Here is a 98,087-nt window from a genome sequence, read left to right on the forward strand (position 1 = left end):
ATTGGCCGACCGCCACGTCGTCGAGACTGGCAATGTGCCGCGGCTCCCCCGATATTGCACGGCATCGCCATGACTCCAGGACGCCATCCCGAATGCCCAAGACTGCCGCTGCCGGCGCCAGGCCGAAACCGCCTACCAAGGGCGAAAGAACCCGCAGCGAGATCCTGAAAGCGGCAACGCGCTTGTTCGCCGCCAAGGGCTACGACGCGACCGGAGTGCGTCAGATCGGGGAGGCCGTCGGGGTCAACCCTGCACTGATCAATCTGTATTTCGGCTCGAAGGGAGACCTGTTCCGCGAAGTCGCAAGCCAGGCGCTGGCCGGAGCTGAACTGCGGCAAGGCAGCGTCGATCAACTCGGCGAGCAATGGGCGCGCTTCACCGTGCAGGGCGTCTCCGCCAGGCAGGCGCGGCTCAAGGCATCCAATCAGTCGTTGCAACTGCTGATCCGTTCGGCTGCAAGCCCGGTCGCGGCCGCCACCGTGCGCCGCGCGATCGGCGAACAGATCGTCGATCCGATCGCCTCTCGCCTGAGCGGCGATCGCACTCAGGAGCGCGCGGCGCTGATCGCCACCTACCTGCTCGGCTTCTCGCTGATGCAGCGCGTGATCGGGGTCGATGCCCTGGCCAAAGGTGATCATGAGACGCTGATCCGGCACCTGGCCGAGGCGGTGCAGAACTGTGTCGACGACCGCTGAAGCAGCGCCAATCACGATACGGATATCGAAATATCTCGGGCCTGCATGTCTCGAGAGGCGCAGCCATCGCGCTTGCTTTTTTCTAATCACCCGTTTAGTTTTTTAAAACGATAAGGGGCAGCAAGGAGAAAGCCGATGTCCGCAGCAGCCAGCAGTATCGCAACCGCCCCGGTCGCGATACCCGATCACGTATCGCCCGAGCGCGTCGTCGATTTCGACTACGTCAACGACCCGATGTTCAGCACCGATCCGCAGGCTGCCTACCTACGCTTCCGCGATGGGCCCGATCTGATCTATACGCTGCGCAACGGCGGCCACTGGATCGCGACGCGGCGCGAGCTGATGGTCGAGATATTCCAGAACTCCGAGGTTTTCTCGACGTTCCCGTATGTGATCCCGAGTTCGGTCTCCAGTGCGACACCGCAGCCTTTCACCGAGATCAATGCACCGGACAATCTGAAATATCGGCGCCTGCTGTCACCGATGATGGCACCCAAGGCCGTCACCAGCTTCGAGACCTACGGCCGCGAAATCATGCGCGAGCTGATCGACGAGGTGCTGCCGCGCGGTGAATGCGAGTTCTCCAGCGACGTCGCGCAGAAGCTGCCGATCTTCATCATCATGCGCTGGCTCGACCTGCCCTTCGAAGACCGCTTCATGCTGATGAACAACGTCGACAAGGTGCTCAGCGATCCCGACCCGGAACAGCGTCGGCTGGCCCGCGAGTTCACCGTGAACTACATCGACAGCACGGTCGCGGCGCGGCGCGAGAAGCCGGGCGACGATCTGATCAGCTACCTGGTCAACAGCGAGGTCGACGGCCGCCGCGTCACGCAGATGGAAGGCGTGTCGATGGCGAGGAACCTGATCCACGGCGGGCTCGACACGGTGCGCAACATGATGTCGCACATTGCGCTGTTCCTGGCCAACAACGCACCACATCGCCAGCAACTGGTCGACGATCCCGCGCTGATTCCGGCGGCGATCGAAGAACTGTTCCGCTGGTATGCGCTGCCGAACATGCCGCGTTGCGTGCTGAACGACATCGAGTTCCACGGCGTGGCGATGAAGAAAGGCGAGCAGATCCTGATGCCGCTGATGCTGGCGGGCCACGACGAGCGCTACTATGAGGCACCGGATACTGTCGACTTCAAACGCCGGGACATGCGCCACATCACCTTCGGCAACGGCGCACATGTCTGCCCGGGACAGCACCTGGCGCGCATCGAGCTGAAGATCTTCCTGGAGGAATGGTTGAGCCGCATTCCGCATTTCAAGATCAAGCCCGGTACGACACCCGTCACTGCCGGCGGCATCATCCTCGCCGTGCGCAGCCTGTCGCTGGAATGGACGGCGCCGTGAAGCCCTTCAAGGTCGCGGTCGGTGAAGAGCAGATTGCCGACCTGCGCCGGCGACTGTCTTACACGCGCTGGCCCGACCAGCTCGAGGACGATGACTGGAGCTACGGCACCGACGGCGTCTATCTGCGCCAGCTCTGCGACTACTGGCGCGATGGCTACGACTGGCGCGCTTTCGAAAGCCGCTTGAACGCACACCCGCAGTTCACCACCGAAGTCGATGACCTGCATCTGCATTTCTACCATCTGCGCTCACACGAGCCCGGTGCCAAGCCCCTGCTGCTCAGCCACGGCTGGCCGGGTTCGATCGTCGAATTCCAGCAGGTGATAGGCCCCCTCGCCGATCCGCGCGCGCATGGCGGCGATCCGGCCGACGCTTTCCATGTGATCGCGCCCTCGTTGCCGGGCTTCGGTTTCTCGGGCCCGACGACGCGGCGCGGCGTCAACGGCCGCGTGGTCGCCAGCGCGTTCAATCAGCTGATGCTGAAGCTCGGTTATCCGCGCTATTTCGCTCAGGGCGGCGACTGGGGCTCGATGATCACGGTGATACTCGGCGGCCTGCATGCCGAGCAGGTCGAGGCGATCCATCTGAACCTGCTGACCGCGCCGCCGCCGGACCCCGAGCATCCGCACGCGGGCTTGAGCAATGCGGAAATCGAAGCAGTGCAACGCAATCGCGTTTTCGCCGAACACGAGACCGGTTATCAGCAGATCCAGCGCACCAAGCCGCAGACGCTGGCCTATGGGCTGAGCGATTCACCGGCAGGGCTCGCCGGCTGGATCGTCGAGAAATTCCGCGGCTGGAGCGATTGCGGCGGCGATATCGGACGCAGTTTCAGCCGCGACCAACTGCTCGACAATATTTCCATCTACTGGCTCACCGGCACGATCAACTCGTCGATGCGTCTGTATTTCGAGGAGATCGGACCCGGGCGGCGCCAGCCGCTGCCGAAAGTCGCGGTGCCCACCGGCCACGCGCTGTTCCCGGCCGAGATCACCCGCACGCCGCGCCCCTGGGCGGACGCAAAGTTCAATATCCGGCGCTGGCAGACCATGCCGCGTGGCGGACATTTCGCGGCGATGGAAGAGCCCGGATTGTTTGTCGGTGAAGTGCGGGAGTTTTTCCGCGAGTTCCGCTGAAGGCGATGTCACCGACTGCCGTCCACAAGCTGCACTTGCAGGAGCGGTCCTTGACCGCGATTGTGCGGGCGGGGCCTCAATCGCGGACAAGGACCGCTCCTACAGTAGCGGCCGGGCCGACCGCGCCGGCTCAATCCCAGGCCAGCGGCAGTTTGGTGCGGCCCCAGTGCATCCACGATTCGATGCGTTCGGTCGGGCCGTTCAGGCGCAGCTTCGGCAGGCGCTCCATCAGCAGCTTCAACGCGACCTTCGCCTCCATGCGCGCGATCGGCGCGCCCAGGCAAAAATGCACGCCGCTGCCGAAGGACAGATGCTGCTTGGCTTCGGCCAGCGGCCGATCCAGCCGGAACGCCTCGCCATCAGGGAACTTCTGAGGATCGCGATTGGCGCCGGTGATGTTGAACATCAGCTTGGCACGCTCCGGCAGCTCCTGGCCGTGCATCGTCACCGGGCACAGGCTGGTGCGGAAATGCGCGAGCACCGGCGGGTCGTAGCGCAGGCTCTCTTCCACGGCAACTTCGATCAGCTGCGGGTTCGCTTTCAGCTGCTGCCAGCGTTCCGGCACCTGTAGCAGCCGCCACAGCAGATTGCTGATCAGGTTCGTCGTCGTCTCCTGTCCGCCGGTCAGAAACGCGAGGCAGACATTGAGCATCTCCGGCTCGGTCAGATAGCGCTTCTCGACCTTGGCGACCAGCACCCGCGACAGATAGTCGTCCGTCAGCACCGTGCCCAGATGTGCCGGCGTCGGCTCGGTGACGCCGGCCGCGTCCAGCAGCTTGCGACGCTCGGCGAGCAGGCCGGAAAAATGCGGCAGGATCACCGTCAGGATCTTTTCGAACGAGCCCGGCGTCGGATCGTGGAACAGCTGCATCTGCAGCTCGTCGGCCCAGTGCTTGTATTGCAGATAGTCGGTACGCGGCGTGCCGAGCATCACGCACATCATCTGTGCCGGTAGCGGCAGCGCGAACTCGTCGTGGAAGTCGCCGCCGCTGCGCTGCTGCATGCGATCGATCAATTCGTTGGCGATCAGCACGGCCTCGGGCTCGTAGCGCTGCACGGCTTTCGGCGACAGGCCCGGCTGCATGGACAAGCGGAATGCGTTGTGGAACGGCGGGTCGGTCTTGAAACCGACTTCGCTGATCGTGTCCTTGGCGGCGTTGCCGAACTTGAACGACCAGATCGGATTGTCGGTCAGGATGTCACGCTTGATCTCGTCGTAATGGCTGGTGATCCAGAACTGGAACTGCTCGCCCTCGTACTTGTAAAACGGGCAGCGCGCGCGCAGCTCGGAATAGCTTTTGCCGGGATCGGCTGCGGTGTCGTGGTCCAATGGGTCGAAGCGAAAATCGGTCATCTAGTGGCCTGTAGCTGAGGAAAAGGTAGTGAGCATGGGCGATGGATCGCGTGTCGAGGCAAGGCGCGAGGAGGAGTCATAGCGGTAGCTATGGCGACGACGAGCAACGCCGCATCGGCACGCGAGACGCGGCCAGGCGCTAGCGATTCCTCTGTTACAGGCCACCTTCTCAGGCCTCGATGGTGCCGCGAATATAGGCGTCGATGGTGCCGGCGCAGCCGATGTGGTCGTCCTGGCCCGGCGGCGCATAGCGAGTGATCGGTTCGAGGATCGTCGGGCCGCGGCGCCCGCAGGGGCAGACCTCGGAGAAATCCATCGTCAGCTTGTCGCCGCTGATGACGCCGCCCCAACGGCCTTCGAACAGCAGATCGACGAAGCCGAAGCGGCCTTCGACCCGGCCTTCGCGCGGCAGCAGTTGATCGCCCTCGCCGCTCAGCATCAGCGGAATCATGCCGGCCGGCTGGTGATAATGGTGCGCCTCGCAGCGCGGGAACATCAGCGCCATCTCGGTCATGCCGTAGTTCTTGGGCCGCTTGACCGCGCCATAAAAACCATTGACCTGCGCCTCGTAATCCGGCGGCAGCGGGATGCCCTTGATCCCTCCACCGGCGGCCACGACGCTGTCGGGATGGAACTCGCCGTCGCCGATGCCCATCGCGCGTGCCTTCTGCACGATCGTCCAGTGCTGGCCCCATTGGCCCGACAGGAAGATCGGCTCGTGGCGATGCGCCATGATCCGCTCGATCATCTCCACCAGGCGCCCTTTCATCTGCGCGGACTTTGCGAGGCCCTCGGCTTCGAACTCGGCGATCGCGGTCGGCGTCGCGGTGCCTTCCATCATCGCGCGCCGCATGATCGCGGCGCGGCTGACCTGGGAAATACGCAAGGGCTCGTCGCTGAGGAAATGAATCTCGCCCGGGCGCCCCCACAGCTCGGCGTTGACTCGCGATGTCTGCACACCGTAATTCGGCCCGCTGCTCGGAAACAGCTGGAAAACCGGGCGATCCGCATGTGGCGCGATACCAAGAAAGCCGCCCATCACCGTGCCCAGGTAGCGCCGCACCTGCTCGCGGTCGTGAGCGTTGCGATTCAGGAACGAGCACTTGCCCGAGGTACCGCTGGTGGCCATCACCTCATGGCCGTTGGCCCATAGACGATCGACCCAGTCGTCGACGGTAACGACACCGCTCAGATCGACCTTCATCACATCGTCGACCGACAAGGCGTTCAGCCATTGCTGCATCCGCGGCCACTGGCCCTTGTCGATGAAGGACTGCGGGTAGGACTTGTACGTGGTGTGTGGGAACAGCAGCGGCACCAGATCGGCGAAGCCTCTGATGCGCGTGATGCCGGCGTCGTCGGCGCGCTTCTTAACCAGAGGGATCTGTTCAGCGCGGGTCTCGAACAACTCCTGCGCAGCCAGCAACTGCAGCGTGTCGATCTCGGCGCGCGCGCATTGGTAGTGATCGGCGGCGTAGACGCGTTGCAGCAACTGATCGCGTGCCGTGCTCATGCCTGGACCTCGGCGGATTCGAATTCGGTGCTCGAACTGAGCGCTTCCCATCGGTCGAGTTCGAGCAAGGCGTTCTGGTAGCGGGCGCGCAGGCGCGGCAGCATGTCCCTGCCCAGCAGCAGCCGCAGCGGCGGCTCGGGCATTTCGACCAGTTGCAGCATCACCTGCGCCGCCTTGGCCGGATCACCCGGCTGCCTGCCGTTGAACTGCTCGAAGCCGGCACGCATGCGCCCCGCGGTAGCGTCGTAGTCGCCAATGCGCTGCTGCGCCTGAGCGAACGAGCCGCCGGAAAACTGAGTCCGGAAGCCGCCCGGCTCGAGCAGCGTCACGCGGATACCGAGCGCGGCGACTTCGGCCGCCAGCGCTTCGGAGAAGGCCTCCACCGCGAACTTCGAGGCCGCGTAGTAGCCCAGGCCGGCCGACGCCATCAGCCCGGCGCCCGATGACAGGTTGAGAATCCGCCCGGTGCGTCGCGCGCGCATCTGCGGCAGCACCGCCTGGGTGAGCTGCACCAGGCCGAAGAAATTGGTTTCGAACTGCTGGCGTATCTCGGCAAGGCTCGCCTCCTCCGCCGCGCCGACGAAGCCGTAGCCGGCGTTGTTGACCAGCACGTCGATACCACCGGCGATGTCACCCGCTGCCGCGACGGCTGCACCGATCTGCGCCGGATCGCTGACGTCCATCATCAGCGCATGGGCCCGACCCGGGGCGAGCGCCTCGAACGCGGCGATCTGCGCGGGCCTGCGCAAAGTGCCGATCACCCGGTCGCCCTTCGCCAGCGCCGCGACGGCCAGCTCCCGGCCGAAACCGCTGGACACACCGGTGATGAACCAGCGCCGCGCGATGGGTTGCGGTTCGGACATGATCTCCTCTCTAATTGGTGTACTGTTATGCCTGAAGTCTAGATAAACACTGGCTCAGGCAACAGTTCTGCAGCGGACACGAACAGGAGACGAATCGGACATGAGCTTGCTGCCGGAGGGCCGACACCGATGACGCGCAGAGTCGCCGTCTTCATGCCCGGGCGCGCCGAGCTGAGCAGCATCGCCGTCCCGACCGATCTGCTGCAGTTGGCCAATCGCTTCGCCCGCGAGCGCACCGGCGCCAGCGAAGGCGCCGCGACGCGCGATGAAGCCGCGCCGCTCGCCTGTCGCTGGTTGTCGATCGACGGCGGGCCGGTTTCGCTGTCGTCGGGCGGCAGCCTGGACGCCGACGGCGGCCTGGATCAGGAGCTGGTCTACGACGCCGTCTTCGTCGCCTCATACGAAGCCAACAACAGCGAAGCGCCGCATGCTGCCGCCGATGGCGCGTCGAAGCGCTCGGAATGGTTGCGGCGCCAGCATCGTGAAGGCGCCACGATCGCCGCCTTCGGCAGCGGCGTCCTGCTGCTGGCGGAGAGCGGCCTGCTCGACCGCAGGGTGGCGACCGCGCCGTGGTGGCAGCACAGCGAGTTTCATCGGCGCTATCCGGCGGTGCGCCTCGACGCGAGCCAGCGGGTCACCGAGCACGACCGCCTGCTGTGCGCCGGCAGCCTCGCCGGCCTGCTGCCGATGGCGCTGCGGGTCGTGCAGCGTCTGACTTCGCCCAACACCGCCGCATGGCTCGCCAGGACCACGCTGATCGACACCACGACCGAGCTCGGCATGCTCAAGGCAGCCGCACCACAGGACGATGCCGGCGGCGATGCGCTGGTTGCGGCCGCGCTGTACCAGTTGCAGCAGCATTACGCCGACAAGGCCCAGCTCGGCGATCTGGCGGCGACACTGGCGGTGAGCCCGCGCACTCTGAGCCGCCGCTTCCATCGCGCGCTCGGCCTGTCGCCGCAGGATTACGTGCAGGCGCTGCGTATCGATGCAGCCAAGCGCATGCTGCTGCGCACCAGCCTGCGTGTCGATCGCGTCGGCCTGCAGGTCGGTTATGGCGACCTTGGATTCTTCAAGCGGGTATTCCGCAGCCAGACCGGCATGACGCCGACTGCCTGGCGGGTGCAGGCACGGCTTGCGTCCGGCACCGAAGCGGGGCCGGCGCAGTGAGCGGCCGTCTGCACAAGCGCGTTGCGATCATCACCGGCGCCGGCTGCCGCCACGGCTGGGGCAATGGCAAGGCCACGGCGGTGCTGTTCGCGCGCGAAGGCGCGCGCCTGCTGCTGGTGGACCGCGACGCCGACGCGCTGGCGCAGACCCATGCCGCGATCCTGGCCGACAGCAGCCAACGCGGCGCTATTTCTGGCGGGCGGCGAAAGCGGCTATATCAACGGCGCCGAGCTGGTGGTCGACGGCGGGTTTACACATCTGATGCCGATGATGGTGCCGGCCTGATCCACCGTGCCCCAAGCGGAGCGTCGTTCCGGGCTGTCATTCGCTTGAAGCGCAGGGTTCTGTCCGAACTGGACGATCAGCGAATGTGCGGCAGGCTCTGTGCAATCGCCAGCCGGACAGCGTCGGGCCAACCAAGGGCTTCGCGATGAGCCATCGAGTGAAACTCCCTTTGCCGGCAGACCTCAAGATGACCCAAGCTTGGCGCATCAATACAGCAAGGCATATTTATGCGTACTACCTTGGACCTTCCGGACGACATTCTCCGCCGGGCGAAGATCGCTGCCGTGGAGCGGGGTTCCAGCTTGCGTCAACTCGTCACACACGCCCTGCGCCACGAAATCGAACGGACTGCGCCCAGCGTTCGCCGCCGAATGACCAGCCCACCGATTCAACTCTCCGCCGACGCTCCGTTGCGCAAGCTCAGCCCGGACGCGGTCAAACGCCTGGACGCCGAATCGGTCTCGGAAGCCGATGCGGTACGGGCGCGTGCGGCACATCGCTGACGCCAACATCCTGCTGCCGGTACTGACCGAGGGTCACGCCCACCGCGGTCCGGCTGTCGAGTGGTGGGACGGCTGTGACGACGACACCGTCGGGCTGTGCCTGCCGGTGCGCATGGCATTGCTCCGGCTGCTGACTCGCGTCATGGGGTCTGGAACCTTGCGTCCGAAACAGGCCTGGGATGCCCTGGGCAAGCTGCTCGACGACCCGAGAATTTCCCTGGTCGATCAGGTACCGCAGACCCACGCCAAGCATTGGCGCGCCAACATCGCGAAACGCGAACCGACACCGGACCTCTGGACGGATGCCTGGCTCGCCGCGCTGGCCCAGTCGACCGACTGCGAAATGGTCACGTTTGACCGCGGATTCCGCTCGTTCGCCAAACTCAAGCTGCGCCTGCTTTCTCCGGCATCCTGACGGACCGTATGGCAGCCAACGGCTCCGACGACGGCCAGGCTGTTGTTCCTTTGTCCGCGCGTACCAGGCTATGCAGCAACGGCCGCCCATCGGCCCAAGGCGTCCATCCATGACGCTCTTGCGAGCCGCTGCCTGAAGCGGGAACAGCGGTTGCCGATACCGGCTCATGCGCCGTCGGATTGATGGCGCAAGGAGGGCTTCGATGAGCTACAGCCGATTGAAGTGTCTGGACTCGATGGAACTGCAGTATGCCTGCTGTCTGCCGGAAGCCAGTTTCCGGCTGATCTACGAGTTGGGCTGCATCAGTGAACGTTGCACCCGTCCGGCGATCCCCCGCCCCGACGAAGCCGACCGCGCCCGCGCCCTGGCTCTGCTCGGCCTGCTGTGCGAACACCGGAGCTTCGACGTCCGCCATCAGGAATGCTTGTCGTACACGGTGACGAGCACGGGCACCGACGTCTTCAACCTCGCCGCCTCCTGGCGCGATACGAGCCGGCTCGATGAGGCCGCCTAGTCCACTGAATCACTGAAATCGGCAGTGCTGTCCACCCGATGCGGGCGTCCCTCACCGCCAATTCCAACGATCCAGCGGACTAGTGGCGTATAACCGGTGAACAGCATCCGGTGCCAGATGACATCGTAGGTCGGCAACCCCTTGCCGACGTGTGCCCTTCAATGCGTAGTCGAGGCCTCACGTCGGCACGGGATTGCCGACCTACCGTTGCCGGGAAATGCTTTTCACCCATCCGATTTCTCCGATGCAGCGGACTAGGGCTTGTAATACACCGGCGAAGTCCAGGCGCGTTCCTGGATCGTGGCCGGCACGCGATCGGATAGCGGCAGCTTGTTCTTCACCGACACGTAGGTGGTCCAGCGCGGTGTCGGGATTTCCAGCACGCGGGCGTAGTAGGCGGCGGGGACCGCGGCGTCGAACTCCGGATCGGTCCATACCGTTGCCAGCTCGGTGGCACCGATGCTGTTGCTGTACTGCGCGGTCGCAAGGTCGACGGTGCTGCCGATGGAGGGCAGCTTGCCGGTCTTGGTGTCCGGCCGGCGATCGCCGGCCCAGGCGACGTCGAACACCTGCTCATGCGACGCGCCGCGCTCCAACCAGACCTTGACGATCTGGATGCGGTCGAGATTGCCGGAATCCGGGTCCTTGAGCGCCTGCACGGCGATGCGCGGCGCCTTGGCTTTGGCGCCCGGCGCCAATTCGCCCCCCATCGGCACACCGGCCGCGGCGGCGCGCAGTGCCCAATCGGCCTGCGCGGTGAGCTTGTCGTCGAAATCCCAGCCGGCGTACAGGCGCACGCGAATGCGGCCGCCGGAGGTGGCGAACACTTCCTTGCGCTTCAGCGCGGCGAAGATCGCCTCGCGCGTATTGCCTTCGGCCCAGACGCCGGTGAGGCCGGAAGCCGAGCCGACGACGCGCGGTTCGCCGGCGGGGTTGGGCTCGAACAGCTGCTGGGCATTGGCCGCCGAATCGCTCAGCCCCAGCGCGCCGGGGAAGTTGAATTCCTCGGTGGCCGAGACGCCGGAATGGAAATCCGAGGCGCCGGCAAAGCCCAGCTGAAACGGATTGAGACCGATGCGCTGCTCGATGGCAAAGCCGCGGCCCAGCGCCTGGCGCACATAGCTGCCGTCGAGGCGGCCCTTGCCCTTGCCGCCGAGCAGGATCTCGTACATCTCGAAGTCGGCGAACTCGTCGTTGGGCGACAGTAGCGGGTGGGTTTCGCTGGTGCCCTTGTTCTGCGAAATCTCCACCAGCGGCTCGTTGCGCCGGCGCTGCTCGGCGTTCTCGCGCGAAATCGGTTTTCCGAAGGAATCGCGCCAGTCGAACATCAGGCCGTCGCTGACGTTGGAGTTGTGCGGCAGGTCCAGCACCTCGACACCCTGCTCGCGCTGGTGATCCATGTAGGTCCACAGGTCTTCGGGGTGCTGCGAGTCGATCGACGAAAACGGCGTCTGCGGATACTTGGGCCCCAGGAAGATGACGTTGCGGTGCAGGTTGGCGCCGTTGGGGATCGAGCTCCATTCGTAGGCGACGAAAGTGGTGAGCCGGCCCGGCTCGTAGTATTTCTCGGCGGCATCGATCTGGTGCTGCCAGTTGCTGTGCTGCAGCTCGTCGCTGCGGAACTCGGCGATCGGCGCGGCTCCGGCGAACATCGGAGCGGCAATCTGATAGATCAGCTTCATGCGATTGCCCGGCGCGATGTCGGAGAAGGCTTTGGGCCAGGGCGTGTCTTTGAACGGGCCATTCGGATCAGCGGCGATGCGCAGCACGCCCAGATACTCGGAGTGATCGGTCACCGCGAGAAAATCCAGCGGCGCCTTGCGCTTGACCTTCTGCCCCAGGTAATCCACCTCGTCACCGCGCGCGAAGCGGTAGGAATCTTCCGGCAGCGTGTTGGTACGCATGGTGAAGGCGTCGAAAGACATCGCCGTGTGCAGGTGCAGATCGCCGAAGTAGGCTTGCTTGTCGGTCGCGGCCGCGGGCGGTTGAGCCGTCGTCGAAGCAGGCGGTGCTTCGGCGGGCTTCTTGTTGCAGGCAGCGAGTAGCAAGGCGACGAGCAGCGTGGTTGATCGAATGCGGTTCATGAAAGCTCCCTATCCCTAAAAATATTCCCTACACACAGAAACCGCTCCCTCCCCCGCCTGCGGGGGAGGGCTGGTCGGTTCCGTGACTCAGCCTGGCCGGTAGAACACCGGCGACGACCAGGCGCGTTCCTGGATCGCTGGCGGCACCAGCTGCGGCAGCGGCAGGCCGTTCTTCACCGCCAGATACGTGGTCCAGCGCGGCGTCGGGATTTCCAGCACGCGGGCGTAGTAGACCGCGGGCGCGGCGGCATCGAATTCGGGATCGCTCCATACCGTGGCCAGTTCAGCGGCGCCGATGCTGTTGGTGTACTTGGCGGCCTTCACATCCACCGTGCTGCCCACCACGGGCAGCTTGCCGGTCGTGGCATCGACAGCACGCTCGCCGGCCCAGGCGATGTCGAACACCTTCTCCTGCGTCTTGCCGTCCTTGAGCCAGACCTTGACGATCTGGATGCGGTCGAGATTGCCCGAATCAGGGTCCTTGAGTGCCTGCACCGCCACACTCGGCGCTTTGGCGCCAGCCTTGGGCGCAAGATCGGCACCCATCGGTACGCCGCCAGCGTAGGCCTTGGCCGCCCAGCCGGGTTTCTTCACCAGGTCTTTCGGATAGCTCCAACCGGCGAACAGGCGCAGCTGGATACGCGGGCCGGTGGTGGCGAACACCTCGCGGCGCCTGAGCGCATCGAAGATCGCTTCGCGGGTGTTCTGCTCGGCCCACACGCCAGTGACGCCAGCGGCGCTGCCGAGCACCATCATCGCGCCCGACGGCTGCTGCGGATCGATCGGTTCGTTGAGCCAGCGCTTGGCGTCGAGCTGACTGTCGCCAACGCCAAAGGCGCCGCTGAAGTTGAACTCCTCCGAGGACGAAGCGCCGGAATGAAAATCCGAAGCGCCGACGAAGCCGAGCTTGTAAGGGTTGACGCCGACGCGCGCCTCGATCTCCAGCCCGCGGCCCAGCGCCTGGCGCACGTAGCTGCCGTCGAGCTTGCTGCGCCGCGGCTGGCCGAGCAGGAATTCCATCAGCTCGTAGCTGGCGAACTCGTCGGCCGGCGACAGCACCGGGTTGGTTTCGCTGGTGCCCTTGTGCTGCGTGATCTCCACCAGCGGCTCGTTGCGAATGCGCTGCTCGGCATAGGCGCGCGAGATCGGCGCGCCGGCGGAATCCTCAAACGTAAACATGCGGCCGTCGCTGACGTTGGAGTTGTGCGGCAGATCCATCACCTCGACACCCAGCGCGCGCTGGTGATCCATGTAGGTCCACAAGTCTTCGGGCTTGACCGAATCGAGTGTCGAAAACGGCCGCTGCGGATACTTGGGCCCGCGGAAGATCACGTTGCGGTGCAGGTTGGCGCCGGCCGGCATCGAGGTCCATTCATAGGCGGCGAACGTGGTGAACTTGCCCGGCTGGTAATACTTTTCCGCAGCGTCGATCTGGCGCTGCCAGTTGCTATGCACGAACTCATCGTTCACCAGCTCGGGAGCCGGCGTGCCGCTGTCGCTGGTGAAGCCCTTGCCGAAAGCCGCACCGACTTTTCGGAAGCGATCGAAGAAGCTGAGCGTGGTGTCATTCATGATCTGGTGGATGCCGAACCTGGCCAGCGGCCCCTTGGGATCGTCGGCGATGCGCGCGGCGCCGAGGTACTCGGAGTGATCGGTGACGGCGAGAAAATCCAGCGCGGCCTTGCGGCGAATCTTCTGGCCGATGTAATCGATCTCCTCGCCGCGCGCGTAGCGGTACGAGTCCTCCGGCAGCGTGTTGGTGCGCGAGGCATAGGCGTCCATCGACATCGCCGTATGCAGATGCAGATCGCCGAAATAGGCCTGCCGCTCCGCCGCCGATGCCAACGCCGGCAGCAGCACCGCCACCGCCGCAATGCCCATCAAAACGGTGATACGCATGAATGCACTCCCTTTAGTGGGTTATAGATGAGTTATAGAAAAGCCAAGGTCCGCTCGATGAACCAGAACGAGGCGAGCGAGCCGATGACGTAAGCCGGTATCGGCCTCAGATAAGGCAGCAGGCGCGGCACCGTGCGATACAGCGCCACGCCGGCCAGCGCGATGCCGGCGACGAACATCAGCTGCCCGGCCTCGATGCCGAGATTGAACAGCAGCAGCGCCAGCGGAATGTCGCTTTTTGGCAGGCCGATCTGCGCCAGCGCGCCCGCGAACCCCAGGCCATGCAGCAGGCCGAAGCTGAAAGCCACCGCCCACGGGTAACGCTGCGCCAAACCGACACGACCGCGCCGCTGGTGCACCAGCTCCACCGCGACGTAGACGATGGACAGCGCGATCACTGCCTCCACCGGCGCCGGCTGCACCGTGATCAGGTCCAGCGCCGCGCAGGCCAGCGTGATGCTGTGCGCCAGCGTGAACGCGGTGATGGTCTTCACCAGACGGCGCAGATCACCGACCAGCAGCATCAGCCCGAATACGTAGAGCAGATGATCGATGCCCGTCCAGATATGCGTGACGCCCAGCATCAGGTAATCCGCCACCGGCAGCGAGGGCTTCTCCGCCGGCGGCAGTTGCCAGCGCGGCTGATCGGGCCGGATCAGATGCGTCGCGGTGACGCCATTGGCGTAGTGCAGTCGCGCCAGCACGTCGGTGATGGTGCGTTCCAGCCCTTCGATCTGCAGCGTCTGTTCACCCAGCGGCGCGTGCGGCGGCGCGACGGTCCATTCCTGTATCAAATAGGCATCGGTCTGGCTGAGCTTGGCCTTGCTGTCATCGAGCCAGTCGGACAGGTGCGGATTGATCGGAATCGACAGACGGCCGATGGCCGGCTGTTTCCACAGCACCTGCAGCGTGCCATCGCCTGCCTCGTTGATCTCGATGTAGGCGGGGCGGATTTCGTGCGCAAAAACAGGCTGCGCCAGCAGCGCCAGCAGCAGCCCTATCGCGCGCCTCACGGCTGCGCCTTGCGGTCGGCGCGCACCACTTCGTAGCGGCGGCGCAGCTCGTCGAAGCTCGCGGCGTTGTACTGCTGGCGCGTGCGCTCGACCCAGGCGCTACGCACACGCTCACGCAGCGTCTCGAACGGCGGCACCTGGGCTTCGCGGCGCTGCGTCACCTGCACCAGATGCCAGCCATAGCCGGATTGCAGCGGCCCGCTCCACTGCCCCGGCGTCGACCGCAACAGTCCCTCGACAATCGGGAACTGGCCGAAAATCTGCACCAGTTCCGGCGGGCTCAGCTCGGCATAGCCCTGCTGTAATGCGAAGCGATCGCCGTCCGATGCGGCAGCCGACGGCCCCTGCAGGCGCAGCTGCCGCAGCGCGTCTTCGGCGCGGCGACGCGCGCCGTCGAAGCCGTCGATGTCGGGGCTGAAATAGCGATGCGTAAAGCTCACCCGCGGCGCCTCAGTGAACTCGCTGGTGTGCGCATCGTAGTAGGCGCGCAGCGCGGCTTCGTCGGGCTCCGGCACCGCGGTCAGATCGCGGTTGAGAAAGTCCAACTTCTGGATCAGACGACGGCGCACGATCTCGTCGTTCTGATCCAGGCCCATATGCAGCGCCTCGCGATACAGCACTTCGTCGCGCACATGCTCTTCGATGATGCCCTCCAGGCGCGCAGGCGAAGGTGCCGAGCCCATCTGCATTTCGTAGAGCTTGACCAGGCGGCTGATGGTGTCGTCATCAATCAGGATCTGGCGTTCGGCAGTCTGGCGATGCTGCTCGACGACATGCGCCAACACGAACAGCAACGCGCCCAGCAACAGGAATTGCAGCAGCGGCTCGCGCAGCGTTCGCGACAGCAGACCGCGTCGCGGCGGATGCGCAGGTACAGCGACAAGCGTCGGCGCGCCGACGGCAATGGGGGCATTCACACGGTTCTCCCGAACGAAGGAACGACAACGGCGCCGCGCGGCCTCGGGCCGTGCGCTGGCATTCAGATTTAGCCAGCCGCGCGTCGCCGGCAGAAAGAAGTTTTTCGATTTCTCTTATTCCTCTACGCGGCCATAAGAATCGAATAAATCGGTACTTTGAAGTTAATCGTGTGTCGACTAGCGTCCATACATGCCGATCAATTGGGGCGATCGGCTTTTGGTCCGCTGCATAAAACCACCACAACGTTTTGGGGAAATCATGTCGCGCTTAAAGCTGCGCGCGGGTCGGCTGTTGCCGATAAACGCCGCGCTGATTGGACTCTGGTTGCCGCTGGCCGCACTCGCGCCGGCGGCTCATGCACAACAGCAGGAAGCAGAAGCGGCCGCCGCCCCGCAAGTGGCCGCGGCAGCCTCGCCGGCCGATGGTGCCGAAGTCGCCGCCGGCGCATCAGCCCCGGTAGAGCTTGAAGAGATTGTCGTCTCCGCACGCCGCCGCGCCGAAACAGCGCAGAGCGTTCCGATCGCACTCACCGCTATCGGCGAGCACGAGATCGAAGCCACCGGCGCCTACACGTTGAGCCAACTGCAGCAGGCGGCACCGAGCCTGCAGGTGTTCAGCTTCAATCCGCGCAACACCAACATCAACATCCGCGGACTCGGCAGCAACGTGGCGCTGACCAACGACGGCCTCGAGAGCGGCGTGGGCGTCTATGTCGACCAGGTCTATTACGGCCGGCCGGGCATCTCGCAATTCGATCTGATCGACCTTGAGCGCGTGGAAGTGCTGCGCGGACCGCAGGGCACGCTGTTCGGCAAGAACACGACGGCCGGCGCTATCAACATCAGCTCGAAGCTGCCGAGCTTCACGCCGGAATTCAGCGGCGAGCAGAGTGTGGGCAACTACGGCTACCGGCAATCGCGAGCCTCGGCCTCCGGGCCGATTTCCGGCGACAGCGTCGCTGGCCGCCTGAGCGTGGGCTACACCACGCGCGACGGCTTCGGCGAGAACATCCACCAAGGCCTGGACCAGGATCAGCGCGACATCTACACCTACGAGAACTTCAGCTCGCGCGGACAGCTGCTGTTCAAGCCATCAGAGTCGCTGTCGCTGCGCCTGATCGGCGACCACAGCCGCCAGCGGCAGCGTTGCTGCCTCAACTTTCTGGTGGATTCGTTCACCGACTACGACGTCAATCCCGCCAACCCGACGGCGTCCACCACGATTGCGAACAACTTCGACACCCGCACCGCACGCCTCGGCTATACACCAGTGCCGTTCAAGCCGTTCGCGCGCATCGCCGATGCCGATGCGGAGTTCCACGCCAACATGGCGCAGGAAGGCCTGTCGGCGCAGCTCGATTGGACATTGCCCGTCGGCACGCTGACCTCGGTGAGCGCCTGGCGCAGCTGGGACTGGGACCCGGCGAACGACGCCGACGCCACCGGCCTGGACGTCAACCGCAAGGCGCAGCAGGTGAACCGCCAACGCCAGCTGAGCCAGGAAATCCGCCTGGCCTCGGAAGCCGGTGGGCGCTTCGATTACGTGACAGGTGTCTACTACTTCCATCAAATAGTCGACGGCTACGGCAGCTTTGAATACGGCGAGGACGCCGGCAACTGGAACCGCGCGCCGAGCAACCCGATTCCGCTGGAAGTGTGGAATGCGGCACTCGACGGCTTTCTCGCTACCAGCAAGTCCACACCGAAGACCGACTCCTACGCGCTGTTCTCGCAGGGCACCTGGCACGCGGCCGAGCGGCTGGATATCACGCTGGGCCTGCGCTACACGCACGAGGACAAGGAGGGCGACTATTCGCAGACCCAGGTGGCCGGCGCCGACCTCTCCGGTCTGACCACCACGCAGCAGGCTCAGGCACAGGCGATCCGCAACAATTTCAATCCCAACATCACCGGCGTGCACGCCGAGCTGTCGGACGACGCCGTGTCCGGCACACTGAATATCTCCTACCGGCTGAGCGACGATCTGCTCAGCTACGCCACCTACTCGCGCGGCAACAAATCCGGCGGCCTCAATCTGACGACCTTGCCGGCGGGCGTGCCGCTGACCGTGGACCCGGAGAAAGTCGACCATTACGAGCTGGGGCTCAAGAGCCAATGGCTGAACCACGCGGCTACGCTGAACCTCGCTGCTTTCCGCACCGAGATCAGCGACTACCAGAGCTCGATCGTGATCTCGACCGGTGGCGGTCCCACCATCACCTACATCGACAACGTCGGCAAGGTACGCTCCAGCGGCGTCGAGGCCGACCTGCGCTACACGCCGCTGCAGGGGCTGATCCTGAGCGCTTCGGGCGCCTACATCGATGCGCTCTACGTGGACTACTCCCAAGCGCCCTGCCCTTCGGAGCGCAAGAACACCGGTAGTAGCTGCGATCTCTCCGGCGAGTCCTTGCCTGGCACTTCCAAATGGGCCGGCTCACTGGCCGCCGACGCCAGCGCACCGCTGGGCGCGCTGGAAGTGTTCGGCCGCGCCGACTACATCTACCGCTCGTCCTTCAATACCAATGTCAGCAACTCGCGCTACGCCGAGGTCGATGCCTACGGCCTGGTCAACCTGCGCCTGGGCATCCGCCCTCAAGACCAGCGCTGGGAGCTGGCACTGTGGTCGCGCAACCTGTTCGACAAGGAATACTTCCAGACGCTGAGCGTGACCGACACCGGCCTGGTCAGCGGCCTGCCCGGCGATCCACGCACCTGGGGCCTGACCGGCAAGCTGCGGTTCTGAGCAGATCGGTATATCGGCACGTGCCCCGTGGCCCGCGTGAAACCCGAGGATGACGCGAGTTGCGAAAGCCCCGGATTTTGCCCGGGCTACGCATCCTCCAGGCATTTTGTTAGTCGCTTTGGGAGGAACGATGGAGCGATTCGTTCTGCACATTGCCGACTCAAATGACTGACGTGAAGCCCGAGCTTCGTTCTTTGACGCCACTTCATCGTCCGGCTACAGTGCCGACGGGGTTCGCTTGACGACATCTCAATCGAAGCGACGGCTAGCGCACAAGGCTCTGTTGAGATGCGGCGCACGGTCAGCAAATCAGTCTGCAAATCGGGGAAATCACAATGGTCAGCTCAAGTGGGCGCCGCATATTGGCTGCGGCGCTTTTTGTCGTTGTTGGGGAGTTGGCAGCTTGCGGCGGCGGCGGGAGTGACCCGGATACCGGCGGAGACGATCCTGGTGGACCCGTGGGCACCTCGTTTCCTACGGACTTCAGCGGTGCTTATATAGCGCCGGGGGAGGTCGATGACGACGTATACCTGGTACGTGCTTCCCAGCTCGATACGTCCGTCCAGGTCAGCCGCGCCGCGACCGGCAAGATCGACGATTCCGTCGTCGTCATGGCCGGCGAGTGGTCGGGCGGGAAAGCCAGCAATAGTCGCCCTGCGCAATTCGTCTACTCGCAAGCCGGCCAGCTATGGCGCCTGGATCTTCGTAGCGGCACGTCCGCCACGCCGACCGCTCTGGGCCGCGACAGTCAGCAATTCTGCTATTTCGCAGGCGTCTGGGCGGACGACGCCGTCACCACGCATTCGTTTGTTTTCTACAGCGCGGCGGGCACCGACGGAAGCTGCTACGGGGACGACGACGAAATACACGCCTTTCGCCTGGACGATAGTCCGCTCACGTCCCCGCATGTCATTGGACCTAGCTCCTCCACTTCATTCGCAATGCCATTGCGCGTCTTCTATTCGAGCACAGGCTCGATCAGCGGCTTCGTCGTCGGGGTCCATGACGAACTGCGCTATTACGATGCCAGCCTGATCACCTTCAAGACATTACGAGCCGGTGCGACTGGCAGCAGCTTCGGACGCGCCGGGGCTTTCGCCCGGACGATGGACACTGCCTATATCCGCTATCAGGATGCAGAGACCCAAACGTCCCATATCGAGCGGGTCAAGTCGGATGGCACCAGCAGCCCGATCTATTCTGAGCCGAACACGCGTTTCGGCAGCGGATATTCGGACGAAAACGCGCTCTACGTTGTCGCACGCCCTGCCAGCGGCGGAACGCATATCGTGCGCGTCCCTTACGACGGCAGCCAGACGCACACTTTGTACTCGACCTCGGAATTCGTCACCTACATCGCCGGCGTCACCAGCAAAGCGCTCGTGATCGTGGTGTCCACCAGTACGGGCATCGATCAACTGATGTCAATCGAGAAGATCTCCGGGTCCACCGTGAAAACGATTGCCGAGGCGGGATACGGCTTTTTCGGGGCTACGTTGGAGGGCAATCTGCCGACCGGTACTTCCCCGTTCGTAAGTGCCGACCGCATCGTCTGGACTGCCTATGCCGATCCCTCGGGCCAGGGAGCGCCCAGTTCCAGCCGCGCGGGAATCAGCAAGGACGATGGCACTCAGGTAGAACTGTACGAGCGCTCGGAATGGATCAATCAGGTGAATGCCAATGCCGATTTCACGCTGCCACGCGATGTGGGAGCGTCCAGCGCAGCCCTGGTACGCGGCTACACCGGAGCCGAATTTCAGACGACGGGCGATCAGGGTGGCACTATTGCCTACTACGACTTTTTATCCGGCAACAAACAGGACGTCGATACCGTCCCCGATTCCGCGTTCATCCAGAGTAGTTTCCTGCCTGTGGGCCTGACCGCTTATCAGCATCTGCCCACATCCGGACGCAGCGATACCGACGTGATCGGCTTCGATCTGTTGAAGCGCTCGGTTACTCAGCTCACCGACACGGTTTTCATCAGCGAAGAGGTTCCATAGAGCTTAATCGGGATGCAGCGCCTGTCTGAATTAATGACCGATTCGAGTTTGGAGAAATGCACATGATCGCATTGACTCCAAAGACTGAGACTCTGTACTGCGTTGCATTCATAGAGCACAACGACACACCGAATCGTCATTTTGCGCCGTTCAATTCGTCGCGAGGTAAAACACTATGTCGAGCGTTTCCCTAAGTGTTGCTTTACAGGCACGGCTTCGGGTCGGAGGCAAAGTGGAGATACATACGCGCGCAAATCATTTCGGGCGTAGAGTTCCCTCCAAAGTGGATTCCAAAATCGGGCAACGCGACTAAGGTGCGGCACTCAAGCAGACATCCGCACCTTCTGCGTACCCGCCGCCTAGCTAGGCATTGCTTCAAACCCTCTCATCCATTCTGTTTCAAATCCCGTCTAGGGCGTGCGCGGAGCCGTTGATTCCGCGCGCTCCAGACTCATGAGATCACATAAGGTCCAGCCTCGACTGCAAGCGGACGAGATGGCCAGTAGCGCCGGTACTCTTGAAAGCTTCGAGCGCCCGCGCTCGATGGCCCGCGGCTTCCGCCTGATCCGCCGCACACCGCATGCGCGCCAGCCATAACCAAGGTCTTGCAACCTCGGCTCCGGTATCTTCGATCAACTGATCTACGCGCTCCAGCCCTTCCGCTGCACGTGGGGTTGAAATGCCCTGCCCGCACAACTCCAGGTAGCCGAGCCAGCTCATGACTTCCCATACGCGCGCATGCGAGCTATGGGCGCTGTCGATCGCGGCGATGGCGGCATCGTGTGAGCGCTGCAGATCTCCGACCAGGCGATAGGCTCGCGCCAGTGTCAGCAGCGTCTGAGCCTGGTACTGGTATGCGTTGGCGCCGGGTGCTACCAACGGCAGGGCTTTTTTCAGCAGGTCGATCGCGATGCTGGCGTCACCCTGCAGCACGTGCGCCAAACCGAGCCCGCGCAGCGCAATCGCGCGGAAATAGGAGCTGCCGGATTCTTCGGCGCGTTCCATCGCCAACTCACCATGCCGCAACACGCCTTCGTAGTCGCCGGTGAAGTTGGCAAGATCGATCCAGCAGGTGTGCATCCAGCTGATCACGCGGTTCTTCCCTTCCGCATAGGCGAATACCGCGTTCAACTGCGTCCTGGCTTCCGGCAGCCGGCCTAGCCAGCCCAGCATCAGCGCGTGAAAGGCACGCGACATGAAATTGTCGTGACTGATGGGCTCCGTCAGCCAGCTGTCGCCGCCGGCTTCGCTGACCCTTTCTGCGCCTTCGCGCGGATAGCCCGCGGTGCTGTGGACCAGCAGTAACTGCAAGCGGAAGCGGCCGATCAGTTCGACCGCGTTGCTGTCGACGGCCAGCCGCATGGCTTTCGCCACCAGCCGGATCGCTTCCCGCGCATCACCGCGATGCAGCTGCTCGGCGCTGTAGGAGATCAGCAACTCGGCTTGCGCAGGAACATCGCGATTGGTCTCGGCCAGTTCGCTGGCATCGCGATAAGCCTGCTCGACTTCGTCGGTCGACATGTCGGTGAACTGCGCCTGGCGCACCAGCCCGGCTAGCGCCTGGACTCGCAAGCGGTCGGCGATTGCCGAGCGCGGTGCACGTTCGATGTTGTTGCGCGCCAGACGGAACTGGGCCAGCGATGCATTCGCACCGTGATTGGCCGACCAGCGTGCGGCCTGGAAATTCCACTCGGTCGCGCGCAGCCATTCCTGCGCCCGGCGCCAGTGATACGCAATCACCGGCGCTACATCATCGGCCACGGCTTCAAGCGGATGCTCCTGCTCCAGCAACAAGGCGAGCCGCGCATGCGCTTCCCGCCGATGCGATTCGAGCTGGGTTCGGTAGACCACGTCCTGGCTGATCGGATGCATGAACTCGCAAACATCATCCGCTTCGCTGTCGGTTCTGACGAAGCCGCGCAGCTGCAGATTGCGCAGGCCGGCAGCGACTGCATCTTCGGAGAGGCTCACCAGTTGAAGCAGCAGCCCGCGGCTGAATTGCAGGCCGATGATCGAGGCCGACTGCAGCAGATGCTTGTCCACCTCGTCGAGCTTGTCGACGCGTGCGGCGACCAGCGCATGCACGGTGTCCGGGATGGTCCAGCGCTCGATGGCGCGCTCCAGAGAGTAGGCCCCGCGAACACCGCGCAGCTGCCCCGACTCGCTCAACGATTGAACCGCCTCCTCCATGAAGAACGGGTTCCCGCCTGCTCGCTTGCTCAACTCCCGCGGCAATTGCGCGACGCTCGGATGCGCGCCGAGCAGTTGCAGCGCCAGATTCTCGATCTGCTCGGCTTTCAGCGCCTCCAGCACGATGCGCAGATTCGCCGGGTTTTGCAGCTGGCCGGCAGAAGCGCCCGGCCTGAAATTGAATAGCAGCAGCGTGGAGCTTCCGGCAATCTGCGCCGCCAGCATCTGCAGGAAACTGAGGCTGCCCGCATCGACGAAATGCAGATCTTCAACCAACAGCAACTGCGGCGAATCCGATAGGGGCAGCAGACGCGCCAGCAGCTCGAACAGCTGATGCCGGTCTGCAGGAACACCGGTAGCGGAATTGCTGACGGCGCCGTCACCGACGCCGAGAAAATCCAGCAGGCGCGGCAACAGCACGACCGACGCAGGATCGAACAGCAGCAGTGCGCCGGCGGCGAGCTGCCTGATATCCGCGCGGCTGCCGTGTTCGGGCAAGCCAAGGCGCCGACGCACCAGCGTCTGCACCGGATGGAATGGCACTGCGGTGGCATAGGGCACACCGGTAGCGCGATGCACGGCGATGCCGTTGCGCTCGCACTCGAGCGCGAAATCGTGGCATAGCCGGCTCTTGCCGATACCGGCCTCGCCCTCGACTGAAACCACTTGCCCACGGCCGGCGACGACTTCGCGCATCGCCGCGCGCAGTTGCTCGCGCTCAAGCTCGCGGCCGACCAGGCGCGTTGCGCCGCGTGCCAGGCCGCGCTCGAGCCGCGTCTTGGCCGCGCCCTCGCCTTCGACCTCGTACACGCGCAGCGGCGCATCGCTACCGGCGACCGTCATCTCACCCAGATCACGCAGACGGAAGTAGCCTTCGGTCAACAGCGCAGTATTGCGTGTAGCGTAGATCCGTCCAGGCTCGCAGATCTGTTCCATGCGAGCCGCGAGATTCACCGTCAAACCCTGAGCGGTGTAGTCCATCCGCAAATCGTCACCGATGGCGCCGACGATTACCTCGCCGGTGTTGAGACCGGCACGTGTCGAAAGATTGATTCCCAGCGACAGGCGCAACTCGTCGGCGTATTCGCGCATCGTCCGCTGAATCTCCAGCGCGGCAAAACAGGCCCTGGACGCATGATCCTCCAGTGCCAGCGGTGCTCCGAACAGCGCCATGATGCCGTCGCCGGTGTACTGGTTGACCGTACCTTCATAACGATGCACGGCGGCGCCGAGCAGGCTGAAAAAGCGATCGAGAATCCGATGCCAGACCTCGGCCCCCGCCTGCTCGGCCATCCGGGTGGAACCCTTGATGTCAACGAATAGCACGGTCACGCGCTTGCGTTCGCCGATCAGCGCGGCACGAGAGTTCAGCACGCGCTCGGCCAGATGCTGAGGGGTGTAAATGCGTCGCCCTTGCTCCGGCAAGTCGTCCGCGCCCAAACGCCTGCCGCATTGATTGCAGAATCGGGCGCCCGCGGGATTGTCTGCATGACAGTTTTGACAGGCAAGCACGGCGATCCTCCCGGGCGAGATCGAAGCTTAACCCAGCAGCTTTGATCGGCCACAACCGCCGCAGGTAGCGCCGGCCCCGTTCCTCCTCCCGCAAGCGGCAGAAGAACCGGCGGTGCCGATCGCTACTGGATCGACCGGACCCGCATCGACTTGTCGCACATTCAGAGCAGCAGGCCTACGGCTCCGCAAAAAGCCGCACTCGTTGATCCGCAGTCTGCGGCTTGATCGTGCGCACCACCTTGGCGGCGGCCATCAGCTGATCAGGGTGTAGACGCCATAAGTGCATGCTTGAGGAAATACTCACGCGCAAGGGCCAGCAGTTGGCCTTCGCTGGGATGATCCACGATCTCCCAGCCGACAATCTGCGGCGCCAAGGCCGCGCGGTGCTTGTCCACGTAGTGGCGGAAGTCGGCCTGCGCGGTATGCGAACTGGTCACCAGAATCTCGCCGAGGCCCGCCAGCGCATCGCAGACCTCGCCGAAGAATTCATGTTCGGTGCGCACGCTGCTGCGGTGCTGGCGAGTGTGATGATGATGTTCCTTGAGCTTCCGGGTTTGCACGTCTTCGGCGTCGAACTGCAACACTTGAGCGCTGTGGTGATCGAGCCAGACCACGGTCTGGGATAGCAGCATGAGAAAGCTCCTGTATTGAACGGAAAATCGCCAAATCGCGCGCCGACCGATTGGACGACGGGACGATGTGCGACCACCGTAGCGGCTGCGATACGCGCCCACATTGATCGGCGTCAATTGCCCCGGCCGTCCACGACCGAGGGGCGGACGAATTGGCAATGCGAACGCTTGGGACTTGATCAGAGCTTGCCTGCACCCGGCAGGCACTCTGTTGAATCCCGCACCCAGCTTGGAAGAAGGCTACTTTCCAATCCGCGAGGAAGGCCCGGCCCTTTTACGCGCCAGCCTTGTCTTTGCAGGCTTGGGCGCGTCGGCTGCAGCGTCGACCGGGTTCTGCAGCAGCGTGCCCGAATCGACGCGCGAGTGAGGATAGTGCGTTGCGCCCCGCTGGGTCTGGGGGCTGTCGATCGAGGCCATCGACACTGCCAACGACTGTTCGTCCATGTTCATCATTGTAGTGGCCTTGGTTGGTAACCGGCCGAGCTTGCGCGCAGAGCGCGCTTTGCTCTGTACGGCAGCACACTCAATCCTGGCTCAGGATGAGTGTTAAACCGACACCAATCGCAACCTCGTGATTTCCGAGGGCGCAAAAAATCGCAGTGGCGGCCCCCAGTAGCCGGTTCCACGACTGGTATACACCAACAGCTGTTTCAATCGATTCAGGCCAGCCACGAAGGGTTGCTGCATTGGCACAAACAGATTCCACGGCAGGAACTGGCCACCGTGGGTATGCCCGGACAGTTGAACATCGAATCCCGCTTCGGCGGCTGCCGCTGCGGAGCGCGGCTGATGAGCCAGCAAAACCTTGATCGCGACGGGCTCGTCGCTGCGAGCGGCTGCCGCGGGATCACTGGTATGGGTCACGTCGAAGTGCCCCCCACTGAAATCAGTGACGCCGCCAATCAGCAGGCGCTCGCCGTCGTGACTCAGGACCTGGTTTTCATTGAGCAGTACACGCATACCCAGGCGCCGCCATTCCGGCAGCCAGGCTTCGACGCCGTGGTAGTACTCGTGGTTGCCGGTAACGCAATACGTACCGTGCCGCGAACGCAGCTCGGACAGGGGCGCCACGTGCGCGCGCAGACTCGCGACGCTGCCGTCTACGACGTCACCGGTGATCGCGACCAGATCGGCGTCGAGACCGTTGACGCGGCGGACGATCGCGTCCAGATAGCCTCGCTTGATCGTCGGCCCGACGTGGATATCGCTGAGTTGCACGATCGTGAAACCGGAAAGCGCGAGCGGCAAGCCCGCGATCGGCAGATCAACGTTTACCACTTTGGCAAGCCGGCGAGCATTCACCAGGCCGATCAGGCTGACCGCCAGACTCAGCATTACAACCGCGACGGCTGACCGATGTTGCAGCGGTCCACCATTCACCGAAACGGGCTGCAACAGACTCCAGGCGGCGAACCCGGCGAGCGTGATGTCGCGCAACAAACACAGTATGAGCAGGCTCGAAAACACGCCCATTGCCAGATAGCCGGCCCAGGCCAAAGCATCGGCGCTGCGTTCCGGCAGGCGGCTCAAGCGCAGCAGTAGCGGTGCCGGCACCAGCACGCACGAGGCCAGCAGCAAACCAAAACCAATACCGAAACCAAGCGGTCCCAGATCCAGTGCCGGCAACAGACGCCAGGCGATATACCCGTGTAGCAGCACGCTCACGAACGCAACGAACAGCAGAGGGTTTCGACGCATCCGCTGAAGCTGGTACCGCGTCCGCCGAATTCAAGTTGTGGATTCGAGACAAGCCGAACCGGCCCACAGCACTACCCTGGCAGCCAGCCGGACGCCAGCGTCCTCAGGCATCCGCTGGCGATGCGGCGATCAGTGATCGCCCATCGCTGAGCACCACTCAGCGATCGCGGTACTGCGACTCAGCGCGCTCGTCCTGGCCCTTGATGTCGACGCAGACGGTCGCGGTCGGGCGCGCCAGCAGACGCGCGATACCGATGGCCTCGCCGGTCTTCTCGCAGTAGCCGTATTCCTTGTCGCGGATGCGACGGAAGGCGTCCTCGATCTTGCGCAGCAGCAGCGATTCACGCTCGCGCAAACGCAGGTCGAGCCAGTGCTCTTCCTCGGCGCTCGCACGGTCCGCCGGATCGGCGAACACTTCGCGCTGATGCAGGCGTTCCTTCACGTCGACTTCGCGCGCCAGCACTTCGGAGCGCATCTGCAACAGGCGTTCGTGGAAGAACGCGAGCTGGTCGTCGTTCATGTAATCCGCCGCCGGCATGCTGCGGATCTCTTCTTCGGATGGCACGCGCCCGTTGGCGGCGCCTCTGCGGACGGTGGTCTTGGCCGGCTTGGCCGGGAGAGTTGAGCTTGCGGCGGTAGTGGAAGGCTTGGACACAGACATCATCTTGGCAATCTTTCCTGTTGCGGCCGGCACCGCCGGTTCCGCGATCTTGGTGGGCTTTTCCGAGGGGGTAGCTGTAGCGACAGGCGGCGAAGGGGCCGCAGCAACTTCAGTTTTAACGGCCGGCTTTACCGGAGGTTCAATGGCCGGCTTCACTGCAACGGGCTTTGCGGCGGGAGCCGGCGCAACCACTACCTTCTTGGCCACCTTCTTGGCGGGTGGCAGTGCCGCCTTGGGCTTGGCTTTGGCAGCCGCCGGCGGAGTTGGAGAGGCTTTCTTGGGGACTGGCTTTGAAGCCGCCTTGGCCGTCGGCTTAACCGCCTTGGGAGCGGGTTTGGCAGGCTTTGCTGCAGGTTTCGCCGCCTTGACCGGCTTTGCAGCCGCTTTCGGCGACGGCTTCGGAGCGGGCTTCGTGAAGGCCCCCTTGGCGACTGCGGCCGATTTCTTGACCAGTTTCCTGGCGGCGGTCACGACCGATTTCGACTTGGGTGCAGGTGCCGGCTTAGCAGCTTTCTTGGACGCCATTTCGACTCTCTCCGTTATCTAATCGTACCTGCTCGCTGTTCTATCCCCGCCCGTCCCGCCCTCCAAGCTCGACGAGGTACGAACTCTGGGTACGAACTCTGGGTAAGTTAGTAAATTATCCCAGGCGAGACCGTGACCGGGTTCAAGCCATTCAATGCAATATTGTGGCACAAAAAGGGCCAGTCCCTTACCGGCCACCAGCCGGCCACCAGGCGGCAAAACCGCATGTCGATCAGCCTCAAGCTTTTCTCTCCGTACTCACTCCTCCGCGGCCTCAGCTCGCAAAGCGCGAGCCAGTTGGCCAAGCGGACCAAGCTGATCCACCGGCACGGCGGAGACTACCTGTTCCGCGCCGGCGAGCACTCAGCCTATACGTATTTTCTGGTCTCGGGTCAGCTGGCTTTCGAAGCGCCGACGGGGCTGCTGTCCGGCCATCTCTCGGCGGGAGACACGGCGGCCGCGGAACCCTTGCCGGGCACCTCGCCGCCGCAGGTGAGCGCGCGCTGTCTGAGCGACGTGGCCTGCCTGAGCGTCGATTCAGCCCTGCTTGAAGTGATGCTCAGCTGGGGTCGCGATCCGCAGGTGGACGTCGGCGAAGTCGGTGCGCATACGGCCACTGCAGCCGACGACTGGATGCTGCGGCTGCTGCAGCGCAGGACTTTCCAGCAACTTCCCGCCCGCATCCTGCAGGCGATGTTCCTGCGAATGAGTCCGGTCAGCGCCAACAGCGGCGAGATGCTGATCCGACAGAGCGAATCCGGTGACTACTTCTACGTCATCGTGGAAGGACATTGCCGGGTGATTCGCGAGGTGCCCGGGCACGCCCCGCTGGTGCTGGCCACGTTTGGGCCCGGCGATTGTTTCGGTGAAGACTCGCTGCTATCGGGGACGCCGCGCAACGCCAGCGTGCAGGCGCAGAACGCGGTCAAGCTGCTGCGCCTGTCTCAGGCCGATTTCGCCCAGCTACTGGGCTCGGCCTGGACCCGCCGGCTCGGTTTCGACGCCGCGGCCGGACGCGTTGCCAGCGGCACGGCGCGCTGGCTCGACGTGCGTCTGCCCAGCGAGCGCGCTGGCCGGCATCTGCCCGACAGCCTGAACATTCCGCTGTATCGGCTGCGCTCCAAGGCCGCCGAACTGCCGGCCGGGACCGTCTATATCTGCGTCTGCGACAACGGACGAAGCAGTGCGGTCGCCGCCTTCATCCTCGCCCATCTGGGACTCGAGGCCTGCGTGCTCGGCAATGGACTGCTGAATATCGAGACGACAGGCTGAGTCCCGTAGGTTGGGGTGAGCGCAGCGAACCCCACGCATCGGCGCGGGACGAACGTTGGGGTTCGCTGCGCTCACCCCAACCTACCCGTTACTCACAACGTATGGGTCGGCCGATCGGCGCCGAGCGCCCCGGCGAGTATCGACTCGATCTTTTTCTGGGTGATGCCACCGTCCTGGCTGCTGAACTGCACGCCGATGCCCTGCGCGCGCTTGCCCTGCGCGGCACGCGGCGTCACCCAGACCACCTTGCCCGCCACCGGCAGGCGTTCCGCACTGTCGAGCAGGGTCAGCAGGATGAACACCTCGTCGCCGAGCCGGTATTCCTTTCCGGTCGGGATGAACAGGCCGCCGTTCTTGATGAACGGCATGTAGGACACGTATAGCGCGCTCTTGTCCTTCAGGTTCAGCGTCAGGATGCCAGGCTGCGCGCCGGCTCTGGTTGGCGTCTCCACGATCTAGGTCCTCTCATGGGCTCACGGCGCAACCTTAGCGGGCGGCAGCGCCGCGCGCCATGCTCCAGCGCCACCACGCGATCATCAAGGACTCCACTACCAGCTGCGGCGACGCGCTGGTGGTGATGCGGCGCGCGGCATCGTAGGCCTCGTCCAGCATCGCCTGCAGCCCGGTCATGCCGATGCGCCCCGGCACCTGGCCCAGATCTCCGGCTTGCTGGCCACTGACGCGTGCGCGCAGCAACTCGCCGAGGAAAGCGATGAAGGCCGCGATCCAGGCCGAAACCTGCTCGCGATCCTTGCCGACGGCCACCGCTGCCGCGGTCGGCGCCCGGCTCGAAGCAGCGACCTCGAGCCAGTCGCTGCGCCACTTGCCCTGCTGCTCGAGCAGCCCCGACTTATGGCCGGCCAGCGCGCGCAGCGGCGCGCCCTGGGCCAGATCCAACGTGCGTTCCAGCGCCACGGCGCTCAGCGCCGGCTCCTGCTCGCGCAACCAGGCGCGGGCTTCGGCTTCGGCCGGCGGCGTGAAGCGCAGACGCTGGCAGCGGCTGCGCAGTGTCGCGGCCAGTGCCATCGGCCGCTCCGACACCAGCAGCATGTAGGTCTTCGGCGGCGGCTCCTCGATGGTCTTCAGCAGCGCATTGACGCCGTTGACGTTGAGCGCGTCGGCCGGGTCCATCACCACGACTTTCGAGCCGCCGTAATACGCGCTCAGCACCAGTTTTTCACCGAGATCGCGCAGCTGCTCGACGCTGATGTCGCGTTTCTGCTTGTCGGTCTTGTCGTCGAACAGCGGCTGCAGCCAGTACAGGTTCGGATGCGAGCCGGCCTCGAACTGCACGCAGCCGCGGCACTTGCCGCAGGCCTCGCCCTGCTGATCCGGCGATTCACACAACAGCGCCTGCGCCAGTGCGCGCGCGAACTGGCGCTTGCCGACGCCGGCGGGCCCGGCCAGCAACAGCGCATGCGCGAGCTTGTCGTTCGCGCGGGCTTCGCAGACCACCGACCACAGCGCTTTGTGCCACGGCAGTATGGCGGCGAGGCTCATAAACGCGACTCCAATACCTGGCGCAACTGCCGTTCGACCTGATCGATCGCAAGACTCGCGTCGAGCACCACGCAGCGTTGCGGCGCGGCGGCTGCGCGGTCCAGGTACGACTGGCGAACGCGCTGCATGAAGGCCAGATTCTCGGCCTCGAAACGGTTCAGATTACCGCGGCCTTTGGCGCGCGCAAGACCCAGCTCGGGCGCGATGTCGAAGATCAGCGTCAGATCCGGATGCAGCCCGTCCAGCACCAGGTCTTCCATCGCCTGCAGCGCTTTGGCCGGCAGGCCGCGGCCGGCACCCTGGTAGGCCCAGCTCGCGTCGATGAAGCGGTCGCAGACGACGTCGCTGCCGCGCTCGAGTGCCGGCAGCAGCGTCGCGCGCAGGTGCGCGGCGCGCGCCGCGAAAATCAGCAGCAGCTCGGTCGGCGCGTCGATGCCTTCGGCCCAGTCGGCGAGCACGACGCCGCGTATCGCTTCGGCCAGCGGCGAGCCGCCGGGTTCGCGGGTGTTGATCACGTCGCGACCTTGCGCTTTGAGCCAGGCTGCGATGGTTTTCGAATGCGTGGTCTTGCCGGCGCCTTCGCCGCCTTCGAGCGTGATCAGCCGGCCGCGACTCACGGCGTCGGGCTCGCAGGATCGACTTGCGGATTCGGGCTCGTCGTCGGATCGACCGTCGGCGGCGGCGCACGGCCACCGAGCTGATAGCGGCGCACCGCCGCCTCGTGCTCTTCCAGCGTCGCCGAGAACTGGTGCGTGCCGTCGCCGCGCGAGACGAAGTACAGCGCATCGCCGTCGGCCGGATGCAGCGCCGCATTGATCGCGGCGCGGCCCGGCAGGCAGATCGGCGTCGGCGGCAGGCCGGTGTTCAAGTAGGTGTTATACGGATTGGCGGCGAGCAGATCGCGCTTGCGCAGGTTGCCGTCGAACTGGTCACCGAGGCCGTAGATTACGGTCGGATCAGTCTGCAAGCGCATACCCATGCGCAGCCGGCGCACGAACACGCCCGCGATCTGCGGCCGCTCCACCGGAGCACCGGTTTCCTTCTCGACAATCGAGGCCATGCTCAGCGCCTCGTCCGGATTCGAGTACGGCAGATCGGCCGCGCGCGTCTGCCATTCCGCGTCGATCACCTTGGTCATCGCATCAAAGGCGCGGCGCAGCACCACGACGTCGACGGTGTCGCGTGGGAACAGATACGTGTCGGGGAAAAACCGCCCCTCGGGATACTTCCCGGCCAGACCGAGCGCCGCCATGATCTTCTCCTTGTCGGTCGTCGTTAGCGTGTGACGAATCTGAGGATGCGCCATCACCTGCTGCAAGGCGACATCGAAGCGCGTGCCTTCGACAATGCGTAATTCATAAACGACGACCTTGCCCGACCGCCACAGCTCCAGCGCCTGATAGGCACTGATGCCGGGCTCGAGCCGGTACTCGCCTGCTTTGATCCCGGCGGCCTTGCCGGAGCCGCGCGCATAGGCTTCCAGATACGCGCCCTGGCGCAGCGAGGCCAGGCGCTGCTGAGCATGCAGCTGCAGGATCACGTCGCGGATGCGTGCGCCGGGGGCGATCGTGATCGTGCTTGGCTCGGCCACTTTCAGCGGCATCGACAATTGTTGGTTTCCGTCGTAGACCAGCCAGGCGGCGATCGCGATTGCCAGCAGGATCAACAGGCCGAGCATGCGGAACAATCGAATCAGGAACCGGCGCATCAGGCCGCTCCGAGCGCGAGCAGCAAACCACGGGCTTTTGCGCGAGTCTCGGCCAGCTCTGCCTCGGGTTCGGAATCCGCCACGATGCCGGCACCGGCGCGGAAACTGATCACGCCGTCCTCAAGCACAAAGCTGCGGATCAGAATGTTGGTATCGAGCCGGCCACAGCGCGACAGATAGCCCATCGCGCCGGTGTAGGGGCCGCGGCCGATAACTTCCAGCTCGGCGAGAATTTCCATCGCGCGCACTTTCGGGCAGCCGGTGATGGTGCCGCCTGGAAATACCGCGCGCAGTGCGTCGACCGGGCCCGCATCGCCCTGCAAACGTCCGCGAATGTTGGAGACGATGTGATGCACGTGGGCGTAGCTCTCGACCGTCATCAGCTCGCTGACTTCGACGCTCCCGGGCCGGCACACGCGGCCCAGGTCGTTGCGCTCCAGATCGATCAGCATGACGTGTTCGGCGCGTTCCTTGACGTTCTCTAACAGATGTTCACGCAACAGCGCATCTTCCGCTGCATCGCGTCCGCGTGGACGCGTGCCGGCGATCGGCCGGGTCTCGGCGACGCCGTCTTCGATGCGCAGCAAGCGCTCGGGCGAAGAACTTAGCACGCTGCTCCCCTGCCATTGCACGATGCCGGCGAACGGCGCCGGGTTCGCGCCGCGCAGCCGCGCATACACGCTGGCCGCGGTGCCGCTGCGCAGCGGCGCGCGCCAGGCCCGCGACAGATTGGCCTGGAAGATATCGCCGGCCCGCAGGTACTGCAGAATGCGCCGCACCCCGGCGAGATAGGAGTTCGCTTCGTCCTCGACCGCGGCGCCGATATCCGGCGCGGTCTCGGCCGGAGGCGGCGGCGCGTCGAGATCCCCGAGCATCGCGTCGATCTGCGCAGACTCGGTTTCCGCATAGACCGTGGTGACGCGTCTTGTACGATCGAAAATCGCCACCGCCGGACAACGCACCGCGAGTGCGTCCGGCAGACGATGCGGCGATGGCGGTAGCTGTAGCCGCGGCTCGATCTGCGCGCTGACCTCGTAGCCGAGCAGCACGAACCAGCCGCCGACGAAGGGCAGATCGCGGTCGTCGTCCGGGAGCACGCGCTCAGCCGCGTAGGCCTCGGCTAGCCTGTCGAAGAAGCCCGCGCCGCTGATGGTATCGCCGGGGAATCCGAACAGCAGGTCGTAACGGCCGGACACCGGATGCCCGGCCACCGACTGCAACAAAAAAGGATAACGAGCGGGGTTGCGGCGGTGCAGGTCGAAAAGATCGACCTCGCCTGCCCGCTCGGCGCGTATGCCCATGCGCCGAGGCGCGGCTACTTCAGGCGCGCGAACGCGAGCGTGCCGTTGGTGCCGCCGAATCCGAAGGAGTTGGACAGCACCAGATCGATCTTGGCCTCGCGCGCCTTGTGCGGCACGTAGTCGAGATCGCAGCCTTCGCTGGGATTATCGAGGTTGATCGTCGGCGGCAAAATGCCGTCGCGCATCGCCAGGATGCAGAACACCGCCTCGATGCCACCTGCCGCGCCGAGCAGATGCCCGGTCATCGACTTGGTCGAGCTGACGGCCACCTTGTAGGCGTGAGCACCAAGCGCATCCTTCATCGCCACCGTTTCGGCGAGATCGCCGGCCAAGGTCGAGGTGCCATGCGCATTCACATAATCGATCTGCTCAGGATTGATCGCGGCATCGCGCATCGCGTTCTGCATCGCACGCCGCGCGCCGTTGCCGTCCGCGGGCGGCAGCGTGATGTGCGATGCATCCGACGACATGCCGAAACCGACCAGCTCCGCATGAATGCGGGCGCCGCGAGCTTTTGCGTGCTCGTACTCTTCTATGACCAGGACGCCAGCACCGTCACCGAGGACGAAACCGTCGCGATCCTGGTCCCAGGGCCGCGAAGCCCGAACCGGATCATCGTTGCGCGTGGACAGCGCGCGCGCCTGGCAGAAACCGGCCATGCCCGCGGGGGCCGAACCGGCTTCCGCACCGCCGGCGATGATCACGTCGGCATCGCCGCACTGGATCAGGCGCATGCCGACGCCGATCGAATGCGCGGCGGTGGTACAGGCCGAAACGGTGGCGAAACTCGGGCCGGTCAGACCGAGGTCGATCGACACGTAACCCGCCACCATATTGATGATGGAAGCCGGCACGAAAAACGGCGAGACGCGCCCCGGCCCCTTGTCGTGCAGCTTCCGGCACTCTTCCTCGATAAAGCCGATGCCGCCGATCCCCGAGCCGATCAGAACGCCGATGCGTTCACGATTGGCATCGTTCACCTCCAGCCCGGAATCGCGCATGGCCTGCTTGGCCGCGGCGACACCGTAATGGATGAAGGGATCGGTTTTGCGCAGCTCCTTCGGGCCCATCCATTCCGTGGCGACGAAATCGTCCGACACCGTGCCCGCAAAGCGAGTGGTGTAGGCCGACATGTCGTAGGAAGTGACGGGCCGGATGCCGGATTTGCCGGCAATGATGGACGCCCATGCAACATCGAGACTGGAACCGACGGGCGAAACAATGCCCATGCCGGTGACGACAACGCGTCTGCGGCTCATACGATCTTATCGATGGAGGAGAATGTCAGCAGGGCATTAAGCCTGCTGGTTGGTGTGCGACCGGATGTAGTTGAGGACGTCCTGGAACGTCACGATTTTTTCGGCTTCTTCGTCGGGGATGTCGATCTCAAACTCTTCTTCAAGAGCCATGACGAGTTCGACGGTGTCCAGCGAATCGGCCCCCAGATCTTCGACGAAAGATGCGGTTGGCGTGATCTGATCCTCCGCGACCGACAACTGTTCGGCGATGATTTTCTTGACCTTTTCTTCCAAGCTGCTCATGAACACTCCCTCTTTGGGGTCTGAAGTAACAAGATGATAAAGCGGACCTAGTGTACGGGATGCTGCGTGACGCTAGCTACCGAAGTTGAGCTCATTCTACGCCATGAACATGCCACCGTTGACGTGAAGCGTATGGCCGGTGATGTAGCCGGACTCGGTTGAAGCCAGAAACGCGACCGCGGAGGCGACTTCGTCCACCGCGCCCAGACGCGGAATCAGCACGCGCTCCATCAGCTTGACCTTGACCTCGTCTGGCAGGCCGCGCGTCATGTCGGTTTCGATGAAGCCCGGAGCCACGACATTGACCGTGACGTTGCGACTACCGAGTTCGGCGGCGAGACTCTTCGAAAGGCCGGTCAGGCCAGCTTTTGCCGCCGCGTAGTTGGCCTGCCCGAAGTTACCCATGATGCCGACCACCGAACCGATGTTGATGATACGGCCGAAACGCTGCTTCATCATGCCGCGCATCACCAGCTTGGACATGCGGAAAACCGAGGTCAGGTTGGTATCGATGACGGCGCTCCAGTCATCGTCCTTGAGGCGCAGCGCGATCATGTCGCGGGTGATGCCGGCGTTGTTGACCAGCACCGTGATCGGCCCAAAGGTTTTCTCGACCTCCGACACCAGGGCGGTGCAGGCAACCGCATCGCGCACGTCGAGCGCACGCCCGGCGCCGCCGACCGGGGCAAGCCAGTCATTGATCGCCCTCGCGCCCTCTTCACTGGTCGCGGTACCGACCACCTTCATGCCCTCGGCCGAAAGACGCTCGGCGATCGCGCGGCCGATGCCGCGGCTGGCGCCGGTAATCAACGCGACGTTTGTATCGAATTTCATCCGTTTATCCCTGTGTATCCCTTGATCAGCTAATGACGATCGTGCCTAGTGTGCCGTCCCGCAAGTTCGTACCATAATTCGATGCGTCTTTCGGCGCCCAGCTGCGTTGCTCCTCCTCACCATAGTTCGACTATGGCTCGTCGTCGCGCCTTGCTGGACACCGAAATCCGCTGCCGACTTATGGCACGAACTTGCGGGACGGCACACTAGCCGCGTGCCAGAGCCAGCGCCTGTACCAGATTCGCCGGGTCTTCCAGTGCCACCGACTGCAGGCCGTCGACGATGCGCTTGTTGAGGCCGGTCAACACCGAACCCGGTCCGCATTCGAGAAACGCCGACACCCCATTCGCGTGCAGTTGGCGGATCGTCTGTGTCCAGCGCACCGGACGATACAGCTGCTCCTTCAAGGCCTGGCGGATTTCGTCGGGTGTGCTGTGAGCCATCGCATCGAGATTATGGAAGACCGGGATGGCCGGCGGTTGAACGGACGTTTGATCAAGCTGCTCGGCGAGCTGTTCGGCCGCGCCTCGCATCAGCGAGCAATGCGAGGGCACCGACACCGGCAGGCGCTTCACCAGCTTCGCGCCCAGCGACTTGCCGTTGGCCTGCAGCCAGTCGAGGGCGACAGTCTGCCCCGCCACCACGACCTGCCCCGGCGAGTTGAAATTGACCGGCTCCAGCACCTCGCTGCCCGGATAGCTTTTGCACACCGCTTCGATCCTGCCGTCGTCCAGGCCGAGCACCGCCACCATGCCGCCGCTGCCCTCCGGCACTGCGGCCTGCATCAACTGGCCGCGCAGCTCGACGAGTTTCAGCGCGTCGGCAAAACGCAGGCTGCCGGCGGCAACCAGCGCGGTGTATTCACCGAGACTGTGACCGGCGAGCGCGGCCGGGGACGGTGGCTCCTGCTTGCGCCAGATGCGCCATAGCGCGATGCCGGCAGCCAGCAGCGCGGGCTGCGTGCGTTCGGTGCGGTTCAGCTCTTCGGCCGGGCCTTCCAGCACCAGCTTGGCGACGTCCCAGCCGAGCACCTCGGAGGCCTCGCGAAACGTCGGCTCGATCTCGCTGGCGGCGTGCTTGCCCAGCATGCCGACCGCCTGCGAACCCTGCCCGGGAAACAACAACGCGTACTTCATCTCTTATCACTCTCCCTATACGGCCTTGTGCCGCGATACCGACGTCCTTGCTTCTCTTATAGCGCCTAGGCACGCCCTGCCGCAGGCTCGCTCGCGGTTGCCGGCGCTCGGGCGCCGCGCTCCGGGCCGCCACGCCAGTTGCCGAATATCAGCGCATAAACCAAGGCTGCGATCGCGCCGAAGAAATGCGCATCGGTAATTACCGATCCGCCGATCGCGGCTTCGTCCGACACCGGCGCTCCGGCTAACTGCTCGTAGCCGAGCTTGCCCAGCAAAAATATCAGGCAGCCCAGGCTCACCAGGTCGCGTCGCCGCAACTGCGGCAACAAGCCCAGCACGAACAGACCGTGAATGACTCCGGACATGCCGACATAACTGTGCAGCCCCGGCACGAACGCATACAGGCACAGCGACATCGCCAGGCCGATCAGCACGACCCTGCGCGCCAGCACCCACAAGCTCAGGCGCTCCGGGCACAGCAACACCAGCACGATCAGTCCCAGCTCATTCAGAAACAGGTGATACCAGCCCAGGTGCACGAAATTGCCGGTCAGCAGGCGCCACCACTGCCCGGCTGCGATCGCCGTGCGCTGGTAACACAGTAGATCGCGCACATGACCGCCCCCTAACTCCGCAGCTAGCAACAGCAACATCAATGCCACAGGCGCCCACCATACTGAGCGTGCGAACAAGCCGGGCTCAGTGTTGTCAGAAGCGTTTGGTATCATTCCCGGCTATCTCTTTGCGACCCGAACGGCACACTCCCAACATGCACACATCCTTTCGGCCGCGCCTCGGCGCAGCCCGCGATGCATCCATCCCGGCCCCGGCCATGCCCGTCCCGATCCCGGCGCGTTCGCGCGGCTTCACGCTGATCGAGATCATGGTCGTCGTCGTCATTCTCGGCATCCTGGCGGCGGTCGTGGTGCCCCGCATTATGAACAGACCCGACGACGCGCGCATCGCCAAAGCCAAGCAGGATGTGCGTGTGCTCGAGTCCTCGCTGAACCTGTACAAGCTCGACAATTTCGTCTACCCGACGACCCAGCAGGGCCTGGAAGCGCTGGTCGCGCCGCCGTCCGGCGAGCCGCAGGCCAAGAACTGGAAGCAAGGCGGCTATGTCGCCAAATTGCCGAACGATCCCTGGGGCAATCCCTACCAGTACCTGTCGCCGGGCGTGAAGGGCGAGATCGATATCTTCTCGCTGGGCGCCGACAATCGCCCGGGCGGCGACGGCGTCAATGCCGATATCGGCAACTGGAATCTCGGTGGGTGAGATGCGAATGAGGCCGACGGCCTCGTTCGCATCGAACGCCGGGGCATGGATGACCCGGCCGCGGCTAAAAAACCGGGCGAATATCGCGCCATGGATGGCGTTCGACTCAGGCGCAAAGCATCACGGAACCCGGGTAGATCGCGAGGACGGCTTCACGCTGATCGAGATCATGGTGGTGATGGTGATCGTCGGCATCCTGGCGAGCTTCGTCAGCCTGTCGATCGGCAATCGCACGAATGATGACCGGCTGCAGGCCGAGTCCAAGCGCCTGCAGCAGCTGATCCTGTTCGCGGCCGAGCAGGCGCAGATCCAGGGTGTCGAAATCGGCCTGCGCACGACCACCGAGGGCTTCGAGTTCCTGAGCATGGACAACCGCGGCCTGTGGCAGCCGGTCGATGAAGGCACGCTGCGCCCGCGCGAGATCGCGGCGCCGTTCTACCTGGAGCTGACCGTCGAGGGCCAGAAAGTCAAGCCGGTCGAGGTCAATCACGCCGAAGAGCGTCGCCAGAAAGAGGCTGACGACAAGAAGGACGACGAGAAGAAGGACCCGGGCGCCGACAGCGAACTGCACCTGGACAACGACAAGCCCAAGAATCGCCCGCAGCCGCAGATCTTCCTGCTGTCGAGCGGCGATGCCAGCGCCTTTCAGCTGGACCTGAAGCTGAAGAACTATGCGAGCTACTATCGGCTCGACTGCGACGTTCTGAGCCGCTGCACCTTGCAACGCCAGCAGGCGAGCAAGTGAGCCGGCGCCCGGCGATGCGGGCACGCGGCTTCACCCTGGTCGAAGTGCTCGTCGCGGTCGCCGTGCTGGCGATGGCGCTGGGCGCGGTGATCTCGGGCATGGCGCGCTTCACCAGCAACGCCGCCTACCTGCGACAGAAGACCATCGCGATCTGGGTGGCGCACAACCGCCTGACCGAAATCGCGCTGCAGCCGACCTGGCCTGACATCGGCAAGACCAACGGCGAAGCCGAGATGGCCGGCGTCAAATGGCGCTGGAAAGCCGAGGTCAAGAAGACCGACGACGACAATCTGCGCCGCGTCGATCTGGACGTGATGGCACCCGACGACCATCGTGGCAACAGCAAAAACAACGGCGCGCTGGCGTCGGTGTCGAGCTTCGTCGGCAAATGATCGGCAGATGAATAGGCTTACGCCCAATACCGTTCAGTTAACGCGGAGTTGTAGGGCGGGAGCATCCCGCCTTTCGCGACGGGGCGGCGGGATACGCTGCGCTCCTCCCGCCCTACGCGACAAAGTGAACCGTGTTGGGGTCACGCCGCCACGCCGGCATCAGGGCTTCACGCTGATCGAAATCATCCTGGTGGTGCTGATCTTCGGCATCATGTCGGCAATGGCCTACGGCGGCCTCAACAGCGTGCTGAAAACCCGCACCGCGGTCGAAGCCTCGATCGAGCGCACCGCCGACCTGCAGCGCGCCTACATGCGCATGCGCAACGATTTCCAGAACCTGGCGCTGCGTCCGATCCGCGACAACTTCGGCGACCCGCAGCCCGCGCTGCTCGGCTCGCGCGACAACATCGTGGAGTTCACCCGCGGCGGCTGGCGCAACCCGCTGTACCTGCCGCGCAGCAGTTTCGAGCGCGTGGTCTACCGGCTCACCGACCACAAGCTGGAACGCGCCAGCTACCGCGTGCTGGACCGTGCACAGGACTCGCAGCCGGCGCGCGTCACGCTGCTCGACCGCGTCGACGATTTCAAATTGCGCTACATGGACGAGCAGCGCGAATGGGTCACCGAATGGGCCGCGACGGCGAGCCGGAATCAGCCGCAGACCACGCAGGGCAGCACCGAAAAGCCGCCGCTGGCGATCGAGCTGACCCTGGTGACCAAGGACATGGGCGAGCTGCGCTTCGTGTTCAAGCCGGGTTCGGAGCCCACGCCCGCGGGCGCAAATGTGCCGCCGCCAACCACAGGCTCCAGCACGGGAATCGGCTCGGGCTCGAACGACGACGACTCGGACAAGGACACGCCCGGGACCCAGACTCCGACCAATCCCGATGATGAATAAGCCGCCGAGGACGGCGCTGCCGCGGCGCCAGCGCGGCATCGCGCTGATCACCGCGATCCTGGTGGTGTCGATCGCGGTGATCGCCGCGACCGCGGTACTGTCGGCCGGGAGCCTCGCGATCCAGCGCACCGCGACGCTGCAGGAAACCGAGAAAGCCTGGTGGTATGCGATCGGCGTCGAGGCCTGGGTCAAGACCATCCTCCAGCGCGATGCCAAGGAGAACAAGTACGACGGCCTCAGCGACATCTGGGCACAGCCGGTGGATGCGCTGCCGGTCGAGCAGGGCGTTCTGGCCGGCCGCATCATCGACGAGCAGGGCCGCTTCAATCTGAATAATTTCGGCGTCACCGACCCTATCGTGCGAAAGGAATGGCAGGACATTTTCACGCGCCTGTTCGAGCAGCTGAAGCTCGATCCGGCCCTGGCGCTGCCGCTGTCGGAGGCGATCACCGACTGGGTCGACGCGGACCAGAATCCGACGCCGTACGACGGCGCCGAGGACAATGAATATCTGGCGCTGCGGCCGCCCGCCGTGCCGTATCGAACGGCCAACCGCCTGATGCAGAGCGTCACCGAGCTGATGGCGGTCAAGGGCATCAACAAGGACATCTATGCGGCGCTGCTGCCGTACATCAGCGCCTTGCCGCGAACCGACGTGCCGATCAACATCAACACCGCGCCCGAGGCGCTGGTGCTCGCGCTGGAAGTCAAAACCAGCTCCGACACCCAAAGCTTCCTCAAGGAGCGCCTCCAGAAGCCGCTGGAGACGCCGGGCGAAATGCAGACCAAGGGCCTGTTCACCGGACCGGGCGACGCCAAGCCAGCTCGATTGAGCGTCAGCAGCTCGTACTTCCAGCTACGCGCCGACGCGTCCATCGGCAGCTCGCATGTGGCAATATATTGCCTGTTTTACCGCCCCTCGCAGGGCGATCCCGTGGTACTGGCCCGCAGTACCGACAGCGAATAACCCACTCGAAATCGATCGCTTGCGCGAAATCTTCTACATTCGCCTGCCCTCGGGCGTGCCCGCTGATGCCATTGGCGAGGCGCTCGTCGGCTATGGCATTGCGCCGGGCGATCACACCGGCGCGGTGGGCATTCAGCACGCGCCGCTGAGCCAGGCGCTGGACCGCGTCGGCGGCCGCCGCATCGCGGTGATCGTGCCGGGCTCCGACGTGCGCCTGGCCTCGGTCACGGTGCCGGCACGCCAGCCCGCCAAGGTGCTCGCCGCCGCGCCCTACCAGCTCGAAGACCAACTCGCCGACGATGTCGACACACTGCACTTCGCGCTCGGCACGCGCCAGGCCGACGGCAGCTGGCCGGTCGCGGTCGTGAGCCGCGCCTTGATGGCAGCCTGGATGGCGCCATTCCGCGAACGCGGCCTGAACCCCGAGGGCCTGTACCCGGAATCACTGGCGCTGCCCTGGGACTCCGAGGCGGCGCGCTGGAGCGCGCTGATCGAGGCTGGCCAGGTGATCGTGCGCAGTGGCCCCTACTCCGGCTTCTGCTGCGCGCCGGAAGATCTGGTGACCTATCTCCAGCTGGCCGACCCGGAAAAAACCCGTGCGCTGCGCCTGCTGATCCTGGCCAACGCCGGGCTCGATTACAGCCGCATCGAATGGCCGCTCGAGCTGCTGCCCGGCTATGGCAGCGCACTGGAGGCGTACAGCCGGCACCTGCAGCCGGCGCTGAGCATCAACCTGCTGCAGGGCAGCTATTCGCTGAGCCAGGACTACGAGCGCCACTGGAAGCCCTGGCGTGCCGCCGCAGCGCTCGCCGGCATCTGCCTGCTGCTGGGCGCAGCGATCTATGGCGTACAGACCTCACAGCTGTCGCGCGAAATCGCCGCGCAGGACCAGGCCAACATCGGCCGCTTCCAGGAACTATTCCCGGCCGAGACCCGGATCGTCGACCTGAGTGCGCAGGTCGATCAGCAGATCCGCGCGCTGAAAGGCAGCGGCAAGACCGGCGGCGTTTTCATGCTGATGGAAACCCTGTCGCAGGCGCTCGGCGCCAATCAGGGGCTCAAGCTGCAGAGCCTGCAATATCGCGAAGGGGCACTGTACCTGGCGATGCGCGCAACCGATCTGCAGGTCGTCGAACGCCTGCGTGAATGGTTCTCGTCGCAGCGCGCGACCGCGCTCGAAGTGCAGTCCGCCGACGCCAGCAGCGAAGGCGTGCAAGTGCGCCTGAAACTGAGCCCCGCCTGATGGCCAACGCCGCAATCCAGAAAGTCATCGACGAGGCGCGCAGCCGCTACATCAAGCTGGCGCCGCGTGAACGAGTGATCGTGGTGGTCGGCAGCATCGTCGTGCTGCTGACGGCGCTGTATCTGGGCGTGATCGAGCCGGTCGCGAACGCTCACGGCAGCCGCGTCGCGGCGCTGGCCTCGTCACGCGCGCTTGCCGCGCAGCTCGAGACCGCGGCGGCGGCCGTTGCCGCCGCCGGCCCGAAAAGCGGCGCCGCCCAGGTCGGACGCGGCATGTCGCTGCTGGCGGCGATCGACCAGTCGACGCGCAACGGCACGCTGGCCAAGCCGCCGGCGAGCCTGCAGCCCGAAGGTGATCACGAGGTGAAAGTGCGTTTCGAAGAAGTGCCTTTCGACAGCCTGGTGCGCTGGCTGGCCGAGCTGCAAGCCAAGTACGGCGTCAGCGTGCAGGCGCTCGATGTTGAAGCACAGTCCGGCACCGGCCTGGTCAACGTCCGCATGTCATTGACGCGCGCCAGCTGATCCGCATGAAAACTTCTTGGCTGATCCTGCTGTGCCTGCTGGTGTTCTTCTACACGCTGATCACGCGCGCGCCGCTGGCCGTGATCTACGGCCATTTCAAGCCAGCGGAGCACGATATCGAATTGGTCGGCATCGAAGGCTCGCTGCGTGAGGGCGGAGCCTCAGGGCTGGTCGTGCACAACCAGACCGCGGTGCGCGATCTGCACTGGACCCTGCAGCCCTGGCTGCTGCTGCTGGGCCGCGCCGGCTTTCAGCTTGCCGGCACCGGTGATGGCGTGGTGCTGGACGGCCGGGTTGCGCAGACCCTGTTCGGCACTACGCTGATCGACGACTTTCGCGCCAGTGGATCGGTGAAGCCGCTGCTGGCCGCCTTCAAGATGTTCCTGCCGATCGACGGCATGCTCGGCCTGCAGGCTGAGAAGCTTGTCTTGAAGCACGGCCTGCCGACCACCGCGCAAGGCCACATCGAACTCAATGGCCTGTCGTGGAAGCTCGGCCGCGAGCCGATGTCGCTCGGCGATTTCGTCGCCGATGTCGCACCCTCGGACCAGGGTCTCGCCGCGCTCGTCAAAACCCTGCGCGGCCCGCTCGACGTCAGCGGCGATGCGCAGCTGCTCGCCGACAGCAGCTACGAAATGCATCTGCAGATCAAGGCCAAGGCCGATGCGCCGCCGCCGCTGGTCAACATGCTCGCCGGCCTCGGCGCGCCCGACAACCAGGGCTATTACCACATCCGCCGCAAGGGCCAGCTCGCCTCGCCCGCGGCGCCAGTCGTACAGGCCGTCGAAGGAGCGTCGGAGTAATGCCGGCGACGAACAAGGACTGGGTGCCGCATATCGTCGTCGCGACGATCGTCGAGCGCGAAGGCCGCTTCCTGCTGATCGAAGAACGCATCAATGGCACGCTGGTGCTGAATCAGCCGGCCGGCCATTGGGAACCGGGCGAGACGCTGATCGAAGCGGCGCGTCGCGAAACGCTGGAAGAAGCCGGCTGGGACGTGGAGCCGACCCAGCTGCTCGGCATCTACGAATGGCAGCCCAGGGATCTGGCGTATCCGTTCGTGCGCTTTGCGTTTGCCGCAACCGCCTTGCGCCATCATCCGGACCGCCCGCTCGACGCCGGCATCGAACGCACGGTGTGGATGACGCCGGATGAGATCCTGCAGGCCGAATCGCGCTGGCGCAGCCCCTCGGTACAAACCTGCATCGCCGACTACCAGGCCGGCATCCGCTATCCGCTGGAAGCGATCCGGCACCTGACGCCGCCGCGCTGAGACGATCGCGATGAGTGGCAAGGGAGCACACGTCGTCGTCGGTTTGTCCGGCGGCGTCGACTCGGCCGTTTCTGCGTATCTGCTGAAGGAGGCGGGCTACCGCGTGTCCGGCCTGTTCATGGTCAACTGGACCGAGGACGAACAGGGCTATTGCAGCTCGGCCGACGATTTCCAGGACGCGCGCGCGGTCTGCGAAGAACTCGATATCCCGCTGCACCGCGTCGATTTCTCGGCCGAATACCGCGAGCGCGTGTTCCGGCATTTTCTGGCCGACTACGCCGCCGGCAAGACGCCGAACCCGGATCTGCTGTGCAATCGCGAAGTGAAGTTTCAGCCGTTCCGCGAGCATGCATTGCGGCTTGGCGCGGATTTCGTCGCGACCGGCCATTACGCGCAGCTGTCGCATCAAGCCGATGGCCCGCACCTGCTGCGCTCGGTCACCGAGGACAAGGATCAGACTTATTTTCTGGCACTGGTCGCACGCGCGCAGTTCGAGCGCGTGCTGTTCCCGATCGGCGGGCTGACCAAGCCACAGGTGCGTGAGATCGCCTCCGCAGCCGGGCTGCCGAATCATCGCAAGAAGGACTCGACCGGTATCTGCTTCATCGGCGAACGCGAATTCCGCAGCTTTCTGCAGAACTATCTGAAGCCCGATCCCGGCGCGATCCTTGACGATCGTGGCGCAAAGATCGGCGAGCACCAGGGCCTGATGTACTACACGCTGGGCCAGCGCCGCGGTCTGAACATCGGCGGCGTCCGCGGCGCGCGCGAAGCACCCTGGTATGTCGTCGGCAAGCGTCCCGCGGACAAGGCGCTGCTGGTCAGCCAGGATCCGCAGCATCCCTTGCTGATGAGCCACAGCCTGATCACCGCGCCGTTCTGCTGGATTCGCCGCCCCGATCCCCTGCCCGCGCGGCTCCAGGCGCGCATTCGCCACCGCCAGCAACTGCAGAATTGCGTCGTGGAAGTGGCCGACGAGGGCCGCGTGCGTGTCCGCTTCGAACAGGCCCAGCGGGCCGTGTCGCCTGGCCAGTATTGCGTGCTCTACGACGGCGAGGAATGCCTTGGCGGCGGCGAAATCGAAGCTTCGCCGGGCTAAGCGGGCTGCTGCAATTGCTGGATTTCAAAGCGCTGATCCGGAAACGGAGCCCGCGACGACCGAACGCGTTGCTTGAAAGCTTCCAGGTCTAGTGTCTGTCCTTGCCAGGGGTCACCGGGATCGTGATGGATCGTGTAGCTCGCCGCGAGATACCGATCGGCCGCGTCGACCTTACCTTCACTCCAGATTTCGCGGAAAAACCGGATCAGCCGTTCTTTTTTTCGATTGCCGTCGGTCATGTCGCCGCCTCTACGTCGGTTGTGCCCTCGGTGAAAGCGAGCTTGGTTGCGTAATTGCGCAGGTCCCCGGGCCACGCAGAAACGCATTGATCGAACCGGCCCCGATCGTCCGCGAACAGAGCGCGTGCCGCCTCCTCAAAGCCCGGCAGATCGCCGGCCCTCGCGGACATGAAGCGATAAGCCGCTTCCTGTCGCCCCCTGAGACGGTCGCGGCCGCTATTCGCGCGGCGCGCTTCTTCGACCAGCTTGCGCAACGCCACCGAAGCACCACCGGGCTGGGCGTTCAACCAGTCCCAGTGCCGGGGCAGCAGCGTCACTTCGCGCGCGATGACGCCGAGCTTCGGACGTCCGCGAGCGCGCGGTTCGCTTAAAGCCTGGCTCGTCGTCTGAACCAATGATTCGACGCCGCAGCCAGCGAGACGCGCCAGAAACTCCTGCTCGATACCGCGACAGTCGATATCGATAACGGTGCCGGTTGCGTCGTCGTAAATCGAGACCGGGCTCGAGCTGCCGGGCTCAGTTGCGCGCTTCACCGACAGGGCGAGGTCTCGCAGAGGCCCGGCGGCAAGGCGCCGATGGCCATCGAATGCAGTACAGGGTTTGTCGAGAATTTCGCTCACGATCATTGGCTCCGGGATAAGAGTCAATTATTACCCGGGTAAATTATGCCGTCAATATTACCGGGGTAAAATTATCATGCGAGTCTAGATCTTCACCGGCGTCAGCCGGTCGTCCGCCGGCACCACGCTGCCCCAGGTTTTGCACGACGGGCAGTGCCAGAACAGCAGACCGGGCGCGAGGCCGCAGCTGGTGCAGCGATAGCGGGTGCGGCTGGCAGCCGCGATACGCAGCGCTTCGCGCAAGGTGTTCATCGCCAGCGCCATGCTCTCGTCCTGCGGCGGTTCGATCGCCTGCAGCAATTGCTCAAGCAGCGCCCAACGCGGATTGGCGGCAAAAGACTCGGCCAGGAAACGCGCCGGATTGGTGCCGGTTTCCTTCAACAGCCGCGCCTGCGCCAGCACGCTGACACTGACCGTGTCTTCGGCGTCCAGCTCCTGCAGGAACTCCAGAAATTCCGGTAGCTGGTGCTCGGCTTCCGAGCAGCGCAGCAGCGGCTCGACGATCTCGGGGATGTAGCGCAGATCCTGCTCGGGCACGCGGCGCAGCGCCTTGATCGCGCCGACACGATCGCCCGCGGCTTCCAGCAGCGCGCCGATCAGCAGATTGGCGCGCACGCAGCCGCCATCCTCGTCGAGCGCGCGCCTTGCCAGCCGGAGTGCTTCCTCGGAATTTTTTGCCCGGCGCGCTTCGTCGGCCAGCTCGCAGTAGTACTGCGCGGTGATCGCCTGACGCGGCAACGCCGCGACTGCCTGCAGGCGTCGGCTGGCATCGATGGCGCGGCGCCATTCGTGACTCTGCTCGTGAATCGAGACCAGCGACTCCAGCGCCGAGGTCACATGCAGGCCGCGCTGGCTGAGCGCTTCAAACAGCTGCTCGGCACGGTCGATCATGCCGGCCTTCAGATAGTCCAGGGCCAGTTCGTAGCGGGCGCGATCGGCCTGATCAGGCCTGAGCTGGGCGCGCTCCACCAGCGCCTCGTGCACACGCAGAGCCCGATCGACTTCGCCGCGCTTGCGGAACAGCGCGCCGAGCGTCAGGTGCAGCTCGATCGCCTGGCTGTCGAACTCGCCGACCCGCAGCAGCGCGGCGAGCGCCTGATCGGGATCATCAACGACCAGGTTGCTGATGCCGGCCATGGCTTCGGCCGTCGGGCGGTCGTCACCCATGCCGCTCGGGCCGGTGGCACCGAAGCCACTGCCCGCGCCCTCGGCACCGCGTCCGCGAATGTACCAGCCGAGGGCGATCCCGAGCGGCAGGATCAGCCAGGCGGCGACGCTGTCAGACATCCTTGAGCGGAATGTTGCGCAGGGTTTTCAGCTCGGCCTCGGCATCCCGCAGCTGCTTGCGCAGGCGCCGCGATTCGGCTTTCAGCGACAGAATCCGGCCGCCGCAGACCAGCAGGGTCAGCAGCACCGCGAGGAAGAAATCGGCCAGCACCAGCGCGATCAGCGGCAGCTCGATCTGGCCGGCCAGGTAGTCGAAGCGGATCGGTTGGGCATTGAAATAGCCGACCGTGGCGCCGACGCAGAGCACCAGAACCAGCACGATGGTGACGAAGATCCGATACACGATCTGGAAATCCCAGAAATCCTTCATTAGGGCCGTATTCGGACACCAGCGGCCAAACAAGCGCGACGGAAAAGACTACTCCGAAGCGCTGTCGTTGACGCGTTCGCGCATTTCCTTGCCCGGCTTGAAGTGCGGCACATGCTTGGCCGGGATCGTCACGGCCTCGCCGGTCTTGGGATTGCGCCCGATCCGGCTGGGACGATGATGCAGTGCAAAACTGCCAAAACCACGGATTTCGACGCGATCCTGCTTGGCCAGGGCCAGGCTGACGCGGTCGAGTATCAGTTTGACGGCCAGCTCCACATCCTTATGCATAAGGTGGGTCTGCCGTGCGGCCAGACGTTCGATCAGCTCCGACTTCGTCATATAGGTAAGGGAATAAGGCCGCAGACCTGACGATAGTCAAAAAAGAAGGGCCGCGCAAGCGCGGCCCTTCGATTTTTCCCAATACTTCTGGGGAGATACAGCTTAGAGAGCTTAGTTGTCGCTGCCGCCCAGCTGATCTTTGAGCAGGTCGCCCAGCGAGGTCTTGCCGGTGGAGGCGTTACGGCTGTATTCCGTGACGATCTCGGCTTCTTCCTGGATCTCCTTCTCGCGGACCGACAGCGTCACGATGCGGGTCTTGCGATCCACACCGATGAAGCGGGCTTCCAGCGTATCGCCTTCCTTCAGAACCTTGGTCGCGTCTTCCACGCGCTCACGGGACAGGTCGTTGGCCTTGATGTAGCCCTCGACGCCGCCGGCGAGTTCGATCACGGCGCCACGCGCCTCGACCGACTTGACGGTGCCCTTGACCATCGCGCCCTTCACGTTCTCGGCCATGAACTGGGTCAGCGGATCCTGCGCAACCTGCTTCACGCCCAGGCTGATGCGCTCACGCGCGGAGTCGATCGCCAGCACCACGGCGTTGACTTCCATGCCCTTCTGGTACTTGCGGACGGCGTTGCTGCCGTCGTCGTTCCAGTCCAGGTCGGACAGGTGAACCAGGCCGTCGATGCCGCCATTGAGGCCGATGAACACGCCGAAATCGGTGATCGACTTGATCTGGCCGCTGACTTTGTCGCCCTTCTGATAGTTCTGGCTGAACTCTTCCCATGGGTTGGGCACGCACTGCTTCATACCCAGGGAGATACGGCGGCGCTCGCCGTCGATGTCCAGGATCATCACCTCGACTTCCTGGCCAATGGTGACGGCCTTGTTCGGGTTGATGTTCTTGTTGGTCCAGTCCATTTCGGAAACGTGGACCAGGCCTTCGACGCCCGGCTCGATTTCGACGAACGCGCCGTAATCGGTGATGTTGGTGACCTTGCCGAACAGACGGGTCTTCTCGGGATAACGGCGAGCGATGTCGACCCACGGATCGGCGCCCAGCTGCTTCAGGCCGAGGCTGACGCGGCGACGCTCGCGGTCGTACTTCAGAACCTTGACTTCGATTTCCTGGCCGACCTGGACGACTTCCGCCGGATCCTTGATGCGCTTCCAGGTCATGTCGGTGATATGGAGCAGGCCGTCGATGCCGCCCAGGTCCACGAACGCGCCGTACTCGACGAGGTTCTTGACCACGCCCTTGAGGACGATGCCTTCCTGCAGGTTGGCGAGCAGGCTGTCGCGCTCGGCGCTGTACTCGGCCTCCAAGACTTCGCGGCGGCTGACAACGACGTTGTTACGCAGACGGTCGAGCTTGATGACCTTGAACTCGAGCGGCTTGCCTTCGAGGTACGAGGTATCGCGGACCGGACGGACGTCGACCAGCGAGCCCGGCAGGAACGCGCGGACCGTGCCGATATCGACGGTGAAACCGCCCTTGACCTTGCCGGTGATGATGCCGATGACGGTTTCCTTGCCGTCGAACGCCTTCTGCAGGCGCTCCCAGGTCTTGATCCGCTCGGCTTTTTCCTTGCTGAACTTGGTTTCGCCGAAGCCGTCTTCGACGGTTTCCAGTGCGACTTCAACCTGATCGCCGACGGCGATGGTCAGAACGCCATCGACCATGAACTCGATGATCGGGATTACGCCTTCGGACTTCAGGCCGGCGTCGACGATGACGACGTCAGGCTTCAGTTCCAGCACGATCGCATTGACGATGGTGCCCGGCTGCATCGACTGGCCGCCCTTAAGGCTGGCCTCAAACATTTCAGCAAAAGACTCAATCATTCATTTAACTCGCAATATCCTGCCTAAAACGGAGGCGGCAGTCGTGTTGGTTATCAAAGGCCGCATCCGTTTGCGGCCCAGACCCCGGCGTCGTGGATAGGCACGGCCCCACGAAGGCTAGCTTCGGAGGAAACCCCGATCCTTTAACAAATCGTCAATACGCTCAGCCACTTGCGTGGGATTCAGGAGCGTCGTGTCGATCAGGATCGCGTCACTCGCCGGCACCAATGGCGCCACGCTGCGAGTGCGGTCCCGCTCATCGCGGGTACTTATTTCGGTGCAGAGGTCTGCCAATATAGCGGTTTGTCCAGCGGCACTCAACTGGTGCAGGCGGCGACGAGCCCGCTCCTCGGCACTGGCGGTCAGAAACAGCTTCAGACCGGCGTCCGGGAATACCACCGTGCCCATGTCGCGGCCGTCGCCGATCAGGCCCGGTGCGACGCGGAAATCCTTCTGCCGCTGCAGCAGCGCCGCGCGAACCGCCGGTGCCGCGGCAATCTGCGACGCCAGGCCGCCGCTCGCTTCGGCGCGGATCTGGTCGCGCCGATTGACACCGTTGACCCAGATCGCCTCGTCATCCTCGTGCGAGCCGGTGAAACGGATATCGAGTTGGGCGGCCAGCGCGGCGACGGCGTCGCTTTGCTCCAGCGCGACACCGGCGTCGACCGCCGCCAGCGCCAGAATCCGGTACAGCGCGCCGCTGTCGAGACGATGCCAGCCCAGGCGTTCGGCCAAGCCGCGCGACACCGTGCCCTTGCCGACGCCGGACGGGCCGTCGACGGTAATGACCGGCACCGGCGCGGCGGACATCAGAGGTTCTGCACGCTGATGCGCAGGCCGGCGCCGGCCGCCAGATCGGCGAAGCCCGGGAACGAGGTGTTGACGTTGGCGCAGTCCAGAATCCGGATCGTGCCGGCCGCACGCAGGCTGGCCATCGTGAACGACATCGCCACGCGGTGATCGCCGCGCGAATCGATGCTGCCGCCGCCGATGGCGCCGCCGCGCAGCACCATGCCGTCGGGCATCGCCCGCGCGTCGACACCGAGCGCGACCAGGCCGTCGCACATCACCTGGATACGATCGGATTCCTTCACGCGCAGCTCCTCGGCACCAGTCAGGCGGGTTTCGCCCTCGGCACAGGCCGCGGCGACGAACAGCGCCGGGAACTCGTCGATGGCGCTGGCCACCAGATCCTTAGCAATGTCGATGCCGCGCAGCTGTCCGCCGCGGATGCGGATGTCCGCAACCGGCTCGCCGCCGAAGTCGCGCGGATTCTGCAGCTCGATATTCGCGCCCATGCGCCGCAGGATTTCGATGACACCGGTGCGCGTCGGGTTGACACCGACATCGACCAGGGTCACATCGGAGCCCGGCAGGATCGCGGCGCCGACCATGAAGAACGCGGCCGAAGAGATATCGGCCGGCACCTGCACCTTCGCCGCTTTCAGCTTCTGGCCGCCGCGCAGCGCCGCGTATCCAGGGCGCGCTTCGACTTCGACGCCGAAGCTGCGCAGCATGCGTTCGGTGTGATCGCGAGAAGCTTCGGGCTCGTGAACCTGGGTCAGGCCTTGCGCATACAGGCCAGCCAGCAGGATCGAAGACTTGATCTGAGCACTGGCGACCGGCGAGCGGTATTCGATCGCGTGCAGGCCGGCGACCGGATGAATATGCAGCGGCGCGCGGCCGTCCGTTGAGCCGATACGCGCACCCATCTGCGTCAACGGGTCGATCACACGTCGCATCGGCCGCTTCGACAGCGAAGCGTCGCCGGTCAGCGTGGTTTCGAAATTCTGCGCCGCCAGCAGGCCGGTCATCAGACGCATCGAGGTGCCGGAATTGCCAAGATCGAGCACCTGGCCCGGCGACTTCAAACCATGCAGGCCGACACCGGTGATTGAGAACTCGGTCGAGGAACGACGATCGAGCGTCGCACCCATCGCCTCGAAGGCTTTCATCGTGCACAGGCAGTCTTCGCCGTCGAGAAAGCCGCTGACTTCGCTCGTGCCTTCAGCCAGCGCGCCGAACATCACCGAGCGATGCGAGATGGATTTGTCGCCGGGCACGCGCAGACGACCTTGCAGGGTGCCGCCGGGTTCCACGGTGAAACTCAGGCTGCTATCGCTCATAAAAGGCACCCGCTTAATTGAAACATTCAGTAGGTCGGCAATCCCTTGCCGACGTGCACCCTTCGGGGCGCAATCGACGCCTCACGTCGGCAAAGGATTGCCGACCTACGATTCGTAGCATCCCGTTGATTCCTCATCGGCGACAGCTCTACTCGATCTGCGTCAGGTAGTGTTCACGCGCCGCACGGGCGCGCTCGAAAGCCGCTTTCAACTCGTCCCAGCGGCCGCCCGCGATCATCGCCTGCAGCGACTGCAGATCGGCGATCTGCCGCGTCAGCAGCTCGCCGACCGCCGGCGCATTCGCACGAACGATGTCGTGCCACATCTGCGGTGAGCTGCTGGCGATGCGGGTGAAATCGCGAAAGCCGCCACCGGCATTCGGGAAAATACTGGCGCTGTCGTCGAGCTTGCCGATGACGTCGACGAAGCTGTACGCGAGAATGTGCGGCAGATGCGAGGTCGCCGCAAAAATGGCGTCGTGCTGCGCCGGCGCCATCTCGACGACGCGGGCGCCGCAGGCTTCCCAGAGCGCGCGAACCAGGGCCAGCGCCTTGGCGTCCTGCCGGGCATGCGGCGTCAGGATCACGCGATGCTTGCGGAACAGATCGACCAGCGAGTTGGCGACACCGCTTTTCTCGGTGCCGGCGATCGGATGGCCGGGCACGAACCAGGGCGGAAGTTCGCCGAACACACTCTCGACATCGGCAACGACAGACTGCTTGGTACTGCCGACATCCGTGACCACGGTGCCAGCCGCCATCGCGCCGCGGATCGCGGTGAGTGCTTCGACGGTGTGCAACACCGGCACGGCGACGATCACCAGATCGGCGTTTTTGACCGCTGCAGCCGGTGTTTCGGCCGCGCTGTCGATCACTCCCAGCGACAGCGCTTCTTCACGCCGCTGAGAGTCCGGATCGTAGCCGCTGATGTGGCCGACCATTCCGGCGGCGCGCAGCGCGCGCGCTACCGATCCACCGATCAGTCCCAGGCCGACGACGGCCAGATGCTTTGCCAGCATCGCTCAGGCGCCGAGCACGTCGCGCAGCGCGGCCATGAAACGCTGGTTCTCGCTTTCGGTGCCCAAGGTCACGCGCAGGAAGTTCGGCAGGCCGTAGGAACCCATCGGCCTTACGATGATGCCGCGCTCCAGCAGTCCCTGATGGATAGGCGCGGCATTGCGGCCGAAATCGATTGTCAGGAAATTCGCCTGCGACGGCAGATGGCTCAGGCCGAGCTTGGCCAGCAGCGGCGGCAGCCGCAGGCGCTCGCGGGCGTTGAGATCGACCGATACGCGCACGTGCTGCTGGTCGGCCAGCGCGGCTTCGGCGGCGATCAGCGCCAGCGTGTTGTTGTTGAACGGCTGACGCACGCGATTCAACAGATCGGCGACCGTCGGGTGCGACAGCGCATAACCGACGCGCAGACCGGCCAGGCCATAAATCTTCGAAAACGTGCGGCACACCAGCAGGTTCGGATAACGATCCAGCCAGCCGCGCGCGTTGGAGCGCAGCTCCACGTCCTGGTAGTCGTAATACGCCTCGTCGAGCGCGACGATCACCTGCGGCGGCACGGCGTCGAGGAAGCGCTCGATTTGCTGCGGCGTATTCCAGGTGCCGGTCGGATTGTTCGGGTTCGCGATAAACACCAGGCTTGCGTCCGGACGCGTCTTCAGCACGCGCGCGAACGCATCGAGATCATGGCCGTAAGGCATCGTCGGATGATTCGCCGGATAGCTCGGCACTACCACCGCTTCGGCGTTCTGCGCCTGCGTCGCCAGCGCATAAACCGCGAACGCGAAATCCGAATACATCACCGCGCGGCCCGGGCCGGCGTAGATCCGCGACAGGAATTCGAGGATGTCGTTGGAGCCGTTGCCGAGCGTGATCTGCTCGGGCGCGATGTCGTGGTAGCGGCCGATCGCGGCTTTCAGCGCATAACCGCTGCCGTCCGGATACAGGCCGAGATTCAGCTCGCCGGCCGCAGCGGCAACGGCCGCGCGAACCTTGGCACTGGCGCCGAGCGGGTTCTCGTTGGAGGCGAGCTTGAGCACGTCCTTGATGCCGAGGCGACGCTGCAGTTCGTCGATCGGCATGCCGGGTGTGTAGGCGTGCAATGACAGCACGCCGGGCAGCGCGTTCTGCTTGAGGCTATCGGCCATTTCTTTCATCACAGCTTTTCAGATCACCGCTTGCGGGTAAGAGCCGAGCACGCGGAACAGAGCGGCGTGCCGGCGGATTTCTTCGAGTACCGGCTTGATCGCCGAATCTTCGCAATGCCCGTCGAAATCGATGTAGAAGTTGTAGTCCCAGGCCGCGCGACGCGAGGGCCGCGATTCGAGCTTGGTCAGATTGATGCCGGCCTTTGCGAACGGCGCCAGCAGTTCGAACAAGGCTCCGGGGCTGCCCTTCTGGGCCGAGAACACCAGGGAGGTCTTGTCGCGCCCCGTTGGATCGGAGAGCTTGCGGCCGATGATCAGGAAGCGCGTCGTATTGCTGGGGTCGTCCTCGATGTTCGAGGCGAGCACGTTCAGGCCATACAGCTCGGCCGCGGCCTTGCTGGCAATCGCGGCGCCGATCCCGCTCTCGCTGACCTGCTGGGCCGCGGCGCCGTTGCTCGATACCACCGCTTGCGAAGCGTTCGGCAGCGTGGCGTCGAGCCAGTGACGGCACTGCGCCAGCGACTGCGCGTGCGAGAAAATCACCTTGACCTGATCGATCCGCTCGACCTTGGCCATCAGGTGGTGATGAACCGGCAACAGGACTTCGCCGCAGATCGACAAATTGGCTGTCGCCAGCTCGTCGAGCGTGTTGCTGACGATGCCGCCTATCGAATTCTCGACCGGTACGACGCCGTAGGCGGTTTCGCCGGAATCGACGTCGCGGAAAATCTCGTCGATCGCCCGCTTGGCACGCGCCTCGACCGAGTGGCCGAAATGTTTGTATACGGCTTCCTGCGTGTACGTGCCTTCAGGCCCCAGGTAGGCCACCGTCAGCGGCGACTCCAGCGCCAGGCAGGCCGACATGATTTCGCGCATCAGCCGCGCCATCACCTCGTCGGAGATCGGGCCCTTGTTGCGCTCCATCGCGCGCCGCAATACCTCGGCCTCTCGCGCCGGGCGATAGTGATCGCCGTCGGCACCGGAGCGGGCCTTGATATCGCGGACGGCTTCGGCAACGCGGGCGCGCTCGCTGATCAGGCCCTGGACTTGTCTGTCCAGGTCGTCGATCAGGGCGCGGGCTTCGGCAAGCGTGGTTGGTTTCATATCCCTGAGAGGGCGTTTAGAGGCATTTCGGGGTGCGAAGGATACGCCAAGATGCTGGCTGGTTTCCCCTGGTCCTATCCTGTAGGTCGGGCTTCAGCCCGAGCTACAGAGACATTCCTGATTCATCTAGCCGCAATCACCCGTGTCGACAGCACCCCCGGGATCACCGCGATCTCGTCGACCACGGTCTGCGGGATCGCGGTGTCAACGTCGACCAGGGTATAGGCCAGGTCACCGCGCGACTTGTTCAGCAGGTCGGCGATGTTGAGATTACGCCGCGCCAGAGCCGTGGAAATCTGGCCGACCATGTTCGGCACGTTCTCGTTGACGATGCACAGCCGGTGCTTGCCTGGCAGCAAGGCCAGCACCGCCTCCGGGAAGTTCACCGAGTTGGTGACGTTGCCGGTCTCGAGAAAGTCGCGCAGCTGCTCGGCCACCATCACCGCACAGTTGTCCTCAGCCTCGTTGGTCGATGCGCCCAGATGCGGCAGCGCGACCACGCGCGGGTTGCCCTTCAAGGCATTGGACGGAAAGTCGCAGACGTAGGCGTGCAGCCGGTTCTCGTTGAGCGCTTCGACCACGGCGGCCTCGTCGACGATGCCTTCGCGGGCGAAATTCAGCACCACACCGCGCGGCCTCATGAGCTTGATGCGCTCGGCATTGATCAGATTCCGCGTCGCCGCGATCAGCGGCACGTGCAGCGACACGAACTGCGATTTCGCCAGCACCTCGTCAACCGTCAGCGCCTGCTTGACGCGCGCATCCAGCTTCCAGGCGTTCTGCACCGTCATCGCCGGGTCATAGCCCCAGACCTCCATGCCGAGCTCGATCGCCGCGTTCGCCAGCTTGACGCCGATCGCGCCCAGGCCGATCACGCCGATCGAACGTCCCGGCAATTCCATGCCGACGAACTTCTTCTTGCCGGCTTCGACCGCTTCATGCATCGCCTTGTCGTCGCCGTCGAGCTTGCGCACGAAATCCAGCGCTGGCGCGATGTTGCGCGAGGCCAGCAGCAGGCCGGCCAGCACCAGCTCCTTCACTGCATTGGCATTGGCGCCCGGCGCATTGAACACCGGCACGCCGCGCTTGCTCATCAAGGCAACCGGAATATTGTTGGTGCCGGCTCCGGCGCGGCCGATCGCTTTGACCGAGGCCGGCAACTCGAGCTTGTGCAGGTCGGCCGAGCGCACCAGGATCGCGTCGGGCTGGGCGACGTCCGGGCCGGTCTGGAAGCGCGGCGCGGGCAGGCGCTCCAGGCCCTCGGCGGAGATGTTGTTGATCGTCTGAATCTTGAACATTGGGGCTCCCTTTAGACGATCAGGCGCGGGTGCGCGCGAACTCTTTCATGTAGCCGACCAGCGCCTGGACGCCCTCGATCGTCATCGCGTTGTAGATCGACGCGCGCATGCCGCCGACCGAGCGATGGCCTTTCAGGCCGATCAGCCCCGCCGCTTTCGAGCCTTTCAGGAAATCCGCATCGAGTTCCGGATTCGCCAGCGTAAACGGCACATTCATCTTCGAGCGCACCGGCTTGGCGACCGGGTTGCGATAGAAGTCCTGGCTATCCAGATAGTCGTAGAGCAGCGCCGCCTTGCGCGCATTGTGTTCACCGACCGCCGCGAGCCCGCCTTCGGCCTTCATCCACTTGAACACCAGGCCGCAGACGTACCAGGCGAAAGTTGGCGGCGTGTTCATCATCGAATCGTTTTCGGCGACGTTCTTGTAGTCGTGGATCTGGAACGTGCCCGGCGCGGTCTTGCCGATCAGATCGTCGCGCACGATCACCACGGTCAAACCGGCCGGGCCGATGTTCTTCTGCGCGCCGGCATAGATCAGCCCGTACTTCGACACGTCGAACGGGCGCGACGCGAAGCTCGACGACATGTCGCTGACCAGCGTCACGCCACCGACATCCGGCGCATCCGGAAACTCGACGCCATGAATCGTTTCATTCGAGGTGATGTGCACGTAGGCCGCATCCGGATCGAGCTTCCAGCTGGCACGCTCCGGGATGTCGGTGAACTTACCGGCTTCACTGCTCGCGGCCAGATTGGCCTTGCCGTGATTCGCGAATTCCTTGTACGCCTTCTTGCCCCAGTCGCCATTGACGATGAAATCGGCGCCGGTCTTGCCGCGCAGCAGGTTCTGCGGCACGACCGCGAACTGCGCGGTCGCCCCGCCCTGCATGAACAGCACTTTGTAGTGGGCGGGAATGTTCAGCACTTCGCGCATGTCGCGCTCGCAGTCTTGTGCGATCGAGGTGAACTCCTTGTCGCGATGGCTCATCTCCATCACGCCCATGCCGCAGCCCTGCCAGTCGAGCAGCTCGGCCTTGACCTGTTCGAGGACCGGCAGCGGCAAGGTCGCGGGTCCGGCGCTGAAGTTATAGATACGGCTCATCGGATGGATCTCCTGTTTTAGTTTTTTGACTGGGGCTCAGCTGGGCTCAAGCAGCCGCGGACGAACGCGTCGCCCGCAGCCAGTTTTCAACTTCAAGGCCAGGCACCGACAGATAACGCTGCGGCTCGTCGGTGATCAGCGTCAGGCCGTGCGCGAGCGCGGTCGCGGCCAGGATCAGCTCGAATCCGCTGAGACTCTCGTGCTGCTGCGCCAGGTAACCGGCGAGCTGGCTCGCCTTCTGCGCCTCGGCGCCGCCGAACTCGATCACGCGCACCGTCGCCAGCAGGTTCTTCATCAGCTCGCCGTAGCGCGACAGGGCGCGCGGCTGCATCCGCAGCCCGGTCTCAGCCTGCACCTGGCTGACCACCGAAACGGCGACTTCACCCGGCTTGAGCTGCCCCAGTGCCAGTACCACCGGCAGCCGGCCCTTGACCGCGGCCGCCAGCATGGCCGCATCGAGCAAGACCGCCATCAGCGATCCTCACCAGGTTTCCAGACCTGGAAGTCCGCAATCCCGGCCGCGAGTTCGGGCGCCGGATTACGGAAATGCTCGCGCAGCGCCGGCGGCCAGTCGCTGGCCTCGAAACGCAGAAGCCAATCCTTGACGCCTATTGAGATCAGGCGATTGCGCGTCATGCCGGTGGCCTCGACCGCGCGATTCAGGCGCTCGAGGGTTTCGTCGTCGAAATGGACGCTGAAGTTCATGTCGCGAATTACAACATAACAGGACATGTTAGACAAACTTTCTGATCGTACCCATAGGTTGGGGTGAGCGCAGCGAACCCCAACATCGGCGCGGAACGAATGTTGGGGTTCGCTGCGCTCACCCCAACCTACGCCTACGCCTGTCTACTCGTCGTTCGGCCCTTCCAGCGGAGCCGCCGTATCGTCGATCGCCACCTCGTCCTCGGCCTCGATCTCGATGCGGTCGACACCGACCAGGCGATCACCCGGATTCGGCTTCATCAGGCGCACGCCCTGGGTGTTGCGGCCCATGGTGCGCACATCGGTGGCCTTGAAGCGGATCAGGTTCGCGGACTCGGAGATCAGCATCACCTGGTGGCCGTCGGTAACCTCGATCGCGCCGATCAGATTGCCGGTCTTGTCGGTCAGCGACTGCGCGATCACGCCCATGCCGCCGCGGCCGCGCAGCGGGAACTGGTCGATCGGCGTGCGTTTGCCGTAGCCGAGTTCGGACGCGGTCAGGATGTCGGCGCGCGCCTCACCGACGGCCTCCGGCGACACCACGATCAGCGCGATGATCTGCGCATGCGCCGGCAGCGCTTCTTCCGCGGTCTCGGTCTCGGCGCCTTCACCGGACTCGTCACCCGCCGCCTCGTCGCGACGCACCAGGCGCATGCCGCGCACGCCGGTCGCGGTACGGCCCATCGCACGCACATCGTTCTCGTTGAAGCGGATCACGCGGCCGGCGTCGCTGAACATCAGCACGTCGCTGTTGCCGGTGGTCAGCGCGACGCCGACCAGCGAGTCGTCGACACGCAGATCCAGCGCGATGATGCCGTTGCTGCGGATGTTCGCAAACGAGGCCAGATCGGTCTTCTTGACCGTGCCCAGGCGCGTCGCCATGAAGATGTAGCGCGGCGAGCCGTCCTCGTTCTCGAACTTCTTGACCGACAGCACCGCGCTGATCTTCTCGCCGGCTTCGAGCGGCAACAGATTGACGAACGGCCGGCCGCGCGAACCGCGCGAACCGCCGGGTAGCTCGAACACGCGCAGCTTGTAGACCTTGCCGGTGGAACCGAAGCACAGCAGCCAGTCATGCGTATGCGCGACCCACAGCCGGTCGACGAAATCTTCCTGTTTGTTGGCGGTAGCGAGCTTGCCGCGGCCGCCGCGCTTCTGCGCCTGGTACTCGGTCAGCGGCACGCTCTTGACGTAGCCTTCGTGGCTCAGCGTGACGACCATGTCCTGCGGCGCGATCAGGTCTTCGCGCGCCATGTTCAGCGCGGCGTCGGTGATCTCGGTGCGGCGCTCGTCGCCGTACTGTTCCTTGACCGCGAGCAACTCGTCGCGAATCACCGTCAGCAGGCGATCCTCCGAGGCGAGGATGTCGAGGTAGTCGATGATGGAGTCGAGCAGCTCCTTGAACTCGTTGTGGATCTTGTCCTGCTCCAAACCGGTCAGGCGCGACAGACGCATTTCCAGGATGGCCGAGGACTGCGCGTCGGACAGGCGATAAGACGCCACGCCGTTGTCGTCGATGATGCCGAACTCGACGGCCAGATCTTCCGGACGCGAGGCCGACGAGTCGGCACGCGCCAGCAGCGTCGTGACCAGGCCCGCGTCCCAGGTGCGGGCCATCATCTTGATCTTGGCTTCGGCGGAATTCGGCGAGCTGCGGATCAGCTCGATCATCTCGTCGATGTTGGCCAGCGCAACCGCCAGGCCTTCCAAAATGTGTGCGCGCTTGCGCGCTTCGCGCAGCAGGTAACGCGTGCGGCGCGTGACCACTTCGCGGCGATGGCGCACGAAGATTTCGAGCAGCGACTTCAGCGACAGCGTCTTCGGCTGGCCGCCGTCGAGCGCGACCATGTTGATGCCGAACGTGACCTGCAGGGAGGTATGCTGGAACAGGTTGTTCAGCACGACTTCTTCGTTCTCGCCGCGCTTGAGCTCGATGTAGACGCGCATGCCGTCCTTGTCTGACTCGTCGCGAATCTCCGCGATGCCCTCGACTTTCTTCTCTTTGACCAGCTCGGCGATGCGCTCCTGCAGACGCGCCTTGTTCACCTGGTACGGCAGCTCGGTGACGATGATCGCCTGCTTGTCGCTGCCCACGGTTTCGAAATGGGTACGCGCGCGTATCACGATGCGTCCGCGGCCGGTATCGTAGGCTTCGGTCAGGCCGTGCGCGTCCAGAATCAGGCCGGCGGTGGGGAAATCCGGCGCCGGGATCAGCTTCATCAGACCGGCGGTGTCGATGTCCGGGTTGTCGATCAGCGCGATGCAGCCGGCGATCACTTCGCCCAGGTTGTGCGGCGGGATATTGGTGGCGAGGCCGACCGCAATACCCGCCGAGCCGTTGACCAGCAGCTGCGGCACGCGCGTCGGCAGCACCAGCGGCTCGATGTCTTTCTCGTCGTAGTTCGGGACGAAATCGACGGTCTCGGAATCGAGGTCGGCCAGCATCTCCGAGGTCAGCCGCGCCATCCGGCATTCGGTGTAGCGCATTGCCGCGGCGCGATCGCCGTCGACCGAGCCGAAGTTGCCCTGGCCATCGACCAGCAGGTAGCGCATCGAGAACGGCTGAGCCAGGCGCACCAGCGCGTCGTAGGCAGCGGTGTCGCCGTGCGGGTGGTACTTGCCGATGACGTCGCCGACCACGCGCGCGCACTTGATGTACGGGCGGTTCCAGGTGTTGTTGAGCTGGCTCATCGCATACAGGATGCGGCGATGCACCGGCTTCAGGCCGTCCCGGGCATCCGGGAGAGCTCGGCCGACGATTACGCTCATCGCGTAATCCAGATACGAACGCCGCATCTCGTCTTCGAGATTAACGGACAGCACTTCCTTGGCGAATTCAGTCATTGCGCAATAGCGGGCTCGGGCGGCTGTTAGAAGGCCGCCTCGTATAGTCGGAGGGCTGAAGCAATATGCAGCAAATTATAACACGCGCAGCCCCGCAATGACGCTATAGACGCACAGAGACTGGAGGCTGTAGGGGGATAGTCGGATGAGCCTGGGGCTCGAATCTGCAGCGCTTAAGCCGGTCAGCTGACCGGCCCGACGTACCGAGGTGCTGCGGGAGGCTCAGATGGCACCCATGAAAACCAGTACCAGCACCACGATCAGCACAGTGCCCAGACCTCCTGCGGGATAGTAACCCCAAGAGCGGCTGTGCGAGTGCACCGGCAGCGCACCGACCAGCAACAGCAGCAACACGATCAGCAATATGGTTCCGAGTGCCATCACAATCTCCCTTTGCCTAATTGGCCCGAATGGGTAGGAGCAAAGGTAGCGATGTGATGCTGAACGCCCGGCATTGCGGCGACGTCATCGTAGGTTGGGGTGAGCGCAGCGAACCCCAACATTCGTCCGCGCTGATGTTGGGGTTCGCTGCGCTCACCCCAACCTACGAGTATTAGCCGAGCGTGATGCCCTCGAGCTTGGCGACCGTGAAGATGTCCTTGTCACCGCGACCAGACAGATTCACGACGATGTTCTCATCGGGCCGCATCGATGGCGCCAGCAGCTTGGCGTAGGCGACCGCGTGGGCGGATTCCAGTGCCGGAATGATGCCTTCGCGGCGCGCGCACTCATGGAACGCGGCCAGCGCCGCGTCATCGTTGATTGCGGAGTATTGCACGCGTCCCAGATCCTTCAGCCAGGAATGCTCGGGGCCGACGCCCGGATAATCCAGGCCGGCCGAGATCGAATGCGTGCCCTGAATCTGGCCGTTCTCGTCGGCCATGATGTAGGTGCGATTGCCATGCAGCACGCCGGGCTTGCCGGCGGACAGCGGCGCCGCATGCCGCCCGGTCTCGATGCCGTCGCCGCCCGCTTCGACGCCATACATCTTGACTTCGTCGAAACCGATGAACGGGTGGAACAGGCCAATCGCATTGGAGCCGCCGCCGACGCAGGCGACCAGTGCATCCGGTAGCCGGCCCATCTGCTCGCGCGACTGAGCGATCACTTCGCGGCCGACCACGGCATTGAAGTCGCGCACCAGCATCGGGTAAGGATGCGGGCCGGCGACCGTGCCGATGATGTAGAAGGTGTCGTCGACATTGGTCACCCAGTCGCGCATCGCCTCGTTCAGCGCGTCCTTCAAGGTGCGCGTGCCCGAGGTCACCGGCACCACTTCGGCGCCGAGCAGCTTCATCCGGTAGACGTTCGGCGACTGGCGCTCGATGTCGTCGGCGCCCATGTAGACCACGCACTTCAGCCCGAGACGCGCGGCGATCGTCGCGGTCGCGACGCCATGCTGGCAGGCGCCGGTCTCGGCGATGATCCGGGTCTTGCCCAGATGCTTGGCCAGCAGCGCCTGACCGACCGTGTTGTTGACCTTGTGCGCGCCGGTGTGGTTCAGGTCTTCGCGCTTGAGCCAGATGCGCGCACCGCCCCAGGCCTTGGTCAGACGATCCGCCGGATACAGCGGCGACGGCCGGCCGACATAGTGTTTCAGGTCGAAATCGAGCTCCGCCTGGAACTTCGGGTCGGCCTTGAACTGTTCGTAGGCCTCCTCCAGCTGGCGCAGCGGCTCCATCAGGGTTTCGGCGACGAAACGGCCGCCATAGGGGCCGAAATGACCGCGCGCATCGGGGTACTGTTCGTATTTCATTTTAGGGTGACTGAAGGTCGGCGCGGCGGACCGCGTCGACGAAAGCCCGCATCAGCGCGGGATCCTTGATGCCCGGCGCCGACTCGATTCCGCTGGATACATCCACGGCCGGCGGGGCCGCCATTGTAACCGCCTGGGCGACGTTGACCGGGCTCAGCCCACCGGCCAGCACCCAGGATTTGCTCAAGCCACGCGGTGACCGCGACCAATCGAAGCGGTGCCCGGTACCGCCCAGAGCACCGGGAGCGTGGCTGTCCAGCAGCAGTCCGCGCGCTCGTGAATAGCGCCGGCACCAGTCTTCCAGATCCTGGCTCTCGGCCATCGGCACAGCCTTCAGATACGGCCGCGCCCAGCGTTCGCAGAACAGCGGCGATTCCTGCCCGTGAAACTGCAGCAAGTCAGGTTCGATACGGTCGATGACCTCGGCGACCAGCGCCTCGTCGGCATCGCGAAAGAGCGCGACGACGCTGACGAAGACCGGCACACGGCGGCGCAGCTCGGCGGCGGCGGCCAGCGACACCACACGCTGGCTGCGGCTGTCGAAGATCAGGCCGACCGCATCCACCCCCAGGCTCAACGCGATGTCGAGATCCTCGGCGCGGGTGAATCCGCAGAACTTGATACGTGTCGGGATACGTGTCGGCAAGGCAGCTTCGCGTCGGGCAGTTGGAGACAGGACAACCGCTCAGGGCAACCAGAATTCCTGCGCGGCCGGAATGCCGAATTCGGACGGATAGTCGGCAGCCACAAAGTATAGCCCCTGGGCCGGTGCGGTCATGCCGGCGCGAGTGCGGTCGCGGCCGGCCAGCACCTCGGCGACCCAGGCTTCGGAGCGACGTCCGCTGCCAACCTCGATCAGCGTACCGGCGATGTTGCGCACCATGTGATGCAGGAACGCGTTGGCGCGGATGTCCAGCAGCACGAAGTCGTTTTCGCGATGTACGGCGATGTCGGTGATGCAGCGCATCGGCGTGTTCGACTGGCACTGAGATCCGCGGAACGCCGAAAAATCGAGTTCACCGGCCAGGTGCTGTGCGGCACGATGCATGGCATCGGCATCCAGTGTCCAGGCCAGCCAGGCCGCGCGATCACTGAGCAGCGCCGAGCGAGCGCGACTGTTGTGCATCACGTAGCGATAGCGGCGTGCGACCGCGCTGTGCCGTGCGTGGAAATCGTCGCGCACGGCCTGTACCCAGCGCAGCGAAATATCCGCCGGCAGATTCGCGTTGGTGCCGAGGAGCCAGGCATAAGGACTGCGAACCGACAGCGAATCGAAGTGGATGACCTGCGCATAGCCATGCACGCCGGCATCGGTACGGCCGGCTGCCGAAATGGCGACCGGATGCGCTGCGACCCTGGACAGCGCGGCTTCGAGTTCGCCCTGCACCGAGATCGCATGCGGCTGCGATTGCCATCCCGAATAACGCGTGCCGACGTATTCGACCGCGGCCGCCCAACGCGTCATCCGGACGAAATCCCGCCTAGAGCGGCAGTCGCTGCAGCAGAGACTGCGCGTCGGCCTGCTGCGCGGCATTGCCCTGCAGTGCCACCTCGGCGAGCAGATCGCGCGCCATCTGCTTGTCGCCCATGTCCAGATAGGCACGCGCCAGATCGAGCTTGGTGCCGACTTCGTCGTCGGTCGAGATCTCGACTTCGGGCTCGGCCTCGTAAAGATCGATGTCGGACGGATCGATATCGGGCAGTGCTTCGAACGCCACCACGCCGGGATCCGACAGATCGAGCGCCGCCGGCGCGGCGCCGGACGTCGAGGGCGACGAACCTCGCCAATGGGTCTGCGTATGCCAGGTCGACACATCGACCGGCGCACTGGCGTCGAACTGGCTCAACTCGAATTCGAGCAGATTGTCGTTCCTGGCTGCGGGCGTCTCCGGAGGAGCCGGCATCTCTAGCATCGGCTCGAGTCGGAACTCGACGCCGTTTCCGTGATGTTCGGCCCGAATCAGCTCGGCATCGGTCTCGCCACGAAACAGCGTCGCATCCGGGCACAACTGGCCGCCCATGAATACCAGGCGGCCCCACTCCGACGGCCCGACGCGCGGCTGGATCTGCAGCGCCAGTGCTTCAAAGTCAGCTGCCCGCCCCGCAGCGAAATAGGTCTCGGCCAGCTTCATCTGCAGGTCGTTGCGTTCGGGCTCGTTCGTGCTCGCCTCGAGCAGACCGCGCACCGCCTCGTCGTAAAGGCCATAGGACAAATGGAAGTCCGCTTCGGCCAGCGGATCGAGCTCATCCAGCGAAGGCTGAGCGCCTGTGATCGAAGTCGCGAGGTCGATATCGGCCGGATGCGCGTCTTCGCCCTCGATCGGCGAGACTTCGGCCATGGGCTCGGCTTCGGCCTGCGGCAGGTCGATGATCGCCTCACTTGCAATCGCAGCCTCGGTCGGCAGCTCGGGCGGCGCCTCCGGGCTGACAAGCACGAGCGGCTCGCCGGCCGGCAACGCAGCAAGCTCGACCTCCGGCTCGATCGCCGTGGCCGCGGCAGCGAGCGGAGCCGCCGCCACCGGCACGTCGCTGCGAACCGGCACTGCAGGCGGCAGGCGGCGACGGCGCCACAAAACCCATACCGCCAGCAGCGCCAGCACCAACAGAACCAGCGCCCACGGCAGCGGATACGACGCGGGCGGCGCAGGCGGTGCGGGCGTGGCTGCCGGCGGTGTCGCGGGCGCCGGAGTTGCAGCCGGAACCGGAGTTTCGGCCGGTGCCGCATCGGCGGCGGCAGTTGGAGCGGCTGCATCGACGGCGCCGGGCGGCGCCGGGCTTGCAGCCTCGGTTCCGGCGGGCGCTTCCGGCACCGCGGCCGGCACAATCGGAGTCTCTGCTGCCACGACCGCAGGCGCTTCGGCGACGGCGGCCGGCTTGGCCGGTGCAGCCGCCGCGGCACCGCTCACGGCGGCAGACGACGAAGTACGCAGAGCCTGCACGCGACGGCGCGCTTCGATCTCGGGCACGGCCCGCATTTCATCGACGCTCGGCACACGCAGCACCGAGCCGATCAACAGGCCATTGATGCCGCCGATGAAAGCCTGAGGATTGGCGGTGTACAGGGCCAGCATCGTCTGGTCCATCGAGACCAGCGATGGATCGGGGCGCAACTTCGACGCGACGCTCCAGAACGTCTGTCCGGATCGGATCGGGCCATAGCTCCGGGGTTGCTGCTGCTGCGCGCTGGCGGCTGCATCGGATGTCGGAACCGCGTCGTCGGTCGTGGGCACGTCGGCGGGCGCAAACGATCCGGCTTTGGCGGTCTCATAGACGCGGCCCGGCGCAGCCGCGCCGGACTCGGGGGCGTTCGGCCCGCTCGGCGGCAGATCCAGCAGCACCGAATAGCCGCGCAGCACACGGCTGTTGCCGGCGCGAGCCTCCACCAGCAAGGCGATGAAGGGCTCGCGCGCGATCTCGTCGCTGCTGATCCTGACTTTCGATCCGATGACGCTGAACTTGAGGCTGGACAGGTAATCACCGCGTTCGACTCCGGCTTTCTCGAAGTCCGCTGGCGAGGCCAGTTGCACGCGCAGACCTTCCGCCTCGTCCTGGCTCAGAGACGTCAGCGGAATCGTCGCGGACAAGGCCTGATTCAAATGCGACGCGACCTGAATCTCGCCCAGCCCCAGGGAATAGGCGGCGGTGCAGAAAAGACCAGCCAGCAGCGCCGTCCCCTTAGCCAGTCTTTGCAGCATCTAGGTCTCCGCGCGCCGCCCGCATCTGCGCGTCTAATTGTGGTCGAGGCCTGCGTCGCGCCGATGGCGCGATCTGCAGTGCCTCATACAGTAGCAAAAGTGCCCCGGCCGCCGGGCCGGGCCACTGCCCCGCTGGCACCAGCGGCTGGTGCGGCAGGATCAACGGCGCGGGCACCTGGCGCAAGCAACAAGCGGAGCAGCGTCGCCAGAAACGCCAGAGCCGTTCCGGGCCGGCCGGAATCCGTTCGGCCGCTGATCTAGGGCCTGTTGACATTTAATTGGCCAGCGCAGCGATCAATTAAATGTCAACAGGCCCTAGGCAGTGGACGAAGGGTTTTCTGAACAGGAGCTTACATCTCATGGCAGCGGTTTTGCTTATAGTCATTCCATGGTTTCAAGAAATCGTCGTATTCAATATCTGATTGGCGCCGCGTTACTCACCTCGTTCGGAGCGCGCGGCCATGCGCAGGCCGTGGACACTGCCGAGCTGTCGGTGCTGTATGCCTCGCCTGCATTCCAGCAGAGCGTGATGCAGAAAGTCGGCAAGCCGACACTCGCCGCGGGCCAGCGCAGCGTGCTCGGCGCCAGCGCGCCGCCTTCATCGGCCGCAGTGCGCATCTACATGCCGGAGACCGTCAGTGCCGACCTCGACTACCAGGCTCAGGAGGGCATCAGCCGCACCTTGCGCGAGCAACTCGCGCGCCGCGTCGTCAATGCCGATCCACAACAGGAGCCCGAGGTGCGCACCGCACTGGCCAGCGGCTGGATCTGGCAACAGTTCGATGCGCTGCTGTCCGGCATCGGCTACTCGAGCCGCAACCTCGCCGACGTGATGGCCTCGTATTACGTCGGCAGCTGGGAAATCGTCAATCATACGGTCGTGCCGCCCAACTACTTCCGGGCGGTGCGCAATCAGCTCGCTCGTTCATTGCGGCACAGCCCGGAAATCATTCTTATGAGCGACGCCGAGAAGCAGCGCACCTCGGAAGCGCTCGGCATCCTGACCACGGTCGCCGGCAACGGCAGCCAGGAGCTGCTGAAAAAAGGCGATCAGATCGGTTATCTGGCGATGCAGAGCGCGGTCTACGAATCCCTGTTGTTGCAGGGCATCGATCTGAAGCATCTGACGCTGACGTACCTTGGCTTTCAGCCGAGCTGAAATCTCCGCTTAACGTAGGTCGGCAATCCCTTGCCAACATGCCAAGTCGATACGCAATCGAGGCCTCACGTCGGCAAAGGATTGCCGACCTACGCGGCCAGCAGGATCCGCAGCATCCGCCGCAGCGGCTCGGCCGCGCCCCACAGCAGCTGATCGCCGCAGGTAAACGCAGCCAGATATTCCGGCCCCATGTTGAGCTTTCGCAGACGGCCGACCGGCACCTGCAGCCGGCCGCTAACCGCGGCCGGCGTCAGCTCGCGCATACTGGCCTCGCGATCGTTCGGCACCACGCGCACCCAGTCGTTGGCGGTCCCGATCAGCGCCTGGATCTCGGCCAGCGGCACGTCGCGGTGCAGCTTGATCGTCAGCGCTTGGCTGTGGCAGCGCATTGCGCCGATGCGCACGCACAGGCCGTCGACCGGGATTGGTTCCCAATCCGAACCATGACCGCGGCCGAGAATCTTGTTGGTCTCGGCCTGGCCTTTCCATTCTTCCTTGGACTGGCCGTTGTCGAGCTGCTTGTCGATGTACGGGATCAGGCTGCCCGCCAAGGCCACGCCGAAGTTCTGCGTCGGAAATTCCGCACTGCGCAGCGTCGCGGTGACCTGGGTATCGATGTCGAGAATGCTGCTGGCCGGATCGGCGAGCAGGCCGGACACGGCCGCATGGGTCGCGCCCATCTGCGCGATCAGCTCGCGCATGTTCTGTGCACCGGCGCCACTGGCGGCCTGGTAGGTCATCGCGCTCATCCACTCGACCAGGTTCTCGCGATACAGCGCTCCAAGCGCCATCAGCATCAGGCTGACGGTGCAGTTGCCGCCGATGTAGTTCTTTACGCCGCTGTCGATGCCGCGGGAAATCACTTCGCTGTTGACCGGATCGAGCACGATGATCGCGTCGTTGCTCATGCGCAGCGTCGAGGCCGCGTCGATCCAGTAACCGTTCCAGCCGGAAGCCCGCAGCTTCGGGAAAATCTCGCCGGTGTAATCGCCACCCTGGCAGGTGATGACGACGTCCATCGCGCGCAGCGCGTCGACGCTGGCGGCGTCGAGCAGCTTGCCGGCGTTCTTTGCAAACGCAGGCGCGGCTCCGCCGACGTTCGAGGTCGTGAAGAAATGCGGTTCGATCAGCGCGAAATCATTCTCCTGCTGCATGCGCTGCATCAGCACCGAACCCACCATGCCGCGCCAACCCACCATGCCGACTTTCTTCATCTTCGTTCTCTGTTGCCCTCTTCGAATCAGCGCTGCAGCGCTGCCACTACCGCATCGCCCATCTCGCGCGTGCCGATGATCTTCTCGCCAGGCTGCGCGATGTCGCCGGTGCGATGGCCGGCACGCAGCACGCCCTTCACCGCCGCGTCGATGCGATCGGCGATGTCGCCGCGATCGAAGCTGTACTTGAACATCATGCCAACGGACAGGATCGTCGCCAGCGGATTGGCCTTGTTCTGGCCGGCGATATCCGGCGCGCTGCCGTGAATCGGCTCGTACATGCCCTTGCCGTTCACGTCCAGCGAAGCCGAAGGCAGCATGCCGATCGAGCCGCCGAGCATCGAGGCTTCATCGGAAAGAATGTCGCCGAAGATATTGCCGGTGACGATCACGTCGAACTGCCTGGGCCTGCGGATCAGCTGCATCGCCGCGTTGTCGACGTACATATGGCTCAGCTCGACGTCGGGATAGCCCTTGCCGACTTCGATGACGACTTCGCGCCACAGCCGCGAAGTCTCCAGCACGTTTTCCTTGTCGACCGAACACAGCTTCTTGCTGCGCTTGCGTGCCGCCTCGAAGCCGAGACGTGCGATGCGCTCCACCTCGGTGCGGCTGTAATGCATGGTGTCGTAGCCTTCTTCGACGCCTTCGGCATTCGTGCGGCGGCCGCGCGGCTGGCCAAAGTAGATGTCGCCGGTCAGCTCGCGCAGGATCAGCAGATCCAGGCCGGCGATGATCTCCGGCTTCAGCGACGAGGCCGCGGCAAGCTCTGCATAAGCCAGCGCCGGGCGGAAGTTCGCGAACAGGCCGAGATCCTTGCGAATGCCGAGCAGGCCGCGTTCCGGGCGCAGTTCGCGCGGCAGCTCGTCGTACTTGGGGCCGCCGACGGCACCGAGCAGGATGGCGTCGGCCGCACGCGCGAGTTTCTGCGTGGATTCGGGGTAAGGATGGCCTTCGGCGTCGACCGCCGCGCCGCCGAGCAGGCCGAATTCGTATTCGAGCGCTTCGCCTTCGGCGCGCAGTACGTCGAGCACTTTCACGGCTTCGGCCATCACTTCAAGGCCGATGTAGTCGCCCGGGAGGATCGCGATTTTTTTGGTCATGTTTTCTTTCGGGTTTCAGCTGGAACTGTAGGAGCGGGTCATACCCGCGACTGGATCTTCAAGGGCACAGTCGCGGGTATGACCCGCTCCTACAGTCAGATGATTGAGTTCGGTTATGCCGTAAACAGCCACGGCGCTTCTTCCCTGCGACGCGCCTCGTACGCCCGGATCGCATCTCCCGCCTGCAGCGTCAGCCCGATCTCGTCGAGGCCGCGCACCAGGCAATCCTTGCGGAAGTCGTCGACGTCGAAGCGATGCCGCAAGCCGCCGGGTGTGATCACCACCTGCTCGGGCAGATCGATCGTCAGCTGGTAACCCGGCGTCGCGGCGAGTTCCTCGAACAGCGACTCGATCACCTCGGCCGGCAGCGCCACCGGCAGGAATCCGGTCTTGAATGAATTGTTATAGAAGATGTCGGCGAAACTGCTCGCGATCACTGCGCGAAAACCGAAATCGTCCAGCGCCCAGACCGCGTGTTCGCGCGAAGAACCGCAGCCAAAATTCTCGCGGCTCAGCAGGATCTGCGCATCGCGAAACGCCGGCTGGTTCAGCACGAAGTCGGGATTCGGCCGCCGGCTCGCGACCGGCACGTCAAGCTCACCCGGATCGAGGTAGCGCCAACTATCGAACAGGTACTGACCGAAGCCGGTGCGCTTGATCGACTTCAAGTACTGCTTCGGAATAATCGCGTCGGTGTCGACGTTCGGCCGGTCCAGCGGCGCGACCTTGGCGGTGACGCTAGTGAAGGCTCTCATGCAAAGCTCCTGACATCGACGAAGTGCCCGGCAATACCGGCGGCGGCAGCCATCGCCGGCGATACCAGATGGGTACGGCCGCCCTGCCCCTGGCGCCCTTCGAAATTGCGGTTGCTGGTCGACGCACAGCGCTCGCCCGGTTCCAGGCGGTCGGCATTCATCGCCAGGCACATCGAGCAGCCCGGCTCGCGCCACTCGAAGCCGGCGTTTAGAAAGATCGTGTGCAGACCTTCTTTCTCGGCCTGCGCCTTGACCAGGCCCGAGCCCGGCACGACCAGCGCCAGCTTGACGCTGGCGGCCTTGGTCCTGCCGCGTACGATCACGGCCGCGGCGCGCAGATCCTCGATGCGCGAGTTGGTACAGGAGCCGATGAAAACCTTGTCGATCCGGATCTGCTCGATCGGCTGGTTCGCCTGCAGGCCCATGTAGGCCAGCGCCTTTTCCATGCCGGAGCGCTTGACCGCGTCACCGACCTTGGCCGGGTCCGGCACCGAGGCCGACACCGGCAGCACCATTTCCGGCGATGTGCCCCAGGTCACCTGCGGCTGGATCTCGGCCGCATCGAGCACGACTTCCTTGTCGAACAGCGCGCCTTCATCCGAGTGCAGCGTCTGCCAGTGCGCGGCCGCTTGGTCCCAGTGGTCGCCCTTGGGCGAGAACGGGCGTCCCTTGCAGTAGGCTATCGTCGTCTGGTCGACCGCGATCAGGCCGGCGCGCGCGCCGCCTTCGATCGCCATGTTGCAGACCGTCATGCGGCCTTCCATCGACAGCGCGGTGATCGCCTCACCGGCAAATTCGATCGAGTAACCATTGCCGCCGGCGGTGCCGATGCGGCCGATGATCGCCAGCACGATGTCTTTCGCGGTAACGCCCGGGCCGACCCGGCCGCGCACGACGATGCGCAGGGTCTTGGTTTTTTTCGCGATCAGGCACTGCGTGGCCAGCACATGCTCGACTTCGGAGGTGCCGATGCCGAAGGCCAGCGCACCGAAGGCGCCGTGCGTCGAAGTATGCGAGTCGCCGCAGACCACAGTCATGCCCGGCAAGGTCGCGCCCTGCTCCGGGCCGATCACATGGACGATGCCCTGGCGCAGATCGCTCATCTTGAAAAGCGTGATGCCGCTCTCAACACAATTGGACTCCAAAGCTTCGACCTGAGTGCGGGAAATCGGGTCGGTGATGCCGGAGCTTCTATTGGTGGTCGGCACGTTGTGATCGGCCACCGCAAGGTTCGCGGAAATGCTCCAGGGCTTGCGTCCATTCAGACGCAGCCCGTCGAAGGCCTGCGGGCTGGTGACTTCGTGCACCAGGTGGCGGTCGATATAGATCAGGCAGGAACCGTCGCCCTTGTCCTGGACGACGTGCTCATCCCAGATTTTTTCGTACAGGGTTCGTGCTGGCGTGTGCGCTGCGGAGGCCATTGGATCGCTCGTTCGGCTATCGGATGGCGCGGATTTTAGGCCTGGGCTTGCCATAACTCCAATGAATCGTTTGAATATCCTGCATTCCGTTATGGAATTCGAGAGCAGTGCCTGTCCATGGATACCCAGGATCTGAATGCCTTCGTCGAAGTCGCCGAGACCGGCTCGTTCTCAGCCGCCGCCGAGCGCCTGCACCTGACCCAGCCGGCGATCAGCAAGCGCGTCGCGTCGCTGGAGAACCGGCTGAAGCGGCCGCTGTTCGACCGCGTCGGCCGGCGCATCACGCTGACCGAGGCCGGCATCGCGCTGCTGCCCTATGCGCGACGTGTGCTGCACGAGCTGGAAGACGGGCGGCGCGCGGTGTCGCGGCTGTCCGTGGAGATCAGCGGCCGGCTGTCGATCGGTACCAGCCACCACATCGGCCTGCACCGGCTGCCGCCGGTGCTGAAGCATTACACCCAGCACTATCCCGAAGTCGATCTCGACATCCATTTCATGGACTCCGAGGACGCCTGCGACGCGGTGCTGGCCGGCAAGCTCGAACTCGGCATCGTCACCCTGCCGCTGGCGCCGCTGCCCAAGCTCGAACAGCGCCTGGTGTGGCCCGATCCGCTGGCGGTGGTGGTGTCGCCCGAGCATGAACTGTCCAGGCTGAAGACGGTCGATCTGACTATGCTGGCCGCGCATCCCGCGGTGTTGCCGGACGCGGCCACGTACACTCATCGCATCATCACCTCGGCGCTGCAGCGGCATGGTGTGGCGCCGCGGGTGCGGCTGGCGACAAACTATCTGGAGACGCTGAAGATGCTGGTCGCGATCGGCCTGGGCTGGAGCGTGCTGCCGCGCTCGATGCTCGACGACAGCATCCGCGCGATCGACGTCGCCGGCTTCGAGCTGCAGCGCGAACTCGGCATCGTCTGGCACCAGCGCCGCACCCAATCCGCACCCGCCCGGGCGCTCATCGAAGAGCTGCTCGGAACTGCCACTTGACCTCGTCTCTTTCATGCTCAGTAGCAACTTCAGGCTCGAACCCCGTCCCGTCCGCATCGGCGGCTACCAGACCCGCCTTCTGGAACGCAGCGGCCCCGCGGATCTGACGCTGCTGTTCATCCACGGCTGGGCCGACAGCGCCGATACCTATCGGCCGCTGATGGCGGCGCTGGCCGACGTGCCGGCGCGGCTGGTCGCCGTCGACCTGCCGCAGTTCGGCGCCGCCGAGGATCTGGCGCCCGGGCCGCAGCTGCCGCAATTCGTCGCGTTCGTGCGGGCCGCGCTGGCTCATTTCGGCGCCCGCGGCAGGCTGCTGCCGATCGCGCAATCCCTGGGCGGACGCGCGCTGCTGATGGCGCTGAACCAGCCCCTGAGCCTCGACATTCCGGGCTGCGTAGTGATCGGCCCGGCGCCGCTGGATCTGCCGGCCTGGCAGAAGATGCTGGTGCGCAACGGCTCGCTGGCGCCCAGCGCCAGCCGGCTCGGCGACGAGCTGAGCTGGGAGCAGCAACAGGCCGAGTTCCTGAAGAGCTTCAAGCGCACCTGCCTGGCGCAGCCCGAACTCGTAGCGGACTCGGTTTACGCCGATTACCTGAGCCATTACACGCCGGCGCGCATCGCCCGCCACATGAGTTCACTGATCTCGATCGGCAACGAACTTCAGCAGCCGCTGCAGCTGTCGGCGCTGCAGCTGCCGGTCGAAATGATCTGGGGCGAGCTCGACCGCATGGCGCCGCTCAAGGGCGCCGATCGCTATGTAGAGGCGCTGGCGCAGGTGAATCTGACGGTCTTCAAGGGCTGCGGCCATCACGCGCATCTGGAGCGGGTGGCCGAGACCGCCGGGATCGTGCGCCGGCTGATTCCCTGAACCTGTAGGAGCGGACCTTGTCCGCGATTCTTCGAGTGAGCGCTACCGTCGAGAATCGCGGACAAGGTCCGCTCCTACAGTTGTGCATCGAGAGCCTGACGTGATTCCCCGGCGCCCGACCTAGTCAGGACGAACGAGGTCGCCGGCGCGGCTCCGCTCCTAAGATGCGGCGGACAAGACTGCGACAGCAGCGCTGCGAGGGAGGACGCTATGAAGCTCGATCGTGGCCTGCGCTATTGCGCAGCAATGGTGCTTGCGATGCAGGCGGCTGGCAGCGATGCAGCAAGCCGCTGCGGCGACGCCGCGCAGCGCCCCTGGTGCGACACCACGCTGAGCGCGTCACAGCGATCCGATCTGCTGCTGGCTTCGATGACGCTGTCACAGAAGATCGGGATGATGGCCGGTGACGATGCGCTGAGCGTGATCAACGGCACACCGGCGACCGGTGTCGTCGACGGCATACCGGCACTCGGCATCCCGACGCTGTACATGTCCGACGGCCCGGTCGGGCCGCGCGAGGGCAAGGCCACCGCAATGCCCTCGCCGCTCGCGCTCGGCGCCAGCTTCGATCCGGCGCTGGCGCGGCGCGTCGGCGCGGCCATCGCCAACGAGGTCCGCTACGAGGGCAACGACCTGCTGCACGGCCCGAGCGTCGACGTGATGCGCACACCGCTGTCCGGCCGCGCGTTCGAAACCTATGGCGAAGATCCGCTGCTGAGCAGCCGTATCGCGCCGCAATGGATCATCGGCGCGCAGAGTGAAGGCGTGATCGCCAACGTCAAGCACTTTGCGGTCTATACACAGGAAGGCCAGATCGGCGTGCCGCCGGTGACCGCGCTGATCGGCGGGCGCCAGCTGGTCAATGCACTGATCGACGAGCGCACGCTGCGCGAGCTGTATCTGCCGCCTTTCGAGGCCGCCGTGCAACGGGGCGAAGTCGGCTCGCTGATGTGCGCCTACCACTTCGTCAACAGTGCGCCGGCCTGCTCCAGCGCACATCTGCTCGAAGACATCCTGCGGCAGGAATGGGGCTTCGACGGTTTCGTGGTCTCCGACTACTACCTGGCAGTGAAGGACACGGTGCTGAGCGCGCGCAACGGCCTGGAGATCGAGATGCCGATCGGCACTTTCTATACGCCGCTGCTGCTGGAGCTGCAGGTACGCGCCGGCCTGATACCCGTGAGTACCATTGACCAGCGCGTCGGCAACATCTTGCGCACGCTGTTCCGCTTCGGCTTCTTCGACCGCGCCGACTTCCCTTCCGACGACACGTTGATCGATCAGCCTGCGCACGCGCGGGTCGCGCGCGACGCCGCCGAGCGAGGCATGGTGCTGCTGCGCAATACCGGCGTGCTGCCGCTGGATGCGCGCCAGCTGCGCCGCATCGCGGTGATCGGCGAGCCGGCGACGCGGCTGCCCAATGGCGGCGGCTCGTCGGCCGTGGTGCCGTTCCAGTTCGTTACGCCGCTGGACGCGATCACGCAGCGCGCCGGCAGCGGTATCGCGGTGAGCTACGACGACGGCCGCCAGCCGGCGAGCGCCACGGCGCTGGCCGCAAAATCCGATGTGGTGCTGGTATTCGTCGCCGACAAAAGCTCGGAAGGCGTCGACAAGCGCTGCCTGTCGCTGGACTGCCCGCTGCTCGGCCGCAGCGCGCAGGACAGGCTGATCGAAGCCGTCGCGGCAGCCAACCCAAACACCGTCGTGATGCTCGAGATCGGCGGCCCGGTGCTGACGCCGTGGCGCGAGCACGTCGCCGCAATTCTCAGCGCCTGGTATCCGGGCCAGGAAGCCGGCGCGGCGATGGCGCGCGTGCTGTTCGGCGACACCGATCCGGGCGGCCGCCTGCCGGTCAGCTTTCCGGCGGCCGAGAAGGACACCGCGACCGCCGGCCACCTCGCACGCTATCCGGGCCTGCTGAACCAGGCGTTCTATTCCGAAGGGATCTTCACCGGCTACCGCTGGCACGACGCCAATAACGTCGCACCGGCTTATGCCTTCGGCTTTGGCCTGTCGTATACGCAGTTCGAGACCGGCGAACTCGAGGTGTCCACGCGCCGCGACGGCGGGCTGCGGGTGGCGATGAGCATCCGCAATGCCGGCAGCCGCGCCGGCTGGGCAGTGGCGCAGCTCTACCTCGGCCTGCCCTCGCCATCCGCCGACGTCGCGCAACCGGTGCATGCCTTGAAGGGCTTCGACAAACAGCGGCTGCAGCCTGGCGAATCACAACGCCTGCAATTCGATCTCGACCCTCGTGCGCTGTCGTATTGGGACATCGCCGACAACCGCTGGCGCGTCGCCGCCGGTTGCTATTCGATCGATGCCGGCAGCTCATCACGCGAGCTGCCGCTGCATCGGGCGATGAACCGCGCCGCCGACTCGAGTTGGTCCGCCGGCTGCCCCTGATGTCAGCCTGACATCATGTTTCAGGCTTCTGAGTTCATCCGGAAACCAGCCGCCGCTAGGCTGCTCCGCGAATAGGGTCTCCAGCCGGGGGGCCTCAAATCAGGGAGTATCGAAATGAACAGGGGAAGCAGGCTGTTTTGCGTTGTGCGCGCACTCGGCGCCGCGGTGCTGTTGCTGAGCGGCGTTGGCGCCGCCCAGGCCGCCGAATTCGGCGAGGTCAGCGTGTTCGCTCAGGTGCCGGTGCCGAACGGGTTTCCGGAAGGTCTGGCGGTGCATGGCGGCCACGTCTACACCGCCGGTCCGGCGACCGTGGGAACCTCGCTGAACAACAAGCCTTCGCGGGTATTCGAGTTCAGCCTGGCCAGCGGCGAGCTGACGCGCACGCTGATCACCCAGGGCGAAAAGGTTTTCGGCGCCGAACATGCGAACTCCTGCCTGGCTTTCGACGGCAATGGCCGCTTGTACGTGCTCAACAACCAGCTCGGCGCCTACCGTCTGGATTTGCAGACCGAAGAGCAAACCTCGTACACGCCGCCGTTCCCGAATCTGCGCAGCTGCCTGCCGCTGGGCCTGTCGAAGAACGCCTGCTCGACCACACCGCTGAACCTGCCGCCGCTGCCCAACGACATCGCCTTCGACGAGCAGGGCTACGCCTACGTCACCGATTCGACGCAGGCGACGATCTGGCGGGTGCCGCCCGGCGGCGGCGAACCGCAGATCTGGTTCCAGGACTATCGCCTGGCCTCGGCCTACATCGGCGTCAACGGCGCGCGCCTGTCGCCGGACCGCAGCCAGCTGTTCTTCACCGTGACCATCGATCCGCTGGGCCAGGGCTGGGTCTATACGCTGCCGCTGGTCGAGCAGCCGCAGAAGTCGGACCTGAAGGCCTTCCACTACTACCCGGCCGGTGGCCCGGACGGCATCGCCTTCGGCGCCTCGGGGCGGCTGTACGTGACGCTGGCGCTGCCGGGACGCTCCGCGATCTCGATCCTGAATCCGGACGGCAGCGAATACGCCCGCGTGCAGAACAAGCTGCTGAGCCTGATCGCGCCGCTGGATTCGCCGGCGAACATCGCCTTCGATGGTACGGGCAATATCCTGGTCAGCAATCACGCTTTCGCAACCGGCCTGCTGCTGCCCAAGCACTTCCAGATCCTGAAAATCTTCGTCGACGATTACGAATCGCCGCTGGCGGCGCCACTGCTACCGTAGCTTCCTGTAGGAGCGGGTCATACCCGCGACTGTGCCGTCTGAGTCGCAGTCGCGGGTATGCGCTCCTACAGTTCCAGCTTATAACCGACGCCGTAGATCGAGCGGATCAGCTCCTGCTCGGGGCTGGCCGCGTCGAGCTTGCGGCGCAGGTTCTTGATGTGGCTGTCGACGGTGCGATCAGTGACCACGCGGTGATCGGTGTACAGGTTGTCGAGCAGCTGATCGCGCGAGAACACGCGGCCGGGCGCGGCGGCCAATGTCTTCAGCAAGCGGAACTCGACCGGCGTCAGATCCAGCAACTGCTCGTTGAAGCTGGCCGCGTAGCGCTCCTCGTTGATCAGCAGCCCGGCGTTCGTCGCGGGCGCATCGTCAGCCGCATCGCCGCGGCTGCTGCGCCGCAGGATCGCCTTGACCCGCGCGACCACTTCACGCGGACTGAAAGGTTTGCAGATGTAGTCGTCGGCGCCGAGTTCGAGCCCGATCAGGCGGTCGATCTCCTCGACCTTGGCGGTCATCATCACGATCGGCAGATCGCTGAAGCTGCGCAGGTCGCGACACACGTCCAGGCCGTCGCGGCCCGGCAGCATCAGGTCGAGCAGCACCAGGTCGGGATGATAGTCCTTGACCGCGTCGACCACGTCGCGGCCGTCGTTGATGATGCGGGTCTCGAAGCTGGCAGCCTTCAGATAATCCGAAACCACCGCGGCGAGCTTGGGCTCGTCCTCGACGATCAGGATGCGGCGTACCGGCATGGCAGGTGACGGACTCATTCGCGATTCCTCATTGACGAGGCCAGCAGGGGTAGCGACACGGTCATGTGAACGCCACCGAATTTCGATGCCGCAGCGGACAGGCGTCCGCCGTGGGCCTCGACGATATTGCGGCAGATCGCAAGGCCCAGGCCGGCGCCGCCGTGGGCACGGTTGCGCGAACCTTCCACGCGATAGAAGCGCTCGAACAGGCGCGGCAACAGTTCGGGCGCGACACCCGGCGCCGAATCTTCGAAGTCGATCCGCGCATGCCCGGCCTCGCGGCGAATGCTGACGCGCAATTGGCCGCTGCCATCGGGCCTGGCCTCGGTATAGCGCAGGCTGTTTTCCAGCAGATTGACGAACAGCTGGCGCAACCGGCTTTCGTCGGCCAGCACCAGCATTTCCGAAGACGACGGCGCCTCGTTCAAGCTCAGGCCGCGCGACGCGAAGCGCTCACGGAACAGATCGAGACTGCTGTGAAGAATCTCGGCAACATCGACATCGACCTTGCGATAGGTCAGCGCGCCGGCGTCGGACAGCGACAAGTCGTACAGATCGCTGACCAGCTTGTTCAGATGGCGCGCTTCGGCCTGCAGCGAGCGGATCGCGTCGGTGGTCAGCGGACGCACACCGTCTTCGAGCGCTTCCATCTCGCCCTGCAGCACCGACAGCGGTGTGCGCAATTCATGCGAGACGTCGGCCATGAAAGCGCGGCGCATCTGCTCGTTTTTTTCCAGTGTGGTCGCGAGCTGGTTGAAGTCGCCTGCGAGCAGGCCGATCTCGTCGCTGGACGACACCGGCACGCGCGTCGAGTAGTTGCCGGCCGCGAGGCGCCGCGTCGCGCCGGCGATGCGGCGCACCGGTGCCAGGAACGCGCGCGCCAGCCCGAACGCGACCGCCGCCGCGAGCAGCCCGGCCAGCCCGCCGATGATCAGGTTCGCGCGCAGCTGCTGGCGCTGGAAGCGCACGTCGGCAGCAACGGTGACCTCCTCGAAGGGCGCCATCGCCAGCCAGCCGACGGAGTGGCCTTCGACCACGATCGGCCGCGTCTCCGCGGCCGGGCCGATCTGCGAATAGCCGATCACCAGTTGGTGCTGATCATCGAGCACGGCGACACGAAGATTCAGGCCGGTCATTTCGACGTCGCTCATCGGCGCGCGCTGGTCACCGGGCTTGTCCGGGTCGGTATCGGGTCGCGCCAGGCGGATCAGCGCGAACCAGGCGCGCGAGTTGTCACGCAGGAAATCCCAATTGCGATGCTGCCGGTACGCCTCGACCAGATCGGGCATCAGGGATTCCATGCGGGCACGGCCCTGCTCGTTGACGTAGCCGAGAAAGCCCTGCGTGAAGCTGATGCGCGCCGCCACTCCCATCGCCACCGCGACCAGCAGGCTGGTGGCGAGGATGGCGACAAACAGCTTGGCGGTCACGCTGGTCTTCATCGCGGTTCTCGTTAAGGCGCACCGTTGTACGTTCATGGTGCTCGCTGATCAAGCGCTTAACGCCGAATCCACGTTTTTTCCATTATTGATACACGAATCCGGCCCAGAGTCGCCTTCAGTTCTTCCACGTAACAAGGATTGAAGCCATGACAAACAAGACCGCCAACAAGACTGCTTTTGCCGCCGCGCTGCTCGCGACGCTAGCCATGACCTATGCCGGCACGAGTTCGGCTCGCGATGACCATAACCGGCAGGATCAGGCCAATCAGGCCGGGCACCATGACGATCGTCATGATGATCGCCACGACGGCCGTGGGGACGAGCATCGTGACAATCGCAACGATCATGACAACGACCATAACGACGGCCATCACGACAATTGGAATGATCATGACGACCGCCGCAACAACCATCAGCAGCGTTATCACGTCACCACCTACCAGCACCCGCGCGGTTATCAGGCGCGTCGCTGGGGGCCGGGCGAAACGCTGCCGCGCGGTTATCGCACGTCGAGCTATGTGGTCTATGACTACCAGCGGTATCGCCTGCGTGCGCCGCCGCGTGGTCAGCGCTGGGTGCGGGTCGACAATGACGTCGTGCTGATCTCGATTTCCAACGGCATCGTCGCCGAGCGCATCGGCTTCCTGTTCTACTAGGCCGCTCTCAAATCGAAGCGGCGCTCGGTCCGGACCCACTCATCGACCACGGTCGATGGCTGGGCCTTGGAGTACAGCCATCCCTGCACGGCCTGGCAACCGAGGCCGTGCAGGTAGGCGGCGGTATGCGGCTCTTCGACACCCTCGGCGACGATGTCGATCTTCAGACGGTGCGCAAGTTCAACCGTGGCCTGCACGATTTCACGAACGCGCGCGTCGGAGTCCAGGCCGGAAATGAAGCTGCGATCGATCTTGATCGAATCCACCGGCAGCTGGTGCAGATAGCTCAGCGACGAATAGCCAGTACCGAAATCATCGAGCGAAATGCCCATGCCCTGATCGCGGACCCAGCGCAGACGCTGGGCGACGCCCTTGAAATCGCGGACCAGCACCCCTTCGGTGATTTCGAGCTTGATCTGCCTGCGCGCCAGCGGATGGCGCTTGAACAGATCCATCAAGCGCTCCATAAAGTCGATATCGGCGACGTCGTCGGGCGAAACATTGATCGAGATCCACGGCGCCAGGCGATCGACCGAAGCGGACTTCCATAGCTCCACCATCTCAATCGCCTGGCGCAAGGCGCCGAGCGTCAACTGATGCACGTGATTCGTGCGCTCGGCCCAGGTGATGATCTCGGGGACCGCGATCTGGAACGACGCGTCCGGCCAACGCAGCAGCGACTCAAAGCCGAGGATGTCGCCGGTAGCCAGACTGATCACCGGCTCGTAGAACTGGCGGAACGCGCTGTTATCGAAGGCCTTCAGCAACACCCGGTCGCGGCTATCGACCGGTGTCTGCATGCGCGCCGTGGCCATCGCGCTCGGCGCCGGTTGCGCCGCCAGGGCGCGCTCGAAATTCAGGTACCGGCGGCTCAGCACCGACACCTGCCGCTCCATCTCGCGCAGCGTGCGGCGCCGATCCGCCGACACCACCAGCAGCGAGGCCAGCGCCGCGCCCAGCAACTGCACGACGAGTTGAACACTCCACCATGCCGCCGAGAACTTGAACGCGGCCGTTGCAGGCAGAGCCACGACCAGCTCCCAGACACGCCCACCGATCGACAGCTGCTGATGCGAACGGAGCCCGCTTTCCAGATTGGAGCTGCCTTCGTTCACCAGGATTTCGACGCCGTTCTGGTCACTGGTGAACAGCGGCGTGCGCTGTCCGCCGGTGACATCCGTCAGTTGAATCCAGGCGCTGTCGGGCAGCTCCGCCGCAGCGTCGATCGCCATCTGCAGCAGCTTCCCGGGCCGCTGGAGCAGTAGCAGATAGCCGGGCGGCTGGCTGCCGACGCTGCGCAGGGGGATCGCCCAGGCCAGCAGGCGATGACCCTGATCGTCGCGAAGCATCCGCAAGGGCGCGCTGAGCCGCGCACGGGAACCGGCCCAGGCGTTGGCCAGCAACGCGCGCCCGTCCGGGTCGCTGCTCAGTGCGAGGCCGACCATGCGTTTGGACAGCGAAGCCGGCGCCACCTGGTCGATGACCGTCTCGGCCTGGCTGATCCGGATCGGCGTGGGCATGTCGCCGCCGGTGATCGCGCTGATCTGCACGGTGACACCCAGGCGCGCACCGGCACGCGCTTCGAAAGCAGCCTGATCTTCTGGTGCCAGCGCCTGGGCCACCGCGATGGCGGTGATGCTCGGGTCCTTGTCGATCAGTTTCGCGGCCAGATCGTCGAGCACCTGCGGCTCGACATCGTCGCGGCGGAATGCCGCCTGCAGGCCGATCGACATCAGGTCGATGTTGTCGGCTTCGTCGTGCAGCGCTTCGCCGGCGGCCTCAAAACGACTGCCGAGACTGCTGCGCTCCAGTTTGATCGAGTGGCTCAGCAGGCCATAAGTGAGAACCCAGCTGCCCAGCACCATCGCGGCCACCGACAACACCAGGCCGGTCTGGCGCCGGCTCGACCCTTCATTGTTCACCCGTCGGTCGAGCAGCCAGGCCAGCGGATAAATCACGGTGACGCTGAGCATCGAGCCGGCATAGGCGACGAGCCAGAAATTGAACGTCGTCGGATGCGGAATCACGTCCTGAGCGTACAGCGTCAGCGTCGTAACCGAGGGGCTGACCAGGCAGCCTAGCGGCGCGACCACCAGGATGCCGAACAGGGGATGCAGCTTGCGCCCGGCCAGGGTTTCGAAGCGCCGCAGCAGCCCGACCTGCACCAGCGCCTGCGCACCGAGACCCGCGATCAGCAGCGCAAAGACCCAGGGAGCCAGGGGAGCCTTGAACACCGCCGGCCAGCCGAATTGCACCGACATCAGATAGCCGATCGCGATGCCGCCAAGAGCTGCCAGGCTGCCACGCCAGCCCAGCAGCAGCGTGGCGACGAACACCACGCCCGGTGCCGGTCTGAGCAGGCCGGCGATGCCGGTTTCGCCCAGTACCAGCAACTCCATCGTGAACGTCACGGCACTGCATAGGGCAGCAAGCAGCAGCCAGTCGATCTGGCGGCCATGCAGAGCCCTAAGAAATTTGAACATCTCCCCCCGCGCCTGTCGCCATCGCTGCTCCCCGGTCCAGGGACCCGCGCGGAACGCGAGTTCTTTATCGGCGGCCTGTCTTTTTAGCCAGTATTGACCAGGTGATCAATAGTTCATGATTGCCTAATGCCTAAGGATCAGGCGGCTGATCGGGCGGCAGGTACTTCCAGGCGACCACCGTGCCGGCGAGTGCCACGCCGGCCGCGATCATGAACAGAATTTCGGGGCTCGTGGCCTGCCACAGATATCCCGACGCGATCGACCCGATCGATCCGCCCAGGCCATAGGTGGCCGAGTTGTACAGCGCCTGCCCTCGCCCATGCAGCGCGGGCGGAAACAGGGTCTGCACGTACTTCATCGCGACCAGGTGATAGCAGGCAAAGCTGCTGGCATGCAGCAGCTGCGCGAATACCAGCATCGGCAGCGAATCGACACCCAGGCCGATCGCCAGCCAGCGCAGCATCGTCGTCAGCAGCGCGACGATCATCAGGCGCCGCGTGCCGACGGCGCGCAGCAGCGGCGCGGCAAACACAAACAGCAGGATCTCGGCGACGACCGCCAGAGCCCACAACTGGCCAGCGGAGCTGCGGCTGTAATGATGCCGATCGAGGAACACCGTGAAGAAGTTGTAGTAAGGCGCATAACTCAGCTGCGAGCAGAAACACACCAGCAGCATCGCGATCACCGCCGGCTGGCGCATCACCGCGAGCATCGACGGCCGCGGCCCGGACGGCCGGTCTGCAGCCATGACCGGCGCCGCGCGATGATCGGGCACCGCCCAGGCGGCGATGGCCATGCCGGCGAACAGCACCGCAACCAGCCAGGGCTCCCAAAGCACACCGATCCCGTCGAGCAGCGGGCCGACCGCCAGCACCGCGCCGACAAAACCGACCGAGCCCCATACGCGGACGTGCGGATATTCGCCGCCGCCGTCGCGCAAATGGTTCAGCGCGACCACCTCGAACTGCGGCAGCAGCGCGTTCCAGAACAGCGTGTAGGCGAGCATCAGCGCCATCACCGCCGGCGCGCTCTGCACCAGCGGGATCGCGGCGAAAATCAGCAGGCTCGCCAGCGCCGCCAGACGGATCATCCCCATGCGCTCGCCGCGCCGGTCCGCCCACCAGCCCCACAGGATCGGCACCGTGGCGCGCGACAGCCCCATCAGCCCGAAAGCGATGCCGACCTGCGGCGCGCTCAGCCCGCGCGCGAGCAGGTACGGAGTCCAGTACGCCATGAAGGCGCCGACCGTGCCGTAGTAGCAGAAATAGAAGGCCGCGAGGCGGACCTTGAGGCTGAACATGGCGGAGCGCCGTAATGCGGCCGCGCACTCTACGCGCAGCTTGCTTGCCGCGCTCCGTTTCAGCATCGGCAGGTCAGGCTTCAGCCCGACCGGCGCAGCTCCCGTAGGCTGGGATGGAGCGTAGCGAATCCCAGCTTTGCCGCTGGGTTTCGCTGCGCTCAACCCAGCCTACGTCCCTGCGCTTCAACCCAGCGGTAACTTCAGGTTAACGTAGCGACCCATATCCGCGTCGCCCGCCATGTCCTCGCGTCCGCTCCCCGAAAGCCTGCTGCAGCGCACCGATCTCTGGGTGGGTTCGCGGCTGGCGGCGGTGGCCGCGGAATCCACCGGCCATGCGGCGCTGGACCGGCTGTTGCCCGGCGGCGGCTGGCCGCTGGGCGCGCTCAGCGAAGTGCTGGTGCCGCGGCCCGGTGTCGGCGAGATGCAGCTGATCCTGCCGCTGCTGGCGCGGCTGTCGCAGGCCGGCCGGCGCGTCGCTTTCGTCGCACCGCCGCTGATCCCCTATGCGCCGGCGCTGCTGGCCGCCGGCGTCGACCTGGATCTCTGCTGGGTCGCCGAGCCTGCGTCGGCGGTCGACTGCGTCTGGGCGATCGAACAGATGCTGCGCTGTCCCGGCATCGGCGCGGTGGCTGGCTGGCTGGCCAGCGCCGACGAGCGCGTGCAGCGCCGCCTGCAACTCGCCGCCGAGGACAACGGCAGCGGCGGCGGCGCGATCGGCCTGCTGATCCGCCCGCCGCAGGCACGCCGCCAGCCCTCGGTCGCCGCGCTGCGGCTGGCGATCACGGCTAGCGCCGACGGCCCCATCGTCGAAGTGCTGAAAGCGCGCGGCGGCCGTGTCGGCCAGACCGCGAGGCTGGCAGCATGAGCACCACCGGACTCTGGCTATGCATCGAGCTGCCGCAGTTGCCGCTCGAAGCGCTGGCGCTGCCGTCAAATGAGGCAGCGCCTGAGGCCGCGCCGCTGGTGGTCTATGCGCAGCACGGTTCGCGGCGCTGGGTGATCGCCGGCCGGCATCCGCGGATCGGCAACGGCGAAGCCCTGGGCAGCGTGCAGGCGCGCTTTCCCGACGTGCGCGCCGTGCCGCGCGACATCGCGGCCGAAACGGCGGCGCTGCAGGCGGTCGGCTGCCTCGCATACGGGCTCAGCGACCGCATCGTGCTCAGCAACGAGACACCGCGTGGGCTGTTCGATCGCCCGTTCCAGGCGGTCAACATCGACATCGCACCCAGCCTCAAATTGTTCGGCGGCCTGGCCGGCCTGCTCGATCGTGCCCGCAGCCTGCTCGGCACGCTGCCCTACACCACGCGGCTGGCGGTCGCACCGACACTGGAAGGCGCTGCCGTAGCGGTTCGCGCCGGGCTGACGCCGCTGGCCGATGCCGGCGCCTTGCGCAGCCGGCTCGCCGAACTGCCGCTGGAATTTCTGCGTTGGCCGCTGGCGGCGCAGGATCTGCTGCTGAATTCCGGGCATGTGCATCTCGGCGACGTGCTGCGGCACGACGCCGCCAGTCTCGCCGCCCGACTCGGCCGCGAGTTCCCTGCGGCGCTGGCAAGGCTGCTCGGCAGCGCGCCCGATCCGCGCCCCTGGTTCACGCCGCCACCGCGCTATCGGCGCAAGCTCGATCTCGACGTCGAGATCGACGACTGGCAGGCTCTGCTGTTCCCGCTGCGCCGGCTGTTCGACGAGTTCGAAGCCTATCTGCGCGCACGCCAGGTCGCCGCGACGCAGCTGGCGCTGACCCTGTCGCGGCGGCGCACCGAGAACGAAGCCTTCGTGTTGCGCACCACGACGCCGACCCAGGACGCCGGCGTGTTCCTGCGCCTGCTGCGCGAGCGCTGGAACGCGCGGCCGCCGAGTGCGCCGGCCAGCGAACTGCGGCTGCGCGCGGATCAGTTCGTCGCGCTGCAATCACCGCAGACCCAGCTTTTCGATGACGGCCACAGCGACGGCGAAGCCTGGAACTCGCTGGCCGACCGCATCCGCGCGCGGCTCGGCGATGGCGCGCTATGGCGCCCGGGGCTGGCCGCCGATCACCGCCCCGAATTCGCCTGGTCCCGCGACGGCGAACGGTGCAGCGAGCGGCCGCTGCCGCCGCGTCCGCCCTGGCTGCTGCGCCGTCCGCAGCCCTGGATACCGCGCGTACCGCTGGCGGCGGCGCCGGAGCGCATCAGCAGCGGCTGGTGGGACGAAGCCCCGATCGCGCGCGACTACTACCGCGCCAAAGGCGCCGATGGTGAAGGCCTTTGGGTTTACCAGGACCGCCGCGATGGCCGCTGGTATCTGCAGGGTTTGTGGCAATGACGGGTTTGCGTTGCTGCCGCTGGTAGGTCGGCAATCCCTTGCCGACGCGAGACCCCGGTTGCGCATCGAAGGTACACGTCGGCAAGGGATTGCCGACCTACGCGTACTGTCATCGCACCGCTTGAGCGTCGTGCCAGCTCTTCAGCGCCTGCAGTGTGTTCTTGACGTGATCGTCCGGGCTCAGCGCCGAATACGCGTACAGGATCTTGCCGTCCGGTGCGATCACGTAGGACGTGCGGTCGGAATGGCCGGGCCAGAGCATCAGCGTCGCGTCGTAGGACTTGGCGACCGTCAGTTTCGGGTCCGCGGCGACCGCGAACTTGCCGCCGCATTCGCTGACCGAGAACTTGTGCAAGGTGTCGAGATCGTCCTTGGATACGCCGATCACCTGGGCGCCCAGCGCCTTGAACTGTTCGGTAGCCTCGGCGAACTTGTGTGCCTCGACGTTGCAGCCCGAGCTGAAAGCAGCCGGGTAGAAGTACAGCACGACCGGGCCTTTCTTCAGCGCTTCAGTCAGCGAGAACGTGAACGGCTGGCCGGCCAGCGAAGCGTCGGCGGTGAACAGCGGCGCGACGGTGCCCGGCTTCAAGCTGGCAAGCACCGGCATGGCGACCGGAATCGAGATGATCGCGGCCATCGCAACGATCATCAGGCGGGGCGCAAGACGCAGGCGTGGCAGGGACATCGGCATTCCTTGCTGGATGAACGGACCTCGGCATCATACGACGCGCATGCAGCGGCGGATGCAGGGTGAGAAAATGCAGCGAATGACACAGGCCCCCGACTACGCCGAACTGCACTGCCTGTCGAACTTCAGCTTCCAGCGCGGCGCATCGCACGCCGACGAGCTGATCCACCAGGCCATCGCGCTCGGCTACTTGGCGATCGCGATCACCGACGAGTGCTCGCTGGCCGGCGTGGTGCGCGCCTATGACACGATCAAGAAGCTCGAGGGAAAAGCACCCGGCAACGCGACGATCAAGCTGATCATCGGCGCGGAGTTCCATCTGCAGGACGGACCGTCTTTCGTGCTGCTGGCGCCCAGCCGCGAAGCCTATGCGCAGATCAGCCGCTTGATCACGCGCGGCCGCCAGACTTCACCCAAGGGCCGCTACCGGCTGCATCGCGCGGACTGCGATGCGCTGTCGCTGTGTCTGGCGCTGTGGCTGCCCGGCGAAGGCGCCGATGCCGACGAGGGCCGCTGGCTCAGCGAACGCGTCGCGCAGGCCTGGATCGCGGTCCATCAGCATCGCGAGGCTTTTGATGCGCCGCGCATGGCGCGCGCTGATTCCCTGTCCGCACAAACCGGCATGCGCTGCGTCGCGGCCGGCGGCGTGCTGTTTCATCGCGCCGAGCGCAAAACCCTGCACGACGTGCTGACCGCCGTGCGTATCGGCAGGCCGGTGCAGGAATGCGGCCTGAACCTGCTGCCGAATGCCGAGCGCCACCTGCGCGACCGCGGAGAACTCGCCGAGCTGTATCCGCCGCAGATGCTGGCGGAAACGCTGGCGCTCGCCGCACTGTGCCAGTTCAGCCTCAAGGAACTGAGCTACCAATATCCCGCCGAACTGGTGCCTGAAGGCGAGAGCCCGAGCAGCCATCTGCGCCATCTGACCGAAGCCGGCATGCAATGGCGCTGGCCGGACGGAATACCGGCAGCGGTGCGTGCACAGGTCGACAAGGAACTGGCGCTGATCGCGGAGCTGAAATACGAGGCCTTCTTCCTGACCGTGGAAGACATCGTCCGCTATGCGCGCGCGCAGGGCATCCTGTGCCAGGGCCGCGGCAGCGCGGCGAACTCGGCGGTCTGCTACGCGATCGGCGTGACTTCGGTACGGCCCGAAAACGAGAACCTGCTGTTCGAGCGCTTTCTGTCGAAGGAGCGCAACGAGCCGCCGGACATCGACGTCGATTTCGAGCACGAACGCCGCGAAGAGGTGATCCAGTACGTCTTCACCAAATACGGCCGTCATCGCACCGCGATCGCGGCGACCGTGATCTGTTATCGCACCCGTTCCGCATTGCGCGACGTCGGCCGTGCGCTCGGCATGGAGCCCGAGGATATCGACCGGCTCAGCAAGACCCTGGCCTGGTGGGACAATACCGAAGAACTCGATGCGCGGCTGATCGAGCAGGGCTTCGATCCCAGGGCGCCGAAGATGCGGCTGTGGGTGCTGCTGACTCAGACCCTGGTCGGCTTTCCGCGGCATCTGTCGCAGCACGTCGGCGGCTTCGTCATTGCCGAGCGCTCGCTGGACGAACTGGTGCCGATCGAGAACGCCGCCATGCCGCAGCGCCAGGTGATCCAGTGGGACAAGGACGATCTGGAATCCCTCGGCCTGCTGAAAGTCGACGTGCTCGCGCTCGGCATGCTGACGGCGCTGCGCCGCAGCTTCGATCTGATCCAGGCATTCACCGGCATCGACTACAGCATCGCCAGCATTCCGCAGAACGATGCGCCCACCTACGAGATGATCCGTCGCGCCGAGACCATTGGCGTGTTCCAGATCGAATCGCGCGCGCAGCAGAACATGCTGCCGCGCCTGAAGCCGCAGAACTTCTACGACCTGGTGATCCAGATCGCGATCGTCCGGCCCGGGCCGATCACCGGCGGCATGGTGCATCCGTATCTGCGGCGCCGTGACGGGCTCGAAAAGCGCGACGATCCGCCCCAACTCCAGCACATACTCGGACGCACGCTCGGCATCCCGATCTTCCAGGAGCAGGTCATGCAGATCGCGATCACGGCGGCCAGCTTCACTCCCGGGGAAGCCGACAACATGCGCCGCTCGATGGCCGCCTGGAAGCGCAGCGGCGGTCTCGAACATCTTCAGGATCGCCTGATAAAAGGCATGCTCGACAATGGCTACGAGCGCGCTTTCGCCGAGCAGATCTATCAGCGCATTCTCGGCTTCGGCTCCTATGGCTTCCCGGAATCGCATTCGGCCAGTTTCGCCCTGCTCGCCTATGCCTCGGCCTGGCTCAAATGCCATCACCCCGCCGCCTTCACCGCGGCGCTGTTGAACAGCCAGCCCATGGGTTTTTATCCGCCGTCAATGCTGGTCGGCGAGGCGCGGCGTGCTGGCGTGGAGGTCCGCGCCGTCGATGTGCTGCACAGCGAATGGGAATGCACGCTGGAGCCGCGCGACGAGGACGCCCAGCCGGCGCTGCGCCTGGGCCTGCTGCAAATCAGCGGGCTGGCGGAAGAAGCCGGCAAAGCCATTGCGGGCGCCCGGCTGCAGTCCAGCTTCAAAAACCTGGACGAGCTCGCCCGCCGCGCCCGGCTGACACGCCGCGAACTCACCGCGCTGGCCAACGCAGGCGCGCTGGAAGCGCTGAGCGGACATCGCCATGCGGCGCGCTGGGAAGTCGCCGCGCAGACGCCCGACACCGCGCTGTCGCTGGCACGCGCGGCCGAGCCGGAGTTCGACCTGCGCCCGCCGACGCCCGGCGAGGACGTACTCAACGACTACCGGAATATCGGCCTGTCGCTGCGCCAGCATCCGCTGTCGCTGTTCCGGGACCGCCTCGCCGCACGCAAAGTCTCGACCGCGAAGTCATTGCGGGAAACCGCCGACAAATCGAAGATCCGCGTCGCCGGCATGGTGATGTTCCGGCAGCGGCCACCGGCAGCCAAGGGCGTGATGTTCATGACCATCGAGGACGAAACCGGATCGGTGAACCTGATCCTGAGGCCGCGATACATCGAGAATAATCGCGAAGTCGTGCTCGGCTCGCGCCTCATGATCGTCGCCGGCGAAGTCCAGCGCAGCGGCAGCATCGTTCATGTGATGGCCGAGAAAATCGTCGACATCACCGGCTGGTTTTCGGACATCCCGCATCAGTCGCGGGATTTTCATTGATGCCGTGATCGTGACGTAGTGCCGTAGGTTGGGGTGAGCGCAGCGAACCCCAACATTCGACCCGAGCTGATGTTGGGGTTCGCTGCGCTCACCCCAACCTACAACGACTGGTCCCGCTTCTGAAACAGGCGTTCTTCGCGATCGAGTTCCAGGAAGGCGTCGGCGTGCGTGGAGTAGCGCAGCGACTCCTTGGAGCCGATGCCGAGGAAGCCCTTGCGGCACAGCGCCTCGCGAAACAGGCCGAGGGCGCGGTCCTGCAGCTCGCGGTTGAAATAGATCAGCACGTTGCGGCAGGACACCAGTTGCACTTCGGCGAACACGCTGTCGGTAGCCAGGCTGTGGTCGGAGAACACGATGTTCCGTCGCAGCGACTTGTCGAACACCGCTCCCCCGTAGGCCGCCGTGTAGTAATCGGACAGCGAAGCCGGTGCGCCCGAGCGGCGATGGCTCTCGGTGAAGCCGGCGATGCGCTCCAGCCCGTAGATGCCGGCTTCGGCTTTCTGCAGAGCATGGCCGTTGATGTCGGTGGCGTAGATCAGCGCGCGCTCAAGCAGGCCCTCCTCGCGCAGCAGGATCGCCAGCGAGTAGGCTTCCTCGCCGGTGCTGCAACCGGCGATCCAGATCTTCAGCGACGGATACGTGCGCAGCATCGGCACGACTTTTTCGCGCAGCGCACGAAAATACGCCGGATCGCGAAACATGTCGCTGACCTGCACCGTCAGGAAATCCATCAGCGCCGGAAAAGCTCCGGGTTCGTGCAACACCTTGTCCTGCAGCTGCGACAGGGTTTTGCAGCTGAAGCGCAGCATCGCGGTGCGCAGGCGGCGGCGCAGCGAGGCTTCGGCATAGCCGCGAAAATCGTAGTGGTATTTCAGGTAGATCGCATCGATCAGCAGCTGCATCTCGATCTCGAAATCCTGGCTGTCGTCACGGCTGTGGTCGTCGCTCACTGACAAGCTGGCTCCTTGCCGGCATCCACTACTTCGACATCCGCTACTTCGACATCCGCTACTTCGGCATCCACACGCGCACCAGCGACAGCAGCTTCTCGACGTCCAGCGGCTTGGCGATGTAGTCGCTGGCGCCGGCGGCCAGGCACTTTTCCTGATCGTCCCTCATCGCCTTGGCGGTCAGCGCGATGATCGGCAGTTTTTTCCATTCGGGGCGCTTGCGGATTTCGAGCATCGCGGAGATGCCGTCCATCTCCGGCATCATGATGTCCATCAGCACCAGATCGATGGTCTTGGCCGGCTGGCCGCGGCTGCGCGTCAAGGCGTCCAGGGCCTCCAGACCGTTGCGCGCGATCTCGACCTTTACGCCCTTGGGCTCCAGCACGCTGGCCAACGCGAACACGTTGCGCACGTCGTCCTCGACGACCAGGATGCGCCGGCCTTCCAGCGTGGCGTCGCGGTCGCGGACTTCCTTGAGCATCCGCTGGCGCTCGGCCGGCAGCTTGGATTCGACCTGGTGAATGAACAGCGTCACTTCGTCCAGCAGCCGCTCCGGTGAACGGGCGTCTTTGATGATGATGGACTTGCTGAAGCGCCGCAGCTGCTGCTCCTCGTCGCGGCTCAGCGAGCGGCCGGTGTAGACGATCACCGGCGGGAACGCGATCTCGTCCTGCTCGGCGATCTGCTTCAGGAACTCGTAGCCGCTCAGGTCCGGCAGATTGAGATCGATGACCATGCAGTCGAACGTGGTCTTCGTCAGTTGCTCCAGAGCCTCCGCGGCGCTGGCGACGCCGACGATCTGCACGTCGCCGTTGGACAGCAGCTGGCCGATGCTGTTGCGCTGGCGCTCGTCGTCCTCGATCACCAATACGCGCCGCAGACTCTGCGAGAAGCGCGCCTCGAGCCGCTTGATCGCCTCGACCAGCTGCTCGCGCTTGACCGGCTTCAGCGCGTAGCCGATCGCACCGCGCTCGAGCGCCTCGCGCGTGTAGTCGGCCACCGACAGCACATGCACCGGAATATGCCGGGTCTTCGGGTTGTGCTTGAGCTGGTCGAGCACACCGAGGCCGGAATAATCCGGCAGGTTGATGTCGAGCAGGATCGCGCTCGGCCGATACGCAGCGACCGCGGCCAGGCCCTCGTTCGCCGAATGCGCGGCGACGAACTGGAAGCCCATCTCGTGCACCAGGTCGCGCAGGATCGTCGAGAAGCGCAGGTCGTCCTCGATCGCCAGTATCAGCCGGGTATCGGTCTGCAGATGATCGCGATCGTCGTCGACCGTCGGCGGCTTCAGCTTGACTGCGCCCGATGCCGACGGCGTCGTTGCGACCTCAGCCACCGGCACGGCCAGAGTCGGGGTTCCAGCCGCCGTCCCGCGCGGACCTTCGACAGGCCCGGAATAGACCAGCGGCAAACTCAGCGTGAACACGCTGCCCTCGCCCGGCACACTATGCACGACGATGTCGCCGCCGAGCAGCCGTGCCAGATCGCGCGAGATCGACAGGCCCAGGCCGGTGCCGCCGTACTTGCGATGGGTGCTGCCGTCGGCCTGGCGGAAGGCTTCGAAAATGATGTCCTGCTGCTGCTCGGCGATGCCGATACCGGTATCGCGCACCGCGAACGACAGCCTGCCCTCGGACGCCGAATACACCTGCAGCGACACCTCGCCCTCCTCGGTGAACTTCAGCGCATTCGACAGCAGATTCTTCAGGATCTGGCCGAGCCGCTGCGCGTCGGTCTGCAGATACTCCGGCGTACCGGCGTCGATGCCGACATGGAAGCGCAGCTTCTTCTGCTGCGCCACCGGCTCGAAGGCCTTCAGCAAGGCTTCGACCGTGCTGCCGACCAGCACCTGTTCGGGCGACACCTCGACTTTACCGGACTCGATCTTGGACAGATCGAGAATGTCGTTGATCAGCGCCAGCAGGTCGTTGCCGGCCGAGAAAATGGTCTGCGCGAACTTGACCTGCTGATCCGTGAGATTGCCGCTCTTGTTGTCGGCCAGCAGGCCGGCCAGGATCAGGGTCGAGTTCAACGGCGTGCGCAGCTCGTGGCTCATGTTGGCCAGGAACTCGCTCTTGTACTGGTTGGAGCGCGCAAGCTCGTTTGCCTTGTCGGTTAGCGTGGCCTGGGCGCGTGCCAGACCGTCGCGCTGGTCTTCCAGCAGCTGCATCTGTTCTTCGAGCTGCGAGTTGGTCTGCTCGAGTTCGGCCTGCTGCGCCTGGAGTTGCGCCTGCGACTGCTTCAGCGCGCTGCCCTGCTCTTCCAGCTCCTCGTTGCTGGCGCGCAGCTCTTCCTGCCGGGCCTGCAGCTCTTCGGCCTGGCGCTGGGTTTCTTCGAGCAGCTCTTCCAGGCGGCTGCGATCCTTCGATGCGCGCACCGCGACACCGAGGGACTCGGACACCCTTTCGAGCAGCTCGCGATCGGCGGCGGTAACCTGGCGGAAAAAGCCCAGCTCCAGCACCGCCTGCACGACGCCGTGCACGCTGGCCGGCGCCAGGATCAGCTCGCGCGAGCGGCTGCGGCCGACACTCGAGGCAACCTGCAGATAACCGTCCGGCACGTCCTTGACGTGCAGCGTCTGATTGCTCTTCGCGGCCTGGCCCAGCAGGCCGTCGCCGGGCCGCAGCTCCTCGGCCTCGGCACCGCCGGGCACCGCATAGCCGGCGAAGCGGCGGAAGCGTCCACCGGCTTCGGCGACGTAAAACGCAGCGACCTGCGCGCCAAGATAGACAGCGAGAAATTCGAGCACGTTGGCGCCGAGCACGTCGAGCCGTTGCTCGCCCTGAATTCTGCTGTTCAGGCCCATCTGGCCGCTGCGCACCCAGGCCTGTGTCTCGCGCGCCGTGAAGTCACGGGACGCGATGCTGGCTGCAGCCACGATCAGCAGCAACAGCACCACCGAACTGCCCCAGGTGAACCTGACCGAGAAGCGCGCCGCATCCTGCCACTCCTGCTGGTGGCCGGTCAGAATGTTGCGCTCCTGAACCTGCATTTCGCCGATGACCGAGCGGATCAGGTCCATCGCGGTCTTGCCGCGGTTGGTCAGCACCAGCGCCAGCGCGGCCTGCACATCGCCCGAGCGGCGCAGCGCGATGGTCTGCCCCAGCTCCTCCATCTTCTCGGCAGACAGCTGTTCGAGCAGCTCGTAGCGGCGCTGCTGCTGAGGGTCGCCCGCGACCAGGGCTTTCAAGCTCTTGAGTTCGGCCGGCAGCGTCGCCTGGGCTTCGTTGTACGGGTCCAGGTAGGCATCGCTGCCGGTCAGCAAATACCCGCGCTGACCGGTTTCGGCATCCTTGATACGCGACAGTACCCGCTGCAGACGTTCGGTTGTTTCCAGCGTATGGGTCACGCTGTCGGATGCCCGGGCCGCGCCCTCCAACGCGCGATAGGACACCGCACCGATCAGCACCACCGCGACGATCGCGATCACGAAACCGGCGACGGTGGTCGGTGGCAGCAGCCGTCCGGACCAACCCCCGCGGCCGGAACCAGCAGCAAGGGACGCCGGCTGCTTCATGAAGAGATCCTGTCGCTCATGCGGCGGAATCATATCTCAGCAGGAGCCCGGCCCCCGCTGGGTTGATTTGTCGCGCGCCGATCCTGCCCCTACAATCGACGCGCTCCGTTGGGGAGTAGCCGCTTCAATCTCGCTCGAGACTCTCTCGAGATTGAAGAATCCGCGTCAACATACTTGCCGGCTTGCTGGCATGGCGCGAGATGATCCAGCCTTTCGGATCTGGCGAGACCAACGACTGCAGGCGCCGGCATTGCCGGGCGGTGTCTGCCAGTCGTTGTCGTCCACTCCCGGCCAGGTTCCTCCCATGCTGGAAGCTTTCCTGGTATCGACCGGTGTCGTCGCCCTCGCTGAAATGGGCGACAAGACGCAGTTGCTGTCCTTGTGCCTCGCGGCCCGTTTCCGCAGGCCGGTGCCGATCATCCTCGGCATCCTGGTTTCGACTCTGCTCAACCATGCGATCGCGGGCTGGGTCGGTGTCTGGGTTGGCGCGCACGTTCCCGAGATCTATCTGCGCTGGTTCCTCGGCCTGTCGTTCATCGTCATGGCCGGCTGGCTGCTGGTGCCGGACAAATTCGACGAGAACGACTCCAAGCTGGTCAGCCGCGGCACGATCTTCTTCACCACCGTGTGGCTGTTCTTCATCGCCGAGATCGGCGACAAGACCCAGATCGCGACCATCGGCCTGGCGATGCGCTACGAGAGCCTGTTCGCGGTGGTCTCCGGCACCACGCTGGGCATGATGCTGGCCAACGTCCCGGCGGTGCTGCTGGGTGACCGCTTCGCCAAGCGCATGCCGGCAACGCTGATGCGCCAAATTGCCGCCGGCGTGTTCGTGGTGATCGGCGTGCTGACGCTGCTCGGCGTAGGGTCCAGCGCAATGCCATAGGTTGGGGTGAGCATAGCGAACCCCAACAGGGGTGCCGCGCCGATGTTGGGGTTCGCTATGCTCACCCCAACCTACGCGACTGGTCTCGGTTAGCCAGCTTGGTACAGCTCGGCGTGCGCCCGCCTCAGTAGATTCTTCTGCACCTTGCCCAGCGCATTGCGCGGCAGCTCGGCGGCGAAGAGCACACGCTTGGGCAGCTTGTAGCTGGCGAGCCTAGGGCGCAGCGCCTCGATGACCTGCGCCTCGGTGAGCGTGGCACCAAGCTGGGTCAACACGACGGCGGTGACGCCCTCGCCGAAGTCGGGATGCGGGACGCCGATCACCGCGCTTTCCAGCACGCCGGGCAAGGCATCGATCTCGGTTTCCACTTCGATCGGATAGACGTTGTAGCCGCCGGTGATGACCAGGTCCTTGGCACGGCCGACGATGAACAGATAGCCCTGATCGTCAAAGCGGCCGACATCGCCGGTGATGAAGAAGCCGTCCGGACGCAGATCGGCGGCGGTCTTCTCCGGATTGCGCCAGTAGCCGCCAAAAACATTGGCGCCGCGCACCTCGATCATGCCGGTGGCGCCGCGCTCAAACAGGACCGCGCCGCTGGCCGCATCGGTGATGCGGATTTCGACGCCTGGCAACGGAAATCCAACCGAACCCGGTACGCAGGCAGCGTCGTAGGGATTGCTGGAATTGACTTGCGTTTCGGTCATGCCGTAACGCTCGACGATGCCGTGGCCGGTGCGCGCTTCGAATTCGCGGTGCGTTTCCGCCAGCAGCGGCGCGGAGCCGGACACGAACAGGCGGATGTTCGAACAGGCCGCGCGGTCGAAGCCGGGTAGCTGCAGCAGCCGCGTGTAGAACGTGGGCACGCCCATCATCACCGTCACCTCGCGCAGCCTCGCCAGCACCTCTGCCGCGTCGAAGCGCGGCAGGAACAGCATGCCGGCTCCGGCAGCGAGAATCGCGTTGCTGCTGATGAACAGGCCGTGCACATGGAAGATCGGCAGCGCATGTAGCAGCACATCGCCAGCGCTCAGCTTCCAGGCCTCCACCAGCGACACCGCGCTTGCGGCCAAGTTGCGGCGCGTGATCATGGCGCCCTTGGAGCGGCCGGTGGTGCCGGACGTATACAGCAAGGCGGCCAGGGCATCGCCCTTGCCGGCGAAGGGCAGGAAGCGCGCCGGGTCCGCGGCCGCGATGGCCTCAGTGAGACTACCGTCGCCCTGGGCGCCCAAGGTTTCGACCCGCTCCACGCCGTGTGGTCGGGCCAGTGTCTGTATCGACGCGCGATCCTGGGGCCGGCACACCACCAGCCGCGGCTGCGAATCGCCGATGAAATAGTCCAGCTCCGCTGGCATGTAGGCCGTGTTAAACGGCACCAGCACCGCGCCGCTGCGCAGGCAGGCAATACCCAGCAACAACGCCTCCACGGACTTGTCGACCTGCACCGCGACACGATCGCCCGCAACGACACCCAGCTGCGCCAGCGCGACACCGATCCTGGCCGTGGCGGCAGCAAGCTCCGCATAGCTCAGCTGCCGGCCCTCGGGCGTCGTCAGGAAACGCCGCTGCGGGTCCGTGGCCAGCACCGCGTCGATCCAGGCGGCGGGGTTGTCTGCGCTGGGTGCCGGCCGCATGGCTTGATCTTCCATAGGATTTGCGGGTCGGACTGTACGAATTCCGGTCGCGTTGCGTCTCGATGCGGGCACGACATCTTGCCCCCTGTGCGTAGTCGAAAAGGCAACGACGGCGTCTCGGAGACCGACGGCCTGCTGATAGTGCAGGACAGCTACAAGCTCCCGCCTGCGGTGCGGAAAACCAGACTTCGAGCTGGTGCCCTGGAGCGCGGTCGAAAAGGCAGTGCCTGGCCTCGCAGCACCGGATCAACCCAAGCTGGGGTTGTCCGCTATCAGCCAATTCTGTTGAAAAACTATTTGGCCTGAAGCGCGCCACCGGAAATATTGACCCGGTGTTCGCGTCAGTGCGGTTCTGACCAACTCCACTGAATCAAAGTCACAGAATCAATCCTACGCGAGCACTTT

General features: G+C 64.9%; 84 protein-coding genes and 2 pseudogenes. 31 read left to right on the plus strand and 55 right to left on the minus strand.

What is annotated here, in order from left to right; genetic code table 11:
• Positions 1-92: 92 nt before the first annotated feature.
• The 3 genes from JWQ90_RS02475 (at position 93) to JWQ90_RS02485 (ending at position 3,193) form a co-directional block, all read left to right on the plus strand.
• A complete protein-coding gene (locus JWQ90_RS02475) occupies positions 93-695 on the plus strand; it encodes a TetR family transcriptional regulator (RefSeq protein ID WP_299688844.1) in 603 nt (200 codons plus the stop codon).
• A 135-nt stretch (positions 696-830) separates the two neighbouring features.
• Positions 831-2,057, plus strand: coding sequence for a cytochrome P450 (locus JWQ90_RS02480; protein ID WP_299688847.1), 1,227 nt, complete (start codon positions 831-833; stop codon positions 2,055-2,057).
• Positions 2,042-3,193: an epoxide hydrolase family protein gene (locus tag JWQ90_RS02485; RefSeq protein WP_366919415.1), complete on the plus strand. Its 1,152-nt coding sequence runs from the start codon at positions 2,042-2,044 to the stop codon at positions 3,191-3,193. The genes JWQ90_RS02480 and JWQ90_RS02485 overlap by 16 nt, the downstream gene beginning before the upstream one ends.
• A gap of 130 nt (positions 3,194-3,323) precedes the next feature.
• Here the strand turns inward: JWQ90_RS02485 and JWQ90_RS02490 are convergent, their stop codons facing one another.
• The 3 genes from JWQ90_RS02490 to JWQ90_RS02500 all read right to left on the minus strand — a co-directional run bounded on the left by JWQ90_RS02490 (position 3,324) and on the right by JWQ90_RS02500 (position 6,923).
• A complete protein-coding gene (locus JWQ90_RS02490) occupies positions 3,324-4,547 on the minus strand; it encodes a cytochrome P450 (RefSeq protein WP_299688853.1) in 1,224 nt (407 codons plus the stop codon).
• A gap of 169 nt (positions 4,548-4,716) precedes the next feature.
• Complete coding sequence (locus tag JWQ90_RS02495) at positions 4,717-6,060, minus strand: hypothetical protein (RefSeq protein WP_299688856.1); 1,344 nt, start codon at positions 6,058-6,060, stop codon at positions 4,717-4,719.
• On the minus strand, positions 6,057-6,923 hold the full coding sequence (locus JWQ90_RS02500) for an oxidoreductase (RefSeq protein WP_299688859.1): 867 nt from the start codon (positions 6,921-6,923) through the stop codon (positions 6,057-6,059). Before JWQ90_RS02500 ends, JWQ90_RS02495 begins: the two co-directional genes overlap by 4 nt.
• Before the next feature lie 129 nt (positions 6,924-7,052).
• On the opposite strand from JWQ90_RS02500, the gene JWQ90_RS02505 reads away from it, so the two are divergent.
• From JWQ90_RS02505 to JWQ90_RS02525, 5 genes and pseudogenes are all read left to right on the plus strand, one after another.
• Entirely contained in the window at positions 7,053-8,093 is a 1,041-nt protein-coding gene (locus tag JWQ90_RS02505) for a helix-turn-helix domain-containing protein (protein ID WP_299688861.1), read from the plus strand.
• Positions 8,090-8,242 (plus strand): annotated as a pseudogene (locus JWQ90_RS29085) (3-oxoacyl-ACP reductase); the annotation flags it as partial. The gene JWQ90_RS02505 and the pseudogene JWQ90_RS29085, both read left to right, overlap by 4 nt.
• A gap of 375 nt (positions 8,243-8,617) precedes the next feature.
• On the plus strand, positions 8,618-8,881 hold the full coding sequence (locus JWQ90_RS02515; protein WP_299688867.1) for a hypothetical protein: 264 nt from the start codon (positions 8,618-8,620) through the stop codon (positions 8,879-8,881).
• Positions 8,865-9,296, plus strand: coding sequence for a TA system VapC family ribonuclease toxin (locus JWQ90_RS02520; RefSeq protein WP_299688870.1), 432 nt, complete (start codon positions 8,865-8,867; stop codon positions 9,294-9,296). The genes JWQ90_RS02515 and JWQ90_RS02520 overlap by 17 nt, the downstream gene beginning before the upstream one ends.
• Before the next feature lie 202 nt (positions 9,297-9,498).
• Positions 9,499-9,810, plus strand: a complete 312-nt coding sequence (locus JWQ90_RS02525) for a hypothetical protein (RefSeq protein WP_299688873.1) — start codon at positions 9,499-9,501, stop codon at positions 9,808-9,810.
• A gap of 254 nt (positions 9,811-10,064) precedes the next feature.
• On the opposite strand, the gene JWQ90_RS02530 is transcribed toward JWQ90_RS02525, so the two are convergent.
• The 4 genes from JWQ90_RS02530 to JWQ90_RS02545 form a co-directional block, all read right to left on the minus strand.
• Entirely contained in the window at positions 10,065-11,894 is a 1,830-nt protein-coding gene (locus JWQ90_RS02530; RefSeq protein ID WP_299688876.1) for a DUF3604 domain-containing protein, read from the minus strand.
• A gap of 87 nt (positions 11,895-11,981) precedes the next feature.
• The gene (locus tag JWQ90_RS02535) at positions 11,982-13,793 is read right to left on the minus strand and encodes a DUF3604 domain-containing protein (protein ID WP_299688879.1); all 1,812 of its coding nucleotides are present in this window, start codon (positions 13,791-13,793) and stop codon (positions 11,982-11,984) included.
• Positions 13,794-13,825: 32 nt separating this feature from the next.
• Positions 13,826-14,806 (minus strand): HupE/UreJ family protein, encoded by a 981-nt coding sequence (locus JWQ90_RS02540; RefSeq protein ID WP_299688882.1) that lies wholly within the window; start codon positions 14,804-14,806, stop codon positions 13,826-13,828.
• Positions 14,803-15,723: a peptidylprolyl isomerase gene (locus tag JWQ90_RS02545; RefSeq protein ID WP_299688885.1), complete on the minus strand. Its 921-nt coding sequence runs from the start codon at positions 15,721-15,723 to the stop codon at positions 14,803-14,805. Before JWQ90_RS02545 ends, JWQ90_RS02540 begins: the two co-directional genes overlap by 4 nt.
• Positions 15,724-15,982: 259 nt before the next feature.
• On the opposite strand from JWQ90_RS02545, the gene JWQ90_RS02550 reads away from it, so the two are divergent.
• Both JWQ90_RS02550 and JWQ90_RS02555 read left to right on the plus strand, forming a co-directional pair.
• A complete protein-coding gene (locus JWQ90_RS02550; protein WP_299688888.1) occupies positions 15,983-18,469 on the plus strand; it encodes a TonB-dependent receptor in 2,487 nt (828 codons plus the stop codon).
• A 335-nt stretch (positions 18,470-18,804) separates the two neighbouring features.
• Positions 18,805-20,472: a hypothetical protein gene (locus JWQ90_RS02555; RefSeq protein WP_299688891.1), complete on the plus strand. Its 1,668-nt coding sequence runs from the start codon at positions 18,805-18,807 to the stop codon at positions 20,470-20,472.
• 459 nt (positions 20,473-20,931) lie between these two features.
• On the opposite strand, the gene JWQ90_RS02560 is transcribed toward JWQ90_RS02555, so the two are convergent.
• The 5 genes and pseudogenes from JWQ90_RS02560 to JWQ90_RS02575 form a co-directional block, all read right to left on the minus strand.
• Positions 20,932-24,087: an adenylate/guanylate cyclase domain-containing protein gene (locus tag JWQ90_RS02560; RefSeq protein WP_299688894.1), complete on the minus strand. Its 3,156-nt coding sequence runs from the start codon at positions 24,085-24,087 to the stop codon at positions 20,932-20,934.
• Positions 24,088-24,105: 18 nt separating this feature from the next.
• Positions 24,106-24,174: pseudogene (locus JWQ90_RS29090) on the minus strand (zinc-ribbon domain-containing protein); the annotation flags it as partial.
• A 260-nt stretch (positions 24,175-24,434) separates the two neighbouring features.
• Entirely contained in the window at positions 24,435-24,806 is a 372-nt protein-coding gene (locus JWQ90_RS02565; RefSeq protein ID WP_299688897.1) for a hypothetical protein, read from the minus strand.
• 546 nt (positions 24,807-25,352) lie between these two features.
• Entirely contained in the window at positions 25,353-26,504 is a 1,152-nt protein-coding gene (locus JWQ90_RS02570) for a metallophosphoesterase (protein WP_299688900.1), read from the minus strand.
• A 157-nt stretch (positions 26,505-26,661) separates the two neighbouring features.
• A complete protein-coding gene (locus JWQ90_RS02575) occupies positions 26,662-27,690 on the minus strand; it encodes a TraR/DksA C4-type zinc finger protein (protein WP_299688903.1) in 1,029 nt (342 codons plus the stop codon).
• Between the two features lie 297 nt (positions 27,691-27,987).
• On the opposite strand from JWQ90_RS02575, the gene JWQ90_RS02580 reads away from it, so the two are divergent.
• The gene (locus JWQ90_RS02580; protein WP_299688906.1) at positions 27,988-28,962 is read left to right on the plus strand and encodes a cyclic nucleotide-binding domain-containing protein; all 975 of its coding nucleotides are present in this window, start codon (positions 27,988-27,990) and stop codon (positions 28,960-28,962) included.
• 92 nt (positions 28,963-29,054) lie between these two features.
• On the opposite strand, the gene JWQ90_RS02585 is transcribed toward JWQ90_RS02580, so the two are convergent.
• From JWQ90_RS02585 to rrtA, 10 genes are all read right to left on the minus strand, one after another.
• Positions 29,055-29,417: a PilZ domain-containing protein gene (locus tag JWQ90_RS02585; RefSeq protein WP_366919418.1), complete on the minus strand. Its 363-nt coding sequence runs from the start codon at positions 29,415-29,417 to the stop codon at positions 29,055-29,057.
• A gap of 31 nt (positions 29,418-29,448) precedes the next feature.
• Positions 29,449-30,462: a DNA polymerase III subunit delta' gene (gene holB, locus JWQ90_RS02590; RefSeq protein ID WP_299688912.1), complete on the minus strand. Its 1,014-nt coding sequence runs from the start codon at positions 30,460-30,462 to the stop codon at positions 29,449-29,451.
• Entirely contained in the window at positions 30,459-31,079 is a 621-nt protein-coding gene (tmk, locus tag JWQ90_RS02595) for a dTMP kinase (protein ID WP_299688915.1), read from the minus strand. The genes holB and tmk overlap by 4 nt, the downstream gene beginning before the upstream one ends.
• Entirely contained in the window at positions 31,076-32,170 is a 1,095-nt protein-coding gene (gene mltG, locus JWQ90_RS02600) for an endolytic transglycosylase MltG (protein ID WP_299688918.1), read from the minus strand. Before mltG ends, tmk begins: the two co-directional genes overlap by 4 nt.
• Positions 32,170-33,471, minus strand: coding sequence for an aminodeoxychorismate synthase component I (locus JWQ90_RS02605; RefSeq protein WP_299688921.1), 1,302 nt, complete (start codon positions 33,469-33,471; stop codon positions 32,170-32,172). The genes mltG and JWQ90_RS02605 overlap by 1 nt, the downstream gene beginning before the upstream one ends.
• A 14-nt stretch (positions 33,472-33,485) precedes the next feature.
• The gene (gene fabF / locus JWQ90_RS02610) at positions 33,486-34,730 is read right to left on the minus strand and encodes a beta-ketoacyl-ACP synthase II (protein ID WP_299688923.1); all 1,245 of its coding nucleotides are present in this window, start codon (positions 34,728-34,730) and stop codon (positions 33,486-33,488) included.
• Positions 34,731-34,766: 36 nt separating this feature from the next.
• A complete protein-coding gene (acpP, locus tag JWQ90_RS02615; protein WP_299688925.1) occupies positions 34,767-35,012 on the minus strand; it encodes an acyl carrier protein in 246 nt (81 codons plus the stop codon).
• A gap of 96 nt (positions 35,013-35,108) precedes the next feature.
• The gene (fabG, locus tag JWQ90_RS02620; protein ID WP_299688927.1) at positions 35,109-35,846 is read right to left on the minus strand and encodes a 3-oxoacyl-ACP reductase FabG; all 738 of its coding nucleotides are present in this window, start codon (positions 35,844-35,846) and stop codon (positions 35,109-35,111) included.
• 206 nt (positions 35,847-36,052) lie between these two features.
• Positions 36,053-36,982, minus strand: coding sequence for an ACP S-malonyltransferase (fabD, locus tag JWQ90_RS02625; protein ID WP_299688929.1), 930 nt, complete (start codon positions 36,980-36,982; stop codon positions 36,053-36,055).
• A gap of 65 nt (positions 36,983-37,047) precedes the next feature.
• On the minus strand, positions 37,048-37,596 hold the full coding sequence (gene rrtA, locus JWQ90_RS02630; RefSeq protein WP_299688931.1) for a rhombosortase: 549 nt from the start codon (positions 37,594-37,596) through the stop codon (positions 37,048-37,050).
• Positions 37,597-37,814: 218 nt separating this feature from the next.
• Between rrtA and gspG the strand changes: the two genes are divergently transcribed.
• The 10 genes from gspG to mnmA all read left to right on the plus strand — a co-directional run bounded on the left by gspG (position 37,815) and on the right by mnmA (position 45,396).
• A complete protein-coding gene (gene gspG, locus JWQ90_RS02635; RefSeq protein WP_299688933.1) occupies positions 37,815-38,258 on the plus strand; it encodes a type II secretion system major pseudopilin GspG in 444 nt (147 codons plus the stop codon).
• A 94-nt stretch (positions 38,259-38,352) separates the two neighbouring features.
• Entirely contained in the window at positions 38,353-39,003 is a 651-nt protein-coding gene (gene gspH, locus JWQ90_RS02640; protein ID WP_299688935.1) for a type II secretion system minor pseudopilin GspH, read from the plus strand.
• Positions 39,000-39,395: a type II secretion system minor pseudopilin GspI gene (gene gspI, locus JWQ90_RS02645; RefSeq protein WP_299688937.1), complete on the plus strand. Its 396-nt coding sequence runs from the start codon at positions 39,000-39,002 to the stop codon at positions 39,393-39,395. The genes gspH and gspI overlap by 4 nt, the downstream gene beginning before the upstream one ends.
• A 124-nt stretch (positions 39,396-39,519) precedes the next feature.
• Positions 39,520-40,293: a type II secretion system minor pseudopilin GspJ gene (gene gspJ, locus JWQ90_RS02650; protein WP_299688939.1), complete on the plus strand. Its 774-nt coding sequence runs from the start codon at positions 39,520-39,522 to the stop codon at positions 40,291-40,293.
• Positions 40,286-41,260, plus strand: a complete 975-nt coding sequence (gene gspK / locus JWQ90_RS02655) for a type II secretion system minor pseudopilin GspK (protein ID WP_299688941.1) — start codon at positions 40,286-40,288, stop codon at positions 41,258-41,260. Before gspJ ends, gspK begins: the two co-directional genes overlap by 8 nt.
• A gap of 19 nt (positions 41,261-41,279) precedes the next feature.
• Positions 41,280-42,503, plus strand: coding sequence for a type II secretion system protein GspL (gene gspL, locus JWQ90_RS02660; protein WP_299688943.1), 1,224 nt, complete (start codon positions 41,280-41,282; stop codon positions 42,501-42,503).
• A complete protein-coding gene (gene gspM, locus JWQ90_RS02665) occupies positions 42,503-43,024 on the plus strand; it encodes a type II secretion system protein GspM (RefSeq protein WP_299688945.1) in 522 nt (173 codons plus the stop codon). Before gspL ends, gspM begins: the two co-directional genes overlap by 1 nt.
• A 5-nt stretch (positions 43,025-43,029) precedes the next feature.
• On the plus strand, positions 43,030-43,827 hold the full coding sequence (locus JWQ90_RS02670) for a type II secretion system protein N (protein WP_299688947.1): 798 nt from the start codon (positions 43,030-43,032) through the stop codon (positions 43,825-43,827).
• The gene (locus tag JWQ90_RS02675) at positions 43,827-44,297 is read left to right on the plus strand and encodes an NUDIX hydrolase (RefSeq protein WP_299688949.1); all 471 of its coding nucleotides are present in this window, start codon (positions 43,827-43,829) and stop codon (positions 44,295-44,297) included. The genes JWQ90_RS02670 and JWQ90_RS02675 overlap by 1 nt, the downstream gene beginning before the upstream one ends.
• Before the next feature lie 10 nt (positions 44,298-44,307).
• On the plus strand, positions 44,308-45,396 hold the full coding sequence (mnmA, locus tag JWQ90_RS02680; RefSeq protein WP_299688951.1) for a tRNA 2-thiouridine(34) synthase MnmA: 1,089 nt from the start codon (positions 44,308-44,310) through the stop codon (positions 45,394-45,396).
• Here mnmA and JWQ90_RS02685 read toward each other — a convergent pair.
• From JWQ90_RS02685 to JWQ90_RS02785, 21 genes are all read right to left on the minus strand, one after another.
• The gene (locus JWQ90_RS02685) at positions 45,393-45,635 is read right to left on the minus strand and encodes an ester cyclase (RefSeq protein WP_299688954.1); all 243 of its coding nucleotides are present in this window, start codon (positions 45,633-45,635) and stop codon (positions 45,393-45,395) included. The genes mnmA and JWQ90_RS02685 overlap by 4 nt on opposite strands.
• Positions 45,632-46,255 (minus strand): DUF2239 family protein, encoded by a 624-nt coding sequence (locus tag JWQ90_RS02690; RefSeq protein ID WP_299688957.1) that lies wholly within the window; start codon positions 46,253-46,255, stop codon positions 45,632-45,634. The genes JWQ90_RS02685 and JWQ90_RS02690 overlap by 4 nt, the downstream gene beginning before the upstream one ends.
• A gap of 84 nt (positions 46,256-46,339) precedes the next feature.
• On the minus strand, positions 46,340-47,542 hold the full coding sequence (locus JWQ90_RS02695) for a hypothetical protein (protein WP_299688960.1): 1,203 nt from the start codon (positions 47,540-47,542) through the stop codon (positions 46,340-46,342).
• The gene (locus tag JWQ90_RS02700; protein ID WP_299688963.1) at positions 47,535-47,852 is read right to left on the minus strand and encodes a lipopolysaccharide assembly LapA domain-containing protein; all 318 of its coding nucleotides are present in this window, start codon (positions 47,850-47,852) and stop codon (positions 47,535-47,537) included. The genes JWQ90_RS02695 and JWQ90_RS02700 overlap by 8 nt, the downstream gene beginning before the upstream one ends.
• Before the next feature lie 48 nt (positions 47,853-47,900).
• Positions 47,901-48,191 carry an integration host factor subunit beta gene (locus tag JWQ90_RS02705; RefSeq protein ID WP_299688966.1) on the minus strand — a complete coding sequence of 97 codons (291 nt, stop codon included), beginning with the start codon at positions 48,189-48,191 and terminating at the stop codon, positions 47,901-47,903.
• A 111-nt stretch (positions 48,192-48,302) separates the two neighbouring features.
• Positions 48,303-49,979: a 30S ribosomal protein S1 gene (rpsA, locus tag JWQ90_RS02710; protein WP_299689012.1), complete on the minus strand. Its 1,677-nt coding sequence runs from the start codon at positions 49,977-49,979 to the stop codon at positions 48,303-48,305.
• A 117-nt stretch (positions 49,980-50,096) separates the two neighbouring features.
• Positions 50,097-50,789 carry a (d)CMP kinase gene (gene cmk, locus JWQ90_RS02715; RefSeq protein ID WP_299689015.1) on the minus strand — a complete coding sequence of 231 codons (693 nt, stop codon included), beginning with the start codon at positions 50,787-50,789 and terminating at the stop codon, positions 50,097-50,099.
• Positions 50,789-52,105: a 3-phosphoshikimate 1-carboxyvinyltransferase gene (gene aroA / locus JWQ90_RS02720; RefSeq protein ID WP_299689018.1), complete on the minus strand. Its 1,317-nt coding sequence runs from the start codon at positions 52,103-52,105 to the stop codon at positions 50,789-50,791. The genes cmk and aroA overlap by 1 nt, the downstream gene beginning before the upstream one ends.
• Before the next feature lie 148 nt (positions 52,106-52,253).
• A complete protein-coding gene (locus JWQ90_RS02725; protein ID WP_299689021.1) occupies positions 52,254-53,123 on the minus strand; it encodes a prephenate dehydrogenase/arogenate dehydrogenase family protein in 870 nt (289 codons plus the stop codon).
• Between the two features lie 3 nt (positions 53,124-53,126).
• Entirely contained in the window at positions 53,127-54,272 is a 1,146-nt protein-coding gene (gene hisC / locus JWQ90_RS02730; RefSeq protein WP_299689024.1) for a histidinol-phosphate transaminase, read from the minus strand.
• Positions 54,273-54,281: 9 nt separating this feature from the next.
• A complete protein-coding gene (gene pheA / locus JWQ90_RS02735) occupies positions 54,282-55,367 on the minus strand; it encodes a prephenate dehydratase (protein WP_299689028.1) in 1,086 nt (361 codons plus the stop codon).
• 122 nt (positions 55,368-55,489) lie between these two features.
• Positions 55,490-56,665, minus strand: coding sequence for a phosphoglycerate dehydrogenase (locus JWQ90_RS02740; protein WP_299689031.1), 1,176 nt, complete (start codon positions 56,663-56,665; stop codon positions 55,490-55,492).
• A 19-nt stretch (positions 56,666-56,684) separates the two neighbouring features.
• Positions 56,685-57,767, minus strand: a complete 1,083-nt coding sequence (gene serC, locus JWQ90_RS02745; RefSeq protein WP_299689034.1) for a 3-phosphoserine/phosphohydroxythreonine transaminase — start codon at positions 57,765-57,767, stop codon at positions 56,685-56,687.
• Positions 57,768-57,813: 46 nt separating this feature from the next.
• A complete protein-coding gene (locus tag JWQ90_RS02750) occupies positions 57,814-58,239 on the minus strand; it encodes a type II toxin-antitoxin system VapC family toxin (protein WP_299689037.1) in 426 nt (141 codons plus the stop codon).
• A complete protein-coding gene (locus JWQ90_RS02755) occupies positions 58,239-58,472 on the minus strand; it encodes a CopG family transcriptional regulator (RefSeq protein WP_299689040.1) in 234 nt (77 codons plus the stop codon). The genes JWQ90_RS02750 and JWQ90_RS02755 overlap by 1 nt, the downstream gene beginning before the upstream one ends.
• A 144-nt stretch (positions 58,473-58,616) precedes the next feature.
• On the minus strand, positions 58,617-61,316 hold the full coding sequence (gyrA, locus tag JWQ90_RS02760; RefSeq protein WP_299689043.1) for a DNA gyrase subunit A: 2,700 nt from the start codon (positions 61,314-61,316) through the stop codon (positions 58,617-58,619).
• 222 nt (positions 61,317-61,538) lie between these two features.
• The gene (locus JWQ90_RS02765; RefSeq protein ID WP_299689046.1) at positions 61,539-61,697 is read right to left on the minus strand and encodes a DUF3309 family protein; all 159 of its coding nucleotides are present in this window, start codon (positions 61,695-61,697) and stop codon (positions 61,539-61,541) included.
• Between the two features lie 172 nt (positions 61,698-61,869).
• Positions 61,870-63,072, minus strand: a complete 1,203-nt coding sequence (trpB, locus tag JWQ90_RS02770) for a tryptophan synthase subunit beta (RefSeq protein WP_299689049.1) — start codon at positions 63,070-63,072, stop codon at positions 61,870-61,872.
• A 1-nt stretch (position 63,073) separates the two neighbouring features.
• Positions 63,074-63,718: a phosphoribosylanthranilate isomerase gene (locus JWQ90_RS02775; RefSeq protein WP_299689052.1), complete on the minus strand. Its 645-nt coding sequence runs from the start codon at positions 63,716-63,718 to the stop codon at positions 63,074-63,076.
• Positions 63,719-63,757: 39 nt separating this feature from the next.
• On the minus strand, positions 63,758-64,537 hold the full coding sequence (truA, locus tag JWQ90_RS02780; RefSeq protein ID WP_299689055.1) for a tRNA pseudouridine(38-40) synthase TruA: 780 nt from the start codon (positions 64,535-64,537) through the stop codon (positions 63,758-63,760).
• 16 nt (positions 64,538-64,553) lie between these two features.
• Entirely contained in the window at positions 64,554-66,767 is a 2,214-nt protein-coding gene (locus JWQ90_RS02785) for a FimV/HubP family polar landmark protein (protein ID WP_299689058.1), read from the minus strand.
• A 388-nt stretch (positions 66,768-67,155) separates the two neighbouring features.
• Here JWQ90_RS02785 and JWQ90_RS02790 point away from each other — a divergent pair, with 388 nt between their 5' ends.
• Positions 67,156-67,926, plus strand: a complete 771-nt coding sequence (locus JWQ90_RS02790; protein ID WP_366919416.1) for a DUF6683 family protein — start codon at positions 67,156-67,158, stop codon at positions 67,924-67,926.
• A gap of 89 nt (positions 67,927-68,015) precedes the next feature.
• On the opposite strand, the gene asd is transcribed toward JWQ90_RS02790, so the two are convergent.
• The 4 genes from asd to leuC form a co-directional block, all read right to left on the minus strand.
• Positions 68,016-69,140 carry an aspartate-semialdehyde dehydrogenase gene (asd, locus tag JWQ90_RS02795; protein WP_299689063.1) on the minus strand — a complete coding sequence of 375 codons (1,125 nt, stop codon included), beginning with the start codon at positions 69,138-69,140 and terminating at the stop codon, positions 68,016-68,018.
• A gap of 26 nt (positions 69,141-69,166) precedes the next feature.
• Positions 69,167-70,243 carry a 3-isopropylmalate dehydrogenase gene (gene leuB / locus JWQ90_RS02800; RefSeq protein WP_299689065.1) on the minus strand — a complete coding sequence of 359 codons (1,077 nt, stop codon included), beginning with the start codon at positions 70,241-70,243 and terminating at the stop codon, positions 69,167-69,169.
• A 113-nt stretch (positions 70,244-70,356) separates the two neighbouring features.
• Positions 70,357-70,998: a 3-isopropylmalate dehydratase small subunit gene (leuD, locus tag JWQ90_RS02805; protein WP_299689068.1), complete on the minus strand. Its 642-nt coding sequence runs from the start codon at positions 70,996-70,998 to the stop codon at positions 70,357-70,359.
• Complete coding sequence (leuC, locus tag JWQ90_RS02810; RefSeq protein WP_299689071.1) at positions 70,995-72,419, minus strand: 3-isopropylmalate dehydratase large subunit; 1,425 nt, start codon at positions 72,417-72,419, stop codon at positions 70,995-70,997. The genes leuD and leuC overlap by 4 nt, the downstream gene beginning before the upstream one ends.
• A 117-nt stretch (positions 72,420-72,536) precedes the next feature.
• On the opposite strand from leuC, the gene JWQ90_RS02815 reads away from it, so the two are divergent.
• From JWQ90_RS02815 to JWQ90_RS02830, 4 genes are all read left to right on the plus strand, one after another.
• Positions 72,537-73,409 (plus strand): LysR family transcriptional regulator, encoded by an 873-nt coding sequence (locus tag JWQ90_RS02815; protein ID WP_299689074.1) that lies wholly within the window; start codon positions 72,537-72,539, stop codon positions 73,407-73,409.
• A 13-nt stretch (positions 73,410-73,422) separates the two neighbouring features.
• Positions 73,423-74,277 carry an alpha/beta fold hydrolase gene (locus tag JWQ90_RS02820; RefSeq protein WP_299689077.1) on the plus strand — a complete coding sequence of 285 codons (855 nt, stop codon included), beginning with the start codon at positions 73,423-73,425 and terminating at the stop codon, positions 74,275-74,277.
• Positions 74,278-74,487: 210 nt separating this feature from the next.
• Positions 74,488-76,683: a glycoside hydrolase family 3 C-terminal domain-containing protein gene (locus JWQ90_RS02825; RefSeq protein WP_299689080.1), complete on the plus strand. Its 2,196-nt coding sequence runs from the start codon at positions 74,488-74,490 to the stop codon at positions 76,681-76,683.
• A gap of 114 nt (positions 76,684-76,797) precedes the next feature.
• Entirely contained in the window at positions 76,798-77,895 is a 1,098-nt protein-coding gene (locus JWQ90_RS02830; protein WP_299689083.1) for an SMP-30/gluconolactonase/LRE family protein, read from the plus strand.
• 65 nt (positions 77,896-77,960) lie between these two features.
• Here JWQ90_RS02830 and JWQ90_RS02835 read toward each other — a convergent pair whose 3' ends face one another.
• Complete coding sequence (locus JWQ90_RS02835; RefSeq protein ID WP_299689086.1) at positions 77,961-78,665, minus strand: response regulator; 705 nt, start codon at positions 78,663-78,665, stop codon at positions 77,961-77,963.
• A complete protein-coding gene (baeS, locus tag JWQ90_RS02840; RefSeq protein ID WP_299689089.1) occupies positions 78,662-80,089 on the minus strand; it encodes a sensor histidine kinase efflux regulator BaeS in 1,428 nt (475 codons plus the stop codon). The genes JWQ90_RS02835 and baeS overlap by 4 nt, the downstream gene beginning before the upstream one ends.
• 146 nt (positions 80,090-80,235) lie before the next feature.
• On the opposite strand from baeS, the gene JWQ90_RS02845 reads away from it, so the two are divergent.
• Entirely contained in the window at positions 80,236-80,745 is a 510-nt protein-coding gene (locus tag JWQ90_RS02845) for an RcnB family protein (protein ID WP_299689091.1), read from the plus strand.
• On the opposite strand, the gene JWQ90_RS02850 is transcribed toward JWQ90_RS02845, so the two are convergent.
• Together JWQ90_RS02850 and JWQ90_RS02855 are read right to left on the minus strand one after the other, a co-directional pair.
• Positions 80,742-83,228: an EAL domain-containing protein gene (locus tag JWQ90_RS02850; protein ID WP_299689094.1), complete on the minus strand. Its 2,487-nt coding sequence runs from the start codon at positions 83,226-83,228 to the stop codon at positions 80,742-80,744. The two genes, JWQ90_RS02845 and JWQ90_RS02850, sit on opposite strands and share 4 nt — an antisense overlap.
• Positions 83,229-83,358: 130 nt before the next feature.
• Positions 83,359-84,528, minus strand: coding sequence for an MFS transporter (locus JWQ90_RS02855; RefSeq protein ID WP_299689097.1), 1,170 nt, complete (start codon positions 84,526-84,528; stop codon positions 83,359-83,361).
• Between the two features lie 238 nt (positions 84,529-84,766).
• Here JWQ90_RS02855 and imuA point away from each other — a divergent pair, with 238 nt between their 5' ends.
• Both imuA and JWQ90_RS02865 read left to right on the plus strand, forming a co-directional pair.
• A complete protein-coding gene (gene imuA, locus JWQ90_RS02860) occupies positions 84,767-85,393 on the plus strand; it encodes a translesion DNA synthesis-associated protein ImuA (RefSeq protein ID WP_299689100.1) in 627 nt (208 codons plus the stop codon).
• Positions 85,390-86,829: a DNA polymerase Y family protein gene (locus JWQ90_RS02865; RefSeq protein ID WP_299689102.1), complete on the plus strand. Its 1,440-nt coding sequence runs from the start codon at positions 85,390-85,392 to the stop codon at positions 86,827-86,829. The genes imuA and JWQ90_RS02865 overlap by 4 nt, the downstream gene beginning before the upstream one ends.
• Before the next feature lie 109 nt (positions 86,830-86,938).
• Here the strand turns inward: JWQ90_RS02865 and JWQ90_RS02870 are convergent, their stop codons facing one another.
• The gene (locus tag JWQ90_RS02870) at positions 86,939-87,514 is read right to left on the minus strand and encodes a peroxiredoxin (protein ID WP_299689105.1); all 576 of its coding nucleotides are present in this window, start codon (positions 87,512-87,514) and stop codon (positions 86,939-86,941) included.
• 82 nt (positions 87,515-87,596) lie between these two features.
• On the opposite strand from JWQ90_RS02870, the gene JWQ90_RS02875 reads away from it, so the two are divergent.
• Positions 87,597-90,692, plus strand: a complete 3,096-nt coding sequence (locus JWQ90_RS02875; protein ID WP_299689108.1) for an error-prone DNA polymerase — start codon at positions 87,597-87,599, stop codon at positions 90,690-90,692.
• 98 nt (positions 90,693-90,790) lie between these two features.
• Here the strand turns inward: JWQ90_RS02875 and JWQ90_RS02880 are convergent, their stop codons facing one another.
• Complete coding sequence (locus tag JWQ90_RS02880; protein ID WP_366919419.1) at positions 90,791-91,594, minus strand: protein-glutamate O-methyltransferase CheR; 804 nt, start codon at positions 91,592-91,594, stop codon at positions 90,791-90,793.
• A gap of 106 nt (positions 91,595-91,700) precedes the next feature.
• Complete coding sequence (locus JWQ90_RS02885; protein WP_299689114.1) at positions 91,701-95,162, minus strand: response regulator; 3,462 nt, start codon at positions 95,160-95,162, stop codon at positions 91,701-91,703.
• A gap of 307 nt (positions 95,163-95,469) precedes the next feature.
• Here JWQ90_RS02885 and JWQ90_RS02890 point away from each other — a divergent pair, with 307 nt between their 5' ends.
• A complete protein-coding gene (locus JWQ90_RS02890; RefSeq protein WP_366919420.1) occupies positions 95,470-96,048 on the plus strand; it encodes a TMEM165/GDT1 family protein in 579 nt (192 codons plus the stop codon).
• Positions 96,049-96,137: 89 nt separating this feature from the next.
• Here JWQ90_RS02890 and JWQ90_RS02895 read toward each other — a convergent pair whose 3' ends face one another.
• Positions 96,138-97,697 carry a malonyl-CoA synthase gene (locus tag JWQ90_RS02895; RefSeq protein ID WP_299689120.1) on the minus strand — a complete coding sequence of 520 codons (1,560 nt, stop codon included), beginning with the start codon at positions 97,695-97,697 and terminating at the stop codon, positions 96,138-96,140.
• Positions 97,698-98,087: the final 390 nt, after the last annotated feature.

The sequence above is a fragment of the Hydrocarboniphaga sp. genome (genome assembly GCF_028291725.1).
Taxonomy (GTDB): domain Bacteria; phylum Pseudomonadota; class Gammaproteobacteria; order Nevskiales; family Nevskiaceae; genus Hydrocarboniphaga.

Coding starts and splice junctions, on each gene's coding strand:
- JWQ90_RS02475 (WP_299688844.1), top strand. CDS start 93: ATGCCCAAGACTGCCGCTGCCGGCGCCAGGCCGAAACCGCCTACCAAG.
- JWQ90_RS02480 (WP_299688847.1), top strand. CDS start 831: ATGTCCGCAGCAGCCAGCAGTATCGCAACCGCCCCGGTCGCGATACCC.
- JWQ90_RS02485 (WP_366919415.1), top strand. CDS start 2,042: ATGGACGGCGCCGTGAAGCCCTTCAAGGTCGCGGTCGGTGAAGAGCAG.
- JWQ90_RS02490 (WP_299688853.1), bottom strand. CDS start 4,547: ATGACCGATTTTCGCTTCGACCCATTGGACCACGACACCGCAGCCGAT.
- JWQ90_RS02495 (WP_299688856.1), bottom strand. CDS start 6,060: ATGAGCACGGCACGCGATCAGTTGCTGCAACGCGTCTACGCCGCCGAT.
- JWQ90_RS02500 (WP_299688859.1), bottom strand. CDS start 6,923: ATGTCCGAACCGCAACCCATCGCGCGGCGCTGGTTCATCACCGGTGTG.
- JWQ90_RS02505 (WP_299688861.1), top strand. CDS start 7,053: ATGACGCGCAGAGTCGCCGTCTTCATGCCCGGGCGCGCCGAGCTGAGC.
- JWQ90_RS02525 (WP_299688873.1), top strand. CDS start 9,499: ATGAGCTACAGCCGATTGAAGTGTCTGGACTCGATGGAACTGCAGTAT.
- JWQ90_RS02530 (WP_299688876.1), bottom strand. CDS start 11,894: ATGAACCGCATTCGATCAACCACGCTGCTCGTCGCCTTGCTACTCGCT.
- JWQ90_RS02535 (WP_299688879.1), bottom strand. CDS start 13,793: ATGCGTATCACCGTTTTGATGGGCATTGCGGCGGTGGCGGTGCTGCTG.
- JWQ90_RS02550 (WP_299688888.1), top strand. CDS start 15,983: ATGTCGCGCTTAAAGCTGCGCGCGGGTCGGCTGTTGCCGATAAACGCC.
- JWQ90_RS02555 (WP_299688891.1), top strand. CDS start 18,805: ATGGTCAGCTCAAGTGGGCGCCGCATATTGGCTGCGGCGCTTTTTGTC.
- JWQ90_RS02565 (WP_299688897.1), bottom strand. CDS start 24,806: ATGCTGCTATCCCAGACCGTGGTCTGGCTCGATCACCACAGCGCTCAA.
- JWQ90_RS02570 (WP_299688900.1), bottom strand. CDS start 26,504: ATGCGTCGAAACCCTCTGCTGTTCGTTGCGTTCGTGAGCGTGCTGCTA.
- JWQ90_RS02575 (WP_299688903.1), bottom strand. CDS start 27,690: ATGGCGTCCAAGAAAGCTGCTAAGCCGGCACCTGCACCCAAGTCGAAA.
- holB (WP_299688912.1), bottom strand. CDS start 30,462: ATGAGCCTCGCCGCCATACTGCCGTGGCACAAAGCGCTGTGGTCGGTG.
- mltG (WP_299688918.1), bottom strand. CDS start 32,170: ATGCGCCGGTTCCTGATTCGATTGTTCCGCATGCTCGGCCTGTTGATC.
- JWQ90_RS02605 (WP_299688921.1), bottom strand. CDS start 33,471: ATGGGCATACGCGCCGAGCGGGCAGGCGAGGTCGATCTTTTCGACCTG.
- fabF (WP_299688923.1), bottom strand. CDS start 34,730: ATGAGCCGCAGACGCGTTGTCGTCACCGGCATGGGCATTGTTTCGCCC.
- acpP (WP_299688925.1), bottom strand. CDS start 35,012: ATGAGCAGCTTGGAAGAAAAGGTCAAGAAAATCATCGCCGAACAGTTG.
- fabG (WP_299688927.1), bottom strand. CDS start 35,846: ATGAAATTCGATACAAACGTCGCGTTGATTACCGGCGCCAGCCGCGGC.
- fabD (WP_299688929.1), bottom strand. CDS start 36,982: ATGAAGTACGCGTTGTTGTTTCCCGGGCAGGGTTCGCAGGCGGTCGGC.
- gspG (WP_299688933.1), top strand. CDS start 37,815: ATGCCCGTCCCGATCCCGGCGCGTTCGCGCGGCTTCACGCTGATCGAG.
- gspH (WP_299688935.1), top strand. CDS start 38,353: ATGGCGTTCGACTCAGGCGCAAAGCATCACGGAACCCGGGTAGATCGC.
- gspK (WP_299688941.1), top strand. CDS start 40,286: ATGAATAAGCCGCCGAGGACGGCGCTGCCGCGGCGCCAGCGCGGCATC.
- gspM (WP_299688945.1), top strand. CDS start 42,503: ATGGCCAACGCCGCAATCCAGAAAGTCATCGACGAGGCGCGCAGCCGC.
- JWQ90_RS02670 (WP_299688947.1), top strand. CDS start 43,030: ATGAAAACTTCTTGGCTGATCCTGCTGTGCCTGCTGGTGTTCTTCTAC.
- JWQ90_RS02675 (WP_299688949.1), top strand. CDS start 43,827: ATGCCGGCGACGAACAAGGACTGGGTGCCGCATATCGTCGTCGCGACG.
- mnmA (WP_299688951.1), top strand. CDS start 44,308: ATGAGTGGCAAGGGAGCACACGTCGTCGTCGGTTTGTCCGGCGGCGTC.
- JWQ90_RS02685 (WP_299688954.1), bottom strand. CDS start 45,635: ATGACCGACGGCAATCGAAAAAAAGAACGGCTGATCCGGTTTTTCCGC.
- JWQ90_RS02695 (WP_299688960.1), bottom strand. CDS start 47,542: ATGTCTGACAGCGTCGCCGCCTGGCTGATCCTGCCGCTCGGGATCGCC.
- JWQ90_RS02700 (WP_299688963.1), bottom strand. CDS start 47,852: ATGAAGGATTTCTGGGATTTCCAGATCGTGTATCGGATCTTCGTCACC.
- JWQ90_RS02705 (WP_299688966.1), bottom strand. CDS start 48,191: ATGACGAAGTCGGAGCTGATCGAACGTCTGGCCGCACGGCAGACCCAC.
- rpsA (WP_299689012.1), bottom strand. CDS start 49,979: ATGATTGAGTCTTTTGCTGAAATGTTTGAGGCCAGCCTTAAGGGCGGC.
- cmk (WP_299689015.1), bottom strand. CDS start 50,789: ATGTCCGCCGCGCCGGTGCCGGTCATTACCGTCGACGGCCCGTCCGGC.
- aroA (WP_299689018.1), bottom strand. CDS start 52,105: ATGAGCGATAGCAGCCTGAGTTTCACCGTGGAACCCGGCGGCACCCTG.
- JWQ90_RS02725 (WP_299689021.1), bottom strand. CDS start 53,123: ATGCTGGCAAAGCATCTGGCCGTCGTCGGCCTGGGACTGATCGGTGGA.
- hisC (WP_299689024.1), bottom strand. CDS start 54,272: ATGAAAGAAATGGCCGATAGCCTCAAGCAGAACGCGCTGCCCGGCGTG.
- pheA (WP_299689028.1), bottom strand. CDS start 55,367: ATGAAACCAACCACGCTTGCCGAAGCCCGCGCCCTGATCGACGACCTG.
- JWQ90_RS02740 (WP_299689031.1), bottom strand. CDS start 56,665: ATGTTCAAGATTCAGACGATCAACAACATCTCCGCCGAGGGCCTGGAG.
- serC (WP_299689034.1), bottom strand. CDS start 57,767: ATGAGCCGTATCTATAACTTCAGCGCCGGACCCGCGACCTTGCCGCTG.
- JWQ90_RS02750 (WP_299689037.1), bottom strand. CDS start 58,239: ATGGCGGTCTTGCTCGATGCGGCCATGCTGGCGGCCGCGGTCAAGGGC.
- JWQ90_RS02755 (WP_299689040.1), bottom strand. CDS start 58,472: ATGAACTTCAGCGTCCATTTCGACGACGAAACCCTCGAGCGCCTGAAT.
- gyrA (WP_299689043.1), bottom strand. CDS start 61,316: ATGACTGAATTCGCCAAGGAAGTGCTGTCCGTTAATCTCGAAGACGAG.
- JWQ90_RS02765 (WP_299689046.1), bottom strand. CDS start 61,697: ATGGCACTCGGAACCATATTGCTGATCGTGTTGCTGCTGTTGCTGGTC.
- trpB (WP_299689049.1), bottom strand. CDS start 63,072: ATGAAATACGAACAGTACCCCGATGCGCGCGGTCATTTCGGCCCCTAT.
- truA (WP_299689055.1), bottom strand. CDS start 64,537: ATGACGCGTTGGGCGGCCGCGGTCGAATACGTCGGCACGCGTTATTCG.
- JWQ90_RS02785 (WP_299689058.1), bottom strand. CDS start 66,767: ATGCTGCAAAGACTGGCTAAGGGGACGGCGCTGCTGGCTGGTCTTTTC.
- JWQ90_RS02790 (WP_366919416.1), top strand. CDS start 67,156: ATGGTTTCAAGAAATCGTCGTATTCAATATCTGATTGGCGCCGCGTTA.
- asd (WP_299689063.1), bottom strand. CDS start 69,140: ATGAAGAAAGTCGGCATGGTGGGTTGGCGCGGCATGGTGGGTTCGGTG.
- leuB (WP_299689065.1), bottom strand. CDS start 70,243: ATGACCAAAAAAATCGCGATCCTCCCGGGCGACTACATCGGCCTTGAA.
- leuD (WP_299689068.1), bottom strand. CDS start 70,998: ATGAGAGCCTTCACTAGCGTCACCGCCAAGGTCGCGCCGCTGGACCGG.
- leuC (WP_299689071.1), bottom strand. CDS start 72,419: ATGGCCTCCGCAGCGCACACGCCAGCACGAACCCTGTACGAAAAAATC.
- JWQ90_RS02815 (WP_299689074.1), top strand. CDS start 72,537: ATGGATACCCAGGATCTGAATGCCTTCGTCGAAGTCGCCGAGACCGGC.
- JWQ90_RS02820 (WP_299689077.1), top strand. CDS start 73,423: ATGCTCAGTAGCAACTTCAGGCTCGAACCCCGTCCCGTCCGCATCGGC.
- JWQ90_RS02825 (WP_299689080.1), top strand. CDS start 74,488: ATGAAGCTCGATCGTGGCCTGCGCTATTGCGCAGCAATGGTGCTTGCG.
- JWQ90_RS02830 (WP_299689083.1), top strand. CDS start 76,798: ATGAACAGGGGAAGCAGGCTGTTTTGCGTTGTGCGCGCACTCGGCGCC.
- JWQ90_RS02835 (WP_299689086.1), bottom strand. CDS start 78,665: ATGAGTCCGTCACCTGCCATGCCGGTACGCCGCATCCTGATCGTCGAG.
- baeS (WP_299689089.1), bottom strand. CDS start 80,089: ATGAAGACCAGCGTGACCGCCAAGCTGTTTGTCGCCATCCTCGCCACC.
- JWQ90_RS02845 (WP_299689091.1), top strand. CDS start 80,236: ATGACAAACAAGACCGCCAACAAGACTGCTTTTGCCGCCGCGCTGCTC.
- JWQ90_RS02850 (WP_299689094.1), bottom strand. CDS start 83,228: ATGTTCAAATTTCTTAGGGCTCTGCATGGCCGCCAGATCGACTGGCTG.
- JWQ90_RS02855 (WP_299689097.1), bottom strand. CDS start 84,528: ATGTTCAGCCTCAAGGTCCGCCTCGCGGCCTTCTATTTCTGCTACTAC.
- imuA (WP_299689100.1), top strand. CDS start 84,767: ATGTCCTCGCGTCCGCTCCCCGAAAGCCTGCTGCAGCGCACCGATCTC.
- JWQ90_RS02865 (WP_299689102.1), top strand. CDS start 85,390: ATGAGCACCACCGGACTCTGGCTATGCATCGAGCTGCCGCAGTTGCCG.
- JWQ90_RS02870 (WP_299689105.1), bottom strand. CDS start 87,514: ATGTCCCTGCCACGCCTGCGTCTTGCGCCCCGCCTGATGATCGTTGCG.
- JWQ90_RS02875 (WP_299689108.1), top strand. CDS start 87,597: ATGACACAGGCCCCCGACTACGCCGAACTGCACTGCCTGTCGAACTTC.
- JWQ90_RS02880 (WP_366919419.1), bottom strand. CDS start 91,594: ATGCAGCTGCTGATCGATGCGATCTACCTGAAATACCACTACGATTTT.
- JWQ90_RS02885 (WP_299689114.1), bottom strand. CDS start 95,162: ATGAAGCAGCCGGCGTCCCTTGCTGCTGGTTCCGGCCGCGGGGGTTGG.
- JWQ90_RS02895 (WP_299689120.1), bottom strand. CDS start 97,697: ATGGAAGATCAAGCCATGCGGCCGGCACCCAGCGCAGACAACCCCGCC.